The sequence below is a fragment of the Vibrio sp. K4 genome, from assembly GCF_051122595.1.
Classification (GTDB): Bacteria; Pseudomonadota; Gammaproteobacteria; order Enterobacterales; family Vibrionaceae; genus Vibrio; species Vibrio owensii.
In genome coordinates this window covers 459,653-574,995 of record NZ_CP178578.1, presented here as the reverse complement: position 1 = coordinate 574,995, position 115,343 = coordinate 459,653, and the positions used below count along the sequence as shown (strand labels likewise).

Genomic DNA, 115,343 nt, shown 5'->3' with positions numbered 1-115,343 from the left:
ATGGCACGACAGCTCAGACACAATCGGTAAGATTCAGTACTACATGCTTGGCGACCAAACGGGCAACATCACAAACAACTTCGGTGTGATGCGTGAAGGTCAAGGTCTTGCAGACCGTGCAACGTTCCTAATCGACCCAGAAGGTACTATCCAAGCAATGGAAATCACTGCTGAAGGTATCGGTCGTGACGCAGAAGACCTACTACGTAAAGTGAAAGCAGCTCAATACGTAGCAGCGCACCCAGGCGAAGTTTGCCCAGCTAAATGGAAAGAAGGTGAAGAGACACTAGCTCCATCACTAGACCTAGTTGGCAAAATCTAAGCCACTGAAATTTAAGTTCTAATCAGTTCCCGATTTCCTTTTTCTGATTAGAACTGAATTAGAGAGCACTTCAGGTTAGATACCTTGACGACCTTCTGCCTGATTTGCTCTCTCCCCCCAGGTTTTATCTACAGTAACCACTTTTTAGTTTTAATTAAGGTAGTAACAACTATGTTAGACCAAGCGATCCAACAACAACTCAAACAATATCTGGCTAATGTAAAAGAAGAAGTTCGTTTAGTGGTTAGTCTAGATGAAAGCAAAGCATCGAATGACATTTTGTCTCTAGCGAACCAAATCGCAGAGATGAGCGACCTAATCACCGTTGAGCGTGACGACAACGCAAGCGCACGTAAACCAGTGATGGCGGTAACTAACCCAGCAAAAGGCACAGCACTACGTTTTGCAGGCTTGCCAATGGGTCACGAATTTACCTCTCTAGTATTGGCACTGCTTCATTCTGGCGGTCACCCAATCAAACTAGAACCAGAAGTGATTGAGCAAATCGCAGCACTAGACAAAGATCTAGACGTAGAAATCTTCATTTCACTGTCGTGTCAAAACTGTCCGGACGTGGTTCAAGCGTTCAACATGATGGCGGCGATCAACCCGAAAGTAAAAGCAACCATGATCGACGGTGGTTTGTTCCAAGATGAAGTGAAACAACGCGACATCATGGCCGTACCAAGCGTATTCGTGAACGGTGAGCTATTTGGTCAAGGTCGTATGTCTCTGACTGAAATCCTAAACAAAGTGGATGACGGCGCGAGCGAGAAAGCGGCGAAAGCACTGAGCGAAAAAGCCCCATACGACGTGCTTGTTGTCGGCGGTGGTCCTGGTGGTAGCGCAGCTGCTCTATACGCCGCTCGTAAAGGTATTCGTACTGGCGTTGTTGCTAAGCGTTTTGGTGGTCAAGTTATGGACACCATGGCAATCGAGAACTTCATTTCGGTAAAACGTACTGAAGGTCCAAAACTGGCCACTGACCTAGCAGAGCACCTAAAAGAATACGACGTAGACGTCGTGACTGAGCAACAAGCTGAGAAGCTAATGGGCGCAGCACACACAGAAGACGGCTTGATTCACATCCAACTTGAAAGCGGCGCAACGCTGAAGAGTAAGAGTGTCATCCTAAGCCCAGGTGCACGCTGGCGTGAAATGAACGTTCCGGGTGAGCAAGAGTACCGCAACAAAGGGGTCGCGTACTGCCCACACTGTGACGGCCCACTGTTCAAAGGCAAGAAAACCGCAGTTATCGGTGGTGGTAACTCAGGCATCGAAGCAGCTATCGACCTTGCTGGTATCGTAGAGCACGTAACGGTTCTTGAATTCGCAGACGTACTTCGCGCAGACCAAGTGCTTATCGACAAAGCGAACTCACTACCAAACGTAGACATCATTACGATGGCGCAAACAACAGAAGTAGTGGGCGACGGTACTCGCGTAACAAGCTTGAAGTACAAAGACCGCAACACAGATGAAATCAAAGAGATTGAACTGTCAGGTATCTTTGTTCAAATCGGTCTAGTGCCAAACACAGAATGGCTAAAAGATTCAGAAGTAGCGCTATCCGAGCGCGGCGAAATTGAAGTCGGTAGCCGTGGCGAAACTAGCCTAGAAGGTGTCTTCGCAGCCGGTGACGCAACAACCGTTCCTTACAAACAGATCATCATTGCGATGGGTGAAGGTGCAAAAGCAAGCTTAGGCGCATTTGACTACCTAATCCGTAAGCAAGGCTAATCTCCAAATTTCTTGAGCACAAAGCGCACGGTGCTGTGTTTTCTTCCCCGGAAAACCAATCGGGGCACCGTGACAGCGATGAGTAACAAGAAATAAAATCAAAAAAACCTAGAAGCCCAAAGACTTTGCCAGCAGGTATTAACTGCTGGCTTTTTTGGTTTTTGGGGGAAAACACTGAGCTCACAGCAGAAAAGAATTCCCTCCCCCTTGATAACCACATCCAAGTGCTTGGCAAACCATGTCGAGAAAAGGGGGGAGTTGGAGGGGGTTGCAAGCACATAACCCCACATTCAACCTCAAACCAGCAACCCCACCTAACCTCCCCTTGTATCAAACTCCGAAGCTCTCAACACATCGAGCTCAATAGGGAGGGACTGATTTTGCATGCGCGGATAGTTCAATTCACAATGCCAGCATCGCAACACTCTGAAAGTAGATTCTGAATACTCGCTTAGGCTCCTTCAAAATGACGCTGTTCGTTTAGCTCTCTCTTTCCGTCATTCCCGCGAACCTAGGTGAGACTGGGAATCTACTCACCACAAATTCGATCGAAAATGATTAACAAGAACACGAACAAACAAAAGGTGGAAGAAGGTTGCAAGCACTTAGCCCAACGTTAAGCCTCAACGCTGCTTAGCAAACACTTGAGTCCAATAATAGCGATAGCTTGCTGACTGGTTTTCAACCATGGAGGCGCCCATCTGGTCGAAGTTGGCATTCATAATATTGAGGCAGTGGCCTTCACTTGATAACCAAGAGTTCATCACGGCATTAATTGAGCTTTGCCCTGCTGCCACATTCTCACCCAGTCGACTCCAAGCATAACCTGTCGCGTTGACTCGACTTGAAAGCGTACTGCCATCCGAGCCTGTGTGACTCATAAAATCACTGTTTGCCATATCACTAGAGTGCCCGTAAGCGGCGCTTTCTAGATCGTAGCTCCAAGTCAGTGCGCCAACCGGTGGCATTATTTTAGAGCCACATTGCTGAGCTTTAGATCGAGCATCGTTTACGGCGGCCAGCATCTGCTCGGCAAAAGTGGTTTCTGTCGGTGGTGTATCTGGGGATTGTGAGCCGCTGTCTGCAGGTGATGACGAGTCTCCATCGCCGCCACATGCGCTGAGAAGTAGCGCCAATGCTGGCACTAAGATCTTTGTTGGCATTGTCTGTCCTTATATTCATAACGAAAGGCAAAATACGCTTTCGATAACCAAGGGCAATAACCTAACAAAAATTCATTTGAGCGCCATATGGTGCAGAGTGTTTTGACCAAATACTCACGTGGCGTTTTCAATAGCCGAATCTGCCTACTTTGGGAGATTCAATTCCATATCAATACGGTGCATATCCTCGCCCCACCCATCAGGAATGTGGTTCAGTTCCACGGCCCCATATTTGGCGAAAAACGGCGCAGACAAGTGACTTGCCGCAATTTTGATTTGCGGGACGTTTAAGCGCTTAGCACGATCAATAGCTCGGCTCATAAACTCATTCCCTATCTTCATTCCTTGCGCTTTTGGTGAGATTAAAATCCAGTTCAAACTATGAAATGCCTGTGTTTTGCCACTCAAACCATAAGCACCAACGAGTTCACCATTTAGAAAGCACACCTCATAACCTTGAGGATCACTATCAAGAAACTCCGCGTAATCTTCTCTTTCATTGATTGCAAAATATTCAGGGCAGTTTTCATCGAAGATGCGCAGGCAATCCTCTTTATCACTTGGTAAGAAGGATCTAAAACTTATGCTATTTGCCATGCGACTGCCTCTTTCGATTATGTATTTGGAGATGCTAACCGATCTGTGGGGCATTGGCCTTAACAAAAGTTAAAACCATCGTTCTGAAGGAGAGAAAGCGCCTCAATACACCGACTAAACGCGCTTTTTGATAGTCAGAACGAGCCTTTTCATTGGCACGCATAACCGAAGCTCTAACGGCGTCTACACTCTTAGTCTTTGATTGTTTCAGTCGAGGCAACTATGGATGGAAGAAACCCAACAAGGCGAGACGGTAGACCACACACTTCTTCGGGCGGCGCGTATCAATCTCAGCATCCCGCAGTGCATCAGAGTACCAGTCAGCCTCGAAGAGAAGATACGATGTCCGCTCGCTTGACCAGACAAAGGCGAGCGCGAGCAGAAGAGCTTCGATTTACCGATGCAGACCAACAAAGGTGGGCAGCGAATCGAACAAGAGCAGACGCTGAAAGACTACGAACAGGTGCAGCCCAAGTGCCTGTGAGAAAAGTCGCTTCTCTTCATCTTGGCACTCGACGGGATCATCGAGACATTGTGGATATTGTCCCTACTTTTCAAAAAGATGGACGTCTTAGCCCAGATAGCGAAGCAGCTCTAAAAGGCATGATAGACAGCAATAGAGATTACGTCTTGTCGTTAACTGGGCACTCATGCTCTAGCCCTATCCCCAACCAGAAAACCTACACTAAACACGATGTAGCAACCAACACCGTTAGTGGTGGTTTTAATACCTCCGGCGCGATAGAACATGCTTGCCAAATCATCACCTCAAAAGGCTCACAGGTGGTCGGTTTGGTGTCTGGTCATTGCCATGGAAAATCCAGAAGCCTTGCCATGATGAAACAAGGCGCCCTAAAAGCAGGTGTTTTATTGGATGACGAATACACGTTTGCCACTCCCAAGAGCATTACAGCAGGGGAAACTCGCGAAGCGGCTCTCAAGTTAGTGATGAAGCTTAATAAGTTACGAAGGGAGCGGCGGTGATCAAATTCATATCAGTGTTGCGCAAAGGATTTGAAAGCCCAGATATCAGAATTTTATGACTACAGACTACTCGCTCACAAACACATACAGGTCACCACGACAATGGTTAATACTGTATTCAATCGGACGGCCTGTACTATCAAACGCGGTCTGTTCGATAAGAAGGACTGGCGTGGTCGAGTCTATATTCAGTTTCTCAAGTGACTCTTCTGTTGGCATTTTTGCGGATACGCGACTTTGAGTTTTTGAAGGGGTGATGTTTTGACTGTGGAAGTAGTCATACAGTGACAATTGGATGTCATCAGGATCATGAATCAGCTCGGAAGGTACGTAAGATTCCTCGATTGATACGGCTTGTTCATCAATATAGCGAACACGCTTTAGGAGGAACACTTCCTCACCTTCTTTCAGGTTGAGCGTTTCTGCGATTTCGGCAGAACAAGGCATGGTGTCCTTCTTAATCCACAACGTATCTGGCTTTTTCCCTTTTAGAACCACTTGCTGAGAGAACCCAGTCGCAGCTTTACCTGAATATTCGACTGTGTCGCTGATCATGGTACCTAAGCCACGAGAGCGAACAATAACACCATCCTTATCGAGAACATCTAACGCTTTACGAATCGTAATTCGAGAAACGCCTAACAGCTCGCTAAACTCGCGCTCTGTTGGGATAAAGTCTCCGCCTTTTAAGATTTTCTGCTCAGTTGCTGTTTTTACTGATTCAGAAATCTTCATGTATAGCGGTGACTTGTCTTTTTGCTCGATGCGAGCCTTTATGAGTTCGATAAGGGGCTGGTAGGTTGTCATAAGGTTCTTATTTTTATCAGCAATTTTTGCATTATACCCGATATTAGAATGGGATAGATAGGGCGAAGCAAAAAGCGAAAGACACTACGCTTCAACCCTACAGTTACCTTATGTTAGCGCAATAGCTTGTTGTGACTTCGCGCTTGGCTTAACAAAAAACAGCAGTATTGCCGCAACAAAAACAAGGGCTGCGCAAAGCGAATACGCAAGATCGTAGCGACCAAAAGTATCCACCGACCAACCAGCGAGAACAGGCCCAATGAACCCGCCAACACCCCAAGCGGTGTATAAGATCCCATAGTTAGTACCAAAGTTCTTCAATCCATAAAGGTCAGCCATCACGGAAGGGAAAACAGCAAGCAAAGTGCCATACCCAATGCCCGCAAGACCTGCGCCAATAATCAAAGCAAGTGAGGAATCAAACTGGGAAAACAACAACATGTTTACGGTTTGCAGCAACATGGCAAGACTTAGCGTTTTAAGCGCACCAATCTTGTCGCTCAATAGCCCTGTCGCCAATCGTCCACCGGAGTTGAAAATCGCTAAAGCAACAACCAAGTAAGCGCCATCCATTATGCTCGCTTGCGCTGCTGCGATGGAGGTAATGTTAGCTATGATCATCAACCCTGCAGAAGCCCCGAAAGCATAAGCAAACCAGAGTAAATAAAATGGACGTGTGGAAAGCATGTCGCTCCAAGCCACGTCATCACTCGGTTTGACGGCTTGTAATTTTTGCTTCGCTTTTGCCGGAACGGGTTTGAAATCCGTTGGCGGATTAGTAAAAGAACACGCTAGCGGAAACGCAATCACGAGCAAGCCAACACCCAAAATTCGCAAGCTCACTTGAAGGTCAAATTTGCTAATCAGGAAACTAGTTAGCGGCGCAAGATAAAGCGCAGCCAAGCCAAACGCGGTGGCTAACGCGCCATTCACCATGCCCTTGCGAGAAGCGTGAAACCACTTCATCGCTGTTGGGTTCAAGCACGCATAAGAAAAGCCAATACCCGTTCCAGTAAGCACCCCAAAGCTCAAACACAAGTTTATTGGGCTAATCGATAGGCTGGATAACACCATACCAATCCCTGCCATGAGCGTACCAACCATGAGCACTTTCTTAGGGCCGAATTGGTCTTGTATGCGTCCTGCCACCAGCAATGCGAGAGACAGAGTAACGATGGTAATGGTGTAGGGCAGAGAGGCTTGAGTGTGGCTCCACCCTAAATCAATGAGGGCGTTTTTAAATACGCTCCATGTATAAAGCACGCCGATGCACAGGTTGATCCCACAACCTGCGGCGAGAATTCTTATCGCTTTGTTATTCATGATCATTACTTAAAGACATCGCTATCTGGCAAGCGATATTCGATTGATATGTAAGAGAAAACATTGAGGCTTAACAGAACATTAAGCCTCATAGAAAGTTAGATTCCGTATTGGCGAAGGTAGTCAGAAATTTGCGCCACACTCGGGGCACAATCTCCGCCTTCATGGCTCACCACATACGATGCAACAGCATTACCAAGAAGTACGGCATCCGCCAGTTCCCAGCCAGAACTTAAGCCTGCAAGTACGCCCCCGGCATGCGTATCACCAGCACCAATGGTATCGACCACTTCGGCAGCAAATGGCGCGACCATACCGTTTGATTCTCCGTTGTTAAACAGTGCGCCATCGCTATCAATGCGTAGCACTAAAGGGCAGTCATAACGGGAGTACCATTGTTCAACAAAGCTTGGACTGTCTTGCATGCCAAGGTGCTCCGCTTCTTGGCGGTTAAGCGAAATAATGGGTTTAATTGCAAGTAAACGCTCAAGTAAGGTGGCGTCAATATCGGCAATACGAGGTCCAAAATCGATAAACAGTTGGATTGTACTTGGTAAGGTTTCCAGCCAATTGACGATTTCAGCCCCGCAAGCAGATGCCAATTGATAACCAGATAGGTAGATAATCGCATCGTCATTGATCGATAACTGATTCAAGGTTTCTTGATTCCAGTTGTTTTCGACCCCACTGACAGACAGGAAGGTTCTTTCCCCATCCGGCTCTACCAGAGCCAAGCACCACCCGTTATCGCCACTTGGATCCGCTAAGCTGCTCTCTAGACCTTTCTCTTCCATAGAGTGACGAATCAACTCCGCCCACTTACCATTCCCTATCGGCAGAGCATTAGTCGATTGAAGGCCCAGTCGTTTTACCGCAATCGCAATATTTAGCGCGCAACCTCCAACGTGAATGCCCTTTTCTTGCATTTCTAGATCGCCACCTCGCTGCGGTAAACATGGCGTTTCCGTCACGATATCAACCACAGCAGCACCAATTAAGCACAGCTGGCGCTTGTTGCTAAGCGTAGGAATTAACTCGATTAATGCATTATGAGGCATAGCCCTGCTCCTTAACTTCTCGCAGAGAAAGGAATTTACGCGCGTATTCATCAAAGTCTAGTTGGTTCTCATCATCCAACTGCTGCTTCAATTTTGTGTCAATCGCTTGAATACCATTTAACGCACCACAAATTGCAGTTGCCATTGCGCCGATGGTGTCGGTATCACCACCTAAGTTCGCGCACAAAATCGCACAACGATTCGGATCAGTTTCAGCTAGCTCGACCATCGCAATCGCTGCTGGGACAGATTCAATGGTGCTGACTCCTGCGCCCACTAAGTTGTAAATTTTCTCCATGCGCTCTTCAATACCACGGTCTTCACTTGCCACCATTAGAGCGAGCTCAACACGAGATGCCATCGATGCACTAAAAGTGGTGATGTTCTTGGTTTGAGCCGCAAGAGCAATCGCAGGTAATTGGTCTTTGATAGCGCCCCAAGTATGCCCTTCAATAGCTTTCGATACCGCCCAAGCAATCACTACAGCACCAGAGATAGCAACATCAGATTTGTGCGTCGGGCTAGAGGCTAACGACACTTGCTCGATAAAATCATCCAAACTGTTGGTTGGTAACAGACAGCCCATCGGTGACACACGCATAGCTGCACCATTCGTGACGCCGTTGTTCTCTAGCTCGCCGATTGCTACACCTTCTTTGATTGAACGCATTGCCGCTTTTGAACTTGGACCAAAAATGTTTTTGTTAAATGCATCGAAACCTTCCGCCCACGTCAGTACGTTTCTAGCGATCACCTCTGGAACAATATCACCATCGCATTCGATGATGGCGTCAGCCAGTGCCAATGCCATAGAGGTGTCATCAGTAAACTGACAAGCAGTGAAGTAACAAGCCGCGTTGTTTTCTTTAGGGCCATCAAGGAAGCGGTCAATCCAGCCAAAGTGCGCTTTTACTCGACTACGAGGCCACAATTCAGATGGCATCCCCATTGAATCACCAAGTGCTTGACCGTAAAAAGTGCCGAGGATTCTGTCTTGTTTTGAAATTGTCATCATACTTACCAAAATAGGGGTTAAATATCCTGCCCAATTGACATGGAAACATTGGGCAGGGTTAAAATTTAAGCTTGTGCTTTCTGTTGTGTAGTGGCGTCTGACTGATCGCCCATTTTGATTGGTTTGATCTCACCACTAGGCTCACGGAAAAAGTACATAAAGATAGCGAGGATAATCGCAATCATGATGCCACCAAATCCCCACATGCCTGCCCAATCAAACGTTAAGCCATTTTGCGGCGTGTCGTAGGCGAACATTTTTTCCATTAGCACGCCACCAAGACGGTAACCCAATAAGCTACCAATGCCCTGGCAACCCAGCGTAATCAGACCTTGAGCCGCAGTACGCATGTGCGCTGGCGCTTTCTTATCGACATAAATGTATGCCGTCACGAAATAGAAGTCGTAGCTCACACCGTGTAGCAAAATGCCCAAGAACAACAATGAGTACAGGTACCAAGTGTCTGCACTACCGTAAACAAAGAATCCGTATCGGATAGCAGCAGTAGCAAGACCAAGAAGCAATACCTTTTTAATACCAAAGCGTTTAGTGAAGAAAGGTAATGCGAGCATAAAGAAGATTTCAGAGAACTGACCCAGCGTCATCCAGCCTGTTGCATTGTTCATACCCACTTCCGTCAGGAAGCCGTTTGCAAAGATGTAGTAGAACGCAAGAGGCATACTAAACATGAATGAACATACAAAGAATGCTAAGAAATTTCTGTCTTTTAGGAGCACCATCGCATCCAGACCCAGCATTACTTTAAGGTCCAACTTACCCGTACTTTTCGGTGGTGTGTTTGGCAACGTTAGTGCAAAGACACCTAACAACGCCGAGCTGAGAGCCGTAATAATAAGCGGAATGTTGCTTGAAGAAATGTCGCCATAACCCAACCAAGATGGCAAAAAGCCTATTGCAACACCTGACGCAATCCAACCAATCGTGCCCATTACACGAATACGTGGGAAGTCACGTTCAACGTCGTCTACGTTAGAAAAAGCAATACTGTTGGTCAACGCAATTGTTGGCATGTAAGTTAACGAATAACCAAGCAAGAGCGGGAAGAAAGTGGCGAACTCGGTTTGTTGTGCCGCTAAATACATAAGTACCGCACCAGCAAGCAACATGACAGAGAGTACTTTCTGCGCTGGGAAAAATCGGTCAGTGATCGAACCGACCATAATTGGCGATAAAATCGCCGCAATAGCAGTACAAGCGTAAGACCAAGCGATCTCAGTTGGCGTAAAACCATTGGTATTAAGAATTTGCCACAATGGAACGAACCAGGCGCCCCATATAAACCATTCAATGAACATCATTGAAGATAGTTTGATGTTAGTCGTTTTCATTTTTTATCCTTAGGTACTGTAGGGTACGATTCAAATGGTACGATCTAATATAATACCAATACAATACCAAGATGATGCTTTTGTGATCATTGTAGCAAGCCAAAAACATCACCTCTCTCTTTCATAAATGAGACTAGAAGTCGCTCTGCTAGAGGTCAATATTCACCATTTTGCGTAGTCAGAAATCGACAAAAACAGGGAGTAGTCTGATAGGGATGGGCAAGAATTAGGCAGGGAGTGATGAAATACATCCGTCATTCATATTGTCGCGGTATTACATTGGTCGTTTCGAGAATCCCTAAGCGTTACGCGGATAAGTGGGTAAGCTGGCATCACCCAATTCAATATAGAGCGATGAGAATGCGCTTTTTATTATTTGGTGAACGCTGCCAAATTTAGCGTCTTAAGCGAACACGACTTTTGAGATCGCGATGCAGCACATTTTTTCCCCACCACTCGTAAATAAGAACAGAGATCCCCATATATGTGGATAATTGGGCGTTCATTTCATAAGTCGTTACACAACTCGGGGCTTTAGGGCTTTACATCTGGCGCAATGAGATGAACACTTCCCACCAAAGTAAAATCGCAGCCGACATAGTAGAGTCAGTAAAATTATGAGTAACACGACGGCGAAAAAGTCGAATCCATTATTCGAGATCCTGTTTAACGTCATCATTCCTTCATTCATTTTGATGAAGTTCAGTGGTGAAGAGCACCTAGGAACAGCATTGGCATTGGTTGTCGCTTTGATGTTCCCTTTGGTGTACGGCGGTATGGATCTTATCCGCAACAAGAAGTTTAACTTCATTTCTGCACTGGGCTTTATCAGCGTGCTCTTAACCGGTGGTATTGGCTTGTTAGAGCTAGACACACGCTGGTTGGCATTGAAAGAAGCCTTAATCCCAGGTTTGATTGGTCTTGCAGTGTTGGGCTCAACCTTCACTCGCTACCCGCTTATGCAAAAGATGCTGTTGAATGACACCATTTTGAACCTGCCGTTGATTAACGAGCGTCTGGCTCAGAATGGCAAAACACAAGCGTTTGACCGCTGCCTAATGTCTTCAAACTACATGTTCGCAAGTACATTCGCATTCTCTTCGGCGATGAACTACTTCCTTGCTACGTGGATTGTAACCAGCCCAGCAGGTACAGCAGCGTTCAATGAAGAGCTAGGTAAACTAACGCTGTACAGCTACCCAATGATTGCGATTCCGAGCATGTTGATGATGTTTGGTATTTTCTACTACATCTGGCGCCAAGTTCGCGCAATGACGTCGCTAGAGACTGAGCAGATTTTCCATACCAAATAATGCTCGTTCAGCCTTGATAGGCAAAGTGAGATAAAAAGAACCCCGATAGTTGATGACCAACTATCGGGGTTTTGTTTTTTTGGAGTGATTGAGTTAAGCGTGATTAGAAGCTGTAAGCCACTGACGCTTTAAAGTTACGACCTACTTCGTAGCTGGTGTACTTCACTGAACCCCAAGAGATACCAAAGCCTGTGTGCTCTGCGTATAGCTTGTTGAACACGTTATCGACCGCTAGGTTAACTGATAGGTCCTTCGCGAAATCTGGTACATACACAGCCCATAGGTTATGCGTTGCGAAACCAGGGCGCTCCACTTTCTCGCCATCTTCGTCTGTGTAGTCGTTACCCGGAACGAAGCGTGAATCCCAACCGAACACCACTTCACTGGTTACATCGTACTTAAAGCCCGCCTTGATGTTGTGAATACCCGTCTTGTTCATGTGGCTCGTCTTGCCGCTTTCAAGGCTGGTTTGCTCACCATCAGAGTATGAGTGGTTTGCGTACAGGTCGAAATCTTCAATGCTGTAAGTAAATACGGTTTCTACACCCCAAACTTCTACATCATTTTGGTTAGCCAAGGTTCTGTTGTTCTTGGTCGGGTGCATTTGGTTATCCAGATCATACTGGTAAGCAGTAAAGCCAAGAATCGCATTATCCGCCATCAATAAACCTGACATGTCGTAATCGAAGCCCGCTTCGTAGTTGTTACCTGTCATGGCTTTGGTGTCTGCCTGAGTTACGTCAGCCGCCGATTTCATGGTCAGTGTTTCAGGTAGTGAAGCGCCTTTGAATAGACGACCGTAACCAACACGCAGTCTTAGGTTATCTGTGGTTTGGTATTCACCTTGGAACTTAGGCGACAACTGGTCGTATTTACCTTTAAATACACCGCCCAGCTCATGCACGTCATAACGAAGACCAGTAACAAAACGGAAGTCATTAATCTCGAACGCGTCTTGAGCGTAAATGCCGTAAGCCGTTACTGTACCGCCGTCGATGTCGTAGTTCTTCGTCTCACCAAGTTTCGAGCCCGACGTGTAATGACCAAGGCCAGAATCAACCCACTGCTCTGATTTGTAACCCTCGAAGCCATAAGTCAATTCATGTTCGCCCACCCAAGAGATGTTGCGGATATCACCACCAATTGTCGTCACGTTGTACTCACGAGAAGGAATTGATAGGTCACCGTCTTTGGTGAATTCCCAAGCGCCATTCACTTGGTTCCAATCGCCATACTCTTCAGTTAGCGCATCACGATCCATGTACTGACGGTTGTAGTATAGGTTCGTCTTTAGGTTCACCAAGTCACTGCCATTGTCATAGCGATGCATGAACGTCACAGTATCTCGGTTAATCGAGTGGTAGTTGTGCTCATCGTGTGCGTAAAGTGCACCTGCTTTCTCACCCGATAGCTGACGTTTACCACCGTCTTGGTACGTGTCGTAAGACAGTTTGAATTCGTTCGCGTCGTTTGGTACGAACACAACTTTCACCAAGCCAGACTTCAGCTTACCTTGCTTAGAAGTCACATCATCTTTACCCGGAATGTACAACTCACCGTCATCTGAGTAGTTCGCAATACCCATAAGTTGGAGTTCATCGTTCAGTTTCGCGTAAACCGCAACGTTCGTCGTGAAGCGTTCGTAAGCCGTTTGATACCCCGTTTTAACGCGAGCACCGATGCTTTCGTCTTCTGCAAGGAGGTCACTGGGATCTTTCGTTTCGTAGCTGAATGAGCCGTTAATCGCACCCGCACCTGACAGTACCGAGTTACCGCCTAGGGTGATTTCAGCAGATTTAAGCATGGCTGGGTCAAAGGTCTGATCGCCAGAGTGGTGGAATAACTGACCTTCTTGGCGTGCACCATCAATGGTGACAACCGAGTATTTGTCTTCCATACCGCGAATGTAAACCTTGCGCGAGTAACGTGCGTTACCGTCAACCGTTACACTCGGCATGGTGTTCAGTATGTCTTTAATATCAGACGCTTGTTTTTGTTCTAATGTCTCTGAGTTGATTTCAGTTTGAACAAGTTGATCAAGAGCAGAACCGACAACGACGATGTTTTCGTCAGAAGCGTGAGCAGCAAAAGAGGCAATCGCAAAAGTGATGGCTGCGGAAAGTGACTTCAGTTTCATAATACTACTTATATTTTATAAACAATAACGAGGGAGCGCAGCATAATACACGAACTTAATGATAATTAATCTCATTTACATTCTTTACGTTAATGAGTGATTTATTTTTAATCAGATCGAGTAAATCACCATCAAATAATCCGTATTTAGGAAGGAGGTTGGGATGAGGTATGAAAGGTATTTCGTGCAAGGTCGAGACTTAACTCGCTCGTTTGTCCAATCTTGCCGAAGCAGTGTTAGACTCAATACGATGCTTTCAGAATGTGGAAATACGATGTCATCTCGCCCAAAGACCTTCTATGAACAAGAAATTGATCGCGTATACAGCGAGATGCCGTTGAGTCCAAAGCAGTTTCTCCTGATCAGGCAATCGAAAGCATTTATGGAAAAGCATCACTCAGAAAACATCGAATTAAACGACTTAGCCAAAGCCGCCTTTATGTCGCGCTTTCACTATGTGCGGATTTTCAAACAGATGTATGGCGTGACGCCACGAAGCTATTTGAGAGATATGCGGATTAAGAAAGCCAAAGCGTTACTTAAGGAAGGTCACTCAATCACGGATACTTGTTTTCAGGTTGGCTATGAGAGCCTAAGCACGTTTTCGAGTGTCTTTAGAAAGAGCACAGGTTACTCACCCAAAGCGTTTCAAAAAATGCATAAAAGCAATCTAGAATAAGTTTTTGAGCCTCACTTTCAGTATCTTTTCCTCATCCAAACCCAGCAAAGGTAAATACCCGTGATCAGAATTTCCCTAACCAGCGTGCCTGTGGACGATCAGGACAAAGCCCTCGATTTCTACACCAATGTTCTTGGCTTTATCAAAAAGACCGAAGTACCAATCGGTGAACATAAATGGCTCACCGTCGTCTCTCCACAAGAGCAATCAGGTGTGGAGCTATTGTTAGAACCGATGGCATTTGGTCCAGCAAAAGTGTATCAAGCCTCTCTAAAAGAAGCGGGCATCCCGTGGACTTCCTTCGCTGTCGATGATCTCAATGGTGAGTATGAAAGGCTGACTGCGCTTGGCGTCCAGTTCTCTATTGAGCCAAGAGAGGCAGGCACAGTGATGATTGCCGTGCTTGATGATACTTGCGGAAACTACATCCAACTGATGCAAGAGCTCTAAAGCTATAACAACTAAGTGTAAGTAGGCGGAGGCTGTCAGATCTTTCTTAAGATTTGAAGCCTCTGCTTGGTTATAACCTTACATAAAAAGTGTGATTCGACCGAGCAAAGATATGAAAGTCATCGTGTATTCGATACTCAACTCGATTAACATGGATTTTTTTAACATTCTGTAATATTTATAAAACCTATGTTTGGATTAAAACGAATCAAAGCAGAAAATGAGGCGCTAAAAAAAGAGTTAGCAGACCTTAAGCAGAAGTATCAAACCGATGTTGCCGTTCTAGAAAATCAGCTCCAAGAAACTCAACAACTTGTTGGCTCAGCACAACAAGATCACCACAACTGTGATGAGTTAATGTCGAGTAGCTTGAAAGGGGGCGATATGCTCCAGACCATTCGAACTGAAATGGTCGAAAGTGCTCAGTCCATGGCGAATGAAAACCAAGAGCTACAGCAGCTTGATGAAATGTTTAAGCAGACGCATCAGGCCTTAGCACGGCTTGATAACAGGGCTGTAAAGATCAGCACTCAAGCCTCACAAAGCATTGAATCTGTTCAAATATTAGATAACACCGCCACTTCTATTTCCCACCTTGTATCTACTATTCAAGAGATTTCTGATCAAACCAACTTGCTCGCTCTCAATGCCGCCATTGAGGCTGCACGAGCTGGTGAAGCTGGACGTGGATTTGCCGTGGTCGCAGACGAAGTGAGAACACTTGCGGGTAAAGCGAGCGAGGCCAGTGAGAAAATTGATTCGTTGGTTAACCAAGTGCTCACGCAAGTCAGCGCAATTAAAAACTCCATCGACGAAAACCAAACTTGCGCGGAAGAAGTCTCTGCCTCTTCGGCCCAAATTGGCACCATCGTGAATGAAGTGGTGGTGAAGTCAGAACACATGAAGCAAGTGATTCACATTGCTTCAACGCGTGCCTTCTTGGATACGGTCAAACTCGACCACGCCATCTGGAAAAACAACGTCTACCGCCTACTACAAAGCGGTGCATTCGGTGAAACAGTGAATAGCCACTCAGAGTGTCGTTTAGGCCAGTGGTACTACCGTGGCGATGGCAAGGCTTACAGTCACCTAAGAAGCTATGCGTTACTTGAAGAACCACACAAAGGCGTGCATGACAGCGGACGTGAAGCAATGAGCCAAGCCAAATCTGGCAACATGGCTGGCATGGTGACCGCAATTAACGCCATGGAAGATGCCAGCGAACAAGTAGTCGTTCAGATAGATCGCTTGATGGAAGAGATTATCGCGAGTTAATTTCAAGACTTGTTCCTCCTCCCTTCTCATCGAATGAATTAAGGGAGGAGGTTGGACTTACCTTCCCTATCATCCCTTATCCATTCTTTGGCAATTGCGTCTCAAGCCATTCAATAAATGCAGCATTCTTTGGTCTGTGTTGCTGCCCGTTTAAACAGATCAAATCGTAGCCTCGCTCTGCACTTACGCGCTCAAAAGGTGCCACTAGCTCACCGTTTTCTAAGCTGCTTTTCACTAAAGATTCACGGGCTATCCCCAACCCCATTCCGTTCTTAGCCGCTGTCATTGCCATATCGGCGTGATTAAACAAGTACGTTCTGTCCATAACGTTAAGTGTGTTGAGTAGCGGGTTAGATTGCTTATCCAGCCACATCGCCCATTCTTGATTGGGTTCACTCGCCTCTAATGATTCAGAGCAATGAATAAAAGTCACGCAGGCCAGCTGCTCAAGCAATGGTGCTGACCCAGTAAAATGGTCGTTAAAGTATTTGGGGCTACAAACCGGCAATAGCACTTCATCAAATAAACGCTGATGGTAAAACCCCGGATGTTCGCTATCGCTGTAGTAAATTGCGATATCGACGGGCTCATGCTGAAAGTCCAAACGGCTCGCTTTCACCCTCAGTTTTATATTGAGATGCGGATACAAACGTTGGAAATCTGGCAACCTTGGCAAAAGCCAACTCTGGGCGAACGTCGGCGCTGCTCCAATATATAACTCACCGCGCAGTTCATTGAACTTGATGTCTTCGAGCTCAGAGAAAATAACTTCGAAAGATTGGTTTAATGCATGCAGTAATCGCTCACCTTCTTTGGTTAGTTCTAGCCGTCTCGTCATGCGCACAAACAAACTGAAGCCCAGTTGCTCTTCTAACGATTTGATTCGCTGGCTCACCGCCCCTTGGGTAATGAAGAGCTCTTCCGCTGCTTTGGTAAAGCTAAGAAACTTACCTGCAATCGCAAAAGTGTACATATTGGAGAGCATCTGCTGCTTTCTGTCCATCACTCGACCTTCTATAAATTAGCTGTACTAATCCATAGCAAGATTTGTTTGGTTTGTGAAGCTCATCAAGATGCTTTTTAATCAAACTGTCTTATCCATAACGAGAACATCACGATGAAAAAGAATCTTAAAATTACCATCATTGGTGCAGGCTCTAGCTACACACCAGAGCTGATCGAAGGTCTTATCAAACGAAATCATGAACTGCCAATCGGCGAGCTGTGGTTGGTTGATATTGAAGATGGTGCAGAGAAAGTCAGCATCATTGGCGATTTAACACGTCGCATGTTGGCTAAAAACGACATGTCGCATATTGATGTGCACGTCACTTTGGATCGTAAACCTGCTTTGGAAAACGCAGACTTTGTATGTTCTCAATTTCGCGCTGGCTGCTTGGAAGGTCGAATCCGTGATGAACGCATCTCGCTGAAGTACGGCATGATCGGTCAGGAAACCAATGGGTTAGGCGGTTTTGCCAATGCCTGTCGCACCATTCCTATCGCGCTGGAAATCTGTAAAGAGATGGAAGTGTTGTGTCCAGATGCTTGGTTGCTAAACTTTACCAATCCATCAGGCATGGTGACAGAAGCGATTCTTAAACACACCAAAGTGAAAGCGGTCGGTTTATGTAACGTACCAGTGATCATGCAAAAAGGCATTGCCCAAATGCTCGGTGCTAACGAGCAAGAGTTTGTACTGCAAGTTGCGGGTTTGAACCACTTTATCTGGGCACGCCAGATCCTGCACGAGGGTCGTGACAAACTTCAAGAAGTGGTCGAAGAGATCCTATCTGGCAACGATCCTTTGGTGCCGCAAAACATTCCTCCATTCGACTGGCCACAAGAGCTATTGCGCAATATGGGGATGATCCCGTGTGCTTACCTACGCTATTACTACACCAGCGAAGACATCATGAGCCAAGAGATTGAGGAAGCGAACGGCGAAGGTACTCGCGGTGAAGTGGTCAAAGCCATGGAGAAACGACTGTTCGATATCTACCGCAATCCAGAACTCAACGAGAAACCAAAAGAGCTCGAAAAGCGTGGTGGTCAATACTACTCAGAAGCTGCCTGCGAGCTGATGAGCTCTATCTACAACGATAAGCGCACCATCATGCACGTAAACACCCGTAACAACGGTGCCATTGCAGGTTTACCTGACGATTGCGCGGTGGAAGTCAGCTGCATGATCACAAAATCGGGACCTGTGGCTTTAAACGTCGCGCCATTCCCAAGCGATACACTGCGCTTGATTCAATTGATGAAAGACTTTGAATCACTAACGGTAGAAGCGGCTGTCACAGGCGACCGCAATGCCGCGCATCGAGCATTGATTTTGAACCCGTTAGTAACCACAGGAACGATTCTAGAAAAGGCTCTAGAAGAAACAATTGAAGCCAACCTCGACTACATGCCACAGTTCCGTTAACCCTAACAAAAACGCGAAAGGGATGGTGAATTCTATCCCTTTTTTGTTCTTCAATTTACCCAGTAACCTCAAGGTGTTTGAATACAGTGACTACATGGTCAGAATAATTTTTCCTTGCAGCGTGACCGACTCATCTTCTATCACCTCGAAGGCGCGTTGGAATTGTTCTAACGGAAGGTAGCAATCCACATCGAGTTGTACCTGGTGTTCCATAAAGTGTTCTAGCATCTCAGCAAAGACTTGTTTGCGAACGGTCTTACCAACCGACTCTTCCCAATAACGCAAAAAGAACGTGCTGAAATCGATATTGTTCTGCTTCATATAAGCGAAGAAAGCAGACTCATAAGGGGTAAGTGAAAGCGTTCCGTAATTGATGTATGTTCCCGAATTGCACACAACTTGGATGAGTTCTGTACCCACTTTACCGCCAATTGCATCGAACGCGAGATTGGGTTGAGGCAGCTCTCGGGCATCGATTTGAGATTGCAGATCTTGCTTGCTATCTAGCACTGCAATGGCGTCGTATGGATAACGCTCAGGCGCGGAGCTTATAGCAAATAAAGTAAATCCGAGAGAGTGCGATAACTGAGCGAAGATCTTACCAATCGCAGAATTGCCCGCGTTGATGATCACCACATCCTCTTCGCACAACTTGGCAACGTGAGTGGTGATCACCCAAGCCGTCAGGGCGTTGATATACAACTGGCAAGCATAGCCGCTCTCAAGATCTTCCGACACTACAAAGACATTCTCCGTAGGCGCATCGACATAGCTTTGCCAAGTCCCGCTCTGTGCCACCAGCACCTTTTGCCCAATGTGAAATTCGGTTTGATGCGGATCGTTTATCTCAACCACACGCCCAACCGCTTCAAACCCAGGCACTCGCGGCGGTACATGGGTACGACGATACTGCCCTACTCCCTGAATCGACAATCGGTCACTTGGATTAATGTTTGTGGCTTCGATTTGCACGCGCACTTTACTCAAAGCGAGTGGCTCTAGCTCAACATGCTCCAACACCAACGACGCACTTGGCGAGCCAAAGCCCAGTTGATTAACGCGAGTGTTGGTCTTGGTCGAACTGGTCTTGGTTAAGCGCATCTGGATACCACTGAATTACTAGAGAGAGTATGGCGCGCCATAGTGAAACGGGTATATAACGTTTTCTCGGCGCGCACGTCAAATTGGATAAGAGCCTAAACGGGCTGACTCAGCATAAACACCACCACTAAAGCGAGGCTGCTACCCATACATCGGTTCACCCATACCACCTTTTGTGGTGACTGAATAAAGCGATTCAATACTGTGCCAAAGTACGCCCAAGCAAACATCCCCAGCACACCAGTTCCCACCATCACGCTGATAATGATCACCACTTGAGTCAGGTAATCATTGTTTGGCGAGATAAATTGAGAGAACACCGTCAGCGACGCAACCCAACTTTTCGGATTAAGAATTTGCACCCAAACGCCAGATAAAAAGCCGGACTTTTTCGCATTCGAATCATTGTCGAGTTCCATCGTGGCAATCGACCACGCGAGATACAACAGGTACGCCGCACCAATCCACTTTAACGCCGTGTACAAATCTGGGTAAAGGGTAAACAAACTGACAAGCCCCACACTTGCTCCAAGCAACATGATGATCACCCCAACTGCGTTGCCCAATACAAACGGCACGGTCGCAGAAAACCCATATCGGCTTGAAATACCTAACAACGCGACGTTACCAGCTCCCGGCGTTAAAGAAATAGAAACGGCAAACAACAAAAATGCCGCCAACAATTGAGCACTCATGCACTCTCTCCCAAAAAGTAATCAACGAATATGGGAACAGTCTAACGATTTGGGTAGAAAGAAAATTGCTATCTGCGCTACGATAAAAGCTAATTTGAGCAGACTATTTCTAAAATAATCATGAAAAAGAAAGAATCCACCAACTTTGAATTGGATAGCACCGATTTCGCCATTCTTGACCATATTCAGAAAGATGGTCGCATGAGTAATTCTAAGCTCGCAGAGACGGTTAACCTGAGTGAAACGCCCTGCTGGCGACGCTGGAAAAAGATGGAAGAGGAAGGCTACATTGAGGGTTACGCCGCGAAGTTGAACCGCAAAAAGCTCGGCTTCCAAGTCTCTGGTTTTACTCTGGTTACCCTCGGCAGCCATGAGGTAGAAAACACCACACCTTTTGAAGACTTTGTAGCTGAAACCGATTGGATCTTAATGTGTCACGGCATTGCAGGCAGTGCAGATTACATGGTGCAAGTGGTGGCGAGAGACTTAGATGAATACTTTGACCACATCAGTGCCATTCGCCGCGTGAAAGGCATTAGCGCCATTCAATCCAACGTCTCAGTTAAGGAAATCAAGAGCACATTCCAGTTGCCACTATAGTAGTGTGATGGTGGAGGTTGATATTGTGGACGAGATTACACTCGCTATCCCCGTCGACCATTCACGCGAAACTGCTGAGGGGTGACATCAAAATAGGCTTTAAACGCTTTGATGTAGGAAGAGTCGTTTTGATACCCCACTTGATCGGCAATGCTTTGGATAGAAAGCTCTTCGTCCAGCAAAGAGAGCGAATAAATCAGCCGAATTTGTTGTCGCCAAAGTTGGAACGAGGTGTTGAACTCTTTGGAGAACAAGCGCGACAAAGTTCGCTCGGATGCACCGACTTTCTTTCCCCACTGTCTGAGTGACCAATCCAATGCTGGCGTGTCGGTCAGCGCTTCAAATATCAACTTTAAACGCCTGTCTTCTGGCAGCAGTAACTGAAAGGTCTGCACGTTGTCTTTCATGATCTGATCGTGGAGCACGCCTAGCAATCGTGAGACTTCCTCATCACTGACGAACCCTTCGCATTGGCGGCGTATTTCCTGTAGCAGCTCGTTTAAGAACGGCGTGAGAGTGATGGTTCTAACTTGATGCTCGTACTCAGTACCAAACTTAGGGTTTAGATAGATACCGACAAATGTCGTATGGCTCAGCGCGATGGATTCATGTTGAATACCCGCAGGTACAAACAGCGCAGAGGTATGAGGCACAAGGTGTTGATAGTGCTCGGTTTTGGTTTGCAATAGCCCTTTGATCGGGAAAATGACTTGATGCCACGTGTGTTGGTGCAGCGCATCAATGTAACCTTTGGGCATGTCGATGGTCTTAACCAAAGCTGGAGAGTGGGGATTGGCTGCCATCATCTCATTGGAGGTCATGACATCGGAGTGAGAATCGATTTGGCGGGTTGGCATCATTAACTGTCCTTACATCCCTACTCTGACACGAGTTCACTAGGCTATCATGCTCGGCAAAGTGAATGAAGCAGTGAGGTGCGACGTATGCGATATCAAGTTGAAATATCCAAAGAAAACCAACTCTTATTCAAAGTCGATATTGATAACATCAACCAAGACAAGTGCGAAGCATCGCTTGAAACCGTGTTAACCAAGTTTCCCAAAGCGGAAGGTTATCAACGTCATGTGTTGGCTTCAGATAACGAAACGCGTTACTTAAAAAGCACAGAAAAGCGCATTGAAGTACTGGCAGCGATTCCGGTATTTAAGTCATTGGGCGAGCGCTAACGCGGTCTTGTCTCACGCCGTTTGGCAAATCAGTTTTAGCGATAAGGAAAGAATATGAAGAAGTTAGGCGTAGTTAATAGCGTATTAGCAGGTAAAACCGTTGCCTTTGCACATGGGGCGAAAAGTGCGATTAACAAACAGGTTCTGCCGCAGCGTCAGCACGCTACAGAACTGGGTTTTACCAACGACGAACAAGGCGATCCGCGCTTTCATGGTGGGATTCAAAAAGCCCTTCATATTTACCCAAGCGAGCACTATCCGGTTTGGCAGCAAGAGTTAGGCAATAAAGCAATTTTCCAATCAGCTGGCGCGTTCGGTGAGAACTTAAGCTCAAGTGGCGTAACAGAAGCGTCCATTTGCTTGAAAGATAAGATCCGCATCGGCTCAACCTTGTTAGAAGTATCCCAAGGGCGCATGCCTTGCTGGAAACTCAACGTCCGCTTTGAGCAAAACGACATGGCGAGAAGACTACAAGACACGCTTCGAACAGGCTGGTACTTCCGAGTGTTGCAAGAAGGCGATATCGGTGCAGGTGACGAGATTATTCTGTGCGAAAGACCTTACCCAGACTGGTCATTGGCTCGCATCATGGGCGCAGTATTTACTGGTTGCCTAGATAAAACGGAGCTAAGCCAACTGGCGGAACTTCCATTGGTTGAATCTTGGGGCAAGCTTGTTGAACGCCGCCTAGAAACCGGTGAAGTCGAAGATTGGGAAATGCGTTTGGTTGGCCCGACTGCGGGTTAATTCTCTTTCTGACTCCTCGAGAGAAAAAGCTTCTCACTTCCTATATCTGCCCCACGACCAAGTCATTGGGGCTTTTGCTTTTTAGCCGTTCAAAACAGCAAATCTGTATTTAAGCTGGAGCTTAGCAATTAACAAAGGTTAATGAATCCCGTACAAATACTCTTTATGTTGTACCCAAAATAATACAAGGGGAAGCATGATGCTCGAATGGAGAATTAAGAAATTCGCAGATCTGTCTGTTCAAGAGCTTTACGATTTTTTGCAGCAAAGAGTCAATATTTTCATCGTAGACATGAACACGCCATATAGCGATTTGGATGGTAAAGATAACCATCCCGACACCTACCATGTGATGGGATATGATAACGAACGTCTGGTGGCTTATAGTCGTATTATGCCTCCGAAACTCGGATATCCCGTTGACGTTTTACCCTTGCTCAACTCTGATGCCAATGACGTGTGTATTGGTCGCGTTATCGTCGCAGAGGATTACAGAGGGAAAAACATCGGCAACCAATTGATGCAAGTGAGCTTCGATGCCACAAGAAAGATCTACCCGAACGACAGCATTTTTATTTCCGCACAAGCACACTTGAGAGACTACTACGGAAAGTTCGGCTTCGATGTTGTCACCGATAGCTACTTAGAAGACGGATGCACTATGTTGGGTCTTAGACACATTCCGAAAGTCATCTGCTCAGCATAAAAACAACATTAACTCATTGTAAATATTAAAGAATAAAAGCAGACAGAGTTTCAATGTCTGGTATTTAGCATTTACTCACCTTTGAACGATGGGGCAAAATCAGCGCTCAATAAAGGAATATCAAAAGGGAGTAAAAGTGGAAGATTTCTATATCAATCACAAAGGGTTAGCGGCATATTTCGAGATTCAGTGGCTTGATAAACTTCGACAAAATGGCGTGAGTAAGCCGCTAGACAGCCAGTCTAAGTCAGTCCCTGATTGGTTTGTCTCTTCAAGCCATTCGAAAGACGTCGCGCCGTTTGTTGTTGAAGCGCTCGCTAGTGAAAACCTTTCTCCAAAAAGCCTATTAGAAGTGGGGCCTGCTCTCGGAAGAAACTGTTATGAATTGATAACCAACACATCAAGTATCAATTCGGCTACGCTCGTAGAACCTTCTCATCGTTTGCTATCAAACTTGAAACAACTACTGTTGGATGGGGGAGAGTGTGACTTCCACTATATTAAGAGCTTAAAGGAGCAAAAGTATTTCACATTTGATGCATCGCCAATAGCCAGAGCTTGTGACCATGTGGATTTTTCTCTCATCGAAGCACCTTTTGAAAGTGGCGTGGTAGCTAAGCAGCATGATTTGAGCCTTTGCTTGAACGTACTGGATCAATGTGACTCCCCTAAAACGGTCGTGGAAGCATTAATGGACGCAACGGCTCCTAATGGTGTTTTGGTTTTAGCCTGTACCTATCAGTGGAGCAAAAAACATTTAAAAGATGAGACTGAAGCAGTTGACGATATAAACGATTATTTCGGCAATGGTTGGGTACCACTATCGGAAGCTGAACACGAGTACAAAATCAGATTCAACGAGAGATACTCTCTCCTTTTCTTGTCACATATCGTCGCCTATAAAAAGATTGGCTAATAGATAAAACAAAGCTACGCTTCTCACATTGAAGCGTAGCTTTTTGTTTATTTGAGCTTGTTTATTTAGCTTTTGGTGCTTGGCGTTTCGGCTTGCCTTGGAACTGCTTAATGCTCTTCTTGGCATTGGTTCGACGGTTGGCTTTTTTATCGCGTGGGGCGCGTTTGCTTTCGCCTGTTGATGGCTTATCCGTTACTGGGAAACCTTCAAGATCTTGCGTTGGTAATTCACGTTGGGTCAAATTACGAATCGCGGTAAGAGCTTCGGCTTCGCCATGGCAAACTAGCGACATTGCAACACCTTGTTCGCCTGCACGGGCTGTACGTCCTACTCGATGAACATAAGTCTCTGCGTGCATTGGCAACTCAAAGTTAATCACCACTGGTAGTTGCTCGATGTGAATACCGCGCGCCAATAGATCAGTAGCGATCAACACCTGTGTTTGCCCAGACTTAAACTGCGCCAGCGCTTCCTCTCGCTCTGCTTGGCTCTTATTACCGTGCAGAGCATTGGTTGTGATTCCAGCTTTGTTCAACTTCTTCGCCAAACCATCAGCGTTCTCTTTCGCGCCAATAAATACCAATACCTGTGCCCATGCATTTTGCTTGATCAGTTCAGTCAACGCTTTGGTTTTGCTTCCTTTGTTGACGAGATATAGCGTCTCAGAAATATCTTGATTGGTGCTGTTTTCTTGATGCGCTGCTACCTGTTTTGGCGCATGCATCAGCTGCTTGGCTTTGCTCTTCAACTCATCTGAAAACGTTGCTGAGAACATCGCGGTTTGGCGCTGGTTTGAAACCTGCCCCGCAATATTTTGCACGTCTGGCCAAAAGCCCATATCCAACAAGCGATCCGCTTCATCCAACACTAGGTAATGGATATTACTCAGCTCCAACCCGTTATTCGCAAGATCAACTAAACGACCTGTTGTCGCAACAAGAATTTGAGGGTTTGCCGCAAGTGCTTGTAGTTGCGTCTCTTTATCCACACCACCACACAGACACACTGCGTTGAGACCAATAGCTTGACCAACTTGGTTAATCGCCTCGCTTACTTGCGTTGCGAGCTCACGCGTTGGTACTAGAATCAGTGCTTTTTGCTCTGGAGTTACACTTAGCTTTTCCAACAAAGGCAAACCATAAGCAAGGGTTTTTCCGCTGCCTGTATTTGCTAATGCCAACACATCTTTACCACTGAGTAGTTCAGGAATTGCCAAAGCCTGAATATCGGTTGGCTTCTTGAAGTCTTTTGGCAGTGCGTGAATCAGCTCTGAACTCAAAGAGAGAGTAGAAAATGGCATTAGCTTAACCTTGTGTTTTTGGTTGAAGAGGCAGTAAAACAATATAGATGCAGTAAATCGCAGGCGCGGACTTTACCACAATCCATTAGACGAACAATCCCATTTTAGAAGAGGAAGTCTGCAAACGTCGTTGGTTTTTAATGCCTCAAGTAAAATGCCTCAAACAACAACAGCGATTAGATTGCCGCTTGGTAGGTACCACGAATAGGGTAATCATTTTCTGGGTTACGGATAAACGCCAATCCTGAGAGTAGAACTTCTAGGTCAGGTCGAGCGAATGGACCGTTGGAAATATCGACTAACTGAACTTGTCCTTTGCTGTTCACCACAAACAGACCCGGCTCTGCAAAGAGATGGTCTGTCTCTTTTTCTGAGCGAGGCTCCGAGATGTACAAACCTAACGTTTGCATCTGCTCTACTGTCAGGTCATAAGCGATTGGGAACGTGACGCTCAGTTGCTCCTTATGCTGCTCTAGCTGTGCTTGGCTATCTGCAGACACCGCCACTATGTCCATCCCGAGTTGTAAGAATCGCGCTTTTAGTGTCTCTAGCTCGTTAAGGTAACGAGTACATAAAGGGCAGTGTTTGCCGCGGTAAACCACCACTAAGCGCCAATCGACATTCTCAGAAGGTGTTCCCAGCTCGATAGTTTCGCCACTTAGCGTAGGCAAAGTGATAGAGGGGAATAAATCACCTGCGGTAAATTTTGTGGTTGTCATTATTCAGTCCTATTTACTTCACGTTGTTTAAGATAAAACGAGCGCGACACAGGTTGGAGTGGAGAGCATTGCTGCCCTCACATGTCGCGCTCCAACTAACAGACCGGAGTTATCGTTAAATGTATTCGTAACTTTCGTCAGATTTATTGCGTTTACCTACGTACTTATCTTCAAAGTTTGGGGACCACACTGCGCTCGCATCTTGGTTTTGGTTCCAATCAAAAGCGGTAAAGCGGTGCACCATTTTCCAAACACCATCACGACGTTCAAAACGGTACAGGTGGCGACCACCTAAAATGCCTTCTTTGTCCACGCCATCTTCTTCATGCACGTGGTACGCCCACACATAGCTCTCTGCAGTCGCTGTATCACCATCCACTTCGATGAGAACGTTACTGATGCGGTGCTGTGTAATTTTGATAGCTTCAAATCCTTTCATTGCTGGTTCAACAAAAGCGTGGGCATTGTCGTTATAGAAAAACAAATCTGGAAAGATTGGATCTTGATGGTCTTCAATGGCATCTTCCCAGTAAGTGGACTTCATCAGCTCTGCGTCCATACGATCTAAAGAGCGAGCATGGCGGAAAATCACTTCAGTAATATCTTGTTTATCAAGTAGTAGTTGCAGTTTTTGTTGCATGTCCATAAGCGCCTCCATTGGCGAATCAATCTTGGTTAATCTTTCTTACCGATTTGTCTTTCGGCTTGGGATGTATCTTAGAACCAACCAATACCGACTAAAACTGAGCTACAATGACTAGCATCTATGCTTATTTGGAATAATTGAGAACACTAATGGATCAACTAAGTGCAATGCGCGCATTTGTTCGAGTGGTACAAACGGGCAGCTTTTCTGCCACGGGCCGTGAGATGAATACCTCACAAACGACGATCAGTAAAAAAGTGGCAGCGTTAGAAAAGAAAATCGGCGTAAAACTCCTCGCTCGAAGCAGTCGCGATCATGCTTTAACGCCTGCGGGCGCGAAGTATTATCAAACTTGCGTGGATATTTTAGGTGAACTGGATGAAGCCGAAGCTGAGGCAAGATCGGAGGTGGCTTCTCCCCAAGGGACGATTCGTATCTCAGCACCAGTGGCGTTTGGTCGCATTCTACTTGCCCCTATCATGGCAGAGTTTTTCCAACGTTATCCTGATATCAAGGTGGATTTACAGCTCAGTGACCAGCACACCGACTTGATCAGTGATGGGATAGATGTCGCAATTCGAGCTAAACAACTGGAAGACTCGACGTTAATTGCGCGCCATTTGTTTGATAACCCAATGCTCGTTTTAGCGGCGCCTAGTTATCTACAACAGCACGGTGAACCCAAAACTCCTGAAGACTTAAAACAACACAATTGTTTGGTTTACTCGCGGATGAAAGACATTAACGTATGGAGCTTTACTAAGCAAAATCAAAAACATGCCGTCGCGGTAAATGGTAACTTTCAAAGCGACAATGGGGATGTATTACTAGAGGTTGCGTTAACTGGAATGGGAATTGTCATTCTTCCGATTTGGATGGCTGAACATCACTTAAAAGAAGGACGACTTACGCAATTGATGAACGACTACACAGGGCAAAATTTACCTTTCAATGCTGTGTACTTGCAAAGCCGTTATACGCCTCTTAAGGTTCGCTGCTTGATTGATTATCTCAAAGAAAAGCTTCCCAACGGCGAGTAGAAACAAAAAAACGCACAGCCAAAACTCTGCGCTTTTACATTGTAAATCGAACGGTTCTCTTGGCTTTATGCCACTTCAGCACTGTACATTTGAGCCATGTGAAGACACTGCGGTTCTGGTGAGAAGTCAACGATACCTCCTCGACCTGCTTCAACATTGCAGTACTCAACTAACAAGGCTTTGAGCTTAACTCGACCGCGCTGAATTCGGCTTTTCGTCGCAGAAAGCGAAAGCCCCAACTGGTCCGCAACCGTTTGTTGAGGCAAACCGTCGAGTTCAGACAGAATCATGGCTTGGCGATATTTCTCTGGCAGGCACTCAAACATTGGGCGCAAACAATGCCCCATGGTTTGGAGATTCTCTAGCTCTATCGGCATTTCCTCTTCAACCTGATTGTCTATCAGCTCTTCGTAACTTTGGTGCGTACGATAGTGATCCATGATCGCGTTGTGCGTGATGCGATATAACCAACTTTTGATTTTGCTTCGCGCTTCTAACTGGTCGATCTTTTGACTCGCCTTGATGTACACCTCTTGCAAAATATCATCGGCTAAATCGGGATCACTGGTCTGTTTGACAATGTAGTTTTTGAGCTGCTCTTTGTGTGCCAACCACTCTGCTAACATGCGACGGTCTCTATACATAAAATAACAATTCGATATTAATCGAAATATAAGCAGTATGGCAAGTGTGACCTATGCCGTTAAGACTCAGACTCAACGGCGCCATCTGCTTTCACCCATTCAGCAAAACCACCAGCAAGGTTGAGCACAGGTTCAAGCCCCATGTCAGATGCTTGTTTCGCTGCATAGAGGGAACGAAGTCCATGCGCACAGTAGAAAACGTACGTTTTATCTTGAGCAAAGACTGGGTTATGCACTGGGCATTGTGGATCAATCAAAAACTCCAACATGCCTCTTGGACAGGTAAATGCCCCCGGAATCACGCCAAGTTTGCGCCTTTCATCGGCTTCTCGTACATCCACGAATACGTAACCTTCGTCTGCAAACAGCGCTTTGGCATCTTCAATAGAGAGATCTGCGACACTCAAGCGCGCTTCTTCCGCTAGAGCTTTGATGCCTTTAGTGATGGTTTGTGTCATCGTTTTATTCTCCTACCACTTCACTTACTTACGTTTATTGACAGCGGCTTTAAGCAGCTCAAACGAGGTTTGAATTTGCTCTAAAGAACAAGCGAAGTTCATGCGGTAGTAGTTTTCATTGGGTTCACCAAACCAAGTACCTGGCGTCAGCGCCATTTTAGCTTCTTCTGTCAGCAAGGTTTTTAACTGAGAAGATTCCAATTCTAAACCAGAAAAATCCAACCAAATTTGATTGGTTCCTTGTGGCAGGAATGCTTTCACCTGTGGCAAGTTGTGCTCAATAAACTCAATAATCCAGTTACGATTGTTTTGCGTGTAAGCATGAAAACCTTCAAACCACTCTTTACCTTGTTGGTACGCCGCAATGGTCGCGTAGGTGGTAAACGCATTGCCATGATCGATAGAAAGTGAAGCGGATGTCGCTTTGATCTTCTCGAAAAGAGCCTGGTTATCGCTGTAAATGTAGCCGTTAGAGATGCTGTTCAAACCAAAGTTTTTCGCCGGAGAACCAATGATCGTCAGGCTGTTTTCATAACCTAATGAAGTCATACTGGTAAAGGTTGAACCTTCAAATACGATGTCGGCATGCACTTCATCGCTGATGATCATCGCATTGTACTTCTCAGCTAACGCCACCATGCGCTCTAGTTCAGCTTTGGTCCAAACTCGTCCCACTGGGTTATGAGGGTTGCACAGCAAAATCATTTGCACTTCACCACTTTTCAACTGGTTTTCAAGCAGTTCAAAGTCCATCACGTAGTGGTCGTTTTCAATTTTCATTGTGTTGCCCACAACGGTTCGGCCAGCTGACTCAATCAAACGTCGGAACTGATGATAAACCGGAGTTTGAATCAATACGCCCTCACCTTCTTTGGTGAACTCGCGAATCAGTAGCGCAATGGCACTCAGTACGCCCGGCACTTGAACAAAGTTATCAGTGCTAAGCTCAAGACCATGCAAATCCTTATTCCAATCAGCAATGGACTGAAAAACCGTCTTGCTATCAAACTCATATGAGAAGGTTTCACGGCTGACAAGTTGCTGCATCGCTTGCGAAATAGGCGATGCAATAGGAAAGTCCATATCAGCAATCCAATACGGCACGACTTGGTCTGTTCCGTACACTTGGTTGAGCATTTGGCTATCATGCTTGATGAATTTGTCTTTAATATCTGAGCGCGTTGGCTGTGGCTTGAACATGGAATTCTCCGGTCGAAATCGTTTTTACACAGATAAGACGACTGTGGTTAGAAAAAGACGCAAAATATTTTCAGGTATTCATCTGACAGAGTATCGCAGATACTTTTTATGGATAATATTCAAGAAATTAAGAATGAAAAAACGCAGAGCCTAGACTCTGCGTTTTGTTAGATGGGTTTGCGGTTTTTTACTTACTTGGTGTAGAAAGCGCGTTTTAGTGCCATCTCTAGTCCACGCACTTCCGCAAGACCTTTCAAGCGACCGATGGCTGAGTAGCCTGGGTTGGTCTTCTTCTTCAAATCATCCAGCATTTGGTGACCATGGTCAGGACGCATAGGAATTAAACGGTGATCGCCCACTTCTGCGCGGCGTTGTTCTTCATCCAAAATTGCCATCACCACATTGTACATATCCACATCGCCATCAAGGTGCGCCGCTTCGTGGAATGTCATCGGGTTGCTTTCTTCACGTTTGGTTGAACGCAAGTGAGTGAAGTAAACACGGTCACCGTGCTTTTTAATCATTTTCACTAGGTCGTTGTCACCACGAACACCGTAAGAACCGGTACACATGGTTAAACCGTTCATTTTGCTCGGTACTTTTTCGGTTAACCAGTCGATGTCTTCGATGGTCGAAACGATACGCGGCAAACCAAGAATTGGACGCGGTGGATCATCTGGGTGCACCGCCAATTTTAAGCCATGCGCTTCACACACTGGCATTAACTCCGCTAAGAAGTACGCCATGTGCTCACGCAGTTTGTCTTTACTGATACCAGCGTAGCGATCCAATTGTGCTTGGAACTCTTCTAACGTGTAACCTTCTTCTGCGCCCGGCAAACCAGCAATGATGTTGCTTGTCAGTTGTTGGATTTGCTCTGCCGTCATGTTGTTGAAGTACTCAAGCGCTTGAGCTTGCTCAGCTTCGGTGTAATCCGCTTCTGCGCCCGGGCGTTTAAGAATGTGCAGCTCAAATGCCGCAAATGCGATTTGGTCAAAGCGTAGCGCTCGAGAACCATCTGGCATTTCAAATTCAAGGTCAGTACGTGTCCAGTCTAGTACTGGCATAAAGTTGTAGCAGACCGTGTCTACGCCGCACTCAGCAAGGTTACGCAGCGTTTGTTTGTAGTTGTCGATCCATTGTTGGAAGTTGCCCGTCTGAGTTTTGATTTCTTCGTGAACAGGAACACTTTCAACCACCGACCACGTTAAGCCTTTCTCTTCGATGATGGCTTTACGTTTTAAAATCTCTTCTTTCGACCACACTTCACCATTTGGAATGTGGTGTAAGGCATTCACGATGCCTGTTGCGCCAGCTTGACGAATATCGTCTAGCGACACTGGGTCATTCGGACCGTACCAACGCCAAGTTTGTTCCATGACACTCACCTTTTTTAAGACGCACTCAGCCCGCTCGAATTATTCAAGCTAAGTGCACAACGACTTCTTAATATGCAGCCACGATAATGCAGCTGCGCTGACTAGAGCCGACCGAAGCCGGCAATGTGGTTAACCGTTTTCAGCGCCCTGCAGAACAACAGGGTTGGAACTGAATAAGTAACCATCAAAATTCGGGTCATCGATGTCAGACAGCTCCAACAGGCGCTGTTTAACGTTTTCAAGGTGTTGCCACATGGCATTTTTTGCAGCGATTGGATCTTTACGCTGCAATGCGGCGAGGATTTTGGCGTGATCGTCTAACCACTCTTCACGGTAGTCTTGACCAGCAATGTGAGAATGAAGTTTCTTCCACATTGGGCTGCTCTCGCGTCGCTCCCAAGATTGCTTCAGCATGTCCACCAGCACAGAGTTTTGAGTTGCCTCTGCAATGCACATGTGAAATTTCTCATCACCGTTGCAATCTGCGGTGCCACTGGCGAGTTCTTCTCGTTCTAACTCAAGGGCTGCGCGCATTTTCACGATGTCGCCAGGCGTTACTTGCATCGCTGCAAATTCCGCAATGTTACTTTCAAGCAACTGACGAGCTTGGAGCATTTCAAACGGACCGGCATCATCGCTGATCACGTTTTCACGGGAGTTCGGTTGAGATGGAATATTGATGACATACACCCCAGAACCTTTCTTCACTTCGACAAGGTTTTCCAGCTCAAGCATGATGATCGCTTCACGCACTACTGTGCGGCTAACGTCGAGACGTTCTGCGATATCGCGCTCAGGCGGCAACCTATCACCAACCTTGTACAGGCCGTTGATTAACTCTTGTCTTAGGACTAGACCGGTTTCTTGATACGGTCTTTTCGGTTCAAAAGGCATCATGATGATATTATCACTATATTCCATCTAACTTCTCACGCCATCATAACGACCAATAACAATTGGTCAACCTCTATGTACCAGAATGTGGTAACACCTTGTTTTCGATTGTTTCGTACTAATTAAATTGTGAATTATTGAACGGCTTTAATTTTCTCAACCAATTCATTTAATTCAGGATTTGTCTTTTCTAGGTCCGCGTACATTGGTTGAACCGCTTCAACAAATGCCGCTTTATTTGGCTCTACAAAAGTCACACCCATCTTCTCTGCTTTCGCGCGCTCTTTCGCTTCAGACTCAGCCCATAGCTTCCTCATGTATTCCGAAGAGTCTGCCGCTGCTTTCATCAGTGCTTTTTGCTGCTCTGGCGTTAGCTTGTCGTAAGTCTTCGTTGAGATAACCAAAACGTCCGGAACCATTGTGTGCTCATCTAAGCTGAAGTATTTCGATACCTCACTGTGACGGCTCAAGCTGAACGATGGGATATTGTTTTCCGCAGCATCCACCACACCTTGTTGCAATGCTGTGTATAGCTCACCGTATGCCAATGGTGTTGGGTTACCACCTAACGCTTTTACCATCGCAATCGCAGATGGGCTCGGCTGTACGCGCACTTTCAGACCTTTTAGATCTTCCGGCGTATTGATTGGTTTATTGGTGTAGAAGCTACGCGCACCCGCATCGTAGTAAGTCACACCAATAAAGCCGCTGTCCGCTGAAGAATTCAGGATTTCACGACCTACTTCACCGTCTGTCACTTTGTAGTAGTGGTCTTTATCACGGAACAAGTAAGGCATGTTGAATGCTGCGTAAGCTGGGGAGAAAGCTTCCAATTCTGCCGCGTTGCTCTTCACCATATCTAGAGCGCCGTTTTGCATTAGCTCCATCGATTCACGCTGTGTACCTAGCTGTGCATCAGGGTAAATACGGATACGAACTTCACCGTCTGTCATTTCACGAACTTCTTTTGCCATAAAGTCCATTGCTTTATGCACGGCATGGTCACGAGGGTGGTTGTGACTCAGCTTCAAAGTGGTCGCAGCATAAGCAGAAGCGGTGGCGCCGAAGGTCATTGCAGCACCGACTACAGCGCTTAAAAGAGTCTTACGCGTCATCATTGTTCTATTCTCCTTGGATTGGTTGTCCAATATGTAGGGTAGTTTTAATTATTTAACGGTATTTCTTGTTTCGAGGCCATTATTGGCGATCAAAAAACCTATCGTCAAAACAAAAATGCAAATTGATTGACCAAAATCACAATCACAACCCTTAAATTGGCCAACCAATCCAATTGTGAACCTGCTCACGTGACAACCAAATTGGCTAACTTATAATCCGATCAGAAAGATTAGCGTATGTTACTGCCCTACACAGAAACAACTTCTTACATTGGTTAACCAGTTGTTATGAGGTACGCGTATTTACTTAAAGGAAATAAAAATGAATAAATTGGTCAAATACATAAACAGGGGGCTGGCTGCCTTTACGGTCTCTCTCTCGACCTTCCTCGTCATTTGCGTAGTCTGGCAAGTGTTATCACGCTATGTGATTGGCAAACCAAGCACCGTTACTGACGAACTTGCTCGCTATCTCTTTATGTGGGTTGCGTTAATTGGCGCGGCATACACCACTGGTCTTAAACGCCACCTTGCTATCGACTTGCTAACAATGAAGCTGCAAGGCAAGCGCAAACTCATCAATGAAATCGTCATCCAAATTGCCATCGCACTGTTCTCTTACGTGGTGTTGGTTCACGGCGGTACACAACTGGCACTGAAAACTCTGGCAACTGGCCAGTTAACACCTGCGCTTGGCTTGGAAATGGGCTACATCTACTTCTGCCTACCAATCAGTGGCGCACTGATGATCTTCTACTCTGCGGTATTTGCTTTCGACCGTGTAAAACAATTGACGTCTGGTGAAGCCCTACTCACCGACACCCAGCTTGATTAATAGAGGGTTCCACAATGGAATGGCAATTAATTCTCACCCTGTTCGGTAGCTTCGCGGTCTTATTGACGATTGGCGTACCGGTTTCTTTCGCTATCGGTTTGTCATCGCTAGCCACTATTTTAATGAGCTTACCGCTAGAGCCTGCGATCGCCGTTGTCGCGCAGCGTATGGCGGCAGGCCTTGATAACTTTGCTCTACTGGCAATCCCGTTCTTTATCTTGGCGGGTAACATCATGAACCAAGGTGGTATCGCGCTGCGTCTTATCAACTTTGCAAAAGTGCTTGGTGGCCGCCTTCCTGGTTCACTCGCACACGTGAACGTAATGGCGAACATGATGTTTGGTTCGATTTCTGGCTCTGCGGTAGCGTCTGCAGCAGCGGTTGGCGGCACCATGTCTCCTCTACAAAAGAAAGATGGCTACGATGAGAACTTCTCTGCAGCAGTGAACATCACTTCTTGCCCATCTGGCTTGTTGATTCCGCCAAGTAACACACTGATCGTGTTCTCATTGGTGTCTGGCGGTACGTCTATCGCGGCACTGTTCCTAGCGGGTTACATTCCTGGCATTTTGATGGGTCTTAGCATCATGGTGGTGGCAGGTATCATTGCAAAACGCCGTGGCTACCCAGTGGCAGCACGCCCTTCTTTGGCAATGGTTTGGAATACCTTCTTAAAAGCAGCCCCATCTTTGGCACTGATTGTGATCATCATGGGTGGCATCATTGGCGGTATCTTTACGGCAACAGAAGCATCAGCTATCGCGGTGGTTTATACCTTTGTGCTAGCGGTGTTGATTTACCGCGAAGTGAAATGGCGTGACATTCCAAAGATCATCCTAGAGTCTGCGGTGACCACTTCTATCGTATTGCTACTGGTTGGCGCATCAATGGGCATGTCTTGGGCGATGGCGAACGCCGACATTCCTTACATGATTGCAGATGCCCTACTGGCTATCTCTGACAACCCAATGATGATTCTGTTGATCATCAACGTCATTCTGCTGATTGTCGGTATCTTCATGGACATGACACCAGCGGTACTGATCTTTACGCCTATCTTCCTGCCAATCGCACTGGATATGGGTATTGACCCTGTACACTTCGGCATCATGATGACCTTCAACTTGGCTATCGGTATCTGTACCCCACCAGTAGGTAGCGCGTTGTTCATCGGTTGTTCTGTGGCGAACGTTGCCATCGACAAAGTAATTAAACCTCTACTTCCATTCTACGTTGCACTGATTGCAGCACTAATGGCCGTGACCTTTATTCCTCAGCTAAGCCTGTTCTTGCCTAACCTTGTTCTTGGCTACTAAGCGCTTGGTTATAAGTTTTAGATTACGAATTATTAAAATACACCATCCCGTAGGTTCGCCTGCGGGAAAAGGGATACCAAAATGAAGACTATTTCCAATTCCACTCTGAATGACCACGTTCTGCTTCCGGACTACGACCGCTCAACACTTAAAAGCCGTATTGTTCACCTTGGTTTCGGTGCTTTCCACCGAGCGCACCAAGCTCTATTCACCAATGAAATGTTGAGCAAAACGGGCTCTGACTGGGGCATTTGCGAAATCAACCTATTTGGTGGTGAGGACTTAATTCAATCGCTACGCGCGCAAAACCACCTCTACACAGTGGCAGAGAAAGGCGCAGAATCGACTGAGGTAAAAGTGATTGGTTCAGTCACCGAATCACTCCACCCAAGCCTCGACAGCATTCAAGCAGTGTTAGAAAAAATGGCAGAACCACAAGTGGCGATCGTTTCAATGACGATTACCGAGAAAGGCTACTGCGCCGACCCTGCGACGGGCACGCTTGATAAAAACAACCCGCTGGTGATTGCTGACCTTGCCAACCCAACTGAGCCAAAATCGGCACTGGGTTACATCGTGCAAGCATTGAAGATGCGCCGTGAACGCGGGCTGATGCCATTTACCGTGATGTCTTGCGATAACGTGCAAGAGAATGGTCACGTAGCAAAAGCAGCGGTACTTGAGTTCGCTCAATTGCTTGACCCAGAATTGCGCGACTGGATTGAAACCAACGTTACCTTCCCTTGCACCATGGTTGACCGCATTGTGCCAGCAGCAACCGAAGAGACGCTGATCGAAATCGCTGAGCTCCTTGGCTGTGAAGATCCATGTGGCATCGCTTGTGAACCATTCCGCCAATGGGTTATCGAGGATAACTTCGTGGCAGGTCGCCCGGATTGGAACGTGGCTGGCGCAGAATTTGTCGCCGACGTAGTGCCTTACGAAGAAATGAAGCTGCGCATGCTAAATGGTAGCCATTCGTTCCTAGCCTACCTAGGTTACCTTGGTGGTTACGCGCACATCTCTGACACCATGACAGATGAAGGCTACCGCAAAGCGGCATTCGATATGATGATGCAAGCGCAAGCTCCTTCGCTGACCATGCCAGAAGGCACCGATTTAGAAGGCTACGCTAAGCTGCTTATCGAGCGCTTCACTAACCCAAGCTTGAAACACAAAACATGGCAAATCGCGATGGATGGCAGCCAGAAGATCCCACAACGCATGGGCGGCAGCTTACGATTCCATCTTGCTCAAGGTTCTAACTTCTCATGGTTGGCAACGGCGATTGCAGGTTGGATGCGCTACGTATCCGGCGTGGACGAGCAAGGCAACGACATTGATGTTCGCGATCCAATGGCAGGGACACTACGTCAGATCTGCGACCAACACGGCTTGAATGTTTCTGTTGTGCCTGCGTTGCTCGCTGTTGAAGCCATCTTCCCTGCAGAGCTTGGTCAAAACCCACAAGTGATTGATGCGGTGAGCAGTGCTTACCAATCGCTAATCGATAACGGTGCTCGTGCCACTGTCGCTGCGTTGTAATAGGAGTTAACGATGAAGAATTTCTTGTGTGAAGACTTTTTACTCTCAAACGAAACTGCACGTCGCTTGTATCATGAGCATGCGTTCCACCAGCCAATTTATGATTACCACTGCCACTTAAACCCAGCAGAAGTGGCGCAAAATCGTCAGTTCGATAACTTGGGTCAAATCTGGCTTGAAGGCGATCACTACAAATGGCGTGGTATGCGCTCGGCAGGCATTGAAGAGCGTTTGATTACAGGTGATGCGAGCGATTACGACAAATACATGGCGTGGGCGAAGACGGTTCCTCAAACTTTGGGCAACCCGCTTTACCACTGGACGCACTTAGAACTGCGTCGCCCATTCGGCATTACCAATACGCTGTTTAGCCCAGACACAGCAGAGCAAATTTGGCATCAATGTAATGAGCTGCTTGCGACACCTGAGTTCACAGCTCGCGGCATCATGCAGCAAATGAACGTCGTAATGGCGGGCACGACCGATGACCCTATCGATTCACTAGAACACCACAAAGCGATCGCAGAAGACGACACCTTTAACGTTAAAGTACTGCCAAGTTGGCGTCCGGATAAAGCGTTCAAGATTGAATTGGACGTCTTTGCGGATTACATGCACAAACTGGGCGAAGTAGCAGACATTGAAATCCGCCGCTTTGATGATTTATTGAGTGCGCTTGATAAACGTTTGGCACACTTCGATACACATGGATGTCGTGCGGCAGACCACGGCATTGAGATCGTCCGTTACGCACCGATCCCAAGCGAGGCTGATTTAGATGCGTTGCTGACCCGTCGTTTGAATGGCGAAGTATTGTCAGAACTTGAATGCGCGCAGTTCTCTACAGCGGTTCAAGTGTGGCTCGGCAAACGCTACGCGCAATTGGGCTGGGTCATGCAGCTTCATATTGGCGCGCAGCGCAACAACAGCACACGCATGTTCCAACTGTTAGGTGCTGATGCTGGCTTTGACTCGATTGGCGATCGCCCATTTGCTTTTGAACTGGCACATCTATTGGATGAAATGGACCAAACCAACGAGCTGCCTCGCACCATTCTTTACTGTTTGAACCCTCGTGACAACGAAATGATGGCAACCATGATTGGTAACTTCCAAGGTGGCGGTATCGCTGGCAAAGTGCAGTTTGGCTCTGGTTGGTGGTTCAACGACCAGAAAGACGGCATGCAACGCCAAATGGAGCAGCTTTCTCAACTTGGTTTGCTCAGCCAATTCGTCGGCATGTTAACGGACTCGCGCAGCTTCTTGTCTTACACCCGCCACGAATACTTCCGCCGCATCTTGTGTGACATGGTCGGTCGTTGGGCAGAGAACGGCGAAGTTCCGAATGACCTATCGTTGCTTGGCCCTATGGTCGAAGACATCTGTTTTGGTAACGCAAAACGCTACTTTGAAGAGAGGGCGTAACCAATGAAGCACATCGCCATTATTGGTGAATGTATGATTGAGCTGAATGGCAAACCGTTCGGCTCAATGCATCAAACATTTGGTGGGGATACGCTCAACGCTGCGGTTTATTTGAGCCGCGGCTGCGAAGCCAATAACAAACCTAATGAAGTCAAAGTCTCTTACGTTACGGCGCTTGGTAATGACCCGATCAGTACAGGCATGCTGACTCGCTGGGAAGACGAAGGCGTCTCAACAGACTTAGTGCTGCGCGATGAGACCCGTACACCGGGTTTGTACCTGATTCAGCTTGATGACCAAGGCGAACGTACATTCCTATATTGGCGCAATCAATCAGCAGCACGTTACCTACTTCAACATCCAAATTTTGGACTGGTTAAGCAAACATTAACTCAAGTGGATGCGGTGTTTCTCAGCGGTATCTCTTTAGCCATCTTGCCAGAAGAAGACCGAATTTCACTGCTCAACTTATTGGTCGAACTTAAAGCCCAAGGCGTTGAAATCGCGTTTGATAGTAACTTCCGCCCAGCACTATGGCCTCGAGACAATAATCAAACCGTCAAAAACGTTTACCAAGCCATGTATCAACTGACGGACGTTGCCTTGGTGACTTTTGATGATGAGCAATTGATCTGGGGTGACGAAACACCAGAGCAAACCATTGAACGCCTTACCTCTCTTGGCGTGGGCAAATGCATCATCAAGCTCGGCGCAGATGGCTGCTTAGTTCAAGACTCAACAAATCAGGGTTCGAGCGCGGCTCTGGCTCCACAAGCCGTGCCAACCCAACCTGTCGCTCAAGTGGTGGACACCACATCGGCGGGCGACTCATTCAATGGTGGCTTTTTATCGGCTTACCTTGCTGGCGCCGATCTCGCGACCTCATGTCAAAGAGGCAATGCACTGGCAGGTGCTGTGATTCAACATCGCGGCGCCATCATTCCCAAAGCATTCACACAACCGGCGCTTGGCGTCGTTTAAGGAACACTCATGTCTAGCATTAAAGAACAATTGAAAGCTCTGAAAGTCATCCCTGTTATCGCCATAGATAAAGCAGAAGACATTATCCCACTGGGTAAAGTACTGGCAGAGAACGGACTACCAGCCGCTGAAATCACCTTCCGTTCAGCAGCGGCTGCAGAAGCGATTCGCCTACTGCGTGAAACCCAGCCAGACATGCTGATTGGCGCAGGTACGGTGCTGAATCGCGAGCAAGCAATTGCAGCAAAAGAAGCAGGCGCAACCTTTATCGTATCGCCCGGCTTTAACCCAAATACCGTTAAAGCGTGCCAAGAAATCGGGATTGATATCGTACCGGGTGTGAACAATCCAAGCACAGTTGAAGCCGCACTGGAAATGGGATTAACCACCTTGAAGTTCTTCCCTGCCGAAGCTTCTGGCGGCATCAGCATGGTGAAATCACTGCTCGCGCCATACACCGACATTGAACTGATGCCTACTGGTGGCATTAACCCTGCGAACATCAAAGATTACTTAGCTATCCCGCGCGTATTGGCATGTGGTGGTACGTGGATGGTAGACAAGAAACTGATCGAAGCGGGCAACTGGGAAGAGCTTGCTCGCCTAACTCGCGAAGCAGTAGCACTTGTAAATAAGTAATGATTGGTAAGTAATCTTAGGCTCTTGGGTAACCCCTTAGCGAATTAGATAAAGTGCCCAGCCCTCCCTTTGTGGAGGGCTGATTCGTTCAAAACGTGGCTCAATTGATTGGATTATCGCGGTAAGTAGATTCCTGATCTCGCCTATGCTCGTCGTAATGACGGATGACATATTCACCCTTATTCGTCATCCTGAAAAGCGAGGCACGAGCGTGATTTAGGATCTACTCACAGAGTGAATCAAACTCTAAAATGACATCTACTTTGAAGGATGTTCAGGGCTTACTCACTTAATGGAAATAGCTCAAAGAACAACACTCTAGGGAAATAAATGGAAAACTGGTTAGCACAAGGCATTGGTGGCATCGCGTTTGTGGTTGGCGTGATGGCATTCTGGCAAAAAGACGACATGCGCTTTCGCTATCAGATGATGGCGTTTTGTTTCATCATGGGTATTCACTTTGCCCTGATGGGCGCAACCGTCGCCGCCATTGGTGTGATCATTAATGGCATTCGCAGTTTCGCCTCAATCAAAACTCAATCACGTAAAGTAATGTGGTTCTTCATTGCTCTTATGTGGCTGATGACCCTGCCAAACATCACTCACTTTTTTGAGCTACTCACGGTAATCGGATCGTCCGTCGCCACTTGGGCGCTCTTTTCCAAACAAGGCATCACTCTACGTAGCTTAATTTTGTTTAATTCCTTCTGCTGGGTCAGCCACAATATTTGGCTTGGATCTATCGGTGGTTCATTAGTCGAGAGTACTTTTATCATCACCAATTTACTGACCATATATCGCTTGTATAAATCGAGCAAAAATAATAACCAGACACAAACTTTAAATCAGGGCTAATGTATTTAGCCCTTTTTCTCACCTGGTAATAATTTTGGAGTAAACGATAACAGCCATAGCGTTACATAGAATTTGGAAGCGACATAACACAAACTTAAAGCGCTGATTTTTAAGAATTTAAATGACGAGAATAGACTGCAAAACTAAGATCACATTTAATTTGGTCAACCTATTTTTAATTATATATTGAGTTAAATCACCTAAATAAAAAATATGGTGATCCAAATCTTCAGTTTAATTTATTTTGGTTAACCAAAATTACGCTAATTACTAATATTGGTCTGGAAAAACAACTATACCAACATTAGGACAGCGACATGAAACGTCTTACCCAACTCACTCCTATCGCAGTGGCGCTTGTTCTCGCAGGGTGTAATTCATCCGACGATGACAACAGCTATGTTCAACCAGAAGTCTTCTCTCGAGTACACGACGTACTCAGCGTTGACGGCTATCAATTTAGAGATTCCAATGGCAACGGAACGTTAGAGCCGTTTGAAGATTGGCGTCTCACACCAGAAGAGCGCGCCGCTGATCTTGTTAGCCGAATGACGCTTGAAGAGAAAGCCGGCATGATGCTTATCGACACACTAAACTCCGGTGAAGGCGGTGTCGTAACAAGCAAAGGTCAAGACATGATCGCCGATGCTCAGATGACCCGCTTTATCTTCCGCAACAACGTGGTGGAAACCCCAGAAAACGCGCCAAACTGTGATAGCGGGCGCTCTGGCTGCCAGATTTCACCTAAAGAAGCGGCGACTTTCATGAACAGTGTTCAAGAGCTGCGAGAGAAAACCCGCATGGGTATCCCTGCTCTATTTAAGTCCAATGCACGCAACCACATCGATCCATCTGCAAAAGCGGGTATCAACGTATCTTCGGGTGCATTCTCGGCTTGGCCAAAAGAAGCTGGACTTGCAGCCACCCGCGATATGGCGCTGATTGAAGAGTTTGCGGGCATCATGAATGAAGAATGGTCATCGATTGGTTTACGCAGTATGTATGGCTACATGATGGATTTGGCAACAGAGCCTCGTTGGTACCGCGTACATGAAACCTTTACAGAAGACGCGGATCTCGCGGCAGATATCATGCGCTCTTTGATCAACGGTCTACAAGGTGGTGGAGCTATTGACCAAGACAGCATCGCCCTTACGATCAAACACTTTCCTGGTGGTGGTCCTCAAGAAAACGGCGGTGACCCTCACTACGACTTTGGGCAAAACCAAGTCTATCCAAAAGACAACTTTGATTACCACTTGATCCCGTTTATTGCCGCGATTGATGCTGGTGCCTCTTCCATCATGCCTTACTACGGCATACCAGTAGATCAAAAGTGGATGCCAAATGATGTGGGCATGTCCTTCTCTAAAGGCATTGTGACCGATCTACTGCGCGGTGAGCTAGGCTATACCGGCAACGTCAACTCCGATACAGGTATCATCGGCGACCGTGCATGGGGTGTGGAAGATAAAACCATCGACGAACAAGTTGCGATGGTAATCGAAGCTGGCGTCGACGTTCTCTCTGGCTTTAATGATAAAGACGTCATCGTAAATCTGGTCAACAAAGGACTGATTGACGAAGAGCGTGTCGATCTCTCAGTGACTCGTCTCGTCAAAGAGCAGTTCCAACTGGGCTTGTTTGAAAACACGTATGTGGACGTCGATAAAGCCCAAGAAATCTTAGGCAACGCCGAACATCAAGAACGCGCAGATTACGCTCAGAAGAAATCCGTGGTTCTGCTGCAAAACACAGACAAGACATTGCCGCTAGCCAAACCAAACGCCGACAAAGCAGTTTCGCTCTACGTGATGGGTATGGATGAAACCATCGCCGGTGACGAACGTTATGGCTTTGATGTGACCTCTGGTGATTATGAAGATGGTGAAGCTCGCCCACCAGTACCAGCAGGCACTGATTACGCCGTTATTCGCGTTCGCGTCTCCAATGAAGGTGCGGATCCTGAGCTTATCTTTGGCGGTGCAAACCCAGATGAACTCGACCTGCTGGCATTCAGCCAAATGGCAACCGCTGCATCTTGGAAAATTGAGCCAAGTCTGACCGATATCCAAGCCGTCATGAATGAAATTGGCGCAGAGAATACCGTGCTTTCAATTAACTTCCGTCAACCGTTTGTATTAGATGACGCAAGTAACATGAAAAAATCGGGCGCAATCTTAGCCACCTTCGGTGTATCAGACAGCAACTTAATGGAAGTCCTTTCAGGCAACTTTGCTCCTCAAGGCAAGCTTCCATTTGCACTGGCAAACAGCGCGCAAGCGATTTTGAACCAGCACTCTGACTACCCAGGTTATGACGAAGCCGACACCTTATACGAATTCGGTCACGGGCTAAGTTACGAATAACCTTTTACCCACCTAACAAGGCAGTGTTTCGACGCTGCCTTTGTTGGATCTACCTGAGGAATAAACCATGGAACACATACTGCAGTTAGACTGGGTTGACCAAAGCATTCCCCATAAAGTTTGGGTTGAACAATACTACGATGGATGCCGCATTTGCCTAAAAGTCGTCAAGGATGTTGAGCCAGAAATGCTCTCATTGATTGTGCCGAACATTGATGTGAAAAGCGTTCGTCAGGCATGGCAAGGTAAAGCTATTAACGTTACACCGGCTTATGATGATGGCGTCCTTTTCACTCAAACTCGCTCACTGTTCAACCTCCCTCATGGTTGCGTGATTTGGGCCGTCACTCATATCAAGATGCAAAATGGTTTGAAAATGTCCGCAGACAAGCTCTGTTTTGTACCGAAACATTCAAAGCAAGATTCTCGCTTTCAACAAGAGCATCACGCTGAGGCATGTTAAACCAAAAAGGTCAGCTCTACAGCTGACCTTGTTTTTATCTGTGCTTCACTTGCCTGACATATTGCCAAAACCCAAGACTTCAAAGCGCACCTATAAACAGCCAAAATACTCCAACAATTCTTCGCGAAATGAAGACAAATATCTTTGTGATGTGCCTTCTAAAAGAAGCTGCAAGATTATGGCGTGATACAGCAAAGCATCAAGTATAAAACGATGCTTTAAATCGCCCCTTTTCTTTTGAAATCAGACTTCTAATGAAAATGCGAGAAGAACCTTCACTCCGCACTCTGTCAGAGCTTTGTCAAGACAGAGAACGCACACTTACCCTCACATAAAACCTTCACATCACGGTCATAATCTAGGGTCTAAAATTACCCTTGAACTCGTGTCTACGGACGAAATTTTCAATCGTTAGTTGTGGGAGGTTGCTATGGAAAAGTACTGTCCAATATGTCAAACAGAGTTAATCGATAGAAGTCACTATCTTATCTGTCCTAGAAACAATATTGGCGAATGCGCGTATGATGGCTACGAGGATCACCACAACCATTGCTGTCATGAAGTGGGCGAAAACACCCATGAGAAAGAATTGGTCGCTTTAGATTAAACCAACCTAACAGTGACGAAGCATAAAAATGCCACTCAATGTTGAGTGGCATTTTTCTTTGTATTGTCTGAGATTTACGGGCAGGTTACATCTACACTACCAACCAAAGTACTATCTGCTTGGACTTCAATGTTAAAACTATTGCCATTGGTTGATTTAAGACATGTCACTGAAACCGAGTAGGTTCCATCATTGTTATCCACAATATCACTAAATGAGCCAAATCCCCCAGCTGTGAATATGAATGCGTCTGAAGAAGAGTCAACAGTCACTACGTGCCCTCCATGCCCTAAATCGGTACCACTCGAATCTTTAAGCGTGATTGTGATATTACCTGAACCATTTAACTCCGTAGGTGTTACAACACTTTCTGCAGCATCGACTTGGGTAACCGTTAAAGGCAACGAATTACTCAATGAGAGAGCCCCAACAGCAGCACTCACGACATAACTGCCTGCAGTATCTGCAGTAACTGACACCGTGTAGGTACCATCACCATTATCTACAGGATTGCCATAGCTTAGCCCCGTTCCTTGTGGGCTCAACACCAGATCACCGTAGCTTTGTGTGTAAGCACTGCCATCGGCTTTCTTTAAAGCAACCGTGATAACTGCACTATGATCGCCTCCCACACCAAAGGTGGAAATATCACTCGTGATGGTAGACTGAGAAGCGCTTGGCGCTACCGCCTCAAATGTGAGGTTTAGCGTGCCAACGGTTCCAGAGTCATAGGTCGCAGTAACAGTGGCCTCACCAACAACACTAGAGCTAATGTTGCTTGTGTACACCCCATTGCTAGTTTTCACTAAATCAGTCATATCAGCAGAGCCCGCTGTAATCGTGAGCTCAGGACTGTTCGATGTTGGAGCAAACGCATTGCCAGCGTAGTCTTTCAGCATGACTGTCAACTGAGCAGTACTGTTGCCATCTGCTGCAATAGTGGTGATATCGGCTTGCAATGTCGACTGCGATAAATCAATGACAGCATTAAAAGTGAGCTCAACATCGTTAGCCAACTGAGTGTTACCTATGCTCGCACCAAAGGTATAACTACCTGCATTCACCGTTGTAAAGACAGCAGTATACGAACCATCACCGTTGTCTGTATTTGATACTTCCGTTACCCCACTAGGCACAGAGAATGAAATCTCCCCCGCGGACGATGTATAGTCAGCACCATTGGTGTCTTTTAGTTGAACCGTTACGGTAATCTGGTCACTACCATTTGCGTTCGCGGATTCTTTATCACGACTGAATGCAGCAGCAGACAGATTTAAGACCTGAGCATAAGACAAAGAAATAGAGCGGGATAACTGGGTGCCACCAATCGACACTCCTACGGATTTGTTACCTGCACTCGAGCTAGAGAAACTCACAGTGTAAGTACCATCACCATTATCTTGAGAAGTAACGGAACTAACGCCTGTTGGCATAGAGAGCTGAAGAGTGCCGCCTGAACTTGTGTAGTTGTTACCTTCCGTATCTTTCAATTGAATGGTTACTGTGATCACATCGGATCCGTCGGCATTCGCAGAACTTTTATCACGAGTAAATTCAGTGTTGCTGAGGTCAAGAACTGGAGTAAATTCAAAGGAAATGGATTCAGCAAATTTACTGCCGTCTAGCGAAGCTCCCACTGTGTAGGAGCCTGACGTAGAGCTTTTGTACTTCACAGTATAAGAGCCATCGCCATTATCTTGGCTGTCGAACTTAGTTAACCCATCTGGTGTATCAAAAACGACTGCACCGCTAGAACTGGTGTAATCATCCCCCTCTTTGTCTTTTAGCTGCAAGGTCACGGTAATGACGTCAATACCATCTGCGCTTGCTGAACTCTTATCAAGTGAGAAGTCAGCGCTGTTGGTATCTAACACGGGCGTAAACTCGATATCTATGCTGCTAGATAGTGCGCTACCTGCAATCGATGCTGTGATATTGAAGGTTTTTGACGTTTCACTGGTGAACACGCCAGTGTAAGTGCCATCGTCATTATCTTGATAAGACTTCAAAGTTAACCCAGAAAGCTCGCCAAACTTGATGTCACCACCAGACGATGTGTAGTCATTTCCATCCGTATCTTTGAGTTGTACAGTCACCTTAATTTGCTCACTACCATCCGCACTGGCGGACGCTTTATCTCGACTGAAGACGGCATTTGAGAAATCAACCACAGGAATAAACTCTACTGTCGCAGAGCCTCCTAAGGCATTGTCATCAATCTTACCGGAGATAACGACTTCTTGCGCTTTTGTAGACGTCACCTTGGCGCTATACGTACCATCACCATTAGAAGTAACCCCAGAAATCATGATCTCTTCGGCAGGCTCAGCACTCAAGGTAAGCTCACCTGAATTCGATTCACGAGCCGCACCAAATTCATCGCGCTCCTGAACGGTAATAATGATTTCTGCGACACCGTCTGCCAGCGCTTCTGTGTTCTCAGCAAAAACGAACGTTTGAAGGTAATCAATCGGTAATTCGGCAAGACAATATTCATTGGAGCTTGGTAACTGAATATCAAAAGTGATCGCATTATCGGCACTCGTCGTGGCGGTTGTACGTTCACCCCAATAATAACGGTTCTCAAAGTAAGAATAGGCAGAGCCCATGTATTCAATCGATTCGACCGCATCACTTTGCGTGGCGTTACCATCAGAGTCAGTTCTCCCCCATAAATAGTGAGAATAGTCTTGGTTGTACATCCAAAAATATGCTTCAGGTGCTGCTTTAAAGCGCGTGACGGCCATATCGTCGTCGGTACATACCAAGCGGGTTTTAATGGCCTGGTCAATTTTGTCACACAGTTGAAGTGACATCAGTGAAATAGTGGTCGTGTCTGCTTTGGCGGTAAATTCTACTTGTGCCCAAGTCTGCCCACCGTAGTAATAGAGTCGATATAACCCGTCTTCAACCAAGTTGGAAAACGTAATGCTATCCCCATTTACTTCACCCGAACTTTCATAAGAATAACCGGAATATAAGTAGTAATAGCCTGAGTCAACTGTCTGAGTTTTCGTTTCGTCGATTGGGCAAACTAACGACAGCCCTGTTTCGATATCAATACGAGGAGGGTTTACAATATTCAAGGTAGCCTTGAACGATTTAGTGGAGTCACTCGATACACCAAAACAGAAGTCATCGAGATCGAGTCCCTCTGAACCATCGGCTACTTCAATGACCTCACCGTCCACTTCAATCGACGCCAGCAAGCTATTACCTTGGCTGTCGAGCAAATCGAAATGACCAGCGAAGGCAGGCACTCGATTGATGTTTAGCTTTTCAGGGTCATCACCCCACCCTGAAGGCTTGTATGCCCAACCACCGCCAGCTTTGGTAAAGGAGAGGCGTAACTTTTGATTGTTGGGATCACCATTCGCATCCACAACGTCGACATCAAGTTGACAGCGATCTTGTCCGTACCAATCCAGATTGTAGTATGAGAGGTGAGTGATTGGTTTCGAGACGGTAAAGGTGTTTTCGTTTTCTTGCTCTATGACGGCATCACCTTCATAGCGCCATTTACCCGTAGAGTCGGTATAGCTCCAAATAGGGATCGTGCCGTCATCCAAAGATAGTGGTTCACCTGTTTGCGGATTTATCGTGGATTTTGGAACTTCAAATGCCAAGGTAACCCCTTCGCCATCAAACGATGACACTTTGTTGCCGCTCTCATCACCAATCTCAATCGCAACAAAACCAGCAGAAATAAAGGTTACGCTGTCAGGAGAGGTAATATCGCTTGGGAGCTCACCATCAAATCCATCTGGTGATAAACCTCCAGGGAAAAGGTATAGCGGGTTATTCTCATCATCAGCTAGGCCTTTTGGATCCGCAGAAAAAAGCATCATCGAAACAGAAACCTCTCCTAAAGGCGTAAAAGGCTGCCCATCTTCATCAATGAGCCCCGTGCCGGCAGGAATCGATAACTTGGCAGTTGCGCCATCAAGGATTTTGCCTCCATCCGTGCTGTCATCTTTGCTAACCGTCGCGATATCCACCTGAGAACTGGTGACGTGACCATCTAAGTCAACACGTTCTTCAGCAAAAGTAGTTGCCTCTTCAGCCTTTTCTGACTTAGGAACAATTTCAATCCAATAGTTATCGGACATCGTGGTTTGGGTCAGATCAAACACTTGAGAGTTAGAGAAAAAACCATCCCCTCTCACAATCACCGTCATCTTAGCCACTCCACCATTCACATCACTGGCGTTATCGACATCGAATGTGAATGGCACAATGCCAGATTCAGGCACTACCACAACGTTACTTTGAAATGCTTCCCCCTGATGGAAGCCAGCCACTTCTCTTCCTAGAACATCTTGTACTCGAACGGCAAACGTCTCATTCTGATTGGCAACATCGAAAACAAACAGCAGTTCTAGATTAGACATTTCGGTCTCATCAACTCGATTGGAGACATTAAGTGACAAGCTTTGTTGGTGAGAGATTTGAGACGTTAATGAGGTGGTCGTTTCAGTGGTAGAGTCATTACAGCCCGATATAACAAGCAAAGACATCATTCCCATCAGGCAATACAATCCTGCCCTTCTGCACGTGTTGATCATAACCATAACCTAGCCTTTATTTTTATATGAAACACAATACATATAAATAGCAGCTAAATAATACACCTGCATGATGTATGGGCAAAATCATACTCAGAGCACATTAGGATGAAACAAGTATTTTGCTATTCATTTGGACATTTTCTGCAATACAAATAAAAAAGCACCACATCTTTCAACATGGTGCTTTTTGGGGGAAATTCAGGGGGAGTCTACAGCACGACTTTGCGGCTTGGTAGGAACACTTCGCCTAACATACAGCGTACAGAACCACCGCCAATCGACTCGATGGTAGAAACGTCGAATGGCAGCAATTTACCGTGAGTCGCTAGTTGATTTCTTTGTGCTGGTGAGAACGCATCGTAAGCCGATTGAGACATAGCAATCACCTTATCGCCGCGTACCGTTTCCAATTGGAGGATGTTGCCGCAGAACTGGTTCATCTGCTCAAGAGAAATCGAGATCACCTGCTTATCTTTCGCCAATGATTTAAGCACAAAGCGACGCTCAAACTCAGGGATCACTTCATCACAAATCACGCAGAACTGCTCACCCACCGCCATCATCACGTTAGTGTGGTAAATCGGCGCGCCAGAAGGCAAACGGGTTTGGAAAGAAATCACGCGATCGTAACCAATGCGCTTGGCATAATCTTCTAACACCAGACGATCACAACGCTGTGAAAGCGCGGCATAAACGGTTTTGTGGAAGTGGTCGAACACCATCACGCCTGTGCTTTCTAGGTAGGCTTCTTCTCCGAGGTATTCGGTTAATGAATCTTGTTGATGCACTTCACGACCCGCTTGCGCTAATGCTGCGACCAGCGCATCTGGGCGAACTTCATGCTGACGGTTTTCACACGCCATCGGGAAGGTATACAAAGTACCTTCTGGAGTGGTGCTAAACCAGTTGTTCGGGAACACCGCATCTGGCGTGGCAATGTCTGATTGAGGGTAATCAAACTCGACGACTTGCACGCCTTCTTTACGCAATGTTTCAACCATCGCGGAAAATTCAGCCATGGTGTTACGTGAGACCTCTTCTTGAGTCAGAGAAACTTGGTGTTGAAACTCGTTGTCTTGCGCGGTTTCTTCGTTAAAACGAAACTCTTTCGGCGGCACCATCACAACGCAATTTGCGGTATGACGCAGAGCACTTTGCGTGCTTTCTTCTTTTCCATGTGCATTCTGAGGCACTGATTCGTGTAATAGCATCCAAACATTCCTTTTCACTAGAATGATGAGATTGTAAATTTATTGTTAACTTCGGTTTTGCTGTTTTTAATAATAAATTCATCAGCCAAAGGTAAATATTTCTGACAAAAACTCTTTTTACCCGACTTTTTATTGTCACCGTGCCGATTTACGGTTTTGTGGCGTGTGAATGACAATCTCAAGAATAATGCACTAGTGAATTCTTTATAACCAACTAGTTACATTTAAAATGCAATCGGTTAGACTATTTTTTCGCCTCTCTCACGTAAGTAATTTGTCTGCTTTTCTGGCTAGCAGACCTCAATATGTCTTATCACCACGTTCAGTGTTTCAACCTCGTCCAAGGTAGAAAGAATTGATGAATTCACTCTCTGACGTGGCAATGTTTTAACTTTAGGATGAGTTATGTTTAAACGATTTGAAGGCTTTACTGAGCCGTTCCCCAAATCACAGCCTGACCAACCCCCAACCGGGATTTACGCTTTCTTACGCCATTACACGCGTGGCTTTGAGAAACCGTTGATCATCATGTCGGTCATGTCGACGATTGTGGCAATCGTAGAAGTGTCCCTGTTTGGTGCCATGGGCCAGTTGGTTGATTGGCTATCCACCAGCAACCCAGAAACCTTTTTGCAAGACAACAAAGCGGACCTTATCTTCTACGGTTCTTTATTGTTGGTTGTCATGCCAATTTTGGTGGTGGTTTACTCGCTGCTGATTCACCAAACTTTGCTGGGTAACTACCCAATGTCGGTTCGTTGGCTTGCACACCGTTACTTGCTTAATCAAAGTCTGAACTTCTATCAGGACGATTTTGCGGGGCGTGTCGCCACCAAGGTGATGCAAACCTCTTTGGCGGTGCGAGAAACCGTCATGAAGACGATGGATGTGTTTGTTTATGTCTTGGTTTACTTCACCAGTATTATCGTGATGCTGGCGGCGGCTGACTGGCGCTTGATGATCCCAATGTTGGTTTGGCTAATGGCGTACATCGCTATTCAGATCCACTTTGTTCCGAAGCTAAAGGCCGTGGCTACTGAGCAAGCCGATGCACGCTCCACCATGACTGGGCGCATTGTCGACAGCTACACCAACATTCAAACCGTGAAGCTGTTCTCTCACAGTAAACGAGAAACCGAGTACGCCGAAGAAGGCATGAAAGGCTTCTTGAATACCGTGTATCGCCAAATGCGCTTGGTGACCGGCTTCGACGTAGCGGTAGAGATCTCCAACTATCTATTGGTGTTCTCAGTGGCTGCGCTGTCGATTTATTTGTGGCTGGATAGCGCGATTAGCGTTGGTGCGATTGCAATTGCTGTCAGCTTAGCTCTGCGTATCAACGGTATGTCGATGTGGATCATGTGGGAAGTCGGTGCCCTATTTGAAAACTTGGGCACCGTCGTAGATGGCATGAAGACGCTATCTAAACCTATCGACATCAAAGACAAAGCCGATGCGAAAGATCTGCAAGTTTCTCAAGGCGGCATCCACTTCGATAACGTTAGCTTCCATTATGGTGAGAAAAAGGGCGTGATTAACAACCTCGACCTTAATATCAAACCGGGTGAGAAAGTGGGCTTAGTTGGACGATCTGGCGCGGGTAAATCCACCTTAGTGAACTTGCTATTGCGCTTCCACGATGTAGAGGAAGGTTGCATCAAGATTGATGGGCAGGAAATCTCTAGCGTCACTCAAGACTCACTGCGATCGAATATTGGTATGGTGACACAAGATACGTCTTTGCTACACCGCTCAATCCGCGACAATATCTTGTATGGCAACCCAGATGCGACTGAAGAAGACCTGATTAAAGCGACTAAGCAAGCCCACGCACACGAGTTTATCGAAACCCTAACCGACCCGTTCGGCAACGTGGGTTACGACGCACAAGTGGGTGAGCGCGGTGTGAAACTGTCTGGTGGTCAACGCCAGCGTATTGCGATTTCACGCGTGCTGCTAAAAGACGCACCTTTGCTGGTACTTGATGAAGCGACTTCAGCACTGGATTCAGAAGTGGAAGCCGCCATTCAGGAAAGCTTGAACGAGCTGATGCAAGGCAAAACCGTTATCGCCATCGCGCACCGTTTGTCGACCATTGCGCAAATGGATCGCTTGATTGTGCTTGATAAAGGTAACATCGTCGAACAAGGCACACACAAAGAGCTTATTGCCAACAACGGCATTTACGCTCAGCTTTGGGCGCACCAGACAGGTGGCTTCCTTGGGGAGGAGTTGGAGAGTTAATCTTTCTACTGCCCCATTGCACTGAGCAATACAATCAAAGGCGATTCGGTTTAAACCACCGAGTCGCCTTTTCTATATCGGCCTTCCAACAACCTTGTTAAAAAGGTTTTGCTGTGAGCACTGACTGCGCCGGAAAAGCTGCGGCATAAAAAATTCTTAATTATTAAGTAATGCGTGAAACTTTATCATATTAGCTTTGTCTGATACTCCATGTTTTGCATTCAGTCATCAATCAACCCCTTCTCATGATCTCTTTCAAGCACAGGCAAAACCTGACGAAATGGACACTACTGCTCGTGTGGTGGGTCGTTGGTGTGTGTCTGGCAAACAACATCGGCTTTATCCAGAGTTGCGTGCTTGAATACTCCGAAGATGGCGCTGTTGCACAAACTCTGATGCAAGCAACCGACAGTGGAGAAGAGACTGCGTCGAAATGTGAGTTATCAGAACACCTGATTAACCTCGACCAACATCATATCGCTGATCAGGCAGTGTTGGTTTATACGATAGCGCTAGCACTCATACTGTGGCTGTTATCGACAACACCTTATTTCCCACCATTTACTGAGCCGATCTTACATAAGGGTAGGCGAGTACACCTCAAGATATGTGTCTTTAGAGAATGAGTTTTCGAGCGTTCTAGTAACACTCAAAAAATTCATCTTTAAGGAAACTCATAAATGAAAAATTCAAAAACGTCGCTACGTTTAGCCATATTGTGGCTATTCGCGACCTTGTACGCCATGTTCACATTAAGCGTGCAAGCTGCTGCTTCTGCAGAACCTGTATCAACAGGCTGGATGCAAGAAGCAAATCATCCCTACATCGAAACTCGATTTATCCTAACAGGACGAATCAACCCTCAAGAAAAAACCGTGGCTGGCTATTTAGAAGCTCGCTTGGCTGGCGAATGGAAAACCTACTGGCGAAGCCCCGGTGAGGGTGGTATCGCCCCTAAAATGAATTGGGATAAGTCCCAAAACATTACTGATGTCGAGTGGTTTTGGACCTTCCCAGAGCGCTTTGACCTGTTGGGTATCGATACATTAGGCTACAAACATAACGCCATCTTCCCGATGAAGATTCACGTGGAAGATATCTCAAAACCAGTAAATTTAGATGCCGTTTTGACTATGTCATCATGCACCGAGATTTGTGTTTTGACTGACTTCCCGATCCAACTTCAATTCACGCCTGATGAATTGATTCCAGCGGATGAAGCAGCGTTTCAATTTGCTCAAACCATGAGCAAAGTGCCAAAACCATCACCACTGCTAAGCGACATCACAGCAAGTTGGGACCAAAGCAAATCGCAACTTCAAGTGACAGCAACTCACCAACTGGGTTGGCAAAAGCCAGACGTGATTGTCGATGGTCAATCGATAGAAATGCAAGACGCCAGTTTCTCCCTGCCTAACATCCAAATCGAACAGAATAAGCTGGTCGCGACTTTTGACGTCAGCAGTTGGATGGAAACACCAAACCTAGTGGGAGAAGCGATCTCAATTAGCGTCAAAGACGACGAGTTTGTGGCTGAACAACCGACAACCGTCGTTGCTGGAGCCATTGCTTCGGATAACATATCCCTTCTCAGTATGTTGCTTTTCGCACTGTTGGGCGGGTTCATTTTAAATATCATGCCGTGCGTTTTCCCTGTACTTGGCATGAAACTAAGTAGCGTTGTATTAGCGCAAGGTATGGCGAAGAAGCAGGTCAGATTCCAGTTTTTGGCCTCGGCAGTTGGGATTCTTGCTTCGTTTTGGCTCATCGCACTTTTCCTCACGGTACTTAAGCTATCAGGCAGTGCCATTGGATGGGGAATTCAGTTCCAAAGTGGTTGGTTCATCGGTGTTATGTTCTTAATTACTGCTCTGTTCGGCGCAAACATGTTGGGATTGTTTGAGGTTCGGTTGTCATCGAATACCAATACTTGGCTAGCCTCGAAGGGTGACAACAGTTACATAGGGCATTTCACACAAGGTATGTTTGCCACACTATTGGCAACACCATGCTCTGCGCCTTTCCTTGGCACCGCCGTCGCTTTCGCACTTGCGACCAACATTCCAACCATGTTTGGTATTTTCACAGCTCTTGCACTTGGAATGGCGTTGCCTTGGGTTGCTGTCGCGCTCTTTCCTTCCATCGCAATGGCACTACCAAAACCTGGTCAGTGGATGAATCGAATCAAATACGCCTTTGGCGTGATGATGCTCATCACCAGTATTTGGCTGATGTCATTGCTCGCGAACCACCTCTCTGAAGAGTGGCTCTACGGATTGATTGCTATCAGCGCGAGTGCACTGTTTGCTCGCATGGTTCAAGTGCACGGAGTCAAAGCCACCCTAATCTGCAGTGCTCTATTGATTGCTTCTTTGGGTGTAACGATTGTGGCAAAAGAATCCAATACCAATGTCCTGCCTCCAGAGCCAAAGTGGGAAGCTCTATCAGCGCAAGCCATCGACCAATATGTTGAAGAGGGAAAAGTTGTGTTTGTCGATGTCACTGCAGATTGGTGCGTGACCTGCAAAGCAAACAAGGTTGGCGTTCTACTGCAAGAGCCTGTTTATAGCGAACTCAACAGTGCAGATGTCGTGGCTATGCAAGGCGACTGGACTGTGCCAAGTGATAGCGTGACGTCCTACCTACAAAGCTACGACCGGTTTGGCGTGCCATTCAATATCGTCTTTGGGCCAGGAGCGCCAAATGGTATCGAATTACCTGTCATTCTGACCAGTGATGATGTCATTAGCGCCATTGAAAAAGCACGTGGTGAATGATGAAAAAGCAACGTCTAAAGAGGTCATGGATAGAAGAATCCATCCTCTATGTTTTATTTGCGGGGGTATTGGTCTTTGCCGTGGATACATGGAGAACCAAAGACATTCCGACGTTTGATGTCCCTCATCTCGCCGGCAACTCCCTTTCTGGGCAGTATCTCGATGTCATGGAGATGAGTAAGGATGAACCCGTGATTGTGTATTTTTGGGCAACCTGGTGCGCAGCATGTAAGTTCGTCACTCCTACCGTCGATTGGTTCGGCAATCACTATCAAGTTATTGGGGTTTCTCTCAACTCCGGTTCAGACGAGAGAGTAAAGCGCTACATGACAGCTAAAGACTATACCTTCAACAATATTAACGACTTACGTGGTGAAATCTCAAAGCAATGGGGAATAGCAGTCACACCCACCATCGCCATTATAAAAGACGGCGAGATAAAGAGCGTAACAAGCGGTATCACAACACCTGTCGGGTTAATTGCCCGTTTATGGATGACAAAATTCTAATTGGTAACAAACATGAAATTGAACTTCACACTAATCGCTGCACTGATTGCAGCATTCACTTTCACTCCCGTGTCTTTCGCAAAAACTCAGGAGCAGAAAATTGAAGAAATTGCGCAACTTCTTAGAGACAACGGGGAGATTGTCGACTCATTGCACGAGAGTCTTGAACTCTATATCGAACAACGTAATGGTTTCGAAAAGACACTCGCGGAAAATCACGATTACATGTTTAACAACCCTGAAATTCCGTGGTTTGGTGCAGCCAATCCAAAGCTCACCATTGCAGTCTTTACCGACTTGAGTTGTCCATGGTGTAAAAAGCTAGACCCGGTTCTTCATCAGATCGCCAAAGAGCTTCCGAATGACATCAAAGTCGTGAATTTATACGTTCCTTTGAAAGAAAGAGGAAATGGCTCTAACTCTGCTACTTTCGCACTTAATGTTTGGAAAGGTGATAACGATAAGTTCAAGCAAGTGGAAAAAACCATGATGAGTAAGCCGGGAATACACAACGCCCGTTCTATCATGAAAGTAGCCACCACAAACGATGTGGCTCAATATGTTTCTACCGATGATGCGAGCACAGCGATTGTTGAAAAGAACTATGAGCTATTTATGAAGTTGGGGGCGAGTGGCACCCCAGCCATTCTCATTGATGGAGAAGTGATTCCTGGCTACATGCCATTTGAAGATCTCTTCCCACTCGTTCAGCAAAAGTTAAAAGAGTTAGAAACTCAATAACAAACAAAAAAACCGACGCTAACAGGCGTCGGTTTTTTATCAGCAGTAGTAAAGGACGCCAAGCGTTGTTACCCCGAAGACACCAACAATGCTGGACGTTGCAACCAACACTGCCACAAATAAGATAAGAAACTGACTAAACTTCATATACTCACGCGCCAAATGAAAGCTCTATTATCATATTGATTTTAAACACATAAAAAGCATTAGAGTGTCCAATCTAACACAAAAACAAATGCATGTTTTTTCCGATTTTTATTCTTCTCAAAATTCTCACACTCGACACATTGCGTGATCATGATCACTTAAAATCTCAACTATGAAACAACTTTATGGATGCAGATCACACTTTTTCTGCTAGTATAGCGCCCCGTTGCGTATTCGTTAGCAGTGGACACAACGCAGAGTATCTCGCTGGATTCATTTGTAATTTCACTTTTTGAGAAACAGCTATACTCAATTGATGGCTTAGTTATTAATCTAATAATAAGGTAATTAGCTTATGTGTAAATGTGGTTCAATGCAGATCGTACAAGTAAAACAAAGTTGGGCGGATAAATTATTCGGCTACTCAGAGCGCTGGAAATGCCAACTTTGCCGTAAGGTCTTCCGCTTCTAAAAGCACAATAAAAAATAATCTTAGAGTTTCTAAGAAAAAGCAGTGGCCCGACAATGATTGTCGGGTTTTGTTTTTTTCGCCCCTGCTCTATCTCGCCCACGTGAATCCTATTGTTCTTAACCTAGCATCTAGCTGTCGGTTGGGTATAAAATCATGCCCACTTATTACTTCATCAACTCATACATAATCGGTCACTATGAACAAAAGTTTGCTGACTAATATCCTCGCGATCGCCATGATGGGCGCGGGATATCACATTCAAAATGATTACCTTTGGTACGCGGGCCTGTTCGCTTTTTCTGGCGCGATCACCAACTGGCTAGCGATTCACATGCTGTTTGAAAAAGTACCCGGCTTATATGGCTCTGGCGTCATTCCAGCGCGCTTCGAAGAGTTCAAGCTGGCAATCAAAAACCTGATGATGGAGCAGTTCTTTACTGAAGCAAACATCGATCGTTTCTTAAACAAAGAAATGGCAGGTGGTGTGAACATCAATCTTGAACCCGTGATTGAGAAAGTCGACCTAAACCCAGCGTTTGACTCATTGGTTGAAGTCATCGAAGGATCTCAGTTTGGTGGCATGCTAGCGATGTTTGGCGGAGCAGAAGCGCTGCAACCTATGCGCCAACCATTCGTAGAGAAGATGCAAGAATCCATTATCGATCTGAGTAAGAGCGACAGCATCAAAGAAGCGCTAAAAGAGCAGATGGAATCGCCAGCAATGATGGATGAAATCAAGCAGAACATCGAAAGCATCATCGATCAGCGCCTTAGCGAACTGACACCAGCTTTGGTGAAAGAAATCGTACAGAAGATGATTAAAGAACATCTTGGCTGGCTCGTAGTTTGGGGTGGCGTATTTGGTGGCCTGATCGGCGTATTGACCACTTTCGTCAGCGCTTAATTGATATAAGCTACGTACGAGAATTGAAAAGGAGCCTCCATGGCTCCTTTTTTGTGTCTGTCATGTGAACCTAAACGTGGGTATTAACCAAGCAGCTCTGGATTTACACCAAACCCAGTCTTATGTTCTTCGATGACCACTTCACTACGAGTTTGTATCACGCCAGGCAAAGTCCCCAGCTTACTCGACATAAACTCCTGATAAGCCTTCATGTTCTTCACTCGCACTTTGATCATGGTATCGAAGTCACCTGACAGCGAGTAGCACTCTTCAATTTCAGGCATCAACTCGACCGCTTTAGCAAATTTCTCGAAAATCGAGAAGCTGGTTTGATCAAGACGAATATGAATAAAGACCTGCACATCCAGCCCAAGCTTTTCGGCATTGAGCTCTGCGTGATAGCCATTGATGAAGCCTTCTTTTTCCAACCGTTTTACGCGTTCAGAGCATGGTGATGTGGTTAAGTTAACCTGCTTCGCCAATTCCACCACTGGAATTCGACCTCGAGAATGTAACACTCTCAAAATCTGTAAATCAATTCTGTCTAGTTGATAACTCATTAACCACATCCTTGTAACAACTCAGGAATCACCAGATTAATAGTTACTATTCAGTTTGCAAATAGTGAAATGAGCAACGTGTGAAACTCGCAGGCATTTAACGTTTGCCCTGAACAAAAAGTCGTCAAATATTCTAAAAATGAAAACATTCATGCATCTAATTTATAAATAGACCAAACAATATGGGTGACTTTATTAATAAGATAATTTTGTTAACGAAAAAATGGAATGATGAACTTTGAATAGAAAAACATGAGCTTTTAAGAAAAGAAATGAGCCAAATGGTAAGGCAATAATAGGCAAAAATAATGAGGAGAAAGCAATGTTAACCCTACAACTCGCGTACAAGCCATTTGGTGTTGGTGAATGGACGTACACGACCGTTTCACACGAAGTGGCAAAATCTCTGGCGTCTGAATATGCCTCTTACGGCTGGCCAGTTATGATCGATGGAATGCCATTTGCAGCAGAGAAAGAACTGGCTGCTTAAACGTCGATTACATGATTGCTGATGTCTGTCGCGCTGGATGTTGAACCACTTCACCGATAGCGCGATGGTTACAGCAACGGCAGTAGTACTGCGGTTCCATTTCGTAGTAATGCTCACCTGATACAAACTTTGCCATCAACTGAGTAAAACTCACGACTTTGCCAGTTAGCGTAGCGATATGCTCTGGTTCACAACGCTTCATGATCACTTTATGCTGCGTTGTTCTTTTGCAAACTGAGCAATAAATATTAGGCATTTCCTTTCTCCCTGATTTCCTGTGCTACTGACAATTGACATATTTTGTTCAAAATAATTCCACAATAAAAAAGCCCCTTTGCTTTTTTGTGTTCCACATCCAAAAAATGACACCCAATAACTCAAAAACTGAGACCTTGGTCAGACCTCAATTTTTCGACCAAATTATGAAAAATAGCACCTATGTATGTAATACTACAAGACTTCATACATAACTGATTGTACGTACTTATTTTTTACATTCGGTATTGCCCATATTGCTCTGCTTGCCCACGAGAGAAGACGGATTTATCTCTCCAAAACGGCTTCAATTTACAGTGTGAATTGTGTGCAAAATAAGCAGTGGAGCTGACTCCCTCTTCGTACAGAACATGCCGTTCCAAAGAGATAAACAAGGAAGTAAGATGATTCATATTACCTTCGTCCGCCATGGACGCTCACTTGCAGATGATTTACGCGTTCATGAAGGACGATTCGACAGCCCACTCACCGAGTTTGGAATTCAACAAGCCGAAAATCGCGCGAAGCAGTTTGCCGAAGAAGGGCGAAAGTACGACGCGATTTTAAGTAGCTCAATGCAGCGTGCACGTCATGTTGGAGAGATATTTTCTACACACCTAAATGTCCCTATGACCACGCATGATGAATTGATGGAGCGTGATAACGGCCCGTTGCAAGGGCTACCTTTTAGCGAATCTCAACACAAATACCCTATGGCTGATTTCGTCAACCCGTACCAACCTTGCGTCGTCTCTGCCAATGAAGGGGAAAGCGGTGTTGAGCTTTACGCCCGAGCAAGCCTTGCCCTTCAATCTATCATCAGACGTGGCAGTGGCCGCTACTTGGTGGTTTCCCACGGACGCTTCCTCAGCACGATGTTTAATGTGATTTGTGGCAACCAACCAAGAGCCAACGAAACTGGCGTCCGATTTGCGTTCGATGATTTGGGCTACTTCGACACAACTTACCGACCTGATCTCGATGTGTGGGTCATTCAATCTGTAAGGTGATTCCGTTATGCCAACACAACGAAAACTCTTTACTGAACGACTCATTCTGCGACCTTTCCAGCATGAAGATAGTGAACGCGTCGCTTTACTCGCGGGTGAAAAAATCATCGCAGATATGACCGCGAACATTCCGCATCCTTATGAGCTGCCTATGGCGAAAACTTGGATTGAAGGACATGCGCCAATGTACAAAGAGCGCAGAGGTGTCGTCTACGCTATTACCTTGCGTGAGTCAGGGGAGTTATTAGGTGCTGTGAGCATACCGAGAGTTGAGGATGGCTATGGCACTTTAGGTTATTGGCTCGGTGTCCCTTATTGGGGGAAGGGTTACGCGTTTGAAGCTACGAACGCCCTAATCGAGTTCGCGCGTGTCGACTTTGAGTTAGCTGGAATTAAGGTACGGCACTTAGTGGAAAACCAACGTTCCAAATCGGTGATAAACAAACTCAATGTACCTTACGTCGAAAACACTTGGGTTGGCCAAAAAGGGGCAGAGCGTGAAGTTTGTGTTTATCAGCGCCGCTTCTCTTCTACCGATTAAACCTGAGAGCGTTCCGCAAACGTAAGAAACCATGGATTAAACACTGAGACGTGCCTCTTAGAACTGATGCTTAGCAAAGCTAAGAGGTACGCATTCCCGAACTTACAACATTATGATGCTGAAGAATCTTGTATAGATCGTCCAAAATAACAAATGGAGTTGTTGGTATGGAAAGCTTAGCAAGAAAACTCAATCAACATGGATACTCCTGCCAAGCATTAGATAGAAAAGTCAAAGTGGAACTTGGTGGGTTTGGTCAATTTGCTTACGTCAAAAAAGACCATCAAAGCGGTCATTATGTAGTTCAAGACAGTTTAACCATTCAAATAGTGGCACTTGTGTTAATGCTTGGTTCTGGCTTGTATGGCTTGGTGACTCATGGAAGTGGAATAAGTGGAGCGATGGCGGCCATTTCCATTGGTAGTTTAGTCCACTTAATCGTGATTGAAGTGAAGACTCAACCACTTAAGAAAACCTTAGAAGAGCTCTCAAACTCTGGGTTAAAAGAGGCAGAGAATGGTCATTCATGAAACCTCTCAAAACCTACCTAAAAGCAGTGGACACTGGCTCATTGTCTCGCTCTTATCCCTTTCCTATTTTGCTTATCTCTCAGATAAACTCGTTGAGCTTGGGTTGGTGATACTCATTGCTTTAGCGATAAAGCAGATCTCAAAACGCTTCGAAAATTGCGCCTTCACGCCCAAAAGCATCCATATCGATTCGGCTTTGAATACTTTTAAATATTATCAGGATTCAACCGTTTATTTTCGTCTCCCATTGGATGAGATAACCCAAGTTCGTATTCAACAAGAATTTCTCTATGGCAACAATTTGATGATCTACACCTCAAATGATTCTTACCAAGTGCCAAACTCAGACAATTTTGACGCTCACCAGTTAGCGCAATTAATGCAGAAGATCCAAGAGAAGATTGATGATTGAAATAGTCAAAGCAGATGTGAATAACATCATAGAGGTGGCTGAACTCGTTTCCAGAATCACGCAACGCCATATCCTTGAGCACTTCACTGAAGAAGGAAAACGTAGGTTTCTCGCCAGAATTGAACGGGATGTGACACAAGCAATGACACATCCTAACTTCTTGGCCTTAACTGCCTTCCAAGACAATAACCTTGTCGGTTTCGCCGCTCTCAAAGACGGCAATTATCTCACCCACTTGTTCGTGGCAACTGAAGTTCAAGGTCATGGTTTGGGTAAACAACTTCTCGATACGATATTAGACTCAACCCAAGATAAACCAAGAAGTTATGTGCGCCTTCGATCAGCGCCTAATGCGGTCTCGTTTTACCAAAACTACGGTTTTGTGGCCACAGATGACATCCGTGAGAAAGAAGGAATACGTTATGTGCCAATGCATTTAGTTATCCCTTCTTCTCTTTAAATACAAAAAAGCCAGCGATGATGCTGGCTTTTCTCTATCTTAGTCTTGAGCGACTTTCACGCGAATCTTGCTTTTCGCTACGCTGGTCAAGTTCAGCGCTTCCAGTGCAGCAATCGCCTCTGCTTCATCTGGCATGATCACAAAGCCGAAGCCTTTCGATAAACCGGTTTCTTGATCAAGAACCAGAGTACAAAGTTCTACTTTGCCGTGCGCTGAGAATAGTTTGCGCATCTCTTGCTCGGTTGTTTCACGAGCCAAGTTTCTTACTAAAAGTTTCATAGTGAACCTAGTTGGTTTAATAACCGTACGATTCTCTCAGGTTCTTCCAAGCAAACCAAGCGAATAATATTGTACGAACGACTAGATCATTCTAAGTACATCTGATTAAATGATTTTTCGTTCATTTTTCACCCAAAGGAGAGCCGATATGGAAACGAAACGTCTAAAGCTAATCCCCGCTTGTTTGGAACGTGCAGAGGAAGCACATCAAGTCGTGGTACGTTGCCAGAAGACGCTCGAAACGTACCTTCCTTGGGTGCCACATGTGCTCACACTAGAAGCCATGATTGAGGGAACAGAAAAAGCCGTCGCCAACTTTGAAAACTTCGAAGAGGAATTGCGTTACTTCATTATCGAAAAGGAAAGCGATCGCTTAATAGGCGCCGTTGGCTTGATGATTAGAGACCAAGAAGTACCAGCATTTGAGATTGGCTACTGGTTAGATGATATCGCTGTTGGTAACGGCTACATTTCCGAAGCGGTGTTAGAATTAGAGCGCTACGCGTTTGAAGATCTTGGTGCGAGGCGCATTGCTATTACGGCAGATTCAACCAACCTAAAAAGCCGCGCCGTGGCAGAGCGTTGTGGTTATGATTTTGAAGGTGAGTTGAGACACGATCGCCTCTCTACCTCAGGGGAATTGAGTAACACTGTGGTTTACTCAAAAATCCGTCACTAGGCAGTTTATGATTAAACTTTTTTATTAAATATAGCGCCACAAAAAATAAGCCTCACGAAGAGGCTTATTTTTATTTAACCGGTTTTTAATACGCTGCTTAGGCGCTAATTATAGAGCACGAATGCGCACAATTTCGTCTTGCTCAATACCCAAAGATTCAAGGAATTTTTGGTGCTCAGCAGGCTCCATCTCTTCAAATTTCTGGTGCCACGTCACCATGTCGTTTTCAGAGAAACCCGCCGCTTGCATGATTTGTACCCAACGTTCTTTAGTCACAATGTTATCCTCTATCAGTTGTGGTTCTTGTAATAGCACCACGATCGCTTTTTGCTGCGCTCGTAGGTTTTGAATCTCACGTTCGAGTTCATTGAAATGGTCTTTCAAGATCTTCGCTTGAGATTTGCCTTTCTGTGCCAACAAAGTGCGTATGCTGGAAATCGGTAACCCATAAGAACGATAGGACGAGATGGTTTTTAAACGCTGAATCTCTTTTTCTCCATACCAGCGATAACCGTTTTCTGAACGATGTGCAGGCGCTAGCAAGCCTTCACGCTCATAGTAAAGAATCGTAGTACGAGAGAGTCCACACTCTCTGGCCAGTTGGGTTACGGTTAGCATAGTGGCTCCTTTTGTCGGTACAGACATAGCATCAGCCCTACACTGATAGACGGGTCAACACGTTTTTTACTATACCTCAGAAATTCTCTAATTGAGGTATTGGTGCATCATTCAAATCACCATCGACCATAGAGTAAGCACAAAAAAGCCCGCAACGAACGCGGGCTTTGTTTTCACTTGAGATTGATTAGTCTAGCTCAACCAATTTCTTCTCGTATTCTTTGTGTTGCTCAAGTACTTCTTGCGCTGCACCACCAGTCAACTTACTTACAACAATGATCGCAATCGTTGAGAAGATGATGCCCGGTACGATTTCGTACACATCGAACCAACCGCCTGTTAGCTGTTTCCAAACCACGATAGTCACACCACCGATTAGGATACCCGCTAGTGCGCCGTTACGGTTCATACCGCTCCAGTAAAGGCTAAGTACAACTGCTGGACCAAACGCAGCGCCAAAGCCAGCCCAAGCGTAAGATACAAGACCTAGAACAGAGCTGTCTGGCGTCATTGCTAGGAATAGCGCGATAAGAGAAATCACGATAACGCCTACACGACCAATCATTACCACTTCTTCAGACGTTGCATCTGGCTTAATCACTTGCTTGTAGAAGTCTTCTGCAAGAGCTGATGAAGATACTAGAAGCTGTGAATCCGCAGTACTCATTACCGCGGCTAGGATTGCCGCCAATAGGATACCTGCAATCACTGGGTGGAATACTGTGTTCACCAATAGCATGAAGATTTTCTCACCGTCATCTAGCTGTGTACCAGGGTGACCTGTTACCCACACTAGACCAACAAGACCAACTAGCATTGCACCTGCCATAGAAAGCGCAGTCCAACCCACAGCGATACGACGCGCTGTTGTTAGGTCTTTGTTTGAACGAGAAGCTTTAAAACGCGCTAGGATGTGTGGCTGACCGAAGTAACCTAGACCCCATGCTACCAAAGAGATGATCGCGATAGCCGATAGAGGCTCACCTTTCACGTCGCTCCATAGCGTTAGTAACTCTGGGTTAATGTTGTGCATGTCTGTCGCTAGTTGACCTAGGCCACCGTCCATTACTGCAACAGGTACAATCATAAGTGCTGCCGCCATCAATAGGCCTTGCACCAAGTCCGTCCAAGATACCGCTAAGAAACCACCGAATAGCGTGTACGAAACCACACACACTGTGCCAATGATAACGGCAATGCTGTAATCCAAGCCGAATACGGTCTCAAACAGTTTACCCCCTGCTACCAAGCCTGAGCTGGTGTAGAAAAGGAAGAATAGAAGAATGAAGAACGCAGAGATTGTCTGAATCAGTTTCGACTTATCGTTAAAGCGACGCGACAGGAACTCAGGCAGCGTTAGCGCATCAGTTTGGATGCTGTACGTACGTAGGCGTTTTGCACTGATTAACCAGTTTAGCCATGTACCCACAAGCAGACCACCTGCTAGCCAGAACGCTTCAATACCTGCTGCATACGCATACCCCGGAAGACCAAGTAGCAACCAGCCACTCATGTCTGATGCACCCGCAGATAGTGCCGCTGGCCATGGACCAAGGCTACGACCACCTAGGAAGTAGTCTGATGAATTGGAAGTCCTCTTATACGCATAAACGCCAATGGCAACCATAATTAGTAAGTACGCCACAAAAGTGGTCGTGATAGCAAAGCTATTTTCTATCATTTGATAGTCCTCGTTATAATTATTTCCTTCCTTGCCCGCTTTGATATTTTGCCATCGCAGCAATACATCAAAGTAAGAGATACCAACCCGAGTAAGCTCTCAGGCTCTTTTGATTCAGATTGGTATCACAAGTCAGGTTAGTGGGAGTCGCTTCCCAACTCGAGTAGAGTCGCGTTACCGCCCACTGCTGTAATATTTATCGTTCGAGTACGCTCGGTAATGAAGCGCAACGACAGATGAGGATCATGAGTCAATGTCGGTGACTCTAAATCCGTTTCAGAAACTAAGCCGACGATGGCACCGTCACGCTTAGCCAGTTGCAGGTTAAGCGCATACTCAACCTGTGAATGCCCAACATAACCCACACTACGTACGTCGCTGTCTAACAACGGGGAAGACGCATCGTACGCAACCACTTGGACTAAGTTAGATGGGAAGTTTGCTGACGCTACAGCCTGCTTAACCAATTGGGTAAGCTCTGTATTGTCACTGCAAATCACCACACTGTTGCCTGCAATCAGAGCACAGGTGATCATTGCAAATGTGCTGTACAGAGCGTTCTCGGTATTTGCTAGGTTGTTTTCACAAACGACCAAAGCCACACCGCGACCCGCTGCGTACAGCTCGTTAGTTTCGCCCGTAGGCCCCACTAACTGATGAGTTTCTGCCAACAGAGCCGACGCTTGCTGCAAGTGGTAAGACACCACTTTGCCAACCACGCTATGCTGCTCTTCAATCGCAGATTTAAATGCCAGCAAATGCTCACATTTGTAATCAAAATCGGTCAGATTCCACTGCTCCCACGCAGAGAATGCATCTTTAAAATACGTGATCTGATGAACCATAATGCGACTCCTTACGCCTTCTCTGCTTGAACAAGATGTTGTTTAGTAAAGCGGTATAGGTAGTGAGGACCACCTGCCTTCGGACCCGTGCCTGACAAACCTTGACCACCGAATGGCTGAACGCCAACCACCGCACCGACCTGATCGCGGTTGATGTAGCAGTTACCCACGCGAGCGTGTTTTTCAATCCAACGATAAGTGGTTTCGTTACGGCTGTGGATGCCCATTGTGAGACCAAAACCGGTTTGGTTGATTTGCTCAACCACGTTTGGCAACTCAGACGCTTTAAAGCGAACAATGTGCAAGATAGGACCGAATTGCTCTTCTTTCAGAACATCAATGCCCGAGATTTCGAACGCACTTGGCGACACAAAATCACCGTGCTGACACGCTTCATCTAATTGCAATTGAGCAACTTTGGTTTGCGTGCTTGTCATGTGTTCTAGGTGAGCAAGGAGTTTGTTTTTTGCATTGCTGTCGATAACCGGACCCACATCGGTTTTGTGTAGGTAAGGAATCCCAACATGCAGTTCATTCATCGCACCTTGGATAAGGTTGATGATGCGATCCGCAACGTCTTCTTGAACGAACAAAACGCGCAGAGCAGAACAACGTTGACCTGCAGAAGCGAAAGCGGAACGAATCACGTCACGCACAACTTGTTCTGGTAGTGCCGTACTATCTACAATCATGGCATTTTGACCGCCAGTTTCAGCGATAAACGGTACTGGCTTCGCGCTGCGCTCGGCAAGCGTCACGTTGATGCGTTGTGCCGTTGCTGTAGAACCAGTGAATGCCACGCCAGCAATCGCATCGTGAGATGTCAGTGTATGACCAATTTCACCACCACGACCTGGCAATAGCTGAATAACACCCGCAGGGAAGCCTGCTTCTAGCATCAATTCGGTCGCACGCGCCGCAATTAAGCTGGTTTGCTCAGCTGGCTTAGCCACAACTGTGTTACCTGCAACCAATGCCGCTGTGACTTGACCAAGGAAGATCGCTAATGGGAAGTTCCATGGGCTGATACAAACGAATACGCCCAAACCTTCACGGCTAGACATGCGTTTCACGCCATCAAAACCTTCTAGCTCAAACGGCTGAAGGTTTTGTGCTTGCTTCGCGTAATAACGACAGAAGTCGACCGCTTCACGCACTTCATCAATGCTGTCATGAATCGTCTTGCCCGCTTCTTGGTGACAAATCGCCACCAGCTCAGCCAAGTTTTCTTCCATCAGATCCGCAAGCTTATCTAGGCACGCCGCTTTTTGGACAATTGCGGTACCTTTCCACTCTGGGAATGCAGCATCAGCCGCTTCGATTGCTGCGGAAACATGATCAAGGCTTGCGAAAACCACCTGACCCACTTCAATGCGACGATCGTAAGGGGCAGTAATGATCTCTGGGGAGTTTTCCTTGATCATGCTTTCGGCATGTTTCACGCCGTTAATGATCGGACCCGCTGTCCATTTCTGGGTTAGGAAGCTTTCAACCAGCGCTTCAAACGGCTTCGCTTCGCTATCAATATCAACGTTCACACCATATGAGTTTTTACGCTCAGGGAAGATGCTGGTTGGCATTGGAATTTGACCGTTGTGTAGCGTCTCAAAAGAGGTCAGCACATCAACAGGGTGATGCGTCAGCTCTGAAATCGGACAACGCGCATCGACCAAACGGTGCACAAACGAGCTGTTCGCGCCGTTTTCTAGTAAGCGACGAACCAAGTACGGCAGTAGATCCGCATGGCTACCGACAGGTGCGTAAATACGTACTGGCTGACCATAAGTGTCCATTACATGGTTATAAAGCGAATCGCCCATACCATGCAGACGTTGGAATTCGTAATCTTTGTGCTCTGCCATTACAGCAATCGCAGTAACAGTGTGCGCGTTGTGACTAGCAAACTGCGGGAAGATGTTACCGCGCACGCCTTCACTAAGTAGGAAACGCGCACACGCTAGGTAAGCAACATCCGTCGCTTCTTTACGCGTGTAAACAGGGTAGTTCTCGTAACCCGCTTGTTGCGACCACTTGATTTCGCTGTCCCAGTACGCGCCTTTTACTAGACGAAGCGGGATCAAATCACCCTGCTCTTTCGCTAGACGGTTTAGCCATACGAGTACAGGCAGTGCACGTTTCGAGTAGGCTTGAACTACTAGACCAAACTTGCCCCAACCTTTCACTAGGTCGCTGCGGTACAGTTTTTCAAACAGTTTTAATGACAGCTCAAGACGGTCCGCTTCTTCTGCGTCAATCGTGATGGCAACATCCACTTCGATAGCGCGTTTAAGCAGTTGCGTTAAGGTGTCATAAAGCTCTGTCATCACGCGTTCTTCATTCGCCACTTCGTAACGTGGGTGAAGTGCAGAAAGCTTAATAGAGACAGAAGGCGCAGGGCTCGTATCACTGCCGTATGTTTCGCGGCCAACGGCTTCAATCGCCATTAGGTAATCTTTGAAGTACTTGCTTGCGTCTGCCGTGGTCAGCGCCGCTTCACCCAACATATCGAATGAGTAAGTGAAACCTTTGTCGCGCATTGGACGACCGTTCTTCTGCGCTTCTTCAATAGTACGACCACGTACAAACTGATGACCCATGATCTTCATTGCCTGATACATGGCTTTGCGAATCACAGGTTCTGAGAATTTGTTTACCAGACGGTTTACAGCCTGACCTGGGCTCTGGGTTTCTTGCTCACCAAGACCAATCACTTTACCCGTTAGCATTAAGCCCCAAGTTGAAGCGTTAACGAACACGGAATCAGAACTCTTAAGATGAGATTTCCAATCCGCTACGCTTAACTTATCTTTAATCAGTGCATCCGCCGTTACTGAATCAGGAATACGCATCAATGCTTCTGCAAGACACATCAGCAAGATACCTTCTTGGGTATCAAGGCTGTATTCCAGCAATAGCGCATCAATCATCTGGATTGACTTTTTATCCGCACGGATGGCTTCGATAAGCTGGGTTGTTTGGGTCGTGATTGCCGATTTTTCTTCCGCTGTCGGCGTTGCTAGTGGCAATAATTGCTCTAGCCATTGAGACTCGTCCACCATGTACAATGGCGAGATCAGTGACCATAACTTATCAAGCGGCTGCTCGATAAATTCTGGTGTTAACACGTTCGTTGCAGTAAACATGCGTTTTCCTCAATCTCTCTCCTCGAAAACCGCTTCGAGGATCATCAATGGCTGGCAGTGTATTTTGAGGGCGAGAAGAATACTTGTCAAAAACTCCGAGCTTTTTGCTAAAAACTCGCTTTTATAACAAAACATCTACATAGTCACATGCAAATAGATAATATATTGTGTTGTAAAAATTCATCTTTGCATGTCATTTACAACAAAAGTAGACAGGTTTTCGACAGATTTTGTTTGAATAAGAAGGATTTAGATTGCGCTTTTGTGAGAAACGGACAAAAACGCTGAAAACTTTCGGAGAATTACGCAAAAAAATTTGATTTTCCTGTGCAAAATGCAAGCACAAAAAAACCGCGACTCATGCGCGGCTCTTTCCAAATAAGCAACTAAATGAACAAGATTAACCAACCTGTTTCTTATACTGAGAAGGTGATAATCCTTGTAAACGAGTAAAAGTATGCGTGAAGGTACTTTGGCTCGAAAAGCCGGTGAATTCGGCAATTTGCCCCAAGGTTAGATGACCTTGCTCAATCAAGTCGCGCGCCATGTCGATGCGTTTGCCAAGGACGTACTGATGCGGCGTAATGCCCATCTGATCTTTAAACAAGCTATGGAATTGGCTTTCTCCCAAAAACACACTGCCTGCCAATTGCGCCACACTGATTTTATGACTCAAATGCTGTTCGATGTAGCGGTCAATGGCGTCCAAATCAAAGCGCGATTCTTTCTTCGACGTTTCAAATGCAGAGATATGACGCTGCATAAGAGCGATCACGGTATCGTTACATGCACGGCTAAGCAGCAAGTCGTCTGGATGATTACGCATCTCTTGCACTAACATTTGAATCAGTTTTTGGATTTGACCATCCAATTGGAAGTAAAGATGGGAGCGCTCTAGATTGTTGATTTTCTGCAGCATCTCGGGATCATCGTTGGCAGGCTTTGGCATGTTGAGTACCAAAATGTCTGATTGATGAATCACGCCGCCGAAAGCATGATCAGAAGACGCCGTTACGATGCAACCTTGCCCTGGCCCAACTAAATTTCCCTGACCACGAACCTCAAATTCAGCCTGTCCTTTCAAGCCGATCACGATCTGTGTGTAAGCATGATCATGGCAATCCATATAAGACGGAAGCGTGATCAACTCTGCTGGCTTAGGCAGCATGATCTCTTTATATGGCGGGGCTTTCGGGTTATCTGAATCACTCATTTCGAACAGTCGTCTTTATACAGTCGGCTTACACCTTGGCATCATATACCTTCTCGGTTGGGTTGCAAATCTTCCCCCTTCCAATCGCACAAGATCAAACCAACACGTTCAAGGCTTTCTACATGATCATAGTTCCGGAACAATGATCATGTAAGAGTAACTTACGGTCAATGTGCAACCAATTTTTTTAACAAAAACGGACAGATAGCCAAAATTACCAAAGATGAGACAAGCTGTTCACAAAGATCCTTGCAGTTGAAATGCAAACCAATGTAAGCCACGAGGTCAAAATTACGATCGAAAGCGTGTGAAATGCCCGAAAAACAGGGGGATAGAGGGATTTCCCCCCTTACCAATATGCTCACAATTCAATACATTAGACCTCGAGCTCTAGGATGCATACGACCCTGAGCTCAACGGTATCTACTTGATACCTCTAACTTACTTAGCAGACCCTCGCTATGTAATTTAGAACCTCTTCTACACGTCGACAAGATTATATCTTGTGTTGCCAGCCCGTCTTCAGGCTGGCTTTTTTTTGCCTATCGCCAATGAAAACAATGGCATAAGCTGATAATATATCGGCCATCTCACCGTATCCTGACGTTAATCATCGCGCTGAGTTATCTTGCTCGACCTTCTCTCTTCCAGTTCTATCTGGCGCGATTCTCGAAAGCATGATCAAGGTGATGGTTGTGATTCAAAAACGCAGGATAAACGAAGTGAGAATACCGACCTGCAATCATGCAGGCGATGAGTAGCAGTAGTGAGTCCATTGTGAATATTCCAGTCAATACCATAGAACAGTCGCTCCTTCGACAGCTACCGGGTTGTTGGGGATGCAAAGATAAAGATTCGGTATTCCGCTATGTGAATCAGGAATACGCCGAGTTAATTGGGTACGATTCACCTGAAGCCTGTATCGGTAAAACAGACTTTGAAATGGCTAGCCCTACCACGGAGTGTGCGCAAGAGTTTCGAGAACAAGATAAACACGTGATTGAAACTGGCGAGTCGCTAAAGATCCTCGATATACACCCTTATCCAGATGGTCATTGGCGCGCGCATATCTTTACCAAGACGCCTTGGCGAGATGACGATGGCAACATCATTGGCACCATATTTTATGGTCGTGAACTGACTGATACTGCCGTCATCGAAGTAGGCTATTGGGTTTGCCGAGCCATTGGCGGCTCACCGAATCAGCAGTCGATCTTCCGATTCGCTAACCTTAAGCCCGAGCCAGAGAAGCTAACCTGCCGTGAGCAAGAGACTTTGTTCTTGTTGCTGTATGGCAAAAAGCCGCAATTCATCTCTCAGGTAATGGGGATTTCAACCAAAACCGTAGAAGGGCATGTGGCTCGTCTTCGCACTAAGTTTGAAGCCAACAGTAAAAACGAGCTCATCGATAAAGCCATGGAAGCTGGTTACGGCTCAATTGTGCCAAAGACTCTGCTGAAACATCAGCTTTCTGTTGTGCTTAACGGCGAACGCTGATTCTTGATTCTGTTCAAACAAAAACACCGCCAATTTCGGCGGTGTTTTTTTATCTCTTCATCGAAGTGACTACGGCGCAAGACGGTCGATGTCCCACTCACCTTCTTGATTTGAGAACAAGAAACGATCATGCAGACGATGTTCACCACCTTGCCAAAATTCAATGCTTTGTGGCTTAACGCGGAAACCACCCCAGAAAGTCGGCATCGGGATTTCACCTTTGGCAAACTTCTGCTTCAGTTCGAGGAATTTACCTTCTAGTACACCACGCGCTGAAATACGGCTACTTTGTTTGCTCGCAATCGCAGCCAGTTGGCTGTCTTTCGGGCGAGAAGTGAAGTATTTCATGTTTTCGATGGCGGTGAGTTTTTCAGCCACACCTGTAATGTGAACCTGACGCTCAAGCGGGTGCCACGGGAAATGCAGGCTGATGTTGCTGTTGTGCTCAAGCTGCTGCGCTTTACGGCTGCCCAAGTTGGTATAGAACACAAAACCATCTTTATCGACGCTTTTTAGCAGCACAATACGTTGAAACGGCATGCCATTTTCGTCGACTGTCGCGACTGTCATCGCCGTTGGGTCAGTCAGACCAGCTTGTACCGCTTGCTCTAACCACAGGTTAAATTGATCAATCGGATCTGCTTTTAAATCTTTACGACGCAGGCCACCTTTTGTGTACTCACGACGAATATCAGCAAGTTCCATCTTCACTCCTTCACTCGTTTTTGTCGATTGTGCGCCCGATAAATTGGAAATACAAGGACAGCACACATGGATGTTTAAAGACCTAGTACGACTCTTACGGTTGGAGTACTACAAAGATCCATCGCATAGGATGCCGAAGCGTAACAAACAAGCCCAGACTTCACTGTGATTTATGTCGTTAGGTTGATGAAAGTAGGGTGAAAACCAACAATGTGAAGTCATTCCAAAATAATATTGCTCGTTTTTGCTCCACTAAAGACAATAATTACTGCCCGGTGGCCTCAAAAACCTCAGAATTTCAGGTACTCATGCAGGTGAATCGTAAGTTTATTAGCTTATTAACCTACCTCAATTCGCTCTGAAAACCGGACTCTCAATCCCTTTTTTGAGGCCGCTTGGGTATACTAAAAGACATGCATAATAAAAGTGGATAACCACAACACATTAAACAACGTTGCTAGGAAAGACATTTGCTTATGGACAAGCTAAGACTGTTCGAACTCTCCAACCAGCTCAGATGCGCCGAAAGCTCTGACGCTATTCACGCTTGGTTTGGAGAACTACAAAACGAAATTGATTTTGAATTCAGTATCCTCGGTTTATTTGGTGATGATTACGCTCCAGACCCTGTCTGTTATGGTTTCTCTCCCGATCAATTTGCCAACTGCTTTAGTAAAAAAACCGCCGAAAGTGACCCGTTAATCGCGGCATTACAGCAATCCAATCACGGCATCATGGCTCTGATGGACTCACATACCCATCCAGATTACGGCAAGCGCTTACTGCTGGCCGGATATCATGGCGACAAGAAAGCCATTTATCTCACCTCCTTTGGTGACCGCCAACCTTCCAGCGAAGAAATCGACGCGTTATATCTTTTAACGCCCCACCTCTATATGGCTTCAAGTTATGTCTGTGATCGTAACATCCGAGTGGAAGCGCTCCCTGCTCCAGAGAGCCAACTGACGACTCGAGAATGTGAATTGCTTCCTTGGTTAAAACTGGGTAAGAGTAATTGGGAAATCAGTCGCTTACTCAACATCAGTGAACGTACTGTCAAATACCACCTACAAAATATTTATCGTAAGTTGGACGTACATAACCGAACGCATGCCGTGTCAAAAGCGATCGAGTTAGGCTGGTACGAGGATTAAAAAAGGCTTAGGACGAATATCCTAAGCCAAATGGTACAAGCCAAGAGTGTCAGTAAATTAGGCTGTTTGTGGTTTGTGTTGTGCTGCTTTGGCAGATTTCCCAGTCACTTTAAGCAAGGCAGGAATCAACAACAAATCAAGCACAAGCGCGATAATGATGGTGATTGCGGTCATCAGGCCCATGTCCGCATTCATCTTGAAGGAACTGCTCGCCAACACAAAGAAGCCTGCACTGAGCACTATGGTGGTACCTATGATTGCCACGCCAGTTTCTCGAACGGCGGTAACAATCGATTCTTCTTCCGACTTCCCTTCCTTACGAGACGTGTGATAACGATAGAGCAAGTGAATGGTGTCATCCACGACGATACCTAGCGTCATACTCGCAATGACGGAAAGACTCAAGCCAACTTCACCAATGCTCAGTCCCCACAAACCAAAGGCAATGGAAGCCGGCAAGATGTTTGGCAAGATGCTAATCACACCAAGGCGAACGGAACGCAGAATCAAACCAATAAGGAAGGAAATCACCAATAGTGCCGCGGCAGACGCCGTCAACATGCTCACGTTGTTGCGATAACCAATGTGCGCAAACATGATGTCAGCGCTCACTCCAGGACTAACACTACTTTCAGGAAATAAGCCTAACAACTGGCTGCGTAACGTCGATTCCAGAGCAATCAAATCATTGGACGACATCTTCTTCGCCGTTACGATAACGCGCAGTTCTTTTTTATCCAACGCGACTTGGTTGCTGAGGTTCAATCCGTAAGGAAGCGACATGTCATAAAGCAAAAGTGTTTGAGCAGACAACTCAGAATCACTGGTGAGACGATATTCACCTGCTTCATCGTTATGCAAGCTGCTGTTCAAGCGCTTCATGATGTCAGTCAGCGATTGAATGTGATACACGCCTTCGGTTTGGCGAGCCTGTTGAACAAACTGATCCAACTTATGCAGGAAATCAGGAGAGGTAATCAGTTCACCTTGTTCTGGTCGAATCGCATATTGAATACTCGCCACACCCGTTAAGTTAGCGTAGGTGAAATCGTTCGCTTGACGCACCGCATAGGATTCATCGAAATACTCAAACAAGGTGTCATCTATATCGTTTCGAACCAAGTTTGCAGCAATTACGCCACCACCAAGTACAACTACGGCGATCTTTAATCCGGGCTTCACCATTGCCCATCGAGCGATGGCTTCAAGTGGCTTGGCAAGCCCTGAGCGCTTCACTACTTTACTCTTTCTTGCTGGTAACACGGCCAAAAGCGCAGGTACGAAGAACAACGTCAGGAACATGGCAGCAATCACGCCCATCGCGGTGATGTTGCCCAAATCGTTAAACGGAGGAGAGTCACTGAAGTTCATCGACAAGAAACCAACCGCAGTAGTCAAACTGGTCAGAATAATGGGTAGACGATGTTTCTCCATCGATTGCTGCAAAGCCACCAGCTTGGTTTCGCCTTTGTTCAGCGCGTGTTTATAGCCTTGCAAATAGTGAATGCAGTCGGCAACCGCCATGGTCAGAATGATAAGCGGTGCAGATGCAGACGGAGAGGTAATTGCCATGCCGAGCCAACCTGCAGCACCAAGCGCGATGAAGATTGAAGAGATGATGGTTAACGTCACTACCACCGAACTCCACAAGCTACGCAGATAGATGCCCGTGCCGATGACAATCAGCAGCAATGCGCCCGGCACCAAACTGCCCATATCTCGCTGTGTCGCCTCACCAAACGCGTCGTTTTGCATCACCTGACCAGTGAGATAAAACTGCACATCAGGGTAACGTGTCTGAGTTTCAGCGATCTTGTCTTGCCAGAACTGCGCGATTTCACGCACTTCTTCGGACTGACCTTCCGTCGTCAAACGCACCAACACATTGATCGCCGTCGAGTTCGCATCTTGAGCTAAGTAACGATTGACCAACTCAGGTTGTTTAAGTGCATAAGCTTTCTTCTCCGCAAGCAGCTGGGTATTAATGAGTTGGTTTGCGTTCACAAAATCTTCGACGATCAGGTCATCATTTTGAGCATGGGTATATTGATAGTTGGTCAATGAATCTACACGGTATGAGTGAGGTGTTTGCCACGCATATTCCGTCAGTTCCATGACCGCTTTCAGCACATTTTCCTGAAAGACGTCGCCCGATTTCGGGTGCAAGACAATCAATACGCTGTCATTGCTGTTGTATTTTTCTTCGATGCTCTCAAACGCGATCAAATCTGGATTGTCGTCGCTAAAGAACACTTTATAGTCATTGTTTAAGCCGAGTTTCCCTAAGCCAACAAACGCTAGGGCCATGATGCAGAGCCACCCCACAAGGGCGAGCAAAGCTCTGGGTTTTGTCCATTTTTTCATTATTCGAGACTTCCTTTGAATTAAGCCTGCTGAGTCGCCAGCACAGACAGACGGTGGTTTTCTATTTCTATCGCCTCTGCTTTCACCTTATTCACCGCTTTTTCGATCGCCTCATCTGGGTCAACATATAAAGGCAACTCGAAATGTTCCGCGATGGTAATCAGTCGATGACGCAAATCACCGCCAACCGTGATGTAAGGGATGTTGAGCTCTTTCACAGTAGAGAGCAGAAGATCATTGGAGAGCGTTCTAAAACTTTCAGACACAGGACGGTGGCCATCTTCCACCAAATCAAATTCAATCGGCAGGTGCACAAACTTGCTGTAGGTCTTTTTCGCATGACGCTTTGCAACGTTGCCAAAAGCATCAATGTAACCACGGTGAATTGACGCATACGGTTTGCCTATCAGTCTTTTCATAGCCAAAACCAAGTCGCTGTCATTTGGGTTAATCCCAGTTTCCAAGCGCGCAGCCCCATACACCCATTCATGCAAACAAGAACCATCAGAGAAAAAACGATCACCACATCGCTCTTCGTTTACAACACGCTCACTCAAACGACTAAGCCCCAAGTTCAGCAGCTCCGCAGGATTACACTGCTCTAAGGTTTTACCCGGCACCGCATCTGGCAGAATCTCACGCATGGTGCGCGCTTGAGTTCGTGGAACTTGAGTCGCAATCGCCAGCGCTTCTGTTAATGTCGTTTTTCCGGTTGAGTACGTTCCTGAAATGGCAATTTTCACGCTGGTTCTCCTTGTGGTAATTGATGGCATAGTTTTGCAGTTAGATTGAATTCTGGATGGCCGGAAACCGAGCCGTTTACGGTGGCAAGTCGCCATGAAGAGTCCTTCTTTTTCACTAAAGAATTCTTCATGCTGCGAAGTGTGAGTGTGTGTTTACGACGAGGGATGATGGGATACGGCGTTGTGACCGTGACAGAGCGCATCCACAAGTTGTGAGTCTCATTACGATCCAACTTATCGAGGCGATACATCACCAACTGCGACAGCTGAGCAAAACACGTCAACCAATCAACCATCATCAATGCATTGGGGTAATGCCCCATCGCGCCCGTTGATGGTTTGCCTGGGCATTGAAACAGCAAGTCACTGGAGACTGCACAAATGGCGTCACAAAAGGTGTTGTTCGCAAGGTGGCAATGACGCAAACGGAAATCACTGTTGAAGTACTCATCCTCATCCGAAAATGACACGACAGATTGCGAGTGATCCGCTTCCGCCTCATGATCGATGATCACTTCAATTTCCATACTGTCGAGCTTGGTTTTGACACGAGTTAAGGTGCCAAACAAACTGTCTTGTGAACTGCTGGTATCAAGTAACTGGGCAGAAAGGCGTATCGCATCAAGATCCTCTAGCGCTTCTGCGCCAGCTTTAATAGATACATGTCGGATCCACGCTTGAGACGACTGGTGGGCTGACAACTGATAATGGCGTTTGATGATCGCGTAGGAGACACGACCAGCAATAAGAAACGCATCAATCGTACTGAGATGAGGACGACGAGATTGCGTCTTCTTTTGTGACCAATCTGTTCGATACGCAACACTGACTAATCCTTGTGCGGAATCCGTGTCGTAATTGATGTTGCATTCATATTGAGTGCGCTTGTAGCCTTCACCGAAGTAGCGCTGTTCCGAGGGGCCCAAAATGTCATCAATACTGGTGACCACCTCGTTAATTTCCTTACCTGAAAGATTAAGCTCCATAAAAACAAATACTCCTTGTGCGAATCACATTGGTTGCGGAGTTTTTTATGCTACCTCCTGTGTTTCTATTTTTATCCTGTCCGAATACCCGCTGAAACTGTCCACTCGTACAGGTTCAACCCTGTCTGATTTCTTGTAACTTGCACAACAAAACTCGTCCTTCAACAAGGAGTTAACTATGAGGATGTTTTTCGGATTGCTCATGACACTCTCAGCAACGGCCGCCGCTGAGGGTGTCTCCGGGTTCGATGTAGCAAAGGAAATGATCAGTCGAGATACCGGATATGTTTCCTATACATCGGATGTGGAAATGTCGATCGTCGCAGCCAATGGCGACACGGTACGCAGACAATTGACGATCAAAGGTATCGAGCAAGAGAACGATGGCGATAAGATCATCACTTACTTCCAAGCGCCACGAGACATTGCAGGAACTGCCCTACTTACGTTTAGCCACGCCATTGAAGCGGATGATCAATGGCTGTTTTTACCTTCCATCAAAAGGGTTAAACGCATTTCTTCTAACAATCGCTCGGGGCCATTTATGGGCAGTGAGTTTGCTTATGAAGACATGAGTTCGTGGGAATTGGACAAATATCGCTATGAGCTAGTCGAAGAAAAAACACAAGATGGACAAAGTTACTGGCTATTGGCTTGCTTCCCTCGCTACGAAAATTCGGGCTACTCAAAACTTGTCGCTTGGATTGATCAAGACATTTATCAACCACGAAAAATCGAATACTACGACCGAAAAGGCACGCTGTTTAAACAACTAACCCTCTCCGATTACGAGCAGCATAACCAGCGCTACTGGCGTCCGAAGTTTGCTAAAATGGACAACTTAAAAAACAAGCGTTCCTCTTCATTGTCATGGAAAAACATGACGCTAGGTGTAGATGTTCCACAAAGCCAGTTTGAACCCAAACAACTCCGTAACGCATACAGGCACAACTGATGAGTAAAGTGCGCACCTTACTACTCACCAGTTTGTCTCTTTCTTTTTCATCGACAGGATTTGCCGATTGGCAGACAGAAGGTTTTGTTGGGTTAACCGCAGACCTCTACAAAGACGAGGCACAAACGGGGCAATGCTGTGACACACTCGCCAATCGAGCTCTTATTGCCCCTCGTCTATTGTGGTGGAACGATTCTGGCTGGGCAACAACCTTCAGTCCTTATGCAGAATATGAGTTTCAGTCCAAACAAGGGTTCATCAATCTGCGCGAGGCCAATATTACTTATGCGGGAGAAACGATCGAATGGCTGCTTGGCTATGGTGTGGTTTATTGGGGTGTCACGGAAGTCTACCAACCCGTCAACGTAGTAAATCAATATGATGGGCGCATCGCCTTGGGGTATGAAGAGAAAATGGGTCAACCCATGCTTCAAGCGCGTTGGTTGCCTGACTGGGGAGATGTGCAAATGCTGTTGTTGCCATTCCACCAACCTCGTAAGTTTAGAGAACCAGATCAACGTCGAACCCTGATTAAGCCTGTCGACGATGATGCGAACTATTCTGACGGAGAGAACGCCCTCGATAGCGCGATACGGATTGGCTTTTGGCAGGATGCATTAGACGTTGGCATTAGCGCTTTTTACGGCAATAGCCGAGAACCTTTGCTCGTCGAACGCCCTAATGACTGGCAAGCCTCATACGCACGAATATTCCAGCTCGGCACCGAGTTACAATGGACGCAAGATGACCTGTTACTCAAATGGGAAGGGACGTTTAAATCTGGGGAAGGCAGTGGCTACTTTACCCTAGTCACAGGGTTTGAATATTCGGTGTACGGTTTTTCCTTTAGCCAAGGCACTCTCGGTTTAATCGCCGAATACGCATGGGACAATAGAGACACTTACGCGCCACCTACTATCTACAACAACGATGCTTTTCTTGGTTTGCGTTGGCAAGCGAATGATGTCCAAGATACCGAGTTTTTGCTGTCTGGATTGTTCGACTTAGAGCAAACTTCACCCATCTACAAACTGAACGCTTCTGGGCGCATCAATGAACACTGGAAATGGATAGCAGAAGGTTACTATCTTTCCTCCATGTCCAGTAACGAACCCATTGCTTACCTAGAAAACGACAGTTACTTCTCTATCGGCGCAGAATACTACTTCTAAAAAGCAGATCGATTTCTCGTTGTCGCGGCGGCTCACAACATCGTTAAATGCCTTTTGATAACATGGCGTTAAAAACTGGTGAGCCAATCGTGAACTTACTGAACCCTAAAGCCCTGCGCCATTTTCTATTGATACTGTTTGCCATCGGTATGGTCGGGCTTGTTTTAACTCATCATTACGCGACAAAGTACCAACATCAGCAATGGCAATCGGATCTCAAACAGCAAGCCTCTCAGGTAGCACAAGAGATCGACTATGAGTTGGCTAAGTTTGAGCAAATTCCTAATCTACTCAGTCATGACCCAAGATTGCTTGAAGCCGTTAAAGTGGGCAAGCGTTCTGAGTCCCTCAATAAATTGCTTTCCGAATGGCTAACGCAGAGCCTTGCTGACACCATTTATGTGCACGACAACACTGGCTTAGTTATCGCATCGAGTAACTACCAGCAAGACGACAGCTTTGTGGGCTCTAACTTTGCCTTTCGTCCTTACTTTCAGCACGCCTTAAATGGAGAGAAAGCTCAGTATGTTGCACTGGGCGTACGCTCAAATAAGCGCGGCTATTTCTTCTCGTCCCCTCTTTGGGTTGAAGGCGAAGTCGCAGGCGTGATTACCGTTAAAGTGAACCTAGAGCAGTTAGAACAAAGATTGGCACAAGACGATGGCGGCTTGCTGGTTACAGGTGTGCACGATGTCGTCTTCATGAGTAACTTACCCGATTGGCGTTATCGTGCACTTTTCCCGTTATCCGAAGCTGCGAAAAAAGAACTCAATCAAACTCAACAATATGGCGATACCCTACCGCAATACCGAGGCGAGTTGACCGGACAAAGTGGCGCAACACAGTTTGAGAACAATCAGCTACTGGTTTCCCCTAACTATCTGGCTTACGCGACCAACTTATTCGACAAAGGCTTTCGTGTCGTCGCACTAATTAGCCAACAAGAAGTACTTACCGCGGTATTGCAGGCGGATGTGGTTTACCTGTTGCTCTATGCGCTCGTGGGTTTAATTGCCTTGGCGTGGTTTCAAATGCTGGTCAACAAGGCACGCCTCGCGAATGTGAATGCCAATTTGGAAGAAAAGGTGACAGAGAGAACCTTAGTCCTCAGCCAAGCCAACCACAAATTACAGCAAACCGTGCATCAATATGAGCAGAGCCAACAAGAGCTCAAACAGACTCAACAAGAACTGACTCAAGCGGCCAAACTCGCACTGCTTGGTGAGCTATCCGCTAGCATCAATCACGAAATCAACCAACCGCTTGCAGCGCTACGCACTTACACCGAAAACTCTCAACGCTTGATGGTGATGGAGCGCTACCCGATGGTAACAGACAACTTAGATAAAATGCTCTCTCTTAATGACACCATTGCCGAAGTGATTGCACGCTTAAAGGTGTTTACACGCAAAACGGACGACAACCCACACAACGAAGTGGCTGTCTTACACGATGCCGTGCACAACGCGACGAGAATTCTAAGCAGCAAACTCATCAAGCAAGGCGTGACACTGAAAGTGCCAACCATCGAGTACAACGTGAGATTAGCGATTCACAGCGTGGAGCTTGAACAAGTGCTGATCAACCTCTTCCACAACGCTGCTCAAGCAATGGAAGGGCATTGTATCGATCCACAAATTTCAATTGCCGTGCAATGCGACGAAACCAACTGCGATATTTTAGTATCCGACAATGGACCAGGTATGTCAGAACAAGCATTAGCAAGAATATTTGACCCATTTTTCACCACAAAACCGGAAGGACTCGGATTAGGTTTGACCATTTCAAAACGGATTTTGGAAAGCTACCAAGGCTCACTCAGTGCTTACAATCATAGCGCTAACCATTCCATGGATACGCACTCTCAACCATCTGGCGGCATGACTTTTGTCGTTAGCGTGCCTTTAGTGCCATCTCATAGCACAGAGGAAAATTCACATGCATAGTCCTGTTTTCTTTGTCGATGATGAACCGCACATCCGTGATGCAGTGACTCAAGCCTTGTTGATTGAGGGCATCGACGTGACTTGCTTTCCCAATGCAGTCGAAGCCTTGCGTGTGATTGACCCAAACTCGCCAGCACTGATCATTACTGATATTCACATGCCCGTGATGAACGGTTTGGAGTTCATGCGCACCCTGCTTGGCAAAAATAGTCACTTTCAATTTATTGTATTAACCGGCCATGGCGATGTGAAGACGGCAGTTGAGGCGATGAAGAGTGGTGCGTATGACTTTCTTGAAAAGCCGTTTTCGACAGAACAACTACTCAAGTCCCTCAATAACGCAGGTGACAAGCTGACCTTGCTGCAAGAAAACGTCTGGCTAAAGAAAGAACTCGACATGCAAACCCATGTTGGACCGAAAATGATTGGTCACAGCCAAGCCATGGTCGATATTCGCCGAGCTTTAATCAGCGCCCCACTCCACCAGCCGCTGATTTTTGTTGGTGAAGATGGCACAGGGCGAAGGCTAGCTGCTCAGTTCGCTCACGACATTCATGCCACAGCAGAAAGTGAGCTGATTGTCGCGTCCGGTGAAGACTTATATGAACTCTCACTCGATGCCTTGGACAAAGCCATACATCATCTTACAGACGGCAAAAGCCAATGTAGTTTGTACTTACACTGCGCAGAGCACATCTCGACGAAGCAATGGCAATGCTTATTTCAGCATACCAAGTTACAACGTGTATTTGGCGCGGCCAATAGCGTCGATAAAGGGATAGAAGAACGGGTGATGCTGATTCGCATGCCAAATTTGAATGAACGCCGAGAAGATATCGGTCCCTTATACAAACACTTTGTGCGCCACTCCGCCAGCCGTTACCAACTGCAACCACCACAGATAAGCCTTGATGAGGTAAGAATGGTCACGGAACTCGATTGGCCAGAGAATATCAAACAGCTACGACAGTTTGCGGAATTGAGAGCATTAAAGCCCGATGCGTTTCGTATGGAAGATTGGAACAATGAAAAGAGCATCGAAATCCAAAGTATGACTCAACGCACAGAACACTTTGAATATTGCTTGTTGTTTGACGCCTTGCAACGACATAGAGGCAGACTCAAAGAGGTTCAACTAGAATTACAAGTGTCGCGCAAAACCTTGTACGACAAACTAAAAAAACATCAGTTGGACAAAACAAAGTTCAAGGCACAGTAAATAAGGGACACTTACCCCTTTCACACATTTTTATTCGCCGAGCATGCTGACATGGTTGGCTAATAATAATAAGATCAAAAAGATAAACCGTCTTTATAAACAAGGAATGTGATGAGCCGAGACAACTACAACAAACTTAGCAACGATGAGTTGGACTTTGTCGATGACAAGACCGCCGCATTGCTCCTAAACACGCCAAGTAGCGCCCGCTTAATGCTGTGGGTCATGGTGCTGTTTTTTGTTGCAGCCATTGGTTGGGCGTCTTGGGCGCAAATCGACAAAGTCACCGTCGGCCAAGGCAAAGTCATTCCATCTTCTCAAATCCAAGTGGTACAAAACCTTGAAGGTGGCTTGGTCAAAGAGATCTTAGTTAAAGAAGGTCAACAAGTTGAAAAAGGTCAGCAACTATTGCTGATTGATGACACACGCTTTCGCTCTGACTTCCGTGAACGTGAACAACAAGTAGCGAACTTAACCGCTTCTGTATTACAACTTTCCGCCTCGATCAGCAGTGTGGAAGTTAACCGCGAGTTTGATAACAGCAACTGGGAACAAAACGTGGTGCTGGATTACGGCAAGCTGACTTTCCCACCAACCCTAGAAGAAAACCAACCTCGCCTAACCCAACGTCAAAAAGCGGAATACCGTGAAGACTTGGACAATTTGCGTAGCCAAATTTCGGTTATCGACCAACAGGTAAAACAGAAACAACAAGATTTGGTAGAAATCCAAGCGCGTGTAAGCAACCTGCGCCAGAGCTACCGTTACGCGAAGAAAGAGCTGGATATCACCAAACCGCTCGCAGATGAAGGCGTGGTACCTCGTATCGAACTGTTGAAACTTCAACGCCAAGTTAACGATACCCGCCGCGAAATGACTTCTAGCGAACTGAAGATTCCTGTGCTCAAATCCGCCATTCGCGAATCTATGCTTAACCGTATTGATGTTGCGTTGAAATTCCGCTCTGAGCAGCAAGAGAAACTGAATAGTACTCAAGACCAACTGTCTTCGTTAGTCGAGTCGGCGGTTGGCCTAGAAGACCGTGTAAATCGTACTGTTGTCGTATCTCCGGTAACAGGCACCATCAAAACATTGAACGTCAACACGGTAGGTGGCGTTATCCAACCCGGTATGGACATTGTCGAAATCGTTCCGACCGAAGACACCTTATTAGTTGAAGCGAAGATCGCACCGAAGGACATCGCCTTCCTGCGTCCAGATCTTCACGCTATCGTGAAATTTACCGCGTACGACTTTACTAAGTACGGCGGACTTGAAGGGGAATTGGAACACATCAGTGCCGATACTACGCAAGATGAAGAAGGCAACAGCTTCTACATTGTTCGCGTACGCACCGATAAAACCAATTTTGGACAAGATGCAGACTTGCCAATCATCCCGGGTATGACGGCATCAGTCGATATCATCACAGGGAAGCGAACCGTTTTGGAATACTTACTCAAGCCAATTTTGAGTGCCAAAACCAACGCACTGAAGGAGTAAGTGTCAGCAAGGTATGCCCGATGTGTCGTTTAGCGTTGATAAGTGGTTAAATAGAAAGCACTTATTTCTCACTGACGAGCCCGTTGGAAGAGTACACTTGTGATGTGAGTCGAATATGCCACCCAGATTGAAGCGTAAAGTTACATTATTAATCAGCATCGGTTGTCTTTCGTTCCAAATCGGCGCGTTAAACAGCAAAGAACAACGATGGGTCGATACGGTCACTTCAGTCTATGGTGAGCGCGCTGGGATGCGCGTGAAAACTTGGCGAGACAACATCGACTTTTTCAAAACATTGGAGACTCATGAGAAGCTTGCAGGCGTTAACGACTTTTTCAATCAACTTTACTTCGTTGACGATATAGACCTGTGGGGTAAAAAAGACTACTGGGCGACACCACTCGAGTTCTTGGGTAGTAATGCCGGCGACTGTGAAGACTTTACCATCGCCAAATACTTTTCCCTACTTGAGCTCGGTATACCGGATTCAAAGATGCGTTTGATCTACGTTAAAGCCATCGAACTGAATCAGTTTCACATGGTACTCGCCTACTACCCAACCCCAAGTTCGGAGCCTCTCATCCTCGACAACCTCAACCCAGAGATTGTTCGAGCCTCCAGACGTAGCGATTTGCTACCGATATACAGTTTTAACGGTTCAAACCTATGGCTTATGAAGTCTTCTGCTGGCGTTGGAGAGCTAGCAGGAAAAGCCTCACGTTTGAGCCTTTGGAATGACTTACGCTCGCGCGAACGTAAGTTGCAGTTAAAAAAACCTAAAATTAACTATGACGAGTGAAAAACATGACCCTATATAAGAAGCTTGTAGTGGGAATGGTTACGGTCTTTATACTCTTGATGGCATCAGTATTCGTAATCCAGTTCAACACTACTCGAGACAGCTTAGAGCAGCAGCAACGTTCAGAGGTCAACAACACCATTAATACCGTTGGTTTGGCGCTAGCACCTTATCTGAAAGACAAAGATAAGGTCGCGGTTGAATCTGTGATTAATGCGTTGTTCGATGGCAGTACTTATTCTGTCGTACGTCTCACCGCGTTAGATTCGGATTACCAAATCGTACGCTCGTACCCAGTCAAGCCAAGTAGCGTTCCGCAGTGGTTTATCGACTTGAATCTATTCAAGGCAATTCACGACAAACGCGTGGTAACCAGTGGCTGGATGCAACTTGCAGAGGTGGAAATCATCAGCCACCCAGGCGCAGCCTACGAGCAACTGTGGCAAGGCTTTATTCGCCTGCTATCGGCATTTGGCGTTATCTTCCTAGCGGGTCTAGTGGCGATTTCTTACATCCTACGTCGCTCACTCAAACCTTTAGCGGCCATCGTGAAGAAAATGCACGAGATTGCCAACAACCAGTTTGGTGACCCACTGGCTCGTCCTAAAACGAAAGACTTGATCGCAGTTGTTGACGGCATTAACTCGATGTCGGCACAAATCGAACTGTCATTTAAAGAACAGGCAAAAGAGGCGCAGCGTCTGCGTGCTCAAGCTTACCTAGATCCAATCTCCAAGCTAGGTAACCGCTCGTTCTACATCAACCAAGTTGACCAATGGCTGGCAGAACAAACGCAAGGGGGTATCGCGCTACTCCATGCTGAATACATTGGTGATATCTACGAGACAAAAGACTACCAACGCGCTGATGCCCACGTGAAAGAGTTGTCTCAACGTTTGAAAAACACCATCGATGTTCCGGGAGCAACCATTGCTCGTCTATCAAGCGACGAATTTGGTCTTCTATTCCCGCACATGGATGAAAGCGAACTGCGCATTCTGGCAGACAGCATCGTCAACTGTGTAAACGGTTTGAATACCGACCCAACTGGCCTTGCTAAGCCAAAAGCATCACTGGGTGTCGCGCACAGTAAAGATCAGAAAACACGTACAGAAGTGCTATCGATGGTGGATAACGCGCTATCAAAAGCAAAAGCCCAACCAGACAAAGCGTACGGCTTTGTGGGTGGTGAAAACACTTCTAACCTTATGGGTAAACAGCAATGGAAAGCGCTGGTTGAAGAAGCGATTCACAGCGATTGGATTAAATTCCGCTTCCAGTCTGCGAAGAATACTTGGGGTAAAGTGTTCCACAACGAGGTGTTCTCAAGCATCGAAAAAGATGGCGAGACCTACCGTGCGAACCAATACCTGTTTGCTCTTGAGCAGCTAGACGCAACTAACATCTTCGACCAATACGTTATTGAGTCGATGATCAAGATGCTAGAAAGCGGCGAGCTAAAAGAGCCAGTGGCAATCAACATTGCGCAAAGCAGCTTGTCTCAACCATCGTTTATTCGTTGGACGACCAGCATGCTAGAGAAGCATTCGAAAGTTGCCCCAATGCTGCACTTCGAGCTTCCAGAAGCGTGTTTCATTGACCACCCGCATCACACTGCGCTGTTGTGTAACGCGATTCGTCAAGCGGGTGCGGAATTCGGTGTTGATAACTACGGCCGTAACTTCCAGTCACTTGAGTACATTCAGGAATTCCGCCCGAATTACGTGAAGTTGGATTACCTATTTACGCACAACTTGCACGATGAGAAACAGAAATTCACTCTGACCTCAATCTCTCGTACCGCTCACAACTTGGGTATTACGACGATTGCATCGCGTGTTGAAACACAGATTCAGTTGGATTTCCTCACCGAGCACTTTGTTGAAGTCTTCCAAGGCTTCATCGTCGACAAGGAATAAGAAAAGGTATACCAAGGATGAAAGACCCTTTACTGAACTCGCTCATTTACGTTAGCCGATACTACGGGCTAGCCAACTCACCGGAAGCGCTGATCAACGGCCTTCCGCTCTCTGATGGCAAGCTTACCCCGTTTCTGCTACCAAGAGCGGCGGAAAGGGCCGGATTGGTTGCCAAGGAAAACCGTGCAGAGTTAGACCAGATCTCGAGTCTGATTCTGCCGGCTATCTTACTTCTAAAAGGTGGCGATTCTTGCGTTCTCAACAGCATTAACGTTGAGAAAAAAGAAGCAGAAATCACCACCCTAGAAAGCGGAATGGTGCCTATCTCCATTCCTTTAGAAGACCTACTTGAGCAGTACACTGGTCGCTATTTTTTAGTTAAAAAGCAATTCCGTTATGACGAGCGCTCTCCCGAAGTGCTCAAAACCAAAGAAGGTCACTGGTTTTGGTCAACCTTGTGGCAATCGAAACGCATCTATCGCGATGTGCTTATCGCTTCTATCCTCATCAATATCTTCGCTATTGCTGCACCAATGTTCACTCGCTTGGTGTACGACAAAGTAGTACCCAACCTCGCGTTTGAAACGCTATGGGTGTTGGCAAGCGGTATCTTCGTGGTGTTCTTATTTGATTTCTTGCTCAAATCACTGCGTAACTACTTTATTGATGTTGCGGGTAAGAAATCCGACATCTTGATTTCCTCAAAGCTGTTCAGCAAAGTCATGGGCATCCGAATGGAGTCCAAACCACCTTCGGTGGGTGCGTTTGCTCGCCACTTGCAAGAGTTCGAATCGATTCGTGAGTTCTTCACTTCTGCAACCGTGAGTGCGCTAATCGACTTACCTTTCGCGATTTTGTTCCTAGTCATTATCTGGCTAATGGCGGGCGACCTGGTTTACGTGCCAATGATTGGAGTGGTGATTCTGATGATTCACTCGGCACTGATTCAAGGTCCACTACGTCGCTCGATAGAAGAAGGTTCTCGCCTTGCTTCACAAAAGTACGCCAACTTGATTGAGAGCTTATCTGGCTTAGAAACGGTGAAAATGCTTAGTGCGCAGAGCCAATTCCAATACCGTTGGGAAGAGGCAGTGGCGCACATGGCGAACTGGAATATCAAGAGCCGTCGTATCACCGATAGCATTCAAAACGCAGCGGGCTTTGTTCAGCAAAGTAGTAACGTCGGCATGATCATTCTGGGTGTGTATCTCATCTCAAATGGTGATTTGACGATGGGTGGCTTGATTGCAGCAACCATGTTAAGTGGCCGTGCTATTGGCCCTATGGTTCAGCTTTCATTGTTGTCGACACGCTACAACCAAGCTAAGTCTTCAATGACCATCATTAACCAAGTGATGGAAATGCCAGACGAGCAAGAAGAAGGAAAACGCTACATTCACCGTCCTATTGTGCAAGGTAAGATTGAGATTGACCGTGTGACCTTCCATTACCCAGATGCGCCAGTGGCATCGATTCGTGATTTAAGCCTAACGATTAACCCAGGTGAAAAAGTCGCAATCATCGGTCGTATTGGTTCGGGTAAAACCACGCTAGAACGCCTGATAATGGGCCTGTACAAGCCGACAGAGGGTCACGTGCGTATTGATGACACGGACATCGAACAGCTTCACCACGTGGACGTACGACGCAATATAGGCTGTGTACCGCAAGATTCGAATCTGTTCTTCGGCTCGATTCGCGACAATATCACCCTAGGTCGTCCGCTCACCGATGATCGCGACGTGTTAGACGCCGCCAACCGTGCAGGTGTCACCGCCTTTACTCAGTCGGATCCTGCGGGTCTAGAGCGCCAAGTGGGCGAAGGTGGCGGCATGTTGTCTGGTGGTCAACGTCAAGCTGTGACCATTGCACGAGCGTTCTTGGGTCGCCCTCCAGTGCTCTTAATGGATGAACCAACCAGTGCAATGGATAACCGTTCAGAGATGCACATCAAGCATCAATTAGCGCAATTAAAGCCAAGCGAAACGCTGATTTTGATTACGCATAAAACCTCAATGCTCGACATTGTTGATCGTGTGATTGTGATGGAAAAAGGCAGCGTGATTGCTGATGGTCCGAAATCGCAAGTGCTGAATGACTTGAAGCAAGGTAAAGTTCGCGCCGTGAGCTAAACCGCACAAACAGAAAATCAAAGCCCCGTTGAACACTGCGTTTCGCGGGGCTTATTTATTGATGGCCAGTAATCCAAAGTAGCCAAACTCTTCGAGGAATATCCAAAGCAACACAAAGCCGACAATAACCACCAATCCCATAATTGCCCTTTCATCTTCTTCCATCGAATCCCTACCATTTTCCATAACGCTCGTAAGTTACGTTTCTAGATTAGCAGCAGCCAACGCACCAGATATCAGAGTTCATCTCTTCTCAATTCGGAACTGAGACGTCGGTCAAAATTTGTTCAACACGAATATTCCTCTGCATCTAAAATAGTTAATTACTTGCGAGCAAAAATCGGCTATAACACGCGCCTTCTTAATATTCTCGAGTTGAAGAAATGAATCATTGGATGCATTTAGAGCAAATCAGTCAGTATTTCACGGCTGGCTCTATCGGTTATAAAGTGTTGATGGGCGTCATCATTCTGATCGCTTATCGCTTGCTAAAGAAAATCGCCAACCGTGCGATCCTAAATTTGGCAGAAGCTAAAGGCGTAAACAAAGCGCGCTTGAGCTTTATTCAGCGCTGCTTCAACGTCGCGTTCTTGTTTTTGTTTGCTTCGCTTTTCGCCATCGTAACCGGCATTGGTTATGGCGATGTGTCACTCTTCCTATCGTCTATCTTTGCGGTATTGGGGGTGGCTTTCATCGCACAGTGGTCGATTCTAAGTAACATCACAGCAAGCTTTCTGATCTTCTTTGTCTTCCCATACCGCGTCGGTGACCGAATTAAAGTAGTGGATAAAGACGAAGACATCAGCGGTGAGATTCAGGAAATCCGCATGTTCCATGTGCTGATCAAGCACGACAACGGCAACCTAATCACTTACCCGAACAACTTGATGCTACAAAAAGCGGTCTTAAAACTGGCAAAAGAAAAAGCCAAGCCTGAGGAGCCAAAAACCGCCTCACGCATTTATACCCGCAGAAAGAAATAACCCACTAAAAAAGCCGATGTATCTACATCGGCTTTTTCATATCACTTGGTGGTCACAAATAACCCAAAGTTAATCGCGAAAAACAGTGAAGAAACAAAACGTATAAACTGAAGGTCACCACCGTATTCTTTCATGATAAAAACATGACACATCGCCGAAACCAATAGCGCCACTTTAACCAGAGGAAGCTTCTTCTTGGAGAACCTTAAATACATACAAAAAATAGAAATGCTACAAGCAAAGAAAAAAATCGTCACTAGTTCCGTCTTCCTTCAAATACAAGGACATAGTTTTAGTTAGGCTTATATCTTTAGCTTCATCATGAGCCACCCACTAATATTTAGCGAGAGAAGGGCAGAAAAGAAATAAAAGATAAGACTGATTGAAACCAAAAGCAGTACATGCGCTTTATCTTTTAAGCTCTCTGGATGAACATCCATATTCACATCAAATATCCCACCTATAAAGTGTGCAAATACCATAGAAGAGGCTGTAGAAACGCCTCCTACCATAATGATAATAATCCCCCGCCTTAAAAAACGATGGGATGTACTTTTACCGCCTTGAATAAGGTCTGAGTTTATATACTTAAATCTATTTTTTCGCCTATTAGTCATCATTAACATCGGTACCTTTATCATCGTTTCCAAGAGAGTTTTCTACATCGGCTTTTTGTTTGTGCCTCAAAGTCATCTGTCTTTAGGATCCAGTTTAATTTTGGTTCCTCTTAACACAGTCCAACCAACATACCGAGTTAACGCTTAGTACAGATAGACATAAAATCCTCTAAGTTATTACTGCAGGAGTAATCGAGCAACCATGGCAAAGCTTCCAACAACAAATACCCAACGATAAGTGAAGCTAAGCTAACAACAAGATATAGCTTCTTTTTTTCCATAAGGCTCGGCCTAGTCTCATGGTACAGATTCCAAAACTTAACACCGCTCCAGATTAAGCTAAAGAAAGTAAGTACTAAAGCACAGACCAATATATAAAATAAGTAAATCAACCCAGACTCCCTTAACAAACAAACTGCCCGCAATCACTTGAATATTCTCTCATAAGAACAAAGTGCTTACTGGAATTAAATACCTAATATACGGTCGTTTTTTTGGACGTATCTACCACCGACTTGTTCCTCAGCCAATAGCCCTCTCCAAAAACAACTACATTGCTCTTAAATCAATCAGCAAACATTTAGTTCACTCATTTCAAACCATCTCTTGACCTCAACCAAACTTGAGGTTTTAGCCTTATCCGCACGATTCAAAATCAACAATGAAAAAGGAACCATTGTGTCCAAAATTGCGATTATTTATTTCTCTAAAACCGACGTTACAGGCCAGCTAGCTCGCGCGATTGCCGCTGGCGTTGAACAACAAGACATTGAGCAACAAGGTGAATTTGAAATTTTCTCTCACCGTATTGAAGGCAGTGAGATTATTGAAGGGCGTTTTGTGAACCCTAGCCTAATGGATGAACTTGCTGAGTGCGATGCGATTATCTTTGGCTCACCGACCTATATGGGTGGCGTAGCAGCGCAGTTTAAAGCATTTGCAGATGCAAGCAGTGAATCTTGGTATTACCAAAAATGGGCGGGTAAAATCGCGGCTGGCTTTACCAGTGGTGGGGCAATGAATGGCGATCAGTCAATGACGTTGCAGTATCTACAAACGCTCGCTAGTCAGCATGGCATGATGTGGGTCGGATTGGATAAGATCAGCAATTCTGGCGAGCAAAATCTGAACCGATATGGCGTACAAGGTGGCATTGTTGCTCAAGGCGGTGAAGATTGTCAGTTGCATGCCTCAGATGTTGCAACGGCGGAGTATCTTGGCAAACGAGTCGCTATGCTCGTGAATAAGCTCTCCACTCGCTAGTAATAAAGAAGCCCCGTAAGACACATCTACGGGGCTTCGTATTTATCGCTTGTTTTGAGCGCTACTTCTTGATGTAAAGGTCTTTCGAGTAGATACGGCCCTCTACGTTATTCTTGGCAAAACCGCCAACCGTAGGACGAACCAAACGCGCTTGCATGTAGTAGTAAATCGGTGCGATTGGCATATCTGCCGCCAACAATTGCTCGGCTTGGTCATAGAAACCTTGACGCGCTTTCTCATCGGTTGCGGCCAATGCACTGTTCATCGCCTTGTCGTAGGCTTCACTGCTGTAACGCGCGAAGTTACCTGACGAACCAGAGAGCAGTAGACTTAAGAAGGTCGAAGCTTCGTTGTAATCTCCGCACCACGAAGCGCGCATCACATCGAAATCGCCTTGCTTGCGAGCAACGAGATAAGACTTCCACTCTTGGTTTTCTAATTCGACTTTCGCGCCCAAGTTGTTCTTCAACATAGAAGCAATCGCCACTGCAATCGCCTTGTTCGATTCACTGGTGTTGTACAGCAATTTGAAATCCAGAGGTTTACCATCACCGTATCCTGCTTCTTTCAGCAGTTCACGCGCCTTTTCATCACGCTGTTTCTGCGTCCATGTGCTGTATTCAGGCTGAGTCGCATCAAAGCCGGCGGTGTATTGGTGTGCGAACGTATAAGCAGGCAGGTTACCCACTTGCGTGACACCATTCGTGATCACATCACGCATCATCGAATAAGACACGGCTTTTCGAACTCGTACATCATCGAAAGGAGGACGCGTGGTGTTAAACGCATAATAGTAAGTACAAAGTAGCGGAACCGCCGTATACGCTTGCTCGTAATCCTTCTTCAGCTTTTGCGCCATGTGAGTTGGTACATCTGAGGTGATGTCCACTTCGCCTACCGCATAGCGATTGATCGATGCATTTTGGTTCTCAAACGGAATGTATGTCACTTCTGTGAGATGAGTATCCGCGCTATCCCAGTAGTTTGGGTTCTTTTTAAGTTCAATGCGTTCATTCACCACCCATTTATCCAGAACAAATGCACCGTTGCCAACAAACTGCTGTGGGTCACTCCACGGTTTTTCGCTGTTCTCAACCGTTGCTTTGTGTACCGGCATCATCGAAGTGTGGCCTGTCATTGCGACAAAGTACGGCACCTTACTATCAAGTTCGAAGCGCAGAGTATGTTTATCGACGGCGGTGATACCAAGATCATCCAGTGGCTTTTTACCTTCTGCTACGTCGGCGATGTTTTTGATCTTAGTGAGTTTGAGATACCAAACATTGGGAGAAGCGGTTTTCGGATCCACCGCACGACGCAGTGAATAGACAAAATCATCCGCTGTCACAGGATCGCCGTTCGACCATTTTGCGTCTTTACGCAGCTGGAACACAAAGGTTTGGTTGTCTTCGGTTTGCCAAGATTCCGCAACACCAGGAACGATATTGCCATCGCGGTCTTGAATGACTAATCCCTCAAACAAATCACGAATTACGTGCATCTCTGGTAAGCCTTCGGCTTTTGCAGGGTCTAGCGTCGCCGCTTCTGCATCGTTTGCTCGTACTAAATGTTGTTCCGGTGCGAGTTGCACACCATCAGGTAAAGAATCAGCTAAAGCTGAAGCGGATAAAAATGGGGTCAATAAAGAGGAAACCAGCAACGCTGTTGAATGCTTTTTAAAATCCATATCGTTTTTCGTTCTCCTAACACGTCTTTTGAAGCAAGTACCACAATTCATCATACAAGCATTGACGAACTTTAAGTGTTCAGTTTATATCCGAGTAATCTCAAGATGCTAAGTTCAACGGCTGTAACATGAGTTATATATAGCTTGAGTGATGAATAGATACTACTCGAACAATCAGGAGATTACGGTGAGTCTAATTCCAAGAACGGAAAGAGCGGCATTTTTAATTACGCCAACATCATATGGAAAATCGGTACTGGGCGCGCCGTTGTTGTACTTCCCAGCACAAGTAGAAAGTAACTCGCGAGGCCTTATTCTCGCGGGGACACACGGTGACGAGACAGCTTCAATCGCCGGATTATCGTGCGCGTTAAGAAGCTTGCCAGCGGAGTGTCTGAAGCACGATGTGATTTTATCGATGAACCCAGACGCAAATCAACTGGGGACACGAGCCAACGCCAATCAAGTCGATCTAAACCGTGCGTTTCCTACGAAGAATTGGACAGAGCACGGCACAGTCTATCGCTGGAGCTCACATACACCGGTTCGAGACGTGAAAGTAAAAACGGGTAGCAAAGAACAGCTAGAGCCAGAAGTTGACGCACTAATTAGTTTGATTGAACTCCGCAAACCAAAATTTGTGGTCTCGTTTCATGAGCCATTAGCGTTTGTCGACGACCCTGCTCATTCTGATTTGGCCAAATGGCTCGGCAAGCAATTCAATCTACCTATCGTTGACGATGTTGATTACGAAACACCAGGGTCTTTCGGAACTTGGTGTAATGAACACCAACTACCTTGTATTACGGTAGAATTGCCACCGATCTCGGCGGATCTCACGATCGAAAAGCATCTCGATGCGTTTATTGCTTTGTTGCAGCACGATCCAGATCTTTAATTTCTAGCTATACGAAGCGATCAAGTAAGGATCTGCTTGATATCGGTACTGATATCACTGATCAACTGACGCGCGCTTTCGTCTCTTTGCTGCACCAAAATAATAAACAGCAGATCCGTAATCACGTTTTGTGCCGTACGCGACGCAATGGAAGAGCTGCGATGCTCTGTTTCATTGGCGATGGTATCAAACGTGATGTCGGCAATGTCTCTCAAGCGACTTCTCCCCGGCGCAGACAAAGCAATCACCTTTGCTCCCTGCTCTTTCGCCGCTTCTGCAGCTACAAGAATCTCTTTTCGTTCTCCTGAAAAAGAAATCGCGATCTGCACATCTTGTGAAGAGAGCGTACGCGCAACCGCAATTTGTACGTGACTGTCTTGCTCTGATAGCGCGGTAATCCCAAGCTTAAGCAGTTTAAAGCTCAAATCTTTTGCCGTAAGTGCAGAGCCGCCAATGCCCACCACTTGCACACGGCGCGCTTCACTCAACCACTTCACCGCTTGATGACACGCCTCATAAGAGAGCGCATTGGTCGTTTGGAACATAGCGTCGGTTTTCGCTTTAACCAGTTTTTGCGAAATCACCGCAATCGGGTCATCCGCCAGAATGTCACTGTGTAGCGGGGTGGATTGCATCGCTTGCTTACGGCCAATCTCTTCGTTCAACGCCAACTTGAACTCGCTATAGCCTTTATAGCCAATTCTCTGAGTGAATTTGACGATGCTCGATTGGCTCACTTGTACTTGCGCAGCAAGTTCTTGACTGGTCAATTGGGCGGCTTTTTCTGCATTTTCGACAATCCAATCGCCAACCAAACGACCACTTTGAGAGAGTTGAGTACGTCTTGCGACGATTTTATTGATAACGGACACGACAAAATTCCAAAAACTTTAAATAAATTATTCCAAAACAGAAATAATCACACTTTTGTTTAACTGCCTGATTAACTTAACAACCCTTGTTTCTACGTAGGTTATCTCATCAGTATTCTCGGTCATTATTCCAAATTTTCACTGAACAAAGAATAACCTCAAGTGTGATTTTTATCACCAAACCTGAATATTTTATTCCATAGAATCGCCCTCAGATTGAACATTTACAAAGAGTACAAAACATGAAAATTGATTTAAGCCGATTGGTGACAGAAAGCCGTAATCCAGCGAGCGCAGAGATCGATACGCTTTCTACCATCGAGATGCTGCAAGTCATTAACCAAGAGGATCAGAAAGTCGCTTTAGCGGTGCAAGCCGTATTGCCACAAATCGCGCAAACCGTCGATGCCATTACTGCAGCGTTCGCCAATGGTGGCCGTTTGATTTACATGGGCGCAGGTACATCTGGCCGCCTTGGTATTCTTGATGCGAGTGAATGTCCTCCAACTTATGGCACACACCCAGATATGGTTATAGGTTTAATTGCTGGTGGTCATCAAGCGATTTTGAAAGCGGTAGAAAACGCAGAAGACAACGCTCAAATGGGCCAAGACGATTTAAAAGCTCTGAATCTGACTCAGCATGATGTTGTGGTTGGCATCGCTGCCAGTGGCCGTACGCCTTATGTTTTAGGTGGTTTGGAGTACGCAAAATCTGTCGGAGCAACAACGGCATCAATCGCTTGTAACCCAGAATGCGCAATGGCAGAAGCGGCGGACATCGCCATTCTTCCGGTAGTGGGCGCAGAAGTCGTCACCGGCTCTTCACGCATGAAAGCAGGTACAGCGCAAAAACTGGTGCTGAACATGCTGACTTCTGGCGCAATGATTCGCAGCGGTAAAGTGTTTGGCAATTTAATGGTGGATGTAGAAGCCACAAACGCCAAACTGATTCAGCGTCAAACTAACATTGTGATTGAAGCAACGGGCGCAACAAAAGAACAAGCAGAAAAAGCGCTTGAAGCGTGTGAACGTCACTGTAAAACCGCAATTTTAATGATTCTGGCTGATTTGGATGCTGAGCAAGCCAAGTCTCGCCTCGCCGAGCACAACGGTTTTATTCGTGCAGCACTAAATAATAACTAAATAGCCCTAGTCCTGAAGGATAGTCCCTATGGCCAAAATTACCTCTAACACAGTATCGCAATTGCTCGCCGCAGTGGGTGGCAGTAACAACGTAAGTAAGTGCGGTAACTGTATGACGCGTTTGCGTTTATCTCTCGCGAATAACAGCTTGGCGGACCAATCCGTCATTAAACAAATTCCCGGCGTAATGGGTGTGGTAGAAAGCGACGAGCAATTCCAGATCATTCTTGGTCCCGGTAAAGCTCAGCAAGCTGCCGATATGATGAATAAGTTGATCGACAGCTTAATCTCTGGTGACAGTGAAGAGCCTGACGCACCACAACAGGATCTTTCTGCTGTCGCTGCAGAGCAGAAAAAACAAATGAAGAGTAAGCAAACCAGTGCGGTTCAGCGTTTTCTGAGTAAGTTTGCCACCATCTTTACACCGCTGATTCCCGGCTTTATTGCTGCGGGTTTGCTGCTCGGTTTTGCCACGTTATTGGAACAAATCTTCGTGCTCGACCAAACACCAAGCCAGTTTATGTTGGATTTGATTGCCTACATGAAGGTCTTTGGCAAAGGTCTGTTCGCTTTCTTGAGCATTCTAATTGGCTACAACGCTCAACAAGCTTTCGGTGGCTCAGGCGTCAATGGCGCCATACTCGCTTCGCTATTTGTATTGGGTTACAACCCCGATGCAACGTCGGGCATTTATTCAGGAATGAATGAGTTCTTCGGTTTTGCGATTGATCCGCGCGGTAACATTATTGGCGTGTTGATGGCAGCGATCATTGGTGCTCAGGTCGAGAAAAAAGTGCGTCAGTATATGCCTGACGATCTGGACATGATCTTAACCTCAGTTGTCACGCTTTTGATCATGGGTGCAGTAACGTTTTTGATCATCATGCCAATCGGTGGTGAGCTATTCAAAGGCATGTCGTGGTTATTCCTAAACTTGAATGACAACCCATTAGGCGCAGCGATTTTAGCAGGTTTGTTCTTAATTTCCGTGGTATTTGGTATCCACCAAGGGTTTGTGCCGGTGTACTTTGCTTTGATGGAAGCACAAGGTTTTAACTCGCTGTTTCCTATCTTAGCGATGGCTGGTGGTGGTCAAGTGGGTGCTTCTATGGCGCTGTACTTCAAAGCCAAGAAAGACGCCCTACTACGCACACAAGTAAAAGGTGCCATCATTCCAGGTCTACTTGGTATCGGTGAGCCGCTGATTTACGGTGTGACACTACCGCGCGTTAAACCGTTCGTAACCGCTTGTATTGGTGGCGCAGCGGGTGGCTTCTTTATCGGTTTGGTCTCTTACCTTGGCCTGCCTGTCGGTCTAAACACCGTATTCGGCCCATCTGGTATCGTTGCAATCCCTTTGATGACCTCGGCTAGCGGCATCTTTGCCGGCATGATGGTGTTCATCGGTGGCCTACTTATCTCTTACATTGTTGGCTTCCTAGCTACCTACTTCTTTGGCTGCAAAGACGTTGATTTAAGCTAAATCATTCTAACCCCTATAGGAATGGACTAGCTCGCGTCCTTGAGCTTTCAAGGGCGCACCCTTTCTCTACTTCTCACGACATTGATTTTATTCCGTTATTCGGAAGGGGCTTTGTCGTGCTTAAAAACAATAGAAACGAAAAGGTCGTTCACATGAAAAAGCACATTTTGACTCTACTTCTCCCTACTCTGATGGCATCGAACGCAGCGATGGCAGCTCAACTTTACCAAGCAGAAGATGGGTCGGTTTTGAACATTTACTCTCGTCTTGGCTTCAACGTCACTAATAAAAATGATGAACACGGTGATGCCAACGGCGAATTTGATGGCCGTATTGGTTTAAATGGCTCACAAACCATCAACGAACACGCCTCTGTCATTGGCCAAGCGCAATACCAAGTAGGTGCAGCCGAATACGCCAACCAAGTGAACGACAAGCCTTCTCTAACAGCACGTTACGTTTGGGCGGGTATTGATGCGCAAGATTACGGTCGAATCACAGGTGGTCGTGTTGCGTCAGGATTAATCATGTTCACCGACATTGGTGATGTGTTCGCGTCTTCAGACGTATCTATGGCACGCCAAGCAAACAAAGTGGATAAAACCGCGACACAAGTTTTCCGTCAAGACGGTACGCTGCAATACCAAAACCGCATTGGTAACTTCGATGCATCGGTGGCTTACATTATTGGTAACAGCACCTCTGAACTCGACTACGGCTACAACGCAGCACTACGTTACACCCTAGAAATGGGCGATTTAGGCACACTAGCTCCTGTAGTTGCAATGCAAAAGAGCAAGGGCGATGCGCGTGAAAATAACGATACCGATTACACCTTCTGGGGTGCAGGTACGCGTTACTACTTGGGGGATTTGATGTTAGGTGCGCTTTACTCAGAAGATGAGCTAGAAGGTTACTTCTCTGAAACCAGTACCGATAAAGTCATGGAGCTGACCGCAGTTTACAGTGTAAATGACAAATGGGCGCTACGTGCTGGTTACCGCTCTCTAGAAAACAGCGACGGCGACGAGCTTGAGCTAAAAGACACAACCGTTGAAGTGCAATACAAACTGACCCCTCGCTCTTCTATCTACACCAGTTACGTTGACCGTAATGGCTCGCGCGGTTACGACAACGCACAAGAAGTCTCGTTTGGTGGTGCACATGCAGATGAAAGCTACTACCACTTCGGGCTACGTTACGAGCTGTAAATGTCCATACACTCGTTTTAGTTAGCTAAGATTTCCTCCTCGATATTTTTCCTGCCTTTAAAATATCGAGGAGTGAAATCTTCCTTCTTTTCAGTTACTAGCCACTCTATGAGTTTCCTAATAGGCATTGCTGTCAATTATCATTACATGCATGTTTACTTTTTCATCATTAAGCAAAGTACTCTCTCATCAATTAATCATCACTGAATCAATATGAGAGCCTTATGCCTGTAAAATTCTGCTCACACTGCAACAAACCGACTGAACACAAACGCGTGATGAAACGCATCAACACTCAACCTGAAAACATCAACGGCAAAACAGCCCGTTTAATGGTGTTGGTATCACGCTGTTTTACCGGTAACCACTATCACGAGTTAACGCCTCAATTCTACTGCCGTACTTGTAATCAACACTTTCAAGGAACAGCAGAGATTAAAGACCTGCACGCTCAAGACAACCTGTCAGTTTAAAATGATTACTGCTTAAAATGATTGCTGTTTGAAATGCTCAATAAACGCCTGCGTTCGCTTTGGTAAATGCTCACGTTTAGGATAAAGAATATAGAGCGGTAGGATCGCATCAGTTTGCCATTCAGGGAGTAACGGCACGAGTTGCGATCGCTCTTCACCGCTAAGTTTCTCCAATGCGAATTCATCCAACATTGCAACGCCACATCCCGCAAGAGTGGCTTCAAGTATGGATTGAACCAAATTAAAGCTAAGTACACTTTGCAAAGCCACTGAAACTTTTTGCTTGGTTTCCCTATGATGAAAGTGCCACGTATCGAGGTTTAACTCTTCATTGCGATACACAATGTGGTCAAGCTGATAAAGATCTTCCGGCGTAGCTATGCTTGGTTTGTTAGACAAGTACGCTTTGTGTGCGAACGGTTTACAGTGTAAAGAACGCAGATGGTGGCCAATATAGCCCTCGGGTGGATTGTTTGTGAAGAAAAACGCCACATCAAAGCCAGACTCAATAAGATCCAAAGGCGTTTCAGAAAAGGTCACTTCGAACGTCACTTCAGGATATAACTGGCGAAACTCGATCAAGGCTCGGTTCAATAACGCCGCACCAAATGATGCCGATGCCGCGATGCGCAAATGCCCAGTGATTCGGTCACTTTCCATCACTTGTTCATTAATCTGTTCTGCCCCTTCCATCAAGCCCTTTACTTGCTGATAAAAGCGCAGCCCATCGTAAGTTAGATTAAATTGCCTTGTTGTACGTTGAATCAACTGTGCTGACAGAATCTCTTCTAACTGCCTCAATTGACGGCTCGCGTGCGCGTTTGAGCAACGCAGTTTTTTCGCCGCACCAGCAATACTCTTCTCTTCACATAGAGCGATGTACATCGGCACATAGCTTAGCCACTTTATTTCCATATGGTAATTATGAATCTCTAAAAACAATCTACTGGAAATAATAGAAAGGCTCTACACTGCTTACAACTTAAAATTTGAACGGAGAATCACGAATGAACGCATTCGATACTTGGTTAAAAGGGCAAGTGATCAAAGACCATGTCATCAACCCGAATATCGAGGTGGGAGATTACAGTTATTACTCGGGGTTTTATCACGGTAAAACATTTGAAGATCAATCAGTTCGTTATTTGATGGGCGACAGCGTTACCCAACAAGAGTGGCAAGATGGCGCTTATGGCGAAGTGGACAAACTGATCATTGGCAAGTTCTGTTCCATCGCTTCTGGCGCGACCTTTATGATGGCTGGCAATCAAGGCCACCGGGTAGATTGGAGATGGTGCCGTGATTGGTGCGCGCTCAGTCATCACTAAGGATATTCCGCCCTACTCGATTGTTGTCGGTCACAATCATATTGTTCGCCAGCGCTTTGACGACGAATGTGTCGCTATGTTGTTAGAAATCAAATGGTGGGATTGGCCCATTAACCACATTAAACAAGCAATGAAGCTCATGTGCAGCAGTGATGTACGTGCCCTTGGTGCTTACTACCAAGAACACATTGCGTAACGTTCAAAAACAAAAGCCCGTGTACCTTTCAATACACGGGCTTTTTCATTCTTTCAGTTAAAGAGTTAAATCGCAACGACGTCTTCTTCCTCTAAATTTGCCGCCACTTTGATTTCGTATTGGTTAAAGCTAAACACACAACCGCCATGGGTGCGTTTGGTTGTCACCTGTTCGTCTCCAAATTGCACTGTAACGCGCGTAAATACGCGATCTTTGGCTTCGACGATATTCTCTTCCAGCGAGACTTCAAACTCTTGCTCAGTGTGTTCTAGCTTCTTTTTAAACTCTTCAAGGCGAGTATTGTTTTGCGCTTTCATTACTTCGATTTGAGCTTGTTCTTCATCAGTACGCTCTGCTTTAGGACGCTTCTTAAATTCAAGTTCCTTACGAATCACATCCATCGTGCCCTCTTGGGCCGATTTGTATTCTTCTTTTAAGCTGGCAATGCGCTCTTTGTACAAGGCATAATTAGCAAACGCCTCGACTTTCGTGGCGGTATCGCCTTCTACACCAAGTTGCGAACAAAGTACCTTACCTCCTACTTTGGCATCACCACCGCTTAAAGTGCCGTTTTTACCGCTGGCATCAAGTACCGTCAGGTTGCGTCCACACTCAATGTCGTTATTCATGCTGTGCACAGCGAGCTCAATATCCTCGCCAGACTGCAATTCACAATACTGGGCGTAACTGGCACGAATCGATGTTTTGGTTCGAACGTGGCAACTCTTCGGCTGACCATCACTGACTGTGTGGCCAATTATGCCCTTCGCCACTTGGATATCACCCTCAGCTTGCACGTCCGCAGACTCAATAAACCCACCAACGGTAATAGAGCCTGTCGCTTTGACGATCATGCCAGATTCAATGTTGCCGCCGATGATGACATTGCCTTTAAACTTAACGTGTCCGGTATTTACGCCCACACTATTCAGACACAGCGCATTATCAACTTCGATGGTTTTGTCTTTGATGAGAGGTGTCCCAGATACAGAAGCGAGCAGAAGGTTAGGATCGGCTTTGCTAATTTCCGTTCCTTTACCCGGTTTAATCGGACTGTCTTTGCCTGCTTGAGGAGGTATTACGCGGCCTTGCACAGTAAAACCTGGAATCCCCTTGGTAGCAGGCGTTCGACGCATGACCTCGTCGCCAATATCAACGGCAATGGTTTCACCCAAGTTGCGTAAATCAATCTTGTCGCTGGTCGATTGGCCTTCTTTCGGTTTTAGGATACGCTTGGTGATGTCTTTGACGAGGGGCGTAAAGATGGCGTCTTTACCTTTGACGGGTTGTTTGCCAACGGCAACAGGTTGAGTGAAGGTTTCTCCGGGTTTGAGTTGATTGCTGACGACCATAACTTTTTTAAGTGCCAACTTATTGATGCCTTTCGACACTCTCGCATGAGCCAGTGCTTGAACGATTTCAGGGCCACGTAAACCACGGCCACCATAAGCACCAACTATGTTCATGCTAGCTAGCATGTCGTTGTTCGACAGTTCAACTTCTACCTGAGCATTCTTTATCTGTGCGACGACGATGCCTTCGTATGCTTCAGCTTTACGCTCACGAGCACAGTTAATGAATCGAACCACTTCAGCGTCATCAACAAACGCCTGACTGGCACTCATTGCTTGAAGCTGCTCGGGCAACTCCTTTTGATTTAGCTCACCTCCGAGTTCAATATCTCCCGGTAGGCGGGCAAAAATCCTCGTTTTGTCTTCCGACCATTCAAGGCATATCTTCCACATAACCAATCCATCTGCTACCCATCACCCAATTCAGTCTAACCAAAATCATTTTCTGAACAAACCTCTCAATTCTCAGAATCAGGCTCACATCACTAAAGGAAGCCCCGCGACTTATGAGCTAGAGATAAGCTTACTTAGAATTTCTAAATCCGATTTAGATTCATTTTTTACGTTGCGCTCTCCCTACTTCACCAAAGCATCACGACCTGTATTTGAATAGATGGTGAAGCATCCCTAATGGGTAATCTAAATTTAAGGGAAGTTTATTATTTAGCTCATTTTGTACATGACTAATAAGACAAGACTTTCGTTTACAGTGTAAATTGAGATTGGCCCTACATCTCAACCGCCAGCCTTGGCAAAAGACCAAATAAAAAAAGGAGAGGATTTACAGTGTAAACCCTCTCCTCCCGTTAACCACTTTTACAGTGTAAATTGCTTGTTCTGTTTACACTGTAAATTTAGCTATCAAAACTTGTAGCTCGTTTCTTATCTGCGCTTCAACTTGCTTACGTCCCGGCAAGCCATATTGCTTAGCGCACTCACTCCAGTCTTTGTTTAAGAATAATTTACTGATCATCAAGTCAGACACGTCAGCCAAACCAGATTGCAGTAACCATTGCTGAATCCAAACAGAGACAGATTCAAAGTTGTTCCCACCTTGAGCATAACACTCGATTAACGTGCGCTTCGTTAAATGGGACTGGCAAGTAGATACCGAGGCTGGCAAGAGCGCACGAAGCAAACTTGGCTCTAACTTAGGATACGTAGACGCCGCACTCAATGGCAACAGTTCTTCGAACAGCGATTTGGCTTCGTTTATCCAACCTTGTTGTGAGCCACATTGACGAACCATCAACAACGAGTAACACCCACTTGCCGCATCTCGCATACTTCCGAGGCGAATGGATTCAAAACCAGATTGCTTCCAAAACGTAATCAGTTCTTCTGTTGCACCAAAGCTGGTGGACAAATAAGAGATATGAGGCGGCGTAGTTTGTTCCAACTGCTTCAACATTTGATGGCCAATACCCTGCCCTTGCAAATCTGGATGAACCGCAATTCGCATGACTCGCAAAGTGGAAAGCGCCCCCACATCAGCATAACCAAGTTGATTGATAATAGTGACTGGCGTCAGGTGCCCTTTCGGGCGACGTTTCCCAAACTGAATATCTTTAACGAGATCCGAATCGAGATTGCCCTCCTCCACCGTTAACATCACCCCGACGACGTCATTGTTATTCTGAGCTACGTAGATCTGACAATGTTCATCTTGCAGAAGATGCAGCAAATCATTCGGTGAGGTTTGATAGTGCGCATTAACGAGCAACGCAAAGCACGTTTTCAATACGGAAGGATTAGAAATCAACGCTGACTTACGGAGGTTGATTAATGAAATATCGCCAAGCTCAGCAGGCTGACTCGGGGTAAGTTCAGCATCCAGTAAAAATGCTTGGTAGAGCCATGCTTCTAAATTATCGTTTGTCGCCCACCGAATAGGTTGTTGAAGATGACAAAGCTTCATTCCAGGTCTTTGCTTTTGTAGCCAATCAACAAACTTAAGCGTGAAGCCACGGCCACAACCTTCATAACCATGAATGGTGGTTGAGAACACGAGACGATGATATTGCTCAGTAATCTGCTTAAGCATAGGAACTGGAATCGCGGCGGCTTCATCAACCAACAACAAATCACACTCAGGTAAAGTAGAGAGTAATTCATCTGGTGCGATAAACTGAATATAGCCCAGCCCCGCTTCTAATCGGTCTTTCTTAACCCGCTCTGCGGTCGATAGCATTCTCAGCGCGTGTTGATAAACAGGTTCAACGGCTTTAATGCTTGGCGCTGTGACGAGAATTCGCAATGGCTTCTGTCCTAGAAGCTGCGCACATGCAATGCCTAACGCACTGGTTTTTCCTCGACCACGATCGGCGGTTAATACTAAAGGACGTTTGCGATGCCCTGTCACAACTTTTTCGATAAAAGAAACCGCTTCAGCTTGCTTACTATACTGTTGCGCTTTTTCCGTTTGGATGAAATCTGGTAATTGAGGTAATGGTAAATTCTCCTCAATAACGGTGAGTTGTTGCCATTGCGATTGCAGCCACAATTCGGCTTCATCCGCGTTTTGCTTTTTGTTGGCGACCACAATCAATAGCCCACCGCCGACGAGCGCACCAAGAGCCGAGGTAAAACTGTTGGCGTCAAACTCTTTTCTCGCGTCAAACAGCAGAACGTCACACTCACGGCCGAGCAACATATTGCCCTGTTTTGCATTTACGCAGTGGGTATTTTCTAGTTGCCACTTCCCTAAGCAGAACCAAGTCTGATTTTGCTGCTTTTGATGGAAGTCGGCAATCAAGGCGTTTTGCCAATCGGCATCACCATAAATCACTACGCCGTTGCGTTGAAAGGCTTTGTAAGATTGGAGTTGAAGCTGAGAAAGGAATTCAGATTGTGCGAGCATTACGTATATCCGAGCATTAAACTGACGCCATATTATCACATCTGGATTCATCGAGACTTTGCCAAATTGCAGGCATAAAAAAACCGCCCGAAGGCGGTTTCAAAAAAGAAAAGTTTTACTTCATTTTGCTCTCAACGAAAGCAAGAATTTCTTCCATCAAGCTGTCGTCAACTTTTTTCAAGTTAAGAGCAAGGTTGTTACCTTTACGGCTGTAGCTTGCACGACCTTTAACTAAATCGACTTTTTCTGCTTTCTTAGCCGGCTTCGCAGGCGCTAATTCTGCAATCCAGCTTTCGATGCTCTCTGTCACTTCTTTAGTAAGACGAGCCACGCCTTGAGCTGTACTGCGCTGCCACAAATAACCTTCCGACGTACGACACTTATCCAACAAGTTTTGTTGTTGTTCGCCATTCAATGTCGAGAACTGCTTATGCAGCTTAACAATTGTTGGACGACCTAAATCACCAACATTCGGGTAAGCTTGCAGAAGTTCAAGTGGAAGTGCCGCAGCTTTTAATGCGCCACTCACCAATGCTTCACTGCACTGGAACATTTTTGCTAGTGCTTTTTGGTCTTCAGCTTCGCCACTTTCAAGCTTCGCCTGCATCTCTTTACCTTTTTCGTATAGAGACAGTGGCTTGTGCGCGTTTGCAACATCAGAAAGGAATTTCGCGTGGTCTGTGTTGATGCCGTCACCAACGTAAACCAAGAAATCCTGTCCTGCTAAGATACAAGACATACGACGGCGGCTACCGTCTAATACTTCAATCTTACCATCTTCTGTACGACGCCCAACCGCTGGATACTGTTGACCACGTTCTTTCAACGTCACCAACACATCTGATAAAGCGTGTTCGTTTAGGAAAGATTGCTCACGAGCGTTCTCTGCAAATACGCTCGTATCTGTCGCCACTTTATCCGCAGGAATGCGTACCAATTCAAACTGAACGGTATTCTCACCTGCTACAGCAAGTTCGATAGTTTGTGCTTTGTCTTTTGCCGCCGTTTGCGCTTCTTGAGGTGTCGCAACACGACGTTTATTGGTTTTTCCAAATAATTTCGCGTTTAATTCAGACGTTTTCAATGCCATTTATTCATTACCCCTGATTCAATGACGGCCAGTTAGAGTGCAGTACGCGCTCTAGTTCTAGTGCACTCTTATGTACCGCATCTTGTGCAGTAGCGAGTGTTTTCTTACCACCTTCGAAGTCGCCTACGGTCAAATCAAACACTGTGCTGTAGGTGTCAGCACACGTTTCGAATGCACGACTACGAGGAATAGTGGCCATCATAACTTGGTCACCTAGAAGATAGTTCATTTCAGTTAGAACAGAAACTTGCTTCTTGTTGTCGTCTTCAAACATGGTTGGCATCAAACGAACAAACTCAAGACCATTCCAATCTTCTGGGAACATCTCGTACACCGTTGGAAGGTGTTGGAAGAAGTTTACTGTTGAAGCCCAGTCAAGACGCTTCGCTGCACAAGGAATCAATAGCGCGTTTGATGCATACATTGCGTTCCATACTAGCGGGTCAACGTGTGGACCGGTATCAATCATAATCACGTCGAAGTCATTCGCGATCTTGTCAATCAACTGCTCTTTCAATAGACGAACGATGTCTAGCGATGGGTCTTCAGAGAGTGTTTGCCACGCTTCTGCGTTGAACATTGCGTCTTCTGGGAAAGCAGAAATCGACTTCAAGTTCGGGTATTGCGTTGGCAACAACACGTTCTTGTGTAGAAACTCACGATCGATTTCAACGCCATCTGGCACGTTACCAAGCATGATATCAACCGCTGAATAGATGTTGTCATGCTCTGCCACACTGATTTGTGGGTTCAAGAACAGACGCAGAGAGCCTTGAGGATCAAGGTCAATCAAACAAATGCGGTAGCGTTTATCTAGGTTTAGCGCCAGACATGCCGCTAAGTGAACCGCTGTCATCGATTTACCCGTACCACCCTTTTGGTTTTGTACGTTGATGATCCACGGTTTGTTTTCAGAATTCTTTTTGCGTTCATGGAATTTAGGCACTTCTGCCGCATCCATTAGCATGTGCGCTTCTTCAAGCGTGATTGAATAATGGTTGGCATTATTCTTTGTAAATTGATGACCTTCCGCTTCCATCTTACCGATAGCATCGTCCAGCTTACGGCGAGTCAAACCTGAGCGGGTTTCCATCATTGCCTTAGACATTGGTGGGAAGTAGTTGTCACTACGCTCTTCCAAAACAATCTCAATACGGTCAGCTTGAACCTGTTGCGTCAGTTCTGCTAATTCCTGGAGATTTTCAATCGTTGTTTCTCTTTTCATGCCAAATTCCGTTGGAAGGATATCTGCATTTAATTGTACAGCACTGCAATCCAAAAACAACAAAAAGGTGAACATGCATTTTGAATAACCATCACATAAAAAACACTCACAAACGCCTGTTTTATGATTTCACCTTAAAAACATCACAAAATTTAATCAAATCTATGCCAATAAAGTGCTTCAAACTTTGCGAGAATGAAAATGTCACACTGTCACGTATTTACAATGTAAATCTACAGTTTTTCCGGAACGATTATAGAAAGACGCTAAATTACGGATAGTGTGAGATGAATCTATTGTTTAACGATGAATGAGCGTTTTTAATTAAAAACACGAGAAGCGACTACCTTGATCATGTATCCAGTATGTTTATTCATGTAAAACAGCGATACTGAACGGATGAATGATCAAGGACGTATCATGATCATTCTTCCGTCGAGAACAGCAAATACGAAAGCATGATCAAGGAAATTATGTGTCCAAGTACATTGCACATCGATTTTTCAATGCGATCAATTTATCGGAAAAATGATCAAGTGAATTTCAGCCTCGGAAGCATGCTTTTTCACGGCCAATTTACGGATGAATGCAGATAGACTGGGGGATAGAGGCCAAATCAAAGATAAAAACGTGGAACGATGAAAATAAACCGAAAACAAAATGTAGAACGCGATATCATGATCATGCTTCCGTTTGTTTCGGGATAATGCAGAGAAACAAGGCGTGCGATGTAAAATTGGACAAGGTTTCAGCATTTGCGCAAATAGTATTCACAAACAGCGACAGAACGATGCAAAACGACGCTCTTGATCATTGTTCCAAAGGTAAAAAACCATTGCTTTACCGCAAACGAAGACAAAGTTTTCCAAGGCATACCTTTATTTCTGTGGATAAGTTGTACAAACATCATGATCATCGTTTCATGACCTTTTTGATCATCTTTTCAGAAACTTAATGATCATGCTTACGGCGCTTTGTGATCATGCTTTCTGACTTTTGTTGATCATCGTTTCGGAATAATCATGATCATAGTTCCGAATTGCCGCTTTAAAATATCTATTTAAAACATAAGCTTACGTCGTTAAAAATCTCCAGATCATTAGATCATATAATCAATTAAGATCAGATTAATCAAAAAGATCAGTTATTTAAAAAACAAAGATTTTTTCTTTATTTATGATCTGTTTTTCTTTATTCTTCGGAACCATAGCAAAACTACGGCTAGTGTGATCTGGATCTAAAATGACGGCTGATGAAAAAATTCTGATTAAAGCGCCAAGAAGCCATAAGGATGGGCACCTTTTTGAGGTACACGAATCTTCTGCAGATTGGGTAGAACAATACCAACACTTCAAAGGGGTTACCAAGAGCATCTTAGAGTTGCTTAATCTGATCTCCTTACGAGGATTCAGCAGCAAAGACGGTTTGGTCTCCACAACAGAAATTGTGGCAGCAACCGACGGTCAACTAACCAGAGCCGCATTACAACAACGCTTACGTGCTGCCGTTAACATTGGTTTGTTTACTCAAACACCTGTGCGCTTTGAAGAAGGCCTTGCAGGTAAAACCATGTTGCACAAGTTCGTTAACCCTAACCAGCTAATCTCAGCCTTGGGTGCCACCAGCTTAGTCACAGAAAAAGTTCGTCAGAGCGAAAAGCAAAAACGTTCTAAGGCCTTGGCACAAACCCAAGTGAACAAGCGCCTGTTGAATGAACATGGTCTGAATACCCCACCGATGATGAAGGATGAAGCGGATCAATTTGTCGTTTCACCAACTAACTGGGCAGGGATCATCGACCAAGCTTTAGCGCCACCACGCACTCGTAAGAGCTACCAAAAATCTATGGTGTCGATCTCTGGCACCAAAGCTGTGATTGAAACACGATCGTCGAAAAACATCATGACAGTGGACGATCTGATGACGCTGTTTGCTCTGTTTACACTGACCGTGCAATACCATGATCATCACAAAGATCAGTACCACATGGATGCGGCGCATGTGCCGAATAAAACCCCGTTGTACATCACGGATATCCTGTCATTGCGTGGCAAGAAGGACAGCGGCCCGGCACGTGATTCAATCCGTGACAGTATTGATCGAATCGAATTTACCGATTTCCAATTGCACGAGCTAACTGGTCGTTGGCTAAGTGAAAACATGCCAGAAGGCTTCAAGAGTGATCGTTTCCGTTTCATTGCGAGAACCATTACCGCATCGGAAGAAGCGCCAACAGAAGGCGCTGACGGCGAGATTCGCATTAAGCCGAACTTGTACATCCTAGTCTGGGAACCTTCGTTCTACGAAGAACTGCTGACGCGTGATTATTTCTTCTTGTTCCCGCCAGAGATTCTGAAACAGCACACCTTGGTGTTCCAGCTGTATTCGTTCTTCCGTAGCCGCATGGTGCGCAAACACACCGATTGCATGTTGCTGAGTGAGTTGAACCAAAAACTGGCACGAAACATCGAATGGCGTCGTTTCTCAATGGATCTGATCCGTGAGTTGAAGCGCTTGTCTGACGGCAAAGGGACGGAAGATCTTTTTGTGGTGAACTTATGGGGTTATCACTTAACGATCGAGACCATGATCGAAAATGGCAAAGTGATGGACTACCAAGTCGACATCAAATGCGATGTCGAAGAGGTATTGCGCTACTCTCGCGCTCGTACGACCAACGCAGGAAAGCGCAACATGGCGCCTACGCTGCCAAACCCACTTCGTAATGAGATGGTTACGACGCAGCAGCTAGACGAGCTCTCAGGCATCATAGACGGCGAATTTGAGCCTATTCAGCGCAAAGCACCGTCTCCACGTGGCAATTTGGGCCGTCGAGTGAAACAGAAAAAGCACCTGGTCGAGATCAACGCGGACGAGATAACCATTACTCTATCCAAATATACCTCTCCAGAGGCCCTAGAACGCAGTATAACGGCTTTATCGGCGATGACAGGGCATTCCTATGCCTCAATCAAAGAAGAGTGTTCTGAGTTCATTGACAAGCTTGACTACCTGCGAGTAGGGGACGCTCCTCTGCCATACGAGACATTGAGCAAGACAGTGGAGTTGTTTAACGGCCAAAATGACGTGAAACATCTGACCATCGAGCGCTTGATCGCTGGGTTGGCTGTTCGTCGAAAAGTGTGTCGTCAGATTTTTGAAGGCCACATGGATGAGATGGTATTCAGAGCGCTTGATGAAATGGCGATTTAACATGAATCACGTGGATGCTTTTCGAGTGATAAGCGTGACGAATTGATTCAGAATGTAACAATGAATTGCACTGATGGAAATCAGACCTAACTCTTACAAATCACTGACATTGCGGTTCCAAGGGCAGACTAAGATTTATCCCGAATAGACAACCTTTTGTCCTTTCTGATGATTAATAGATTGGCTCATATTGTTACATTCATTCTGAATAGACTTCGCGAGTTTCTCCTCAAGAAACTCGCTTTTTTTTATCTAAAATTCCTGTCCTGTGCACCTGCTTAAACTGACAACTCTCAGTCTGTTACCTTGATCATCTTTCCGGATTAATGACGTAACCCTTGATCATGCTTCCTAGTTTCATTCCAATTCAACGATCGCATCAACGCAACGTGTGACTCGATCAAGCTACTCGCTTGTTGCTGCCATTCAGTTTGATCGTGTTGCTGATTACAAAACTCTAACGCCAGAACGGTCAAATGTTGTAAGCGCTTGAGACACCAATCCTTGATAAGAATATCGGTCATCGGTTGGCAAGCCGATTGTTCGAGCTTCGCACCAGTGTATTGCAGGATTTGGAAGGCTTTTTGATGGTCTTGATGCCTAGCGTGTTGAAAGACTCTTAAACAGCCATCTAGCCAACAAGCGATCGCTTTACTCTGTTCGTCCGTCAGTTCTGGACCAAACACAGCAACAGGCGCTTGGTATAAGATCGCTTCTAAGCTTTCTACTTGATCATGCTTCCGATTGTCGTACCAATCTGATAGTTGATCTTGCCAGGTCATCAAATCCATTAGGCTGCCTCAGTCCATTGTTTTACAAAGTGATTTGGTCCGATTTGATCATAGTCTTCGACCACAACGCTGCTGCGACTACGGATCTCATCGGCATCTACTGAATAGTTTGGTTCACTTTCCACCAGGTTGCCAAATGGCAGATCAGGATCCGGTACCGCAGAGATCAATAACTTAGTGTATGGGTGCTGTGGATTCTTTAAGATCGCTTGGGTATCTCCCCATTCGACGATCTGCCCTTTGTACATCACAGCTGTTTCTTCTGCGATGTAATGCGCGGTTGCAAGGTCGTGAGTGATGTATAGGAACCCGATCCCCAGTTCTTGCTTCATGCGTTGCATCAGATTGAGTACGCCTAAACGAATCGATACATCCAGCATCGACGTCGGTTCATCGGCAAGAATAAGTTGTGAGCCTACCGCCAGAGCGCGCGCCAGATTAACGCGTTGACGCTGACCACCACTGAGTTCGTGAGGGAACTTGTTCAGCGTTTCCTCTGGCAGCTCAACCAAATCCAGCAGCTCTAGCAGTTTGGCTGGGATTTCTTTGTCACTTTTCACTTGCTTATGAATCTTCAGTGGGCGAGTTAAGTGATGGCGAATAGTATGGGTTGGGTTTAAAGAACCAAACGGGTCTTGGAACACCATTTGAACCTTACTGCGGTAATCCTGAATCTCACCACGAGCAGTAATGTCGTTGATGTTTTTGCCATTGAAAAGGATCTCACCATCGCTGGCTGGATAGACCTTGGTAATTAATCGCGCGCAGGTGCTCTTGCCGCAACCTGATTCGCCCACCAGCGCAAGGGTTTTGCCTGCATAAAGATCAAAGCTCACGCCCTGAAGCGCACGGAAGGTCTCTTCTTTAGCGAAGCCACCACCGACTTTGAATTCCTTGATCACGTTTTTCATTTGGATTATCGGTTCACTCATGCTGGCGCTCCTTCCGTTTGTGGCTGTTTATGTACATCGTGAATATTCGGGAACGAAGCCCATAGCTTTTGGGTGTATTCGTGTTGAGGATGATTGCGGATTTCGTATGAGCTATTCACTTCAACAATCTTGCCGTGGCGCATGATGGCAATGCGGTCGCACAATTGGCTCATTAGCGCTAAGTCGTGGGTAATAAAAAGCACTGAGAAACCAAACTCGTCACGCAACTGATAGATTTGCTGCAAGATTTCACGTTGAACTACCACATCCAGCGCTGTGGTTGGCTCGTCCATGATGATTAATTTGGGATTGAGGGATAGGGCAATCGCAATTACTAAACGTTGACGCATGCCGCCGGAGAACTGATGTGGGTATTCGCCCAGACGATTTCTCGGTATGTTGACTAAGTCGAGAAGCTTTTCCGCGCGGTCTTTGGCTTGCTCGTTGGTTAATCCTTTGTGGTGGCGTAATACGTCGGCAAATTGCTCCTGAACGGTGAGAACCGGATTCAGTGAGTTCATAGCGCTTTGGAACACCATTGCAATCTCGCTCCAGCGTAGCGTATTAAGCTCATTATCAGGCAGACGAAGGATGTCTTTGCCTTCAAATAGAATTTGCCCACCAGAGATAAACGCGGGCGGCTTGTGCAGACGGTTGATAGAGAAAGCAATGGTACTTTTACCACAGCCTGATTCACCCGCAAGACCAAATATTTCGCCTTTACCAATATCAAAGCTCACCGATTTCACAGCATTGAAGTCGCCGTTATCGGTGATGTAATCCACACATAACTCTCTGATCTGAATGACAGGATCAGAGTGATATGCCTGATTCAGGTTTAGTTCACTCATCATTACACCTTACCAATACAAAAGATAATTATTATCATTATCAGGTGTGTAAGGTTTGCGAAAGGCAAAACCGTCTAATCAGTGAAGTGACTCGAAAGTTGAGTGTAATAAAAAGAATTTTTTCCGTTATGGAAGTGTGAATTTACGAGGGAAAAATGAGAGCTGGATCAGCTCACTTTTCGTAGGGGGAATTCTTCAAATTTAATCGCTAAAAACGCGCTTTGCAAAAACTAAATGATGAATCTATTAACGAGTTAGTGAAAGGTCGAAAGGGGTCACATTTCCCCACAGTTTTTCTTACCTCTGCATTGGGGGTTTGCTATAGATTACCCATCGAAAACATGGTGTGTTCGGAGGAAATATGTCCATTAATTCTATCGACCATGAAGAGATGAGCAACATCGCTCACAAATGGGAACTCCCTGAAGAAGAAACCGTTGTGAGACCTGAGAAAACCGTGAA

The 115,343-nt window shown here is 46.0% G+C and carries 101 protein-coding genes and 1 pseudogene (2 of these 102 running past the window's edge); 56 read left to right on the top strand and 46 right to left on the bottom strand.

What is annotated here, in order from left to right; genetic code table 11:
• Both ahpC and ahpF read left to right on the top strand, forming a co-directional pair.
• Positions 1–322, top strand: the 3' portion of a protein-coding gene (gene ahpC / locus ACLIIY_RS20135; protein ID WP_005374632.1) for an alkyl hydroperoxide reductase subunit C. Its footprint begins 236 nt before the window's first position; the window shows 322 of its 558 coding nt (coding positions 237–558); its start codon lies off the left edge, out of view; its stop codon occupies positions 320–322.
• A gap of 171 nt (positions 323–493) precedes the next feature.
• Entirely contained in the window at positions 494–2,062 is a 1,569-nt protein-coding gene (gene ahpF / locus ACLIIY_RS20130; protein WP_434529232.1) for an alkyl hydroperoxide reductase subunit F, read from the top strand.
• 623 nt (positions 2,063–2,685) lie between these two features.
• Here ahpF and ACLIIY_RS20125 read toward each other — a convergent pair.
• Positions 2,686–3,225 (bottom strand): CAP domain-containing protein, encoded by a 540-nt coding sequence (locus ACLIIY_RS20125; protein ID WP_331421003.1) that lies wholly within the window; start codon positions 3,223–3,225, stop codon positions 2,686–2,688.
• A 144-nt stretch (positions 3,226–3,369) separates the two neighbouring features.
• Positions 3,370–3,822 (bottom strand): GNAT family N-acetyltransferase, encoded by a 453-nt coding sequence (locus ACLIIY_RS20120; RefSeq protein WP_434529231.1) that lies wholly within the window; start codon positions 3,820–3,822, stop codon positions 3,370–3,372.
• A gap of 222 nt (positions 3,823–4,044) precedes the next feature.
• Between ACLIIY_RS20120 and ACLIIY_RS20115 the strand changes: the two genes are divergently transcribed.
• Complete coding sequence (locus tag ACLIIY_RS20115; protein ID WP_434529230.1) at positions 4,045–4,806, top strand: hypothetical protein; 762 nt, start codon at positions 4,045–4,047, stop codon at positions 4,804–4,806.
• Between the two features lie 66 nt (positions 4,807–4,872).
• On the opposite strand, the gene ACLIIY_RS20110 is transcribed toward ACLIIY_RS20115, so the two are convergent.
• From ACLIIY_RS20110 to ACLIIY_RS20090, 5 genes are all read right to left on the bottom strand, one after another.
• Positions 4,873–5,613, bottom strand: coding sequence for a GntR family transcriptional regulator (locus ACLIIY_RS20110; protein ID WP_045484308.1), 741 nt, complete (start codon positions 5,611–5,613; stop codon positions 4,873–4,875).
• Positions 5,614–5,721: 108 nt separating this feature from the next.
• A complete protein-coding gene (locus ACLIIY_RS20105) occupies positions 5,722–6,936 on the bottom strand; it encodes an L-lactate MFS transporter (protein WP_115012549.1) in 1,215 nt (404 codons plus the stop codon).
• Positions 6,937–7,034: 98 nt separating this feature from the next.
• Positions 7,035–7,994 carry a PfkB family carbohydrate kinase gene (locus ACLIIY_RS20100; protein ID WP_434529229.1) on the bottom strand — a complete coding sequence of 320 codons (960 nt, stop codon included), beginning with the start codon at positions 7,992–7,994 and terminating at the stop codon, positions 7,035–7,037.
• Positions 7,984–9,006 carry an ADP-ribosylglycohydrolase family protein gene (locus tag ACLIIY_RS20095; protein ID WP_434529228.1) on the bottom strand — a complete coding sequence of 341 codons (1,023 nt, stop codon included), beginning with the start codon at positions 9,004–9,006 and terminating at the stop codon, positions 7,984–7,986. Before ACLIIY_RS20095 ends, ACLIIY_RS20100 begins: the two co-directional genes overlap by 11 nt.
• 68 nt (positions 9,007–9,074) lie before the next feature.
• Positions 9,075–10,358, bottom strand: a complete 1,284-nt coding sequence (locus ACLIIY_RS20090) for a nucleoside permease (RefSeq protein ID WP_434529227.1) — start codon at positions 10,356–10,358, stop codon at positions 9,075–9,077.
• 617 nt (positions 10,359–10,975) lie between these two features.
• Between ACLIIY_RS20090 and ACLIIY_RS20085 the strand changes: the two genes are divergently transcribed.
• Complete coding sequence (locus tag ACLIIY_RS20085) at positions 10,976–11,671, top strand: VC0807 family protein (RefSeq protein ID WP_005434212.1); 696 nt, start codon at positions 10,976–10,978, stop codon at positions 11,669–11,671.
• Positions 11,672–11,774: 103 nt separating this feature from the next.
• Here ACLIIY_RS20085 and ACLIIY_RS20080 read toward each other — a convergent pair whose 3' ends face one another.
• On the bottom strand, positions 11,775–13,808 hold the full coding sequence (locus tag ACLIIY_RS20080; RefSeq protein WP_041059189.1) for a TonB-dependent receptor plug domain-containing protein: 2,034 nt from the start codon (positions 13,806–13,808) through the stop codon (positions 11,775–11,777).
• A 274-nt stretch (positions 13,809–14,082) separates the two neighbouring features.
• Here ACLIIY_RS20080 and ACLIIY_RS20075 point away from each other — a divergent pair, with 274 nt between their 5' ends.
• From ACLIIY_RS20075 to ACLIIY_RS20065, 3 genes are all read left to right on the top strand, one after another.
• A complete protein-coding gene (locus ACLIIY_RS20075) occupies positions 14,083–14,487 on the top strand; it encodes a helix-turn-helix domain-containing protein (RefSeq protein ID WP_409592555.1) in 405 nt (134 codons plus the stop codon).
• Positions 14,488–14,547: 60 nt separating this feature from the next.
• Complete coding sequence (locus ACLIIY_RS20070; RefSeq protein ID WP_038895121.1) at positions 14,548–14,937, top strand: VOC family protein; 390 nt, start codon at positions 14,548–14,550, stop codon at positions 14,935–14,937.
• Positions 14,938–15,126: 189 nt separating this feature from the next.
• A complete protein-coding gene (locus tag ACLIIY_RS20065; RefSeq protein ID WP_331421215.1) occupies positions 15,127–16,212 on the top strand; it encodes a methyl-accepting chemotaxis protein in 1,086 nt (361 codons plus the stop codon).
• Between the two features lie 76 nt (positions 16,213–16,288).
• Here ACLIIY_RS20065 and ACLIIY_RS20060 read toward each other — a convergent pair whose 3' ends face one another.
• Positions 16,289–17,215 carry a LysR substrate-binding domain-containing protein gene (locus tag ACLIIY_RS20060; RefSeq protein ID WP_434529226.1) on the bottom strand — a complete coding sequence of 309 codons (927 nt, stop codon included), beginning with the start codon at positions 17,213–17,215 and terminating at the stop codon, positions 16,289–16,291.
• Positions 17,216–17,329: 114 nt separating this feature from the next.
• On the opposite strand from ACLIIY_RS20060, the gene ACLIIY_RS20055 reads away from it, so the two are divergent.
• Complete coding sequence (locus ACLIIY_RS20055) at positions 17,330–18,643, top strand: 6-phospho-beta-glucosidase (protein ID WP_434529225.1); 1,314 nt, start codon at positions 17,330–17,332, stop codon at positions 18,641–18,643.
• A 90-nt stretch (positions 18,644–18,733) separates the two neighbouring features.
• Here ACLIIY_RS20055 and ACLIIY_RS20050 read toward each other — a convergent pair whose 3' ends face one another.
• Both ACLIIY_RS20050 and ACLIIY_RS20045 read right to left on the bottom strand, forming a co-directional pair.
• Positions 18,734–19,744 (bottom strand): zinc-dependent alcohol dehydrogenase family protein, encoded by a 1,011-nt coding sequence (locus ACLIIY_RS20050; RefSeq protein WP_434529224.1) that lies wholly within the window; start codon positions 19,742–19,744, stop codon positions 18,734–18,736.
• Between the two features lie 95 nt (positions 19,745–19,839).
• Positions 19,840–20,439, bottom strand: coding sequence for a LysE family translocator (locus ACLIIY_RS20045; protein WP_045484341.1), 600 nt, complete (start codon positions 20,437–20,439; stop codon positions 19,840–19,842).
• A 120-nt stretch (positions 20,440–20,559) separates the two neighbouring features.
• Between ACLIIY_RS20045 and ACLIIY_RS20040 the strand changes: the two genes are divergently transcribed.
• Positions 20,560–21,039 carry an Lrp/AsnC family transcriptional regulator gene (locus ACLIIY_RS20040; RefSeq protein ID WP_434529223.1) on the top strand — a complete coding sequence of 160 codons (480 nt, stop codon included), beginning with the start codon at positions 20,560–20,562 and terminating at the stop codon, positions 21,037–21,039.
• A 44-nt stretch (positions 21,040–21,083) separates the two neighbouring features.
• Here the strand turns inward: ACLIIY_RS20040 and ACLIIY_RS20035 are convergent, their stop codons facing one another.
• Positions 21,084–21,899 (bottom strand): AraC family transcriptional regulator, encoded by an 816-nt coding sequence (locus tag ACLIIY_RS20035; RefSeq protein ID WP_434529222.1) that lies wholly within the window; start codon positions 21,897–21,899, stop codon positions 21,084–21,086.
• 84 nt (positions 21,900–21,983) lie between these two features.
• Here ACLIIY_RS20035 and ACLIIY_RS20030 point away from each other — a divergent pair, with 84 nt between their 5' ends.
• From ACLIIY_RS20030 to ACLIIY_RS20015, 4 genes are all read left to right on the top strand, one after another.
• Positions 21,984–22,226, top strand: a complete 243-nt coding sequence (locus tag ACLIIY_RS20030) for a hypothetical protein (RefSeq protein ID WP_434529221.1) — start codon at positions 21,984–21,986, stop codon at positions 22,224–22,226.
• 54 nt (positions 22,227–22,280) lie between these two features.
• Entirely contained in the window at positions 22,281–22,973 is a 693-nt protein-coding gene (locus ACLIIY_RS20025; protein WP_334440731.1) for an MOSC domain-containing protein, read from the top strand.
• Positions 22,974–23,172: 199 nt separating this feature from the next.
• Positions 23,173–23,679 carry a GNAT family N-acetyltransferase gene (locus ACLIIY_RS20020; protein ID WP_005449995.1) on the top strand — a complete coding sequence of 169 codons (507 nt, stop codon included), beginning with the start codon at positions 23,173–23,175 and terminating at the stop codon, positions 23,677–23,679.
• A gap of 136 nt (positions 23,680–23,815) precedes the next feature.
• Complete coding sequence (locus ACLIIY_RS20015) at positions 23,816–24,595, top strand: hypothetical protein (protein WP_434529220.1); 780 nt, start codon at positions 23,816–23,818, stop codon at positions 24,593–24,595.
• A 61-nt stretch (positions 24,596–24,656) separates the two neighbouring features.
• On the opposite strand, the gene ACLIIY_RS20010 is transcribed toward ACLIIY_RS20015, so the two are convergent.
• The 3 genes from ACLIIY_RS20010 to ACLIIY_RS20000 form a co-directional block, all read right to left on the bottom strand.
• Complete coding sequence (locus ACLIIY_RS20010; protein ID WP_434529219.1) at positions 24,657–25,895, bottom strand: DEAD/DEAH box helicase; 1,239 nt, start codon at positions 25,893–25,895, stop codon at positions 24,657–24,659.
• Positions 25,896–26,071: 176 nt separating this feature from the next.
• Positions 26,072–26,614: a peroxiredoxin-like family protein gene (locus tag ACLIIY_RS20005; RefSeq protein WP_434529218.1), complete on the bottom strand. Its 543-nt coding sequence runs from the start codon at positions 26,612–26,614 to the stop codon at positions 26,072–26,074.
• 115 nt (positions 26,615–26,729) lie between these two features.
• Positions 26,730–27,260 (bottom strand): nuclear transport factor 2 family protein, encoded by a 531-nt coding sequence (locus ACLIIY_RS20000; RefSeq protein WP_061066111.1) that lies wholly within the window; start codon positions 27,258–27,260, stop codon positions 26,730–26,732.
• Positions 27,261–27,409: 149 nt separating this feature from the next.
• On the opposite strand from ACLIIY_RS20000, the gene ACLIIY_RS19995 reads away from it, so the two are divergent.
• Positions 27,410–28,300: a LysR family transcriptional regulator gene (locus tag ACLIIY_RS19995; RefSeq protein ID WP_434529217.1), complete on the top strand. Its 891-nt coding sequence runs from the start codon at positions 27,410–27,412 to the stop codon at positions 28,298–28,300.
• Positions 28,301–28,365: 65 nt separating this feature from the next.
• Here the strand turns inward: ACLIIY_RS19995 and sigZ are convergent, their stop codons facing one another.
• The 6 genes from sigZ to ACLIIY_RS19965 all read right to left on the bottom strand — a co-directional run bounded on the left by sigZ (position 28,366) and on the right by ACLIIY_RS19965 (position 33,993).
• The gene (gene sigZ, locus ACLIIY_RS19990) at positions 28,366–28,926 is read right to left on the bottom strand and encodes an RNA polymerase sigma factor SigZ (protein WP_020195529.1); all 561 of its coding nucleotides are present in this window, start codon (positions 28,924–28,926) and stop codon (positions 28,366–28,368) included.
• A 77-nt stretch (positions 28,927–29,003) separates the two neighbouring features.
• The gene (locus ACLIIY_RS19985; RefSeq protein ID WP_078610112.1) at positions 29,004–29,402 is read right to left on the bottom strand and encodes a rhodanese-like domain-containing protein; all 399 of its coding nucleotides are present in this window, start codon (positions 29,400–29,402) and stop codon (positions 29,004–29,006) included.
• 24 nt (positions 29,403–29,426) lie between these two features.
• Positions 29,427–30,602: a MalY/PatB family protein gene (locus tag ACLIIY_RS19980; protein ID WP_434529216.1), complete on the bottom strand. Its 1,176-nt coding sequence runs from the start codon at positions 30,600–30,602 to the stop codon at positions 29,427–29,429.
• Positions 30,603–30,793: 191 nt separating this feature from the next.
• Positions 30,794–31,981, bottom strand: a complete 1,188-nt coding sequence (gene uxuA, locus ACLIIY_RS19975; protein WP_005434165.1) for a mannonate dehydratase — start codon at positions 31,979–31,981, stop codon at positions 30,794–30,796.
• Positions 31,982–32,110: 129 nt separating this feature from the next.
• Positions 32,111–32,902, bottom strand: a complete 792-nt coding sequence (locus tag ACLIIY_RS19970; RefSeq protein WP_009706637.1) for an FCD domain-containing protein — start codon at positions 32,900–32,902, stop codon at positions 32,111–32,113.
• 107 nt (positions 32,903–33,009) lie between these two features.
• The gene (locus ACLIIY_RS19965) at positions 33,010–33,993 is read right to left on the bottom strand and encodes a TRAP transporter substrate-binding protein (RefSeq protein WP_434529215.1); all 984 of its coding nucleotides are present in this window, start codon (positions 33,991–33,993) and stop codon (positions 33,010–33,012) included.
• A 322-nt stretch (positions 33,994–34,315) separates the two neighbouring features.
• On the opposite strand from ACLIIY_RS19965, the gene ACLIIY_RS19960 reads away from it, so the two are divergent.
• From ACLIIY_RS19960 to ACLIIY_RS19920, 9 genes are all read left to right on the top strand, one after another.
• Positions 34,316–34,828, top strand: a complete 513-nt coding sequence (locus ACLIIY_RS19960; protein WP_009706639.1) for a TRAP transporter small permease — start codon at positions 34,316–34,318, stop codon at positions 34,826–34,828.
• 14 nt (positions 34,829–34,842) lie between these two features.
• The gene (locus ACLIIY_RS19955) at positions 34,843–36,144 is read left to right on the top strand and encodes a TRAP transporter large permease (protein ID WP_009706640.1); all 1,302 of its coding nucleotides are present in this window, start codon (positions 34,843–34,845) and stop codon (positions 36,142–36,144) included.
• Between the two features lie 81 nt (positions 36,145–36,225).
• Positions 36,226–37,689 carry a fructuronate reductase gene (locus ACLIIY_RS19950; protein WP_434529214.1) on the top strand — a complete coding sequence of 488 codons (1,464 nt, stop codon included), beginning with the start codon at positions 36,226–36,228 and terminating at the stop codon, positions 37,687–37,689.
• A 12-nt stretch (positions 37,690–37,701) separates the two neighbouring features.
• Complete coding sequence (gene uxaC, locus ACLIIY_RS19945; protein ID WP_053318140.1) at positions 37,702–39,114, top strand: glucuronate isomerase; 1,413 nt, start codon at positions 37,702–37,704, stop codon at positions 39,112–39,114.
• A gap of 3 nt (positions 39,115–39,117) precedes the next feature.
• Positions 39,118–40,095 (top strand): sugar kinase, encoded by a 978-nt coding sequence (locus ACLIIY_RS19940; protein ID WP_434529213.1) that lies wholly within the window; start codon positions 39,118–39,120, stop codon positions 40,093–40,095.
• 9 nt (positions 40,096–40,104) lie between these two features.
• The gene (locus tag ACLIIY_RS19935) at positions 40,105–40,734 is read left to right on the top strand and encodes a bifunctional 4-hydroxy-2-oxoglutarate aldolase/2-dehydro-3-deoxy-phosphogluconate aldolase (RefSeq protein ID WP_434529212.1); all 630 of its coding nucleotides are present in this window, start codon (positions 40,105–40,107) and stop codon (positions 40,732–40,734) included.
• Positions 40,735–41,064: 330 nt separating this feature from the next.
• The gene (locus ACLIIY_RS19930) at positions 41,065–41,589 is read left to right on the top strand and encodes a YgjV family protein (RefSeq protein WP_434529211.1); all 525 of its coding nucleotides are present in this window, start codon (positions 41,065–41,067) and stop codon (positions 41,587–41,589) included.
• A 317-nt stretch (positions 41,590–41,906) separates the two neighbouring features.
• Positions 41,907–43,958: a glycoside hydrolase family 3 N-terminal domain-containing protein gene (locus ACLIIY_RS19925; protein ID WP_434529210.1), complete on the top strand. Its 2,052-nt coding sequence runs from the start codon at positions 41,907–41,909 to the stop codon at positions 43,956–43,958.
• 67 nt (positions 43,959–44,025) lie between these two features.
• The gene (locus ACLIIY_RS19920; RefSeq protein WP_005429015.1) at positions 44,026–44,421 is read left to right on the top strand and encodes a hypothetical protein; all 396 of its coding nucleotides are present in this window, start codon (positions 44,026–44,028) and stop codon (positions 44,419–44,421) included.
• Between the two features lie 681 nt (positions 44,422–45,102).
• Here ACLIIY_RS19920 and ACLIIY_RS19915 read toward each other — a convergent pair.
• The gene (locus tag ACLIIY_RS19915; protein WP_434529209.1) at positions 45,103–49,419 is read right to left on the bottom strand and encodes an invasin domain 3-containing protein; all 4,317 of its coding nucleotides are present in this window, start codon (positions 49,417–49,419) and stop codon (positions 45,103–45,105) included.
• 386 nt (positions 49,420–49,805) lie between these two features.
• Entirely contained in the window at positions 49,806–50,807 is a 1,002-nt protein-coding gene (locus ACLIIY_RS19910) for an arginine deiminase-related protein (protein WP_434529208.1), read from the bottom strand.
• Between the two features lie 405 nt (positions 50,808–51,212).
• Here ACLIIY_RS19910 and ACLIIY_RS19905 point away from each other — a divergent pair, with 405 nt between their 5' ends.
• From ACLIIY_RS19905 to ACLIIY_RS19880, 6 genes are all read left to right on the top strand, one after another.
• Entirely contained in the window at positions 51,213–53,051 is a 1,839-nt protein-coding gene (locus tag ACLIIY_RS19905; RefSeq protein ID WP_434529207.1) for an ABC transporter ATP-binding protein, read from the top strand.
• Between the two features lie 296 nt (positions 53,052–53,347).
• Positions 53,348–53,677, top strand: a complete 330-nt coding sequence (locus ACLIIY_RS19900; RefSeq protein ID WP_230599488.1) for a hypothetical protein — start codon at positions 53,348–53,350, stop codon at positions 53,675–53,677.
• Positions 53,678–53,731: 54 nt separating this feature from the next.
• The gene (locus tag ACLIIY_RS19895; RefSeq protein WP_434529206.1) at positions 53,732–55,828 is read left to right on the top strand and encodes a protein-disulfide reductase DsbD family protein; all 2,097 of its coding nucleotides are present in this window, start codon (positions 53,732–53,734) and stop codon (positions 55,826–55,828) included.
• On the top strand, positions 55,825–56,337 hold the full coding sequence (locus ACLIIY_RS19890) for a protein disulfide oxidoreductase (RefSeq protein ID WP_434529205.1): 513 nt from the start codon (positions 55,825–55,827) through the stop codon (positions 56,335–56,337). The genes ACLIIY_RS19895 and ACLIIY_RS19890 overlap by 4 nt, the downstream gene beginning before the upstream one ends.
• A gap of 12 nt (positions 56,338–56,349) precedes the next feature.
• On the top strand, positions 56,350–57,078 hold the full coding sequence (locus ACLIIY_RS19885) for a DsbA family protein (RefSeq protein WP_434529204.1): 729 nt from the start codon (positions 56,350–56,352) through the stop codon (positions 57,076–57,078).
• Positions 57,079–57,893: 815 nt separating this feature from the next.
• Complete coding sequence (locus tag ACLIIY_RS19880; RefSeq protein ID WP_005435770.1) at positions 57,894–58,601, top strand: DUF445 domain-containing protein; 708 nt, start codon at positions 57,894–57,896, stop codon at positions 58,599–58,601.
• A gap of 83 nt (positions 58,602–58,684) precedes the next feature.
• Here ACLIIY_RS19880 and ACLIIY_RS19875 read toward each other — a convergent pair whose 3' ends face one another.
• The gene (locus ACLIIY_RS19875; protein WP_033005158.1) at positions 58,685–59,161 is read right to left on the bottom strand and encodes an Lrp/AsnC family transcriptional regulator; all 477 of its coding nucleotides are present in this window, start codon (positions 59,159–59,161) and stop codon (positions 58,685–58,687) included.
• Positions 59,162–59,483: 322 nt separating this feature from the next.
• Here ACLIIY_RS19875 and ACLIIY_RS19870 point away from each other — a divergent pair, with 322 nt between their 5' ends.
• Positions 59,484–59,651: a hypothetical protein gene (locus tag ACLIIY_RS19870; RefSeq protein WP_009706656.1), complete on the top strand. Its 168-nt coding sequence runs from the start codon at positions 59,484–59,486 to the stop codon at positions 59,649–59,651.
• Between the two features lie 7 nt (positions 59,652–59,658).
• On the opposite strand, the gene ACLIIY_RS19865 is transcribed toward ACLIIY_RS19870, so the two are convergent.
• On the bottom strand, positions 59,659–59,907 hold the full coding sequence (locus tag ACLIIY_RS19865) for a hypothetical protein (protein WP_020194154.1): 249 nt from the start codon (positions 59,905–59,907) through the stop codon (positions 59,659–59,661).
• Between the two features lie 403 nt (positions 59,908–60,310).
• On the opposite strand from ACLIIY_RS19865, the gene ACLIIY_RS19860 reads away from it, so the two are divergent.
• From ACLIIY_RS19860 to ACLIIY_RS19840, 5 genes are all read left to right on the top strand, one after another.
• A complete protein-coding gene (locus ACLIIY_RS19860; RefSeq protein ID WP_434529203.1) occupies positions 60,311–60,916 on the top strand; it encodes a histidine phosphatase family protein in 606 nt (201 codons plus the stop codon).
• A 7-nt stretch (positions 60,917–60,923) separates the two neighbouring features.
• A complete protein-coding gene (locus tag ACLIIY_RS19855) occupies positions 60,924–61,457 on the top strand; it encodes a GNAT family N-acetyltransferase (RefSeq protein ID WP_434529202.1) in 534 nt (177 codons plus the stop codon).
• 167 nt (positions 61,458–61,624) lie between these two features.
• Positions 61,625–61,987, top strand: coding sequence for a hypothetical protein (locus tag ACLIIY_RS19850; protein WP_434529201.1), 363 nt, complete (start codon positions 61,625–61,627; stop codon positions 61,985–61,987).
• Positions 61,974–62,399, top strand: coding sequence for a hypothetical protein (locus ACLIIY_RS19845; protein WP_434529200.1), 426 nt, complete (start codon positions 61,974–61,976; stop codon positions 62,397–62,399). Before ACLIIY_RS19850 ends, ACLIIY_RS19845 begins: the two co-directional genes overlap by 14 nt.
• Positions 62,392–62,859 carry a GNAT family N-acetyltransferase gene (locus tag ACLIIY_RS19840; protein WP_052470695.1) on the top strand — a complete coding sequence of 156 codons (468 nt, stop codon included), beginning with the start codon at positions 62,392–62,394 and terminating at the stop codon, positions 62,857–62,859. Before ACLIIY_RS19845 ends, ACLIIY_RS19840 begins: the two co-directional genes overlap by 8 nt.
• Positions 62,860–62,898: 39 nt before the next feature.
• On the opposite strand, the gene ACLIIY_RS19835 is transcribed toward ACLIIY_RS19840, so the two are convergent.
• On the bottom strand, positions 62,899–63,138 hold the full coding sequence (locus tag ACLIIY_RS19835; protein ID WP_009706659.1) for an RNA recognition motif domain-containing protein: 240 nt from the start codon (positions 63,136–63,138) through the stop codon (positions 62,899–62,901).
• 148 nt (positions 63,139–63,286) lie between these two features.
• Between ACLIIY_RS19835 and ACLIIY_RS19830 the strand changes: the two genes are divergently transcribed.
• On the top strand, positions 63,287–63,817 hold the full coding sequence (locus ACLIIY_RS19830) for a GNAT family N-acetyltransferase (protein WP_009706660.1): 531 nt from the start codon (positions 63,287–63,289) through the stop codon (positions 63,815–63,817).
• A gap of 108 nt (positions 63,818–63,925) precedes the next feature.
• Here the strand turns inward: ACLIIY_RS19830 and ACLIIY_RS19825 are convergent, their stop codons facing one another.
• The 5 genes from ACLIIY_RS19825 to ACLIIY_RS19805 all read right to left on the bottom strand — a co-directional run bounded on the left by ACLIIY_RS19825 (position 63,926) and on the right by ACLIIY_RS19805 (position 71,317).
• Positions 63,926–64,435, bottom strand: a complete 510-nt coding sequence (locus ACLIIY_RS19825; protein ID WP_434529199.1) for a MerR family transcriptional regulator — start codon at positions 64,433–64,435, stop codon at positions 63,926–63,928.
• Between the two features lie 187 nt (positions 64,436–64,622).
• Positions 64,623–66,116: a sodium/proline symporter PutP gene (gene putP / locus ACLIIY_RS19820; protein ID WP_039840699.1), complete on the bottom strand. Its 1,494-nt coding sequence runs from the start codon at positions 66,114–66,116 to the stop codon at positions 64,623–64,625.
• A 137-nt stretch (positions 66,117–66,253) separates the two neighbouring features.
• A complete protein-coding gene (locus ACLIIY_RS19815; RefSeq protein WP_171358426.1) occupies positions 66,254–66,961 on the bottom strand; it encodes a 1-pyrroline-5-carboxylate dehydrogenase in 708 nt (235 codons plus the stop codon).
• A gap of 11 nt (positions 66,962–66,972) precedes the next feature.
• Positions 66,973–70,104, bottom strand: coding sequence for a bifunctional proline dehydrogenase/L-glutamate gamma-semialdehyde dehydrogenase PutA (gene putA, locus ACLIIY_RS19810; RefSeq protein WP_434529198.1), 3,132 nt, complete (start codon positions 70,102–70,104; stop codon positions 66,973–66,975).
• 400 nt (positions 70,105–70,504) lie between these two features.
• Positions 70,505–71,317 carry an AraC family transcriptional regulator gene (locus ACLIIY_RS19805; protein ID WP_005435788.1) on the bottom strand — a complete coding sequence of 271 codons (813 nt, stop codon included), beginning with the start codon at positions 71,315–71,317 and terminating at the stop codon, positions 70,505–70,507.
• A gap of 777 nt (positions 71,318–72,094) precedes the next feature.
• Between ACLIIY_RS19805 and ACLIIY_RS19800 the strand changes: the two genes are divergently transcribed.
• Positions 72,095–72,814, top strand: a complete 720-nt coding sequence (locus ACLIIY_RS19800) for a helix-turn-helix transcriptional regulator (protein WP_027726839.1) — start codon at positions 72,095–72,097, stop codon at positions 72,812–72,814.
• A gap of 69 nt (positions 72,815–72,883) precedes the next feature.
• Here the strand turns inward: ACLIIY_RS19800 and pdxH are convergent, their stop codons facing one another.
• Complete coding sequence (gene pdxH, locus ACLIIY_RS19795; protein WP_434529197.1) at positions 72,884–73,519, bottom strand: pyridoxamine 5'-phosphate oxidase; 636 nt, start codon at positions 73,517–73,519, stop codon at positions 72,884–72,886.
• Between the two features lie 476 nt (positions 73,520–73,995).
• On the opposite strand from pdxH, the gene ACLIIY_RS19790 reads away from it, so the two are divergent.
• Complete coding sequence (locus tag ACLIIY_RS19790; protein ID WP_434529196.1) at positions 73,996–74,673, top strand: response regulator transcription factor; 678 nt, start codon at positions 73,996–73,998, stop codon at positions 74,671–74,673.
• 57 nt (positions 74,674–74,730) lie between these two features.
• Here the strand turns inward: ACLIIY_RS19790 and ACLIIY_RS19785 are convergent, their stop codons facing one another.
• The 3 genes from ACLIIY_RS19785 to ACLIIY_RS19775 are packed head-to-tail and all read right to left on the bottom strand — an operon-like array spanning position 74,731 to position 78,766.
• Positions 74,731–77,037, bottom strand: a complete 2,307-nt coding sequence (locus tag ACLIIY_RS19785; RefSeq protein ID WP_434529195.1) for an efflux RND transporter permease subunit — start codon at positions 77,035–77,037, stop codon at positions 74,731–74,733.
• A gap of 20 nt (positions 77,038–77,057) precedes the next feature.
• Entirely contained in the window at positions 77,058–77,780 is a 723-nt protein-coding gene (locus ACLIIY_RS19780) for an ATP/GTP-binding protein (protein WP_005435798.1), read from the bottom strand.
• Positions 77,777–78,766 (bottom strand): AvrD family protein, encoded by a 990-nt coding sequence (locus ACLIIY_RS19775; RefSeq protein ID WP_434529194.1) that lies wholly within the window; start codon positions 78,764–78,766, stop codon positions 77,777–77,779. The genes ACLIIY_RS19780 and ACLIIY_RS19775 overlap by 4 nt, the downstream gene beginning before the upstream one ends.
• A gap of 184 nt (positions 78,767–78,950) precedes the next feature.
• Here ACLIIY_RS19775 and ACLIIY_RS19770 point away from each other — a divergent pair, with 184 nt between their 5' ends.
• From ACLIIY_RS19770 to ACLIIY_RS19730, 9 genes are all read left to right on the top strand, one after another.
• The gene (locus ACLIIY_RS19770) at positions 78,951–79,721 is read left to right on the top strand and encodes an outer membrane lipoprotein-sorting protein (RefSeq protein ID WP_434529507.1); all 771 of its coding nucleotides are present in this window, start codon (positions 78,951–78,953) and stop codon (positions 79,719–79,721) included.
• The gene (locus ACLIIY_RS19765) at positions 79,721–80,893 is read left to right on the top strand and encodes a malate transporter (RefSeq protein ID WP_434529193.1); all 1,173 of its coding nucleotides are present in this window, start codon (positions 79,721–79,723) and stop codon (positions 80,891–80,893) included. The genes ACLIIY_RS19770 and ACLIIY_RS19765 overlap by 1 nt, the downstream gene beginning before the upstream one ends.
• 47 nt (positions 80,894–80,940) lie before the next feature.
• Positions 80,941–82,839, top strand: a complete 1,899-nt coding sequence (locus ACLIIY_RS19760) for a sensor histidine kinase (RefSeq protein WP_434529192.1) — start codon at positions 80,941–80,943, stop codon at positions 82,837–82,839.
• The gene (locus ACLIIY_RS19755; RefSeq protein WP_434529191.1) at positions 82,832–84,058 is read left to right on the top strand and encodes a sigma-54-dependent transcriptional regulator; all 1,227 of its coding nucleotides are present in this window, start codon (positions 82,832–82,834) and stop codon (positions 84,056–84,058) included. Before ACLIIY_RS19760 ends, ACLIIY_RS19755 begins: the two co-directional genes overlap by 8 nt.
• A 111-nt stretch (positions 84,059–84,169) precedes the next feature.
• A complete protein-coding gene (locus tag ACLIIY_RS19750) occupies positions 84,170–85,561 on the top strand; it encodes an HlyD family type I secretion periplasmic adaptor subunit (RefSeq protein WP_009706675.1) in 1,392 nt (463 codons plus the stop codon).
• 115 nt (positions 85,562–85,676) lie between these two features.
• Positions 85,677–86,360: a transglutaminase-like cysteine peptidase gene (locus ACLIIY_RS19745; RefSeq protein ID WP_020197833.1), complete on the top strand. Its 684-nt coding sequence runs from the start codon at positions 85,677–85,679 to the stop codon at positions 86,358–86,360.
• Positions 86,361–86,365: 5 nt separating this feature from the next.
• Entirely contained in the window at positions 86,366–88,279 is a 1,914-nt protein-coding gene (locus ACLIIY_RS19740) for a bifunctional diguanylate cyclase/phosphodiesterase (protein ID WP_032802817.1), read from the top strand.
• Between the two features lie 17 nt (positions 88,280–88,296).
• On the top strand, positions 88,297–90,411 hold the full coding sequence (locus ACLIIY_RS19735) for a type I secretion system permease/ATPase (RefSeq protein WP_005435817.1): 2,115 nt from the start codon (positions 88,297–88,299) through the stop codon (positions 90,409–90,411).
• A gap of 395 nt (positions 90,412–90,806) precedes the next feature.
• A complete protein-coding gene (locus ACLIIY_RS19730) occupies positions 90,807–91,394 on the top strand; it encodes a mechanosensitive ion channel family protein (RefSeq protein ID WP_050913808.1) in 588 nt (195 codons plus the stop codon).
• Between the two features lie 302 nt (positions 91,395–91,696).
• Here the strand turns inward: ACLIIY_RS19730 and ACLIIY_RS19725 are convergent, their stop codons facing one another.
• Positions 91,697–92,020 carry a hypothetical protein gene (locus ACLIIY_RS19725; protein WP_434529190.1) on the bottom strand — a complete coding sequence of 108 codons (324 nt, stop codon included), beginning with the start codon at positions 92,018–92,020 and terminating at the stop codon, positions 91,697–91,699.
• A gap of 669 nt (positions 92,021–92,689) precedes the next feature.
• Between ACLIIY_RS19725 and ACLIIY_RS19720 the strand changes: the two genes are divergently transcribed.
• Positions 92,690–93,274: a flavodoxin family protein gene (locus ACLIIY_RS19720; protein ID WP_434529189.1), complete on the top strand. Its 585-nt coding sequence runs from the start codon at positions 92,690–92,692 to the stop codon at positions 93,272–93,274.
• A gap of 61 nt (positions 93,275–93,335) precedes the next feature.
• Here the strand turns inward: ACLIIY_RS19720 and ACLIIY_RS19715 are convergent, their stop codons facing one another.
• Positions 93,336–94,961, bottom strand: a complete 1,626-nt coding sequence (locus ACLIIY_RS19715) for an ABC transporter substrate-binding protein (RefSeq protein ID WP_434529188.1) — start codon at positions 94,959–94,961, stop codon at positions 93,336–93,338.
• Positions 94,962–95,148: 187 nt separating this feature from the next.
• Between ACLIIY_RS19715 and mpaA the strand changes: the two genes are divergently transcribed.
• Complete coding sequence (gene mpaA / locus ACLIIY_RS19710) at positions 95,149–95,859, top strand: murein tripeptide amidase MpaA (protein ID WP_434529187.1); 711 nt, start codon at positions 95,149–95,151, stop codon at positions 95,857–95,859.
• Between the two features lie 20 nt (positions 95,860–95,879).
• On the opposite strand, the gene ACLIIY_RS19705 is transcribed toward mpaA, so the two are convergent.
• Positions 95,880–96,731 carry an SIS domain-containing protein gene (locus tag ACLIIY_RS19705; RefSeq protein ID WP_005428937.1) on the bottom strand — a complete coding sequence of 284 codons (852 nt, stop codon included), beginning with the start codon at positions 96,729–96,731 and terminating at the stop codon, positions 95,880–95,882.
• A gap of 242 nt (positions 96,732–96,973) precedes the next feature.
• Here ACLIIY_RS19705 and murQ point away from each other — a divergent pair, with 242 nt between their 5' ends.
• From murQ to ACLIIY_RS19685, 4 genes are all read left to right on the top strand, one after another.
• Complete coding sequence (murQ, locus tag ACLIIY_RS19700) at positions 96,974–97,876, top strand: N-acetylmuramic acid 6-phosphate etherase (protein WP_009706685.1); 903 nt, start codon at positions 96,974–96,976, stop codon at positions 97,874–97,876.
• A gap of 28 nt (positions 97,877–97,904) precedes the next feature.
• Positions 97,905–99,359: a PTS N-acetylmuramic acid transporter subunit IIBC gene (gene murP, locus ACLIIY_RS19695; protein ID WP_020197824.1), complete on the top strand. Its 1,455-nt coding sequence runs from the start codon at positions 97,905–97,907 to the stop codon at positions 99,357–99,359.
• A 152-nt stretch (positions 99,360–99,511) separates the two neighbouring features.
• Positions 99,512–100,570 carry a porin gene (locus ACLIIY_RS19690; RefSeq protein WP_009706687.1) on the top strand — a complete coding sequence of 353 codons (1,059 nt, stop codon included), beginning with the start codon at positions 99,512–99,514 and terminating at the stop codon, positions 100,568–100,570.
• A 224-nt stretch (positions 100,571–100,794) separates the two neighbouring features.
• Positions 100,795–101,043, top strand: coding sequence for a hypothetical protein (locus ACLIIY_RS19685; protein ID WP_020197822.1), 249 nt, complete (start codon positions 100,795–100,797; stop codon positions 101,041–101,043).
• Positions 101,044–101,055: 12 nt separating this feature from the next.
• Here ACLIIY_RS19685 and ACLIIY_RS19680 read toward each other — a convergent pair whose 3' ends face one another.
• Positions 101,056–101,958: a LysR family transcriptional regulator gene (locus ACLIIY_RS19680; RefSeq protein WP_434529186.1), complete on the bottom strand. Its 903-nt coding sequence runs from the start codon at positions 101,956–101,958 to the stop codon at positions 101,056–101,058.
• A 92-nt stretch (positions 101,959–102,050) separates the two neighbouring features.
• On the opposite strand from ACLIIY_RS19680, the pseudogene ACLIIY_RS19675 reads away from it, so the two are divergent.
• A pseudogene (locus ACLIIY_RS19675) lies at positions 102,051–102,567 on the top strand (antibiotic acetyltransferase).
• Between the two features lie 65 nt (positions 102,568–102,632).
• Here the strand turns inward: ACLIIY_RS19675 and ACLIIY_RS19670 are convergent.
• The 4 genes from ACLIIY_RS19670 to ACLIIY_RS19655 all read right to left on the bottom strand — a co-directional run bounded on the left by ACLIIY_RS19670 (position 102,633) and on the right by ACLIIY_RS19655 (position 109,094).
• The gene (locus tag ACLIIY_RS19670) at positions 102,633–104,312 is read right to left on the bottom strand and encodes a DUF342 domain-containing protein (RefSeq protein ID WP_434529185.1); all 1,680 of its coding nucleotides are present in this window, start codon (positions 104,310–104,312) and stop codon (positions 102,633–102,635) included.
• A gap of 448 nt (positions 104,313–104,760) precedes the next feature.
• Entirely contained in the window at positions 104,761–106,779 is a 2,019-nt protein-coding gene (locus tag ACLIIY_RS19665; protein WP_434529184.1) for a GNAT family N-acetyltransferase, read from the bottom strand.
• 115 nt (positions 106,780–106,894) lie between these two features.
• Entirely contained in the window at positions 106,895–107,869 is a 975-nt protein-coding gene (locus ACLIIY_RS19660; protein WP_012130357.1) for a ParB/RepB/Spo0J family partition protein, read from the bottom strand.
• Between the two features lie 7 nt (positions 107,870–107,876).
• Positions 107,877–109,094 carry an AAA family ATPase gene (locus tag ACLIIY_RS19655; protein WP_005428912.1) on the bottom strand — a complete coding sequence of 406 codons (1,218 nt, stop codon included), beginning with the start codon at positions 109,092–109,094 and terminating at the stop codon, positions 107,877–107,879.
• A gap of 1,242 nt (positions 109,095–110,336) precedes the next feature.
• Here ACLIIY_RS19655 and ACLIIY_RS19650 point away from each other — a divergent pair.
• The gene (locus ACLIIY_RS19650) at positions 110,337–112,307 is read left to right on the top strand and encodes a replication initiator protein RctB domain-containing protein (RefSeq protein WP_434529183.1); all 1,971 of its coding nucleotides are present in this window, start codon (positions 110,337–110,339) and stop codon (positions 112,305–112,307) included.
• 323 nt (positions 112,308–112,630) lie between these two features.
• Here ACLIIY_RS19650 and ACLIIY_RS19645 read toward each other — a convergent pair whose 3' ends face one another.
• Genes ACLIIY_RS19645 through ACLIIY_RS19635 form a run of 3 tightly spaced genes read right to left on the bottom strand, consistent with a single transcriptional unit; the run spans position 112,631 to position 114,881 of the window.
• Entirely contained in the window at positions 112,631–113,098 is a 468-nt protein-coding gene (locus tag ACLIIY_RS19645) for a hypothetical protein (protein ID WP_009706694.1), read from the bottom strand.
• Positions 113,098–114,030: an ATP-binding cassette domain-containing protein gene (locus ACLIIY_RS19640; protein WP_039986455.1), complete on the bottom strand. Its 933-nt coding sequence runs from the start codon at positions 114,028–114,030 to the stop codon at positions 113,098–113,100. Before ACLIIY_RS19640 ends, ACLIIY_RS19645 begins: the two co-directional genes overlap by 1 nt.
• Positions 114,027–114,881 carry an ABC transporter ATP-binding protein gene (locus tag ACLIIY_RS19635; protein WP_009706696.1) on the bottom strand — a complete coding sequence of 285 codons (855 nt, stop codon included), beginning with the start codon at positions 114,879–114,881 and terminating at the stop codon, positions 114,027–114,029. The genes ACLIIY_RS19640 and ACLIIY_RS19635 overlap by 4 nt, the downstream gene beginning before the upstream one ends.
• A gap of 361 nt (positions 114,882–115,242) precedes the next feature.
• Between ACLIIY_RS19635 and ACLIIY_RS19630 the strand changes: the two genes are divergently transcribed.
• Positions 115,243–115,343: the 5' portion of a PA3496 family putative envelope integrity protein gene (locus ACLIIY_RS19630; protein WP_009706697.1), read on the top strand. The gene runs 97 nt beyond the window's last position; only the first 101 of its 198 coding nucleotides appear in the window; the start codon lies at positions 115,243–115,245; its stop codon lies beyond the right edge, outside the window.

Coding starts and splice junctions, on each gene's coding strand:
- ACLIIY_RS19845 (WP_434529200.1), top strand. CDS start 61,974: ATGGTCATTCATGAAACCTCTCAAAACCTACCTAAAAGCAGTGGACAC.
- ACLIIY_RS20035 (WP_434529222.1), bottom strand. CDS start 21,899: ATGATGCCAACCCGCCAAATCGATTCTCACTCCGATGTCATGACCTCC.
- ACLIIY_RS19895 (WP_434529206.1), top strand. CDS start 53,732: ATGAAAAATTCAAAAACGTCGCTACGTTTAGCCATATTGTGGCTATTC.
- ACLIIY_RS19935 (WP_434529212.1), top strand. CDS start 40,105: ATGTCTAGCATTAAAGAACAATTGAAAGCTCTGAAAGTCATCCCTGTT.
- murP (WP_020197824.1), top strand. CDS start 97,905: ATGGCCAAAATTACCTCTAACACAGTATCGCAATTGCTCGCCGCAGTG.
- ACLIIY_RS19885 (WP_434529204.1), top strand. CDS start 56,350: ATGAAATTGAACTTCACACTAATCGCTGCACTGATTGCAGCATTCACT.
- ACLIIY_RS19690 (WP_009706687.1), top strand. CDS start 99,512: ATGAAAAAGCACATTTTGACTCTACTTCTCCCTACTCTGATGGCATCG.
- ACLIIY_RS19950 (WP_434529214.1), top strand. CDS start 36,226: ATGAAGACTATTTCCAATTCCACTCTGAATGACCACGTTCTGCTTCCG.
- ACLIIY_RS20055 (WP_434529225.1), top strand. CDS start 17,330: ATGAAAAAGAATCTTAAAATTACCATCATTGGTGCAGGCTCTAGCTAC.
- ACLIIY_RS19670 (WP_434529185.1), bottom strand. CDS start 104,312: ATGTGGAAGATATGCCTTGAATGGTCGGAAGACAAAACGAGGATTTTT.
- ACLIIY_RS19910 (WP_434529208.1), bottom strand. CDS start 50,807: ATGCTATTACACGAATCAGTGCCTCAGAATGCACATGGAAAAGAAGAA.
- ACLIIY_RS19740 (WP_032802817.1), top strand. CDS start 86,366: ATGACCCTATATAAGAAGCTTGTAGTGGGAATGGTTACGGTCTTTATA.
- ACLIIY_RS20030 (WP_434529221.1), top strand. CDS start 21,984: ATGCGATATCAAGTTGAAATATCCAAAGAAAACCAACTCTTATTCAAA.
- ACLIIY_RS20125 (WP_331421003.1), bottom strand. CDS start 3,225: ATGCCAACAAAGATCTTAGTGCCAGCATTGGCGCTACTTCTCAGCGCA.
- ACLIIY_RS19660 (WP_012130357.1), bottom strand. CDS start 107,869: ATGGCATTGAAAACGTCTGAATTAAACGCGAAATTATTTGGAAAAACC.
- ACLIIY_RS20090 (WP_434529227.1), bottom strand. CDS start 10,358: ATGAAAACGACTAACATCAAACTATCTTCAATGATGTTCATTGAATGG.
- putA (WP_434529198.1), bottom strand. CDS start 70,104: ATGTTTACTGCAACGAACGTGTTAACACCAGAATTTATCGAGCAGCCG.
- ACLIIY_RS20020 (WP_005449995.1), top strand. CDS start 23,173: ATGCTCGAATGGAGAATTAAGAAATTCGCAGATCTGTCTGTTCAAGAG.
- ACLIIY_RS19955 (WP_009706640.1), top strand. CDS start 34,843: ATGGAATGGCAATTAATTCTCACCCTGTTCGGTAGCTTCGCGGTCTTA.
- ACLIIY_RS19635 (WP_009706696.1), bottom strand. CDS start 114,881: ATGAGTGAACTAAACCTGAATCAGGCATATCACTCTGATCCTGTCATT.
- ACLIIY_RS19870 (WP_009706656.1), top strand. CDS start 59,484: ATGTTAACCCTACAACTCGCGTACAAGCCATTTGGTGTTGGTGAATGG.
- ACLIIY_RS19750 (WP_009706675.1), top strand. CDS start 84,170: ATGAGCCGAGACAACTACAACAAACTTAGCAACGATGAGTTGGACTTT.
- ACLIIY_RS20065 (WP_331421215.1), top strand. CDS start 15,127: ATGTTTGGATTAAAACGAATCAAAGCAGAAAATGAGGCGCTAAAAAAA.
- ACLIIY_RS19685 (WP_020197822.1), top strand. CDS start 100,795: ATGCCTGTAAAATTCTGCTCACACTGCAACAAACCGACTGAACACAAA.
- ACLIIY_RS19970 (WP_009706637.1), bottom strand. CDS start 32,902: ATGGAATATAGTGATAATATCATCATGATGCCTTTTGAACCGAAAAGA.
- ACLIIY_RS19735 (WP_005435817.1), top strand. CDS start 88,297: ATGAAAGACCCTTTACTGAACTCGCTCATTTACGTTAGCCGATACTAC.
- ACLIIY_RS20000 (WP_061066111.1), bottom strand. CDS start 27,260: ATGGACATGCAACAAAAACTGCAACTACTACTTGATAAACAAGATATT.
- ACLIIY_RS19730 (WP_050913808.1), top strand. CDS start 90,807: ATGCATTTAGAGCAAATCAGTCAGTATTTCACGGCTGGCTCTATCGGT.
- ACLIIY_RS20105 (WP_115012549.1), bottom strand. CDS start 6,936: ATGAATAACAAAGCGATAAGAATTCTCGCCGCAGGTTGTGGGATCAAC.
- ACLIIY_RS19805 (WP_005435788.1), bottom strand. CDS start 71,317: ATGAGTGATTCAGATAACCCGAAAGCCCCGCCATATAAAGAGATCATG.
- ACLIIY_RS19645 (WP_009706694.1), bottom strand. CDS start 113,098: ATGGATTTGATGACCTGGCAAGATCAACTATCAGATTGGTACGACAAT.
- ACLIIY_RS19770 (WP_434529507.1), top strand. CDS start 78,951: ATGTTTTTCGGATTGCTCATGACACTCTCAGCAACGGCCGCCGCTGAG.
- ACLIIY_RS20025 (WP_334440731.1), top strand. CDS start 22,281: ATGAAGAAGTTAGGCGTAGTTAATAGCGTATTAGCAGGTAAAACCGTT.
- ACLIIY_RS20120 (WP_434529231.1), bottom strand. CDS start 3,822: ATGGCAAATAGCATAAGTTTTAGATCCTTCTTACCAAGTGATAAAGAG.
- sigZ (WP_020195529.1), bottom strand. CDS start 28,926: ATGTTAGCAGAGTGGTTGGCACACAAAGAGCAGCTCAAAAACTACATT.
- ACLIIY_RS20110 (WP_045484308.1), bottom strand. CDS start 5,613: ATGACAACCTACCAGCCCCTTATCGAACTCATAAAGGCTCGCATCGAG.
- ACLIIY_RS19985 (WP_078610112.1), bottom strand. CDS start 29,402: ATGACACAAACCATCACTAAAGGCATCAAAGCTCTAGCGGAAGAAGCG.
- ACLIIY_RS19825 (WP_434529199.1), bottom strand. CDS start 64,435: ATGCTAACCGTAACCCAACTGGCCAGAGAGTGTGGACTCTCTCGTACT.
- ACLIIY_RS19920 (WP_005429015.1), top strand. CDS start 44,026: ATGGAACACATACTGCAGTTAGACTGGGTTGACCAAAGCATTCCCCAT.
- ACLIIY_RS20095 (WP_434529228.1), bottom strand. CDS start 9,006: ATGACAATTTCAAAACAAGACAGAATCCTCGGCACTTTTTACGGTCAA.
- ACLIIY_RS19840 (WP_052470695.1), top strand. CDS start 62,392: ATGATTGAAATAGTCAAAGCAGATGTGAATAACATCATAGAGGTGGCT.
- ACLIIY_RS20085 (WP_005434212.1), top strand. CDS start 10,976: ATGAGTAACACGACGGCGAAAAAGTCGAATCCATTATTCGAGATCCTG.
- ACLIIY_RS19855 (WP_434529202.1), top strand. CDS start 60,924: ATGCCAACACAACGAAAACTCTTTACTGAACGACTCATTCTGCGACCT.
- ACLIIY_RS19815 (WP_171358426.1), bottom strand. CDS start 66,961: ATGGTTCATCAGATCACGTATTTTAAAGATGCATTCTCTGCGTGGGAG.
- ACLIIY_RS19890 (WP_434529205.1), top strand. CDS start 55,825: ATGATGAAAAAGCAACGTCTAAAGAGGTCATGGATAGAAGAATCCATC.
- uxaC (WP_053318140.1), top strand. CDS start 37,702: ATGAAGAATTTCTTGTGTGAAGACTTTTTACTCTCAAACGAAACTGCA.
- ACLIIY_RS19925 (WP_434529210.1), top strand. CDS start 41,907: ATGAAACGTCTTACCCAACTCACTCCTATCGCAGTGGCGCTTGTTCTC.
- ACLIIY_RS19650 (WP_434529183.1), top strand. CDS start 110,337: ATGACGGCTGATGAAAAAATTCTGATTAAAGCGCCAAGAAGCCATAAG.
- ACLIIY_RS19850 (WP_434529201.1), top strand. CDS start 61,625: ATGGAAAGCTTAGCAAGAAAACTCAATCAACATGGATACTCCTGCCAA.
- ACLIIY_RS19755 (WP_434529191.1), top strand. CDS start 82,832: ATGCATAGTCCTGTTTTCTTTGTCGATGATGAACCGCACATCCGTGAT.
- putP (WP_039840699.1), bottom strand. CDS start 66,116: ATGATAGAAAATAGCTTTGCTATCACGACCACTTTTGTGGCGTACTTA.
- ACLIIY_RS20010 (WP_434529219.1), bottom strand. CDS start 25,895: ATGCCATTTTCTACTCTCTCTTTGAGTTCAGAGCTGATTCACGCACTG.
- ACLIIY_RS19960 (WP_009706639.1), top strand. CDS start 34,316: ATGAATAAATTGGTCAAATACATAAACAGGGGGCTGGCTGCCTTTACG.
- ACLIIY_RS19785 (WP_434529195.1), bottom strand. CDS start 77,037: ATGAAAAAATGGACAAAACCCAGAGCTTTGCTCGCCCTTGTGGGGTGG.
- ACLIIY_RS19715 (WP_434529188.1), bottom strand. CDS start 94,961: ATGGATTTTAAAAAGCATTCAACAGCGTTGCTGGTTTCCTCTTTATTG.
- ACLIIY_RS19915 (WP_434529209.1), bottom strand. CDS start 49,419: ATGTCTAATCTAGAACTGCTGTTTGTTTTCGATGTTGCCAATCAGAAT.
- ACLIIY_RS19640 (WP_039986455.1), bottom strand. CDS start 114,030: ATGAGTGAACCGATAATCCAAATGAAAAACGTGATCAAGGAATTCAAA.
- ACLIIY_RS19930 (WP_434529211.1), top strand. CDS start 41,065: ATGGAAAACTGGTTAGCACAAGGCATTGGTGGCATCGCGTTTGTGGTT.
- ACLIIY_RS19725 (WP_434529190.1), bottom strand. CDS start 92,020: ATGTTAATGATGACTAATAGGCGAAAAAATAGATTTAAGTATATAAAC.
- ACLIIY_RS20080 (WP_041059189.1), bottom strand. CDS start 13,808: ATGAAACTGAAGTCACTTTCCGCAGCCATCACTTTTGCGATTGCCTCT.
- ACLIIY_RS19745 (WP_020197833.1), top strand. CDS start 85,677: ATGCCACCCAGATTGAAGCGTAAAGTTACATTATTAATCAGCATCGGT.
- ACLIIY_RS20075 (WP_409592555.1), top strand. CDS start 14,083: ATGTCATCTCGCCCAAAGACCTTCTATGAACAAGAAATTGATCGCGTA.
- ACLIIY_RS19940 (WP_434529213.1), top strand. CDS start 39,118: ATGAAGCACATCGCCATTATTGGTGAATGTATGATTGAGCTGAATGGC.
- ahpF (WP_434529232.1), top strand. CDS start 494: ATGTTAGACCAAGCGATCCAACAACAACTCAAACAATATCTGGCTAAT.
- ACLIIY_RS19880 (WP_005435770.1), top strand. CDS start 57,894: ATGAACAAAAGTTTGCTGACTAATATCCTCGCGATCGCCATGATGGGC.
- ACLIIY_RS19760 (WP_434529192.1), top strand. CDS start 80,941: ATGCCTTTTGATAACATGGCGTTAAAAACTGGTGAGCCAATCGTGAAC.
- ACLIIY_RS19835 (WP_009706659.1), bottom strand. CDS start 63,138: ATGAAACTTTTAGTAAGAAACTTGGCTCGTGAAACAACCGAGCAAGAG.
- ACLIIY_RS19905 (WP_434529207.1), top strand. CDS start 51,213: ATGTTTAAACGATTTGAAGGCTTTACTGAGCCGTTCCCCAAATCACAG.
- ACLIIY_RS19775 (WP_434529194.1), bottom strand. CDS start 78,766: ATGGAGCTTAATCTTTCAGGTAAGGAAATTAACGAGGTGGTCACCAGT.
- ACLIIY_RS19980 (WP_434529216.1), bottom strand. CDS start 30,602: ATGTTCAAGCCACAGCCAACGCGCTCAGATATTAAAGACAAATTCATC.
- ACLIIY_RS20100 (WP_434529229.1), bottom strand. CDS start 7,994: ATGCCTCATAATGCATTAATCGAGTTAATTCCTACGCTTAGCAACAAG.
- murQ (WP_009706685.1), top strand. CDS start 96,974: ATGAAAATTGATTTAAGCCGATTGGTGACAGAAAGCCGTAATCCAGCG.
- uxuA (WP_005434165.1), bottom strand. CDS start 31,981: ATGGAACAAACTTGGCGTTGGTACGGTCCGAATGACCCAGTGTCGCTA.
- ACLIIY_RS20115 (WP_434529230.1), top strand. CDS start 4,045: ATGGATGGAAGAAACCCAACAAGGCGAGACGGTAGACCACACACTTCT.
- ACLIIY_RS19765 (WP_434529193.1), top strand. CDS start 79,721: ATGAGTAAAGTGCGCACCTTACTACTCACCAGTTTGTCTCTTTCTTTT.
- ACLIIY_RS19995 (WP_434529217.1), top strand. CDS start 27,410: ATGGATCAACTAAGTGCAATGCGCGCATTTGTTCGAGTGGTACAAACG.
- ACLIIY_RS19860 (WP_434529203.1), top strand. CDS start 60,311: ATGATTCATATTACCTTCGTCCGCCATGGACGCTCACTTGCAGATGAT.
- ACLIIY_RS19790 (WP_434529196.1), top strand. CDS start 73,996: ATGGACAAGCTAAGACTGTTCGAACTCTCCAACCAGCTCAGATGCGCC.
- pdxH (WP_434529197.1), bottom strand. CDS start 73,519: ATGGAACTTGCTGATATTCGTCGTGAGTACACAAAAGGTGGCCTGCGT.
- ACLIIY_RS20005 (WP_434529218.1), bottom strand. CDS start 26,614: ATGACAACCACAAAATTTACCGCAGGTGATTTATTCCCCTCTATCACT.
- ACLIIY_RS19655 (WP_005428912.1), bottom strand. CDS start 109,094: ATGAAAAGAGAAACAACGATTGAAAATCTCCAGGAATTAGCAGAACTG.
- ACLIIY_RS19875 (WP_033005158.1), bottom strand. CDS start 59,161: ATGAGTTATCAACTAGACAGAATTGATTTACAGATTTTGAGAGTGTTA.
- ACLIIY_RS19865 (WP_020194154.1), bottom strand. CDS start 59,907: ATGCCTAATATTTATTGCTCAGTTTGCAAAAGAACAACGCAGCATAAA.
- ACLIIY_RS20060 (WP_434529226.1), bottom strand. CDS start 17,215: ATGGACAGAAAGCAGCAGATGCTCTCCAATATGTACACTTTTGCGATT.
- ACLIIY_RS19680 (WP_434529186.1), bottom strand. CDS start 101,958: ATGGAAATAAAGTGGCTAAGCTATGTGCCGATGTACATCGCTCTATGT.
- ACLIIY_RS19665 (WP_434529184.1), bottom strand. CDS start 106,779: ATGCTCGCACAATCTGAATTCCTTTCTCAGCTTCAACTCCAATCTTAC.
- ACLIIY_RS20045 (WP_045484341.1), bottom strand. CDS start 20,439: ATGAGTGCTCAATTGTTGGCGGCATTTTTGTTGTTTGCCGTTTCTATT.
- ACLIIY_RS20040 (WP_434529223.1), top strand. CDS start 20,560: ATGAAAAAGAAAGAATCCACCAACTTTGAATTGGATAGCACCGATTTC.
- ACLIIY_RS19965 (WP_434529215.1), bottom strand. CDS start 33,993: ATGATGACGCGTAAGACTCTTTTAAGCGCTGTAGTCGGTGCTGCAATG.
- ACLIIY_RS19830 (WP_009706660.1), top strand. CDS start 63,287: ATGGAAACGAAACGTCTAAAGCTAATCCCCGCTTGTTTGGAACGTGCA.
- ACLIIY_RS20050 (WP_434529224.1), bottom strand. CDS start 19,744: ATGCGCTTAACCAAGACCAGTTCGACCAAGACCAACACTCGCGTTAAT.